The organism is Liquorilactobacillus sp. (assembly GCF_047719775.1).
GTDB lineage: Bacteria > Bacillota > Bacilli > Lactobacillales > Lactobacillaceae > Liquorilactobacillus.
Genome location: NZ_JBDNTS010000009.1, coordinates 1 through 94,518, shown reverse-complemented (window position 1 = coordinate 94,518; position 94,518 = coordinate 1). Strand labels below are relative to the sequence as shown.

At 35.6% G+C, this 94,518-nt stretch carries 81 protein-coding genes, 1 tRNA gene and 2 pseudogenes; 64 read left to right on the top strand and 20 right to left on the bottom strand.

From position 1 onward, the window contains the following. The first annotated feature begins 98 nt into the window (after positions 1–98). Positions 99–1,352, top strand: coding sequence for a serine hydroxymethyltransferase (glyA, locus tag ABF682_RS06615; RefSeq protein WP_289980295.1), 1,254 nt, complete (start codon positions 99–101; stop codon positions 1,350–1,352). Then, on the top strand, positions 1,349–1,759 hold the full coding sequence (locus tag ABF682_RS06610) for a peptide deformylase (protein ID WP_289980292.1): 411 nt from the start codon (positions 1,349–1,351) through the stop codon (positions 1,757–1,759). Before glyA ends, ABF682_RS06610 begins: the two co-directional genes overlap by 4 nt. 224 nt (positions 1,760–1,983) lie before the next feature. On the opposite strand, the gene ABF682_RS06605 is transcribed toward ABF682_RS06610, so the two are convergent. Beyond that, a complete protein-coding gene (locus ABF682_RS06605) occupies positions 1,984–2,832 on the bottom strand; it encodes a DUF72 domain-containing protein (RefSeq protein ID WP_415619335.1) in 849 nt (282 codons plus the stop codon). Positions 2,833–3,009: 177 nt separating this feature from the next. On the opposite strand from ABF682_RS06605, the gene ABF682_RS06600 reads away from it, so the two are divergent. The 13 genes from ABF682_RS06600 (at position 3,010) to ABF682_RS06540 (ending at position 16,108) form a co-directional block, all read left to right on the top strand. Continuing rightward, entirely contained in the window at positions 3,010–4,215 is a 1,206-nt protein-coding gene (locus ABF682_RS06600) for an NAD(P)/FAD-dependent oxidoreductase (protein WP_415619334.1), read from the top strand. Between the two features lie 504 nt (positions 4,216–4,719). Next, entirely contained in the window at positions 4,720–5,808 is a 1,089-nt protein-coding gene (locus ABF682_RS06595) for an ABC transporter ATP-binding protein (RefSeq protein ID WP_289980285.1), read from the top strand. 69 nt (positions 5,809–5,877) lie between these two features. Continuing rightward, positions 5,878–6,678 carry an ABC transporter permease gene (locus ABF682_RS06590; RefSeq protein ID WP_415619333.1) on the top strand — a complete coding sequence of 267 codons (801 nt, stop codon included), beginning with the start codon at positions 5,878–5,880 and terminating at the stop codon, positions 6,676–6,678. Next, positions 6,678–7,505, top strand: coding sequence for an ABC transporter permease (locus tag ABF682_RS06585; protein ID WP_289980279.1), 828 nt, complete (start codon positions 6,678–6,680; stop codon positions 7,503–7,505). The genes ABF682_RS06590 and ABF682_RS06585 overlap by 1 nt, the downstream gene beginning before the upstream one ends. Positions 7,506–7,518: 13 nt before the next feature. Beyond that, a complete protein-coding gene (locus ABF682_RS06580; RefSeq protein ID WP_415619332.1) occupies positions 7,519–8,589 on the top strand; it encodes an ABC transporter substrate-binding protein in 1,071 nt (356 codons plus the stop codon). Positions 8,590–8,625: 36 nt separating this feature from the next. Further along, positions 8,626–9,516: an EamA family transporter RarD gene (rarD, locus tag ABF682_RS06575; RefSeq protein WP_415619331.1), complete on the top strand. Its 891-nt coding sequence runs from the start codon at positions 8,626–8,628 to the stop codon at positions 9,514–9,516. 217 nt (positions 9,517–9,733) lie between these two features. Further along, positions 9,734–10,120 carry a DUF1722 domain-containing protein gene (locus ABF682_RS06570; RefSeq protein ID WP_415619330.1) on the top strand — a complete coding sequence of 129 codons (387 nt, stop codon included), beginning with the start codon at positions 9,734–9,736 and terminating at the stop codon, positions 10,118–10,120. Continuing rightward, positions 10,120–10,485, top strand: coding sequence for a TIGR02328 family protein (locus tag ABF682_RS06565; protein WP_415619329.1), 366 nt, complete (start codon positions 10,120–10,122; stop codon positions 10,483–10,485). The genes ABF682_RS06570 and ABF682_RS06565 overlap by 1 nt, the downstream gene beginning before the upstream one ends. Before the next feature lie 240 nt (positions 10,486–10,725). Then, positions 10,726–11,739 carry a sugar transferase gene (locus ABF682_RS06560; protein WP_415619328.1) on the top strand — a complete coding sequence of 338 codons (1,014 nt, stop codon included), beginning with the start codon at positions 10,726–10,728 and terminating at the stop codon, positions 11,737–11,739. Positions 11,740–11,750: 11 nt separating this feature from the next. Next, a complete protein-coding gene (locus ABF682_RS06555) occupies positions 11,751–12,524 on the top strand; it encodes a glycosyltransferase family 32 protein (protein WP_415619327.1) in 774 nt (257 codons plus the stop codon). Positions 12,525–12,544: 20 nt separating this feature from the next. Then, positions 12,545–13,525 carry a glycosyltransferase family 2 protein gene (locus ABF682_RS06550; protein ID WP_415619326.1) on the top strand — a complete coding sequence of 327 codons (981 nt, stop codon included), beginning with the start codon at positions 12,545–12,547 and terminating at the stop codon, positions 13,523–13,525. Between the two features lie 69 nt (positions 13,526–13,594). Continuing rightward, the gene (locus tag ABF682_RS06545) at positions 13,595–14,557 is read left to right on the top strand and encodes a linear amide C-N hydrolase (RefSeq protein ID WP_415619325.1); all 963 of its coding nucleotides are present in this window, start codon (positions 13,595–13,597) and stop codon (positions 14,555–14,557) included. 156 nt (positions 14,558–14,713) lie between these two features. Beyond that, positions 14,714–16,108, top strand: coding sequence for an aspartate ammonia-lyase (locus ABF682_RS06540; protein WP_289980263.1), 1,395 nt, complete (start codon positions 14,714–14,716; stop codon positions 16,106–16,108). An 88-nt stretch (positions 16,109–16,196) separates the two neighbouring features. Here the strand turns inward: ABF682_RS06540 and msrB are convergent, their stop codons facing one another. Together msrB and ABF682_RS06530 are read right to left on the bottom strand one after the other, a co-directional pair. Continuing rightward, entirely contained in the window at positions 16,197–16,631 is a 435-nt protein-coding gene (msrB, locus tag ABF682_RS06535) for a peptide-methionine (R)-S-oxide reductase MsrB (protein WP_289980259.1), read from the bottom strand. Positions 16,632–16,718: 87 nt separating this feature from the next. After that, positions 16,719–16,791 (bottom strand) — tRNA-Ala (locus ABF682_RS06530). Positions 16,792–16,897: 106 nt separating this feature from the next. On the opposite strand from ABF682_RS06530, the gene ABF682_RS06525 reads away from it, so the two are divergent. The 3 genes and pseudogenes from ABF682_RS06525 to ABF682_RS06515 all read left to right on the top strand — a co-directional run bounded on the left by ABF682_RS06525 (position 16,898) and on the right by ABF682_RS06515 (position 21,802). After that, positions 16,898–18,973 (top strand): cation:proton antiporter, encoded by a 2,076-nt coding sequence (locus ABF682_RS06525; RefSeq protein WP_415619324.1) that lies wholly within the window; start codon positions 16,898–16,900, stop codon positions 18,971–18,973. Between the two features lie 130 nt (positions 18,974–19,103). Further along, positions 19,104–20,455, top strand: a pseudogene (gene guaD, locus ABF682_RS06520) (guanine deaminase). Positions 20,456–20,476: 21 nt separating this feature from the next. Beyond that, the gene (locus ABF682_RS06515) at positions 20,477–21,802 is read left to right on the top strand and encodes a uracil-xanthine permease family protein (protein WP_289980253.1); all 1,326 of its coding nucleotides are present in this window, start codon (positions 20,477–20,479) and stop codon (positions 21,800–21,802) included. Positions 21,803–21,948: 146 nt separating this feature from the next. Here the strand turns inward: ABF682_RS06515 and ABF682_RS06510 are convergent, their stop codons facing one another. After that, positions 21,949–22,860: an NAD(P)-dependent oxidoreductase gene (locus ABF682_RS06510; protein WP_415619323.1), complete on the bottom strand. Its 912-nt coding sequence runs from the start codon at positions 22,858–22,860 to the stop codon at positions 21,949–21,951. A gap of 389 nt (positions 22,861–23,249) precedes the next feature. Between ABF682_RS06510 and queF the strand changes: the two genes are divergently transcribed. The 3 genes from queF to ABF682_RS06495 are packed head-to-tail and all read left to right on the top strand — an operon-like array spanning position 23,250 to position 25,026. Further along, positions 23,250–23,777, top strand: coding sequence for a preQ(1) synthase (queF, locus tag ABF682_RS06505; protein ID WP_415619322.1), 528 nt, complete (start codon positions 23,250–23,252; stop codon positions 23,775–23,777). Positions 23,778–23,787: 10 nt separating this feature from the next. Continuing rightward, positions 23,788–24,495 carry a 7-cyano-7-deazaguanine synthase QueC gene (gene queC / locus ABF682_RS06500; protein WP_415619321.1) on the top strand — a complete coding sequence of 236 codons (708 nt, stop codon included), beginning with the start codon at positions 23,788–23,790 and terminating at the stop codon, positions 24,493–24,495. 33 nt (positions 24,496–24,528) lie between these two features. Further along, positions 24,529–25,026, top strand: a complete 498-nt coding sequence (locus ABF682_RS06495) for a QueT transporter family protein (RefSeq protein ID WP_289980244.1) — start codon at positions 24,529–24,531, stop codon at positions 25,024–25,026. 284 nt (positions 25,027–25,310) lie between these two features. Here ABF682_RS06495 and ABF682_RS06490 read toward each other — a convergent pair whose 3' ends face one another. The 5 genes from ABF682_RS06490 to ABF682_RS06470 all read right to left on the bottom strand — a co-directional run bounded on the left by ABF682_RS06490 (position 25,311) and on the right by ABF682_RS06470 (position 30,293). After that, positions 25,311–26,363 carry a tRNA dihydrouridine synthase gene (locus ABF682_RS06490; protein WP_415619320.1) on the bottom strand — a complete coding sequence of 351 codons (1,053 nt, stop codon included), beginning with the start codon at positions 26,361–26,363 and terminating at the stop codon, positions 25,311–25,313. A 516-nt stretch (positions 26,364–26,879) separates the two neighbouring features. Next, positions 26,880–27,533: an ABC transporter permease gene (locus ABF682_RS06485; protein ID WP_289980243.1), complete on the bottom strand. Its 654-nt coding sequence runs from the start codon at positions 27,531–27,533 to the stop codon at positions 26,880–26,882. Then, positions 27,533–28,459 (bottom strand): osmoprotectant ABC transporter substrate-binding protein, encoded by a 927-nt coding sequence (locus tag ABF682_RS06480; RefSeq protein WP_415619319.1) that lies wholly within the window; start codon positions 28,457–28,459, stop codon positions 27,533–27,535. Before ABF682_RS06480 ends, ABF682_RS06485 begins: the two co-directional genes overlap by 1 nt. 12 nt (positions 28,460–28,471) lie before the next feature. After that, positions 28,472–29,101: an ABC transporter permease gene (locus ABF682_RS06475; RefSeq protein WP_415619318.1), complete on the bottom strand. Its 630-nt coding sequence runs from the start codon at positions 29,099–29,101 to the stop codon at positions 28,472–28,474. A gap of 1 nt (position 29,102) precedes the next feature. Then, the gene (locus tag ABF682_RS06470) at positions 29,103–30,293 is read right to left on the bottom strand and encodes a betaine/proline/choline family ABC transporter ATP-binding protein (protein WP_289980236.1); all 1,191 of its coding nucleotides are present in this window, start codon (positions 30,291–30,293) and stop codon (positions 29,103–29,105) included. 331 nt (positions 30,294–30,624) lie between these two features. Between ABF682_RS06470 and ABF682_RS06465 the strand changes: the two genes are divergently transcribed. From ABF682_RS06465 to hisC, 19 genes are all read left to right on the top strand, one after another. Then, positions 30,625–32,376, top strand: a complete 1,752-nt coding sequence (locus tag ABF682_RS06465) for an ABC transporter ATP-binding protein (protein WP_289980234.1) — start codon at positions 30,625–30,627, stop codon at positions 32,374–32,376. Then, positions 32,376–34,166, top strand: coding sequence for an ABC transporter ATP-binding protein (locus ABF682_RS06460; RefSeq protein ID WP_415619317.1), 1,791 nt, complete (start codon positions 32,376–32,378; stop codon positions 34,164–34,166). Before ABF682_RS06465 ends, ABF682_RS06460 begins: the two co-directional genes overlap by 1 nt. A gap of 328 nt (positions 34,167–34,494) precedes the next feature. Then, positions 34,495–36,249, top strand: a complete 1,755-nt coding sequence (locus ABF682_RS06455) for a thiamine pyrophosphate-dependent enzyme (protein ID WP_415619316.1) — start codon at positions 34,495–34,497, stop codon at positions 36,247–36,249. Between the two features lie 21 nt (positions 36,250–36,270). Then, positions 36,271–36,480: a hypothetical protein gene (locus tag ABF682_RS06450; RefSeq protein WP_289980225.1), complete on the top strand. Its 210-nt coding sequence runs from the start codon at positions 36,271–36,273 to the stop codon at positions 36,478–36,480. A gap of 349 nt (positions 36,481–36,829) precedes the next feature. Further along, the gene (locus ABF682_RS06445) at positions 36,830–37,573 is read left to right on the top strand and encodes a gamma-glutamyl-gamma-aminobutyrate hydrolase family protein (RefSeq protein ID WP_289980221.1); all 744 of its coding nucleotides are present in this window, start codon (positions 36,830–36,832) and stop codon (positions 37,571–37,573) included. A 10-nt stretch (positions 37,574–37,583) separates the two neighbouring features. Then, complete coding sequence (locus ABF682_RS06440; RefSeq protein WP_415619315.1) at positions 37,584–38,936, top strand: glutamine synthetase family protein; 1,353 nt, start codon at positions 37,584–37,586, stop codon at positions 38,934–38,936. Between the two features lie 8 nt (positions 38,937–38,944). Beyond that, on the top strand, positions 38,945–40,081 hold the full coding sequence (locus ABF682_RS06435) for an amidohydrolase family protein (protein ID WP_415619314.1): 1,137 nt from the start codon (positions 38,945–38,947) through the stop codon (positions 40,079–40,081). Continuing rightward, a complete protein-coding gene (locus ABF682_RS06430) occupies positions 40,071–41,393 on the top strand; it encodes an APC family permease (RefSeq protein ID WP_415619313.1) in 1,323 nt (440 codons plus the stop codon). Before ABF682_RS06435 ends, ABF682_RS06430 begins: the two co-directional genes overlap by 11 nt. Before the next feature lie 218 nt (positions 41,394–41,611). Beyond that, a complete protein-coding gene (locus ABF682_RS06425) occupies positions 41,612–42,517 on the top strand; it encodes a Gfo/Idh/MocA family protein (protein ID WP_289980214.1) in 906 nt (301 codons plus the stop codon). A gap of 45 nt (positions 42,518–42,562) precedes the next feature. Beyond that, positions 42,563–44,362, top strand: a complete 1,800-nt coding sequence (locus ABF682_RS06420; RefSeq protein ID WP_415619312.1) for a DUF2207 domain-containing protein — start codon at positions 42,563–42,565, stop codon at positions 44,360–44,362. 84 nt (positions 44,363–44,446) lie between these two features. Continuing rightward, a complete protein-coding gene (locus ABF682_RS06415; RefSeq protein ID WP_289980208.1) occupies positions 44,447–44,863 on the top strand; it encodes a GtrA family protein in 417 nt (138 codons plus the stop codon). A 411-nt stretch (positions 44,864–45,274) separates the two neighbouring features. Beyond that, positions 45,275–46,918, top strand: coding sequence for a M20/M25/M40 family metallo-hydrolase (locus ABF682_RS06410; RefSeq protein WP_415619311.1), 1,644 nt, complete (start codon positions 45,275–45,277; stop codon positions 46,916–46,918). A gap of 14 nt (positions 46,919–46,932) precedes the next feature. After that, the gene (locus ABF682_RS06405) at positions 46,933–47,772 is read left to right on the top strand and encodes a dimethylarginine dimethylaminohydrolase family protein (RefSeq protein WP_289980204.1); all 840 of its coding nucleotides are present in this window, start codon (positions 46,933–46,935) and stop codon (positions 47,770–47,772) included. An 18-nt stretch (positions 47,773–47,790) separates the two neighbouring features. After that, positions 47,791–48,621 carry a transporter substrate-binding domain-containing protein gene (locus ABF682_RS06400; protein ID WP_289980201.1) on the top strand — a complete coding sequence of 277 codons (831 nt, stop codon included), beginning with the start codon at positions 47,791–47,793 and terminating at the stop codon, positions 48,619–48,621. A 22-nt stretch (positions 48,622–48,643) separates the two neighbouring features. Further along, on the top strand, positions 48,644–49,330 hold the full coding sequence (locus ABF682_RS06395; protein ID WP_289980200.1) for an amino acid ABC transporter permease: 687 nt from the start codon (positions 48,644–48,646) through the stop codon (positions 49,328–49,330). 12 nt (positions 49,331–49,342) lie between these two features. Next, positions 49,343–50,083, top strand: a complete 741-nt coding sequence (locus tag ABF682_RS06390) for an amino acid ABC transporter ATP-binding protein (RefSeq protein ID WP_289980198.1) — start codon at positions 49,343–49,345, stop codon at positions 50,081–50,083. 21 nt (positions 50,084–50,104) lie between these two features. Beyond that, positions 50,105–51,385, top strand: coding sequence for an aspartate aminotransferase family protein (locus tag ABF682_RS06385; protein ID WP_415619310.1), 1,281 nt, complete (start codon positions 50,105–50,107; stop codon positions 51,383–51,385). Between the two features lie 17 nt (positions 51,386–51,402). Further along, complete coding sequence (locus ABF682_RS06380; protein ID WP_415619309.1) at positions 51,403–52,770, top strand: NAD-dependent succinate-semialdehyde dehydrogenase; 1,368 nt, start codon at positions 51,403–51,405, stop codon at positions 52,768–52,770. A gap of 126 nt (positions 52,771–52,896) precedes the next feature. Then, the gene (hisC, locus tag ABF682_RS06375) at positions 52,897–54,006 is read left to right on the top strand and encodes a histidinol-phosphate transaminase (RefSeq protein ID WP_415619308.1); all 1,110 of its coding nucleotides are present in this window, start codon (positions 52,897–52,899) and stop codon (positions 54,004–54,006) included. A gap of 127 nt (positions 54,007–54,133) precedes the next feature. On the opposite strand, the gene ABF682_RS06370 is transcribed toward hisC, so the two are convergent. The 3 genes from ABF682_RS06370 to ABF682_RS06360 all read right to left on the bottom strand — a co-directional run bounded on the left by ABF682_RS06370 (position 54,134) and on the right by ABF682_RS06360 (position 57,535). Beyond that, a complete protein-coding gene (locus ABF682_RS06370; protein ID WP_289980189.1) occupies positions 54,134–54,973 on the bottom strand; it encodes a YitT family protein in 840 nt (279 codons plus the stop codon). Positions 54,974–55,066: 93 nt separating this feature from the next. Beyond that, the gene (locus ABF682_RS06365) at positions 55,067–56,212 is read right to left on the bottom strand and encodes a glycerate kinase (RefSeq protein WP_415619307.1); all 1,146 of its coding nucleotides are present in this window, start codon (positions 56,210–56,212) and stop codon (positions 55,067–55,069) included. A 15-nt stretch (positions 56,213–56,227) separates the two neighbouring features. Then, on the bottom strand, positions 56,228–57,535 hold the full coding sequence (locus ABF682_RS06360; RefSeq protein WP_289980185.1) for a GntP family permease: 1,308 nt from the start codon (positions 57,533–57,535) through the stop codon (positions 56,228–56,230). A 300-nt stretch (positions 57,536–57,835) separates the two neighbouring features. Between ABF682_RS06360 and ABF682_RS06355 the strand changes: the two genes are divergently transcribed. Genes ABF682_RS06355 through ABF682_RS06335 form a run of 5 tightly spaced genes read left to right on the top strand, consistent with a single transcriptional unit; the run spans position 57,836 to position 63,169 of the window. Continuing rightward, on the top strand, positions 57,836–58,285 hold the full coding sequence (locus tag ABF682_RS06355) for a LytTR family DNA-binding domain-containing protein (protein ID WP_289980183.1): 450 nt from the start codon (positions 57,836–57,838) through the stop codon (positions 58,283–58,285). A 3-nt stretch (positions 58,286–58,288) separates the two neighbouring features. After that, positions 58,289–58,990 carry a LiaF transmembrane domain-containing protein gene (locus tag ABF682_RS06350; RefSeq protein ID WP_415619306.1) on the top strand — a complete coding sequence of 234 codons (702 nt, stop codon included), beginning with the start codon at positions 58,289–58,291 and terminating at the stop codon, positions 58,988–58,990. Between the two features lie 27 nt (positions 58,991–59,017). Then, entirely contained in the window at positions 59,018–60,742 is a 1,725-nt protein-coding gene (locus ABF682_RS06345) for an ABC transporter ATP-binding protein (RefSeq protein WP_289980180.1), read from the top strand. Then, positions 60,742–62,523 (top strand): ABC transporter ATP-binding protein, encoded by a 1,782-nt coding sequence (locus ABF682_RS06340; RefSeq protein ID WP_289980178.1) that lies wholly within the window; start codon positions 60,742–60,744, stop codon positions 62,521–62,523. Before ABF682_RS06345 ends, ABF682_RS06340 begins: the two co-directional genes overlap by 1 nt. A 28-nt stretch (positions 62,524–62,551) precedes the next feature. Then, on the top strand, positions 62,552–63,169 hold the full coding sequence (locus tag ABF682_RS06335) for a DUF1054 family protein (RefSeq protein ID WP_289980176.1): 618 nt from the start codon (positions 62,552–62,554) through the stop codon (positions 63,167–63,169). 177 nt (positions 63,170–63,346) lie between these two features. Here the strand turns inward: ABF682_RS06335 and ABF682_RS06330 are convergent, their stop codons facing one another. From ABF682_RS06330 to ABF682_RS06320, 3 genes are read right to left on the bottom strand one after another with little or no spacing between them, the layout of a single operon-like run. Further along, positions 63,347–64,279 carry a 2-hydroxyacid dehydrogenase gene (locus ABF682_RS06330; protein ID WP_415619305.1) on the bottom strand — a complete coding sequence of 311 codons (933 nt, stop codon included), beginning with the start codon at positions 64,277–64,279 and terminating at the stop codon, positions 63,347–63,349. Positions 64,280–64,300: 21 nt separating this feature from the next. Next, positions 64,301–67,168, bottom strand: a complete 2,868-nt coding sequence (locus tag ABF682_RS06325) for a YfhO family protein (protein ID WP_415619304.1) — start codon at positions 67,166–67,168, stop codon at positions 64,301–64,303. Between the two features lie 44 nt (positions 67,169–67,212). Beyond that, a complete protein-coding gene (locus tag ABF682_RS06320; RefSeq protein ID WP_289980166.1) occupies positions 67,213–67,665 on the bottom strand; it encodes a flavodoxin in 453 nt (150 codons plus the stop codon). Between the two features lie 134 nt (positions 67,666–67,799). On the opposite strand from ABF682_RS06320, the gene map reads away from it, so the two are divergent. The 4 genes from map to ABF682_RS06300 all read left to right on the top strand — a co-directional run bounded on the left by map (position 67,800) and on the right by ABF682_RS06300 (position 71,266). Further along, the gene (gene map / locus ABF682_RS06315; RefSeq protein WP_289980163.1) at positions 67,800–68,588 is read left to right on the top strand and encodes a type I methionyl aminopeptidase; all 789 of its coding nucleotides are present in this window, start codon (positions 67,800–67,802) and stop codon (positions 68,586–68,588) included. Positions 68,589–68,709: 121 nt separating this feature from the next. Further along, positions 68,710–69,582 carry a UTP--glucose-1-phosphate uridylyltransferase GalU gene (gene galU / locus ABF682_RS06310; RefSeq protein WP_289980162.1) on the top strand — a complete coding sequence of 291 codons (873 nt, stop codon included), beginning with the start codon at positions 68,710–68,712 and terminating at the stop codon, positions 69,580–69,582. Positions 69,583–69,711: 129 nt separating this feature from the next. After that, a complete protein-coding gene (locus ABF682_RS06305) occupies positions 69,712–70,263 on the top strand; it encodes a LysM peptidoglycan-binding domain-containing protein (protein WP_415619303.1) in 552 nt (183 codons plus the stop codon). A 148-nt stretch (positions 70,264–70,411) separates the two neighbouring features. After that, positions 70,412–71,266, top strand: coding sequence for a YihY/virulence factor BrkB family protein (locus ABF682_RS06300; RefSeq protein ID WP_289980158.1), 855 nt, complete (start codon positions 70,412–70,414; stop codon positions 71,264–71,266). A 160-nt stretch (positions 71,267–71,426) separates the two neighbouring features. On the opposite strand, the gene ABF682_RS06295 is transcribed toward ABF682_RS06300, so the two are convergent. Together ABF682_RS06295 and tnpA are read right to left on the bottom strand one after the other, a co-directional pair. Then, positions 71,427–72,218 carry a RecX family transcriptional regulator gene (locus tag ABF682_RS06295; RefSeq protein WP_415619302.1) on the bottom strand — a complete coding sequence of 264 codons (792 nt, stop codon included), beginning with the start codon at positions 72,216–72,218 and terminating at the stop codon, positions 71,427–71,429. A 70-nt stretch (positions 72,219–72,288) separates the two neighbouring features. Further along, a pseudogene (gene tnpA / locus ABF682_RS06290) lies at positions 72,289–72,729 on the bottom strand (IS200/IS605 family transposase). 159 nt (positions 72,730–72,888) lie between these two features. Between tnpA and rlmD the strand changes: the two are divergent. The 7 genes from rlmD to ABF682_RS06255 all read left to right on the top strand — a co-directional run bounded on the left by rlmD (position 72,889) and on the right by ABF682_RS06255 (position 80,785). Further along, entirely contained in the window at positions 72,889–74,283 is a 1,395-nt protein-coding gene (rlmD, locus tag ABF682_RS06285; RefSeq protein ID WP_415619301.1) for a 23S rRNA (uracil(1939)-C(5))-methyltransferase RlmD, read from the top strand. A 170-nt stretch (positions 74,284–74,453) separates the two neighbouring features. Further along, positions 74,454–74,999: a DUF402 domain-containing protein gene (locus tag ABF682_RS06280; RefSeq protein ID WP_289980151.1), complete on the top strand. Its 546-nt coding sequence runs from the start codon at positions 74,454–74,456 to the stop codon at positions 74,997–74,999. A gap of 139 nt (positions 75,000–75,138) precedes the next feature. Beyond that, the gene (locus ABF682_RS06275; RefSeq protein WP_289980150.1) at positions 75,139–76,269 is read left to right on the top strand and encodes an AI-2E family transporter; all 1,131 of its coding nucleotides are present in this window, start codon (positions 75,139–75,141) and stop codon (positions 76,267–76,269) included. An 86-nt stretch (positions 76,270–76,355) separates the two neighbouring features. After that, the gene (locus ABF682_RS06270; protein WP_289980148.1) at positions 76,356–77,819 is read left to right on the top strand and encodes an ATP-binding cassette domain-containing protein; all 1,464 of its coding nucleotides are present in this window, start codon (positions 76,356–76,358) and stop codon (positions 77,817–77,819) included. An 80-nt stretch (positions 77,820–77,899) separates the two neighbouring features. Then, complete coding sequence (locus ABF682_RS06265; protein ID WP_415619300.1) at positions 77,900–78,187, top strand: hypothetical protein; 288 nt, start codon at positions 77,900–77,902, stop codon at positions 78,185–78,187. A 95-nt stretch (positions 78,188–78,282) separates the two neighbouring features. Further along, complete coding sequence (locus ABF682_RS06260) at positions 78,283–79,182, top strand: hemolysin family protein (protein ID WP_415619299.1); 900 nt, start codon at positions 78,283–78,285, stop codon at positions 79,180–79,182. Between the two features lie 25 nt (positions 79,183–79,207). Beyond that, on the top strand, positions 79,208–80,785 hold the full coding sequence (locus ABF682_RS06255) for a peptide chain release factor 3 (protein ID WP_289980145.1): 1,578 nt from the start codon (positions 79,208–79,210) through the stop codon (positions 80,783–80,785). A gap of 171 nt (positions 80,786–80,956) precedes the next feature. Here the strand turns inward: ABF682_RS06255 and ABF682_RS06250 are convergent, their stop codons facing one another. The 3 genes from ABF682_RS06250 to ABF682_RS06240 all read right to left on the bottom strand — a co-directional run bounded on the left by ABF682_RS06250 (position 80,957) and on the right by ABF682_RS06240 (position 84,683). Continuing rightward, the gene (locus tag ABF682_RS06250) at positions 80,957–82,024 is read right to left on the bottom strand and encodes a MucBP domain-containing protein (protein WP_289980143.1); all 1,068 of its coding nucleotides are present in this window, start codon (positions 82,022–82,024) and stop codon (positions 80,957–80,959) included. 46 nt (positions 82,025–82,070) lie between these two features. Further along, the gene (locus tag ABF682_RS06245; RefSeq protein WP_289980141.1) at positions 82,071–82,346 is read right to left on the bottom strand and encodes a DUF1827 family protein; all 276 of its coding nucleotides are present in this window, start codon (positions 82,344–82,346) and stop codon (positions 82,071–82,073) included. Between the two features lie 129 nt (positions 82,347–82,475). Continuing rightward, positions 82,476–84,683 carry an ATP-dependent Clp protease ATP-binding subunit gene (locus tag ABF682_RS06240; protein WP_289980138.1) on the bottom strand — a complete coding sequence of 736 codons (2,208 nt, stop codon included), beginning with the start codon at positions 84,681–84,683 and terminating at the stop codon, positions 82,476–82,478. Positions 84,684–84,857: 174 nt separating this feature from the next. On the opposite strand from ABF682_RS06240, the gene ABF682_RS06235 reads away from it, so the two are divergent. From ABF682_RS06235 to ABF682_RS06200, 8 genes are all read left to right on the top strand, one after another. Then, entirely contained in the window at positions 84,858–85,037 is a 180-nt protein-coding gene (locus ABF682_RS06235; protein WP_289980137.1) for a hypothetical protein, read from the top strand. 205 nt (positions 85,038–85,242) lie between these two features. Continuing rightward, positions 85,243–85,509, top strand: coding sequence for a phosphocarrier protein HPr (locus ABF682_RS06230; RefSeq protein WP_415619298.1), 267 nt, complete (start codon positions 85,243–85,245; stop codon positions 85,507–85,509). Next, entirely contained in the window at positions 85,509–87,230 is a 1,722-nt protein-coding gene (ptsP, locus tag ABF682_RS06225) for a phosphoenolpyruvate--protein phosphotransferase (protein ID WP_289980135.1), read from the top strand. Before ABF682_RS06230 ends, ptsP begins: the two co-directional genes overlap by 1 nt. A gap of 328 nt (positions 87,231–87,558) precedes the next feature. Next, entirely contained in the window at positions 87,559–88,743 is a 1,185-nt protein-coding gene (locus tag ABF682_RS06220) for a glycosyltransferase family 4 protein (protein ID WP_415619297.1), read from the top strand. A 16-nt stretch (positions 88,744–88,759) separates the two neighbouring features. Next, on the top strand, positions 88,760–89,788 hold the full coding sequence (locus tag ABF682_RS06215; RefSeq protein WP_415619296.1) for a glycosyltransferase family 4 protein: 1,029 nt from the start codon (positions 88,760–88,762) through the stop codon (positions 89,786–89,788). Next, positions 89,785–90,798, top strand: coding sequence for a lysylphosphatidylglycerol synthase transmembrane domain-containing protein (locus tag ABF682_RS06210; RefSeq protein WP_289980125.1), 1,014 nt, complete (start codon positions 89,785–89,787; stop codon positions 90,796–90,798). The genes ABF682_RS06215 and ABF682_RS06210 overlap by 4 nt, the downstream gene beginning before the upstream one ends. 532 nt (positions 90,799–91,330) lie before the next feature. After that, positions 91,331–91,564, top strand: coding sequence for a YkuJ family protein (locus ABF682_RS06205; protein ID WP_289980122.1), 234 nt, complete (start codon positions 91,331–91,333; stop codon positions 91,562–91,564). A 98-nt stretch (positions 91,565–91,662) separates the two neighbouring features. Further along, positions 91,663–93,717 (top strand): LTA synthase family protein, encoded by a 2,055-nt coding sequence (locus tag ABF682_RS06200; protein WP_289980091.1) that lies wholly within the window; start codon positions 91,663–91,665, stop codon positions 93,715–93,717. Positions 93,718–94,518 lie beyond the last annotated feature (801 nt).

Sequence of the window (94,518 nt, the reverse complement as noted above, 5' to 3'; positions counted from 1 at the left end):
TGTTCGTAATTTTGGTTAGTGCTCAAATTTTCTCAACTTGTGTCACACTCTGATTTTGCTATGGTACAATAGCAAACAAGAACGGAGATGATTAGTAGATGGATTACAAAGAATTTGATCCAGAATTGTGGCAGGCAATTGCTGCTGAAGAGAAGCGACAACAAGGAAATTTGGAGTTGATTGCCTCAGAAAACATTGTATCAAAAGCTGTACTTGCTGCTCAAGGAAGCGTACTAACTAACAAATATGCAGAAGGGTATCCAGGAAAGCGATATTATGGCGGATGCGAGTACATAGATGTTGTCGAAAACTTAGCAATTGAGCGCGCTAAGAAATTATTTGGCGCAAAATTTGCTAATGTACAGCCGCACTCAGGTTCACAGGCAAATGCTGCGGCATATTTGGCTTTGATTCAACCCGGTGATACTGTTTTAGGAATGGACTTAGCTGCAGGAGGACACCTAACTCATGGTTCACCAGTTAATTTTAGTGGAAAAACATATAATTTTGTTGGATATGGGGTAGACAAAAATACTGAAAAGCTTAATTATGATAAAATTTTAGAATTAGCCAAGGAATATCAACCAAAGTTGATTGTTGCGGGGGCAAGCGCTTATTCAAGAATAATTGATTTTGCAAGGTTTAAGAAAATTGCAGATGAAGTTGGCGCAAAACTCATGGTTGATATGGCCCATATTGCTGGTCTTGTTGCAACTGGGCTGCATCCAAGCCCAGTCCCATATGCTGATATTACGACTACTACAACACATAAGACTTTACGTGGACCTCGTGGCGGAATGATTTTAACAAATGATGAAGAATTGGCTAAGAAAATTAATAGTGCAATTTTCCCGGGAATACAGGGTGGTCCATTAGAACATGTGATTGCTGGTAAGGCTGCTGCATTCAAGGAAGCTCTTGATCCTAATTTCAAGGAATATTGCAAGCAAATTATTACGAATACAGCAGCGATGGCAGGAGTATTTGAAAATACTGACAAAGCACGCTTGGTTTCTGGTGGAACTGATAATCATTTGATTCTAGTGGATGTATTAGGTTTTGGGTTAAATGGTAAACAGGCTGAGAAGTTGTTAGATTCAGTTAACATCACTGTTAATAAGAACTCAATTCCGTTTGAAACATTGAGCCCATTCAAGACTAGTGGGATTCGGGTAGGAACTGCTGCAATTACCAGTCGTGGATTCAGTGAAGACGATGCAGTAAAAGTTGCAAAGTTGATTGTAGAGGTACTGGAATCTTCTGCAGATTCAGAGGTACTAAAAAAAGTTGTGCAAGAGGTAAAGTCATTAACAGACGCACATCCAATCTATGCGAATGGGGCTAACAGATGATTTGCGGAATTAATAAAGAAATCAGCAAGTTACAGCTTAAGTCTAAAGAGGCGACGAGTTCTGATAAGCAGATAATTATCAATTTAGCAGATACATTAGCGGCACATGAAGATGAGTGTATTGGAATGGCGGCAAATATGATTGGTGAATACAAGCGGATAATTATTTGTCAGATGGGACCATTTGCAGTCCCAATGATTAATCCCCAAGTTACTGGAAAAAGTAAGTCTTACCAAGCAAAAGAAGGTTGTTTATCCCTAGTTGGTGAAAGGTCAACAAGGCGATACGAAAATATTACGGTTGAGTATTTGGATAGGCAATTTGTCCACCAAAAACAGTCTTTTTCAGGGCTGATTGCACAAATTATTCAACATGAGATAGATCATTGTGAGGGTATTATTATTTAACAAATAAGTACGAATAGTGGAAGTATTGGATAGAAAAAATTCGTTTTATTAAGCGCTCTATAACAGTTAGACAAAAATCTAATTATTATGGGGTATTTTTTATGACCAAATACACAAGTAAATTCAAAGTTAAATTTTATCTAGCTCCGCTCTTTATTACGAATAAATGTGTTCCATATGTGGGGCTTTTTCAATCTCAAAGCATTCAATTTTTATAACTAAAATCAAAAAAAGTCCAATTGCTCTGGGGGCTGTTTATTCAAATTGTTGAATTTGATATTCAGCATTTTTTTCAATGACAGTGCATTTTTAGCTGCATGACCGCCAGAATTATTGTTGAAGATAATACAGATTTCTTGGACTGAATTTTGTTGAAGTATCAAAGTATCTTTTAATCTACTAAGTTCATTATCGGAGTAATCATAGAATGTCCTGTACTTACGCCAATCAGGTCCTTTATGTTGCCACCCTGCTTCATTCCTGCCATGTAGGCGAACCAAGAGAAGTTGTTTGTTAGTGATAATAGGTTTGAAAGGTACTGACAATTGTCCGACAGATGGTTCATCTACAACAACCAAAGTTATATTATTTTGAGTACAAAAGCTAACTAGTGAGTTGAACGTAGGTGTATTAAACCAACTGTGATTTCTGAATTCAAAGGAGAGTGGCAAACCAGTAAGTTCCTTTATCAGATATCTTAGATAAGCCACATTTTTTGTTGTGGCATCAAAATATGGCGGGAACTGGCATAAAATAGTTTTAAGAGCATTGTTGTCAACTAGCGGACTAATGGCTTCTTTGAATGTGCAGATTTTTTTCGAGATTTCAGCTTTAGTCAGATTTTCTCCAGGATGAAGTGTAAAAGAATGATTAGCTTTGATAACGAATTTGAAATCACTGGGAACTTGAGTAAGCCAGGCAGCAACACTTGTAACACGTGGTATACCATAGAAGAAGGTATCAAGTTCAACTGTTGGGAAAAAAGCACTGTATTCTTGCAGAGTCAGCGGGCGGTTGATGTTCTTAATCAATGATTTATGCTCACTCCATGAAGTTAGTCCAATCGTGTACATCCTGAATCGCTCCGTTTCTTGTAATAGTCAATTAATTGTAACATTTCTGTTAATCTAAAATAAAAAATAAGCAAATTTTTTTAAGTTGACTAACAATTCCTCTATAATATGCTTAGGATACTATTTAAATTTCAATTAAAAGTAATCTTGCTTTATCAATAATGGGAGGTAAGCTAAATGACAAAAGAAAATAAAAAATATAATTATTTAATTGTTGGTGGCGGAATGGCTGCAGATCAGGCAGTCGCTGGTATTCGGTCGATAGATAAGGGAGGAACGATTGGAATTATTTCAGCGGATATAGATGAACCTTATGCTAGACCGGCTTTAAGTAAAAAGCTTTGGGTAGACCCAGATTTTCATGATGAAGATATTGATTTTCACACGGCACAAAAATACAATGCAGAGATAACCTTAGCAACTAGGGTAATAAAAATCATTCCTGAAAAGCATATTGTAAAAACTGACAAGGGTGAGGAGTATGCATATGATAAATTACTGCTTGCAACTGGGAGTGAAGCGAAAGCGCTTAAAGGAGAGAGCAGCGAGCGGGTAGTTGCACTAAGATCGAAGCAGGATTATCTTAAAATTCGCAAATTTAGCGGCAAAGGCAAGCATGTGATTGTTGTGGGAAATGGCTATATTGGAAGTGAAATTGCTGCTGGATTGATTCAAAGCGATACCAAAGTTTCATTAGTAATTACTGGTGACAGAATTTTTGATAAGAAGTTCCCTATATTCTTAAGTGAAAAGTATGAACAAAAGTATCTTGCGGCGGGGATCAAAATCTATCATAATAGTAAAGCATCTGGTTATGAACTTGTTGGAGATGGGGTTAAAGTTCAACTGAATGATGGAACTGTACTGCAAGGTGCCGGGCTTGTCTTAGGAATTGGTGCATTCACAGATTACAGTTTAGCAAGTGCAGCTGGACTCGAAGTTGATGAGCATGGAGTCATTGTTGACGAGCAGCTTAAAACGACAGCGGCTGATATTTGGGCAGCAGGAGACATTATTTCATATCCCGACCAGATTTTGAGTCGCCAAAGTGCAGGTCATGTAAGGCATGCTATTAATTCAGGATTATTTGTTGGTAAACAGATGGCTGGCGAGACTGGTATTTATGATTATACACCAGTCTTTTATAGTTGGGTATTTGATATTAATTGGGAAGCGTTTGGCAACGTTAATTCAGGATTAAAGATGTATGCAGAGAAGCTCGGAGACGAGCAGTATATTGTTTATTATTTTGATAAAAATATATTGGCTGGAGTATTGTCTTGGAGTTCTGATGTGAATCTGGGACATCTGAAAGGTATTTTAAAGAAACAACCAACAGTTGAAGAATTAAATAAAGTGGTGAAGCTTGAAGCAGTCGAATAGAGATTGAAATAATAAAGCAGTAAAAAGTGCCCCATAACAGTTAGAAAATCTAATTATTATGGGGTGTTTTTTATGAGACTGGTCAAAAGTTAAATTAGTTCGAGAGTACTGGAATGGAGATACTTTTTACTCTGATTTAATGCGTAACCATAATATTTCAAGCATGTTAACTATTCGTAATTAGTATGCAGTAATAAACAATTACTAATAGATATCCAATTATTTTTCTATTATTTCATGAAAACTAAAAATAATGTGGTCTATTACTTTTAATTCTGTTAAACTAATTCGTGGGAAAGTCTCCCATCTGGCTGTAGTGCTAGCTAATGAAGAGGGCTTTCCCTTTTGAATGTTCATAAAAAACTATTTGACAAACTCCTCGCGGATTAGATTTGTTGAGACTAATGCAAAATTGAAAAAGGATCTTAAAACTTCTAACTAGCAAAAGCACCCAAAAAAAAATGAGGCGAGGCAAGAGTTAATTTATTTGGGGAGGGTATCAAAATGGTTGAACCAATTATTACATTTCGTAATGTGACCAAGAAATATAAAGATACAGTAATTTTAGAAAAAATCAGCTTTAAATTAGAGAAAGGCAAGTTTTATACTCTGCTGGGGCCGTCTGGCTGTGGTAAGACGACGACATTATCTCTAATTGCAGGGTTCATTGAGGAGAGTTCTGGTGATATTTTGATGAATGACCAAAAAATAAATCACATTCCTGCTAATAAGCGCAAAATTAACACTGTTTTTCAAGATTATGCACTTTTTCCACATTTGAACGTATTTGATAATATCGCATTTGGACTGAAGATTAAGAAGAAAAGTAAAAAAGAAATTAAAGAAAAAGTAAATGATGCTCTCAAAATGGTACGGTTACCAGATTTTGGAGATCGCGAAATCAGTGAGATGTCTGGTGGGCAAAAACAGCGAGTTGCAATCGCTAGAGCTTTAGTAAATGAACCAGAGGTGTTGTTATTAGATGAACCACTGTCAGCGTTAGATATGAAATTACGAAAGGAAATGCAGTATGAATTGCGCGAATTGCAAAAAAGATTAGGAATCACTTTTATTTTTGTCACACATGATCAAGAAGAAGCACTTGCAATGAGTGATGAGATCTTTGTAATGAATCATGGCAAGATAATTCAGCGAGGAACGCCAATCGCAATTTATGATGAACCCTTGAACCGGTTTGTTGCTGATTTCATCGGGGAAAGCAATATTGTTGAAGGAACGATGATTACTGATGGGCAGGTCAAGTTTGCAGGTCGAACTTTTGAATGTGTTGATGGTGGAATGAAAGAGAATGAACCAATCGAAGTTGTTTTGCGTCCAGAAGATATTGAAGTAACGTCAGCGCAAACAGGCAAAGTTGTTGGAACGGTTATCTCACAATTATTCCGTGGGGTCCATTACGAGATCGTTTGTACCGATGTAGATGGAAATGAATGGAAGATTAGGTCTACAAAAAAAGTTGAGGTTGGGGCAAATGTCGGTTTAGATTTTGAACCTGCGGCAATTCATATCATGCGTTTTAATGAAACTGAGGTTGATTTTTATCAGCGCTTAGAAGATTACCAACAGAGTTAGGAATATATTTGTGGTAAAAAATTTTGCTTGCTTAATAGTAAAAATCAAAAAAGTTGAGGGGGAAATAATATGAAAGCAAAAGGGCTTTATTTCAGTTCGTATGTCCTATGGTTGCTCTTATTTGTCCTAGCTCCTGTTGCATTAATTCTATATCAATCGTTTATCGGTATTAATGGGAATTTTACAATTAACAATTATGAAAGTTTCTTTAAAATCAGTTCTTATTTGCGGATGACTTTTAATTCAGTTTTTTATGCGGGATTGATTACACTAATTACACTGTTGCTTAGTTATCCGACAGCTTATTTTCTAACAAAAACAAAATATAAACAGCTTTGGCTAATGCTAATTATCTTACCGACATGGATAAATATCTTATTGAAGGCCTATGCATTTATTGGAATCTTTAGTCAAGCTGGGCCGGTCAATAATTCATTAGAATGGCTGGGCTTAGGCTCGCATCAGTTGTTGTTTACCAATGCTAGTTTTATGCTGGTTGCTGCTTATATTGAATTACCATTCATGATTTTACCAATCTTTAACGCAGTTGATGAACTAGATGAATCACTAATCAATGTCAGTCGTGACTTGGGAGCCAACGGATTTCAGACTTTTTGGAATGTGATCTTTCCACTGACCTTGAACGGGATAAAAAGTGGAGTTCAGGTTGTTTTTATCCCATCACTCTCTTTGTTTATGCTGACACGTCTAATTGGTGGGAACAAAGTGATCACACTGGGAACTGCAATTGAGGAGAATTTCCTCGTTACACAGGATTGGGGAATGGGGTCAACAATTGGAGTCATTTTGATTGCGACAATGATACTGATTATGTTTCTCACAGGTGAAAAGAAAAGGAGGGGGAGATAATGAATACTGCAAAGAGGCATTACGGACGTAATTTGTATTTGATAATTGCTTTTTTAGTATTGTATTTACCTATTTTTTACTTAATTTTCTACTCCTTCAATAGCAGTGGCGGGATGAATCATTTTACGCATTTCACATGGGTATATTATCAAGAGATATGGGCAGATCAAAGATTGATTTTAATTACTGTTCAGACTTTTTTCTTAGCCTTTCTTTCTTCTTTGCTTGCTACGATTATCGGTACAAGTGGAGCTCTCGGAATATATTCAATCAAAAATCCACAAGTCCGAACCTTAATTTTAGGCTTAAATAATATTCTTTTAGTCTCACCTGATGTAATCATTGGCTCAAGTTTTTTGATTTTCTTTACAGTGCTTGGAATTAACCTAGGCTTTACCTCTGTCTTGCTTTCGCATATTGCATTCAGTATTCCAATTGTTGTCTTGATGGTACTGCCCAAATTACAAGAAATGAATCCTTCATTTATTAATGTGGCACAAGATCTTGGTGCAAATCAATGGCAGATACTAAAAGGAGTAATTTTGCCGATTATTACTCCTGGAATGATTGCAGGCTATTTCATGGCATTTACTTATTCGTTAGATGATTTTGCAGTAACATTTTTTGTGACGGGGAATGGCTTCGAAACACTTTCTGTTGAAATATACTCAAGAGCACGTCAAGGAATCAGCTTAGAAATTAATGCTTTGAGTGCCCTAATGTTCCTATTTTCTCTAATCTTAGTTATTGGATATTATTTCATCAGCAAGGATAGCCCTAAGGATAAGCGTAAAGACCAGAAAGTTCAACAAAACTTGATTAGATAGTGAGGTAGAGTAGGTGAAAAAACTAAATATCATGTTTTTCGGAATTATTCTGATCTGCCTTGCACTTTTCATAGTTTCGTTTGAGCTTGAAAAAGATAGTGGCAGTGGGAAAAGTAATCAGGTCGTTAATATTTTTAACTGGGGGGATTACATAGATCCCAAGTTGATTACGAAATTCGAAAAACAAACTGGGTACAAGGTTTCATATGAGACATTTGATTCTAATGAAGCAATGTACACGAAGATTAAGCAGGGAGGAACTGCTTATGATATTGCAGTTCCTAGTGATTACACAATTAAAAAGATGATTAATAATCATTTATTATTGCCAATTGACCATCGCAAGTTGAAGGGATTAGGCAACATTGACTCTAAGTTTTTGAATCTTTCATTTGATCCAGGCAATCAGTATTCTCTGCCGTATTTTTGGGGTACATTAGGAATTATCTATAATGATAAATACGTGAAAGCAAGTGAAGTTAAACATTGGAATGATCTATGGAGTTCTAAGTTCAAGAATAGTATTATGCTGATTGATGGGGCACGCGAGATTATGGGATTAACTTTGAATAGTCAAGGCAAGTCGGTCAATGATACTAATTCCAAAGACTTGCAAGCAGCATATGAAAAACTTAAAAAATTGTCGCCCAATGTTAAAGCAATTTTGGCTGATGAGATTAAAGTTTACATGGCACAAGATGAGGCACCCGTTGCCGTATCTTACTCTGGAGAAGCAATGGAGATGATGGATAATAACAAGAATCTGCGTTACACGATTCCAGAAGAGGGTTCAAATATCTGGTTTGACAACATGGTTATCCCCAAAACGGCGAAAAACATCAAGGGCGCTTATGCATTTTTGAATTTTATGTTAAAACCAGAAAATGCTGCTCAAAATGCAGAATATGTAGCATATGCCACACCAAACAAAGCGGCAAAGAAGATGTTGCCAAAAAGCATGCAAAGGGATAAAGTAATGTATCCAACGAATAAAACAATAGCGCATCTTGAAGTGTATGATGCTTTGTCACAGAAGAATTTGAGCAAATATAATGATTTGTTCTTACAATTTAAGATGCACTAGTTTTAATGACAGTGAGGTTAACGGAGGAGAAGAGCGATGGAGAAAAGACGTTTAGGTATAAGTACAGGTTTGGCAGCATATACTTTATGGGGCCTATTGAGTGTGTTTTGGGAACTACTCAGTGTGGTGCCTGCATTGGATACGCTTGCATATAGAATTGTGTTTTCGTTAATTACAATTAGTATTGTTCTGACTGTCCAAAAGGATTGGGGAACTATTTGGGGAACAATTAAGGAGCTGGTTCAGAACCGCAAAATTTTTTGGATTATTCTAAGTTCATATTTAATCTCTCTTAACTGGTTTATTTATATCTACATGGTTACGCATCACGAAGCAACAGAAGCGAGTCTGGGATACTATATAATGCCATTAATGAATGTTATTGTTGCACTTATATTTCTGCATGAAAAACTATCGCGTTCAAAGGTAATTGCGCTTTTATTGGTTATTCTTGGGGTAGTAATTCTGACAATTCAAGCAGGTTCGCTCCCTCTAAATACACTATTAATGGCTGCTTCTTTTTGCTTTTATGGATTAATTAAGAAACAAGTTCAGTTACCTGCGACTATTTCATTAACATTGGAAACCCTTTTTGTAGCACCAGTTGCCATAATATATCTTTTGCTTTCACCTCATGTAATAACGCAAGATGGAGCTGGAGTAACAACTTTGCTGGTACTTAGTGGAATTATCACGATAATTCCATTGTTATTATTTGCAGTGGCAACAAAGAATACTGATTTTATCACACTTGGATTCATTCAATATTTGAATCCAACAATTCAGTTGTTGATGGCAATTTTTGTAATACACGAATCATTCAGTTGGCATAAAGCGGTTGTCTTTGTATTTATATGGTTAGGAATTCTGGTCTTTATTCTAGGTAATGTACATGGATTGCACCGGCTTAAGCACGGAAGACAATAGAATGACTTATGAAATATGTTCATTCGTAATAAATGGAGAGACTGGTTCAAAATTTAACTTTTGGCCGGTCTCTCTTTGGCATCCAAATTATTTTTTGCAGTATAAATAATTATATTGTGGCTGCACTACAAGAAAGTCCAATTTTGGGGCACAATAAAGCAGAGAATTTTGATTTAGTAGTAAAATGGAATAAAAGGATAGGTTAGGTGGTAACATAATGGAAAAGTGGCAGGAATCTTGGGCACAGAACAAATATTGGGTGATGTCACGTTCGCAGCAATTCTATAATGAGATTAGGGCTTTGGCAAAAGGAAACCAGTGGGATGAAAAATGTCAGCAAAGATATCAGCAAATTTTGCAAGAGGCAGATTCTATGTTACCAACAAAAGAAACGCTAACGACTGCTTATCAACATGTTTGGGGATATTTCAAAAATAAGGCAACGTTTGAAGAAAAGAGGAAGTATCAAGTGCTGCTAAACAAGATTGAAGAAGCAAACGATGAATTAGGACGATATTTGGTTGAATTAACAGATGAATATGAAGTTAAATATCTCGCAGAATCAATATTGATAAAAAAATTAAGAAAGGCGAATAACAAATAATGAGATTATGGCATGAAGCACTTATTACAAAATTACCAAGGCAGCAGCTTTTGGGACAACACAGGGAAATTGCAGCTCTTAGGGGGAATGGCTGGGGGAAAAAACATGCAACAGTAGACTATGTGTTCTTATATTCACCTTATAAGCTGTATCAATTTCATATTTTGGTAATGGGTGAGATGAAAAAAAGAGGCTATCAACCGGATATAGCTTGGTATGATAAAGACTATCGCGGGAAATCTTGTGTTCCATATAAGAACTTGAGTAAAGAGGAGAAGACAAAGCCAATTTATCCAGAGCATGATGAACGATATCTGCAGGAATGCATTGATAATTTGGTCGAGAAGGGAATCTTTATAAGTTAGAAGAAATTATTCAGTAGTTAAATAAAAATTCTATGATTAATTCTGTTATTAATTGATAAAAATCAATTAACAGCAGAATTTTTTGTCTATCTTGATAGAGTGAATCACATGCTATGCTTGTGAGGAACAGTATTTACTCAAATTTAATGCTTTATATCACACTCTCATTTTTTTGAACAATCGGGTATAATGAATTATAGGAAATCTTCAATATATATATAGGAAATGGACAGGTAGATTATGAGTGATTTTGTGATTTCAATGTATGATAAAACACAGTATGAGGCAGGTCCTAAGGCCAAGATGGATGTTGTTAATTTTTTGAAAAAGGCAGATTTTAAAAGCATTATCTTCTATTTTAACGGTGCACGCAAAGCTGAGCTAATGAGTATTAAACAGGTTATGTGGGATATTCCACGGGAAATAAAAAAACAAAAAATGCAGAATATCTTGTTTCAATATCCAGCCTTTAACGAGCGAACAAATAATAAAATTATTGATGAAGTTAAGAAGAAAAGGGGTACAAAAATCTTTTTGTTGTTACATGATGTTGAATCATTAAGGTTGCACCGTGATGAACCTGAATATATTGCAGAAGAGATTGCTTTTTTTAATAAAAGTGATGGGGTAATTGCCCATAATGAAGAAATGGTTAAGTGGCTCAAACAAGCAGGCATGATTAAGCCAATTGTCTCACTGGGAATTTTTGACTATGATAATCCACAAGTGATGGTAAAGCATGATAAATATGAGCGAACAATCTGTTTTGCTGGAAATCTTGGTAAATCAGAGTTTTTAAAAAAGATGGATAGTGAGATTCCGCTATACTTGTATGGTCCAAATCAAGCTGATAAGTATCCAGAAAATATTAACTATCAAGGTTCATATTCACCAGAAGAGCTTCCAAAATATCTTAAGCAGAGCTTTGGTTTAATTTGGGATGGGGATAGTTTAACAGAATGTAACGGAATTTTTGGTGAATACCTCAAATACAATAATCCTCACAAAGCATCACTTTATTTAAGCTCTGGTTTACCTGTAATTGTCTGGAAACAAGCTGCTTTAGCGAGCTTTGTAGAGCACAATGGCTTGGGAATTACGATTAATAGTTTGGCTGAACTTGATAGAATCCTTGCTGATGTGACTGAAGAGAATTATCGAGAGATGTGCAACAATGTAAGGATTATTGGACAAAAAATCAGGGATGGGCATTATATCACGCAAGCCATCCAAAAATTATTAGAATTAAACTAGAGGAGAACTGAATGATACCTAAGAAGATTCACTATTGTTGGTTTGGCGGCAATGAATTACCAGAAGAGTACAAGAAGTATATTGCACAGTGGCATGAATTATGCCCTGAGTATGAGATAATTCAGTGGGATGAATCCAACTATGATATTAAAAAAAACAAATATATGAAACAAGCGTATGACCGGAAAAAATGGAGTTTTGTATCTGATTATGCGGGCTTTGATGTTGTTTATCAAAATGGCGGGATTTATCTGGATACTGATGTTGAGTTAAAAAAACCACTTGATGATTTATTGAGATCACGAGTTTTCATGGGGATGGAAGAAAATGAAGGTGGGGTATCTGTTAATCCTGGTCTGGGCTTTGGAGCAGAACCGCAAAATCAAGTTATCAAAGACCTACGTGACATCTACGAGACAGTTGATTTCATAAAAAAAGATGGTGCAATGAATATTGTAGCAATCCCTGTTTATACGACAAATTATCTTGCAAAAAAAGGACTGCTTAAAAAAAATGAGTATCAAAATATTGCAGGTGTTGATCTTTATCCGACCGAATATTTTGCACCCATGGATTTTTTAACAGGAGAGTTAAATGAAACGAAAAATACCATCAGTATTCATCATTATAGTGCGCTTTGGCAAGATGCACGCAGCCAGCAGCATACGAAAATTATTAGAAATATTAATAGAATGTTTGGTAAGAAAGCAGGTATGAGAATCAATTGGTTCTTCCGCATTTTCTGGGGAATTTCCCGTAGAATTCGCAAGTTGTTTAATCACTGATTTCAAAAGGAGAATAAGTAATGAGCGAAAAAAATTATGCGAAAACTAAAAAAATAAGTGTAATTGTGCCGGTTTACAATGTAGCGGCCTATTTGAAAAAGTGTGTAGACAGCCTGCTTTCTCAGACAATGAATAAAAATGATTTTGAAATTATCCTTGTCGATGATGGAAGTACAGATGGGTCAGGCAATTTGTGTGATGAATATCAAGCAAATCTTGAGCAAGTACGAACTTTGCATAAGCAAAACGGTGGCTTATCTGATGCACGCAACTATGCTCTGCAATATGCTACTGGAAACTATTTATTGTTTATCGATTCAGATGATTTTGTTGAACCTGAGATGCTTGAGCGGATGTATGCACAAAGTAATCAGGGTACAAAAAAAATTGTTGAATGTAATTTTTTCTGGGATTTTGAAAGTAAGACAAGGTTAGATGTGCGCCAAAGTTATGAGTCAGTGGAAGATTACTTGGTAAATGGCAGAGTTGTAGCCTGGAATAAGCTGTATTTAAGGAAGTGGATTGAAAAAACAAAGATAAGATTTCCTGTGGGTAAACTGTATGAAGATCAAAATTTTTTCTTCAAGATTGTAGCATGGCTAGATGACATTTCCGAGGTCGCAATTGATACGGAGTGTGAGGTCCATTATGTACAACGCAGCAATTCAATTTCTTATAGTGAAACTGAGCGTATTTCTGAAATTATATGGATATATGATGATATTTTGAATTATTATAAAGAAAAGCAATTACTTGGAAAATATTATGATGAGTTGGAATATCGTTTTTACCGCAATCTCTTCGGCAATGTCTTGTTGCGTAAGGTAATTAGGCTGAGAGATAAGAAAATTAGAATTGAATTACTGGATTTGATTTGGCAAAAAACAGAAGAATGGTTTCCAAAACGAAAAGATAATAAATATTTAAAAAAGCAGAGTATTAAAAACTTGTATCTCAAAATTATGAATCGTTTGTTTTATCGTTTGTTTTATCTTAGTTGAAGCTCACTGGCTGAATTTGAAGTAGCGGTGTAGCGGCTATTAGTGGCAAGAATCGGAGGAGGTAAGCTGATGTGTACGAGTGTTTTACAAATTGCAAATGATGGGACACATGTTTTTTCAAGGACAATGGATTGGAACTCATTGCAAGCAAATCCAGTTTTTGTGCCACGTGAGTATCATTGGCAGACTGACTATGATAATCGTTTATTCCAAAATAAATACGGCATACTTGGAACTGGCAGAAAGAGACAATTTGAGTTTGATATTTCGGATGGAATTAACGAATGTGGGCTAAGCGTGCAGAAGCTAACTTTTAGTCATGGGGCCAAACTTAATCAGAAATTGAATTCAGGTAATGTAGGATTGGCACCTTTTGAGCTTCCTTTTTATTTGTTAGGAAAATATGAATCAATTAGAGAGATTATTGCTGATATTGGAAATATTCAACTGATGTCTGGTGAAAATGCAGTTCGTCCGTACGAGAATCCGCATCTGCATTATGCAGTCACGGATAGAAGCGGGCAGCTTTTAATTTTAGAACCGGATCAAAGTCCAATGAAGTTGATAATGAATAACTATGGGGTAGTAACGAATGCAGCTAATTTTGAGAAACAAGCAGCTAAGTTAGCCGACTATCTTAACATGCGGGATGATTTGGCAGTTCAAAAGCAAGTACCACAGCGAATTAGCTCTGAGAGTTTTGCGGGGAAGAAAGTACCATCGAGTTCGTACACACCAACAGGTCGCTTTTTGCGGGCAGTTTACTATCGTGAAAGAACTGATATTCCTAGGAATGAGGAAGAAAATTTTGTAAGCAGCTGGCATATTTTAAACAGTGTTGTTGTGCCCAAGAGTAAGAAATACCAGGCTAATTATACAGTCTATCGTGCCGCATTTTGCTTAGAAACACGTAGATATTTTTTTGAATCCTACAATAATTTATTACCAATTGAAATCATACTCTCTGATGAGCTGCTATTAACAAAAGAAGCAAAAATCTATGAGATAAAAGATAAACTCGTACTTGAATAATGGTATACTTTTATTTCTTAAATATCAGAGTCCGGATTGGATGCTTATCAAAGGATTTCAAAGTGAGATTGGAAGATAAAATATTGAATGCTATTGTAATTGGTATATCATGATTTATATGTTATAAAATATGACAATTACAAATGGAGGCATATCATGCGTGTTGAAAGAGATTGTGTTGGTGAATTAGAAATAGAAGAAGATGCTTTATTTGGGATTAATGCTGCAAGAGCAGTACGTAACTTTCCGATTTCAAATGAGCTGGTGAATCCATTGCTGATTATAAGTATGATTGAAGTAAAAAAAGCAGCTGCAATGACGAATCATGTTTCAGGTGCGTTGGACGGAATAAAGGCAAAAGTAATTGTAGCTGCATGTGATGCATTACTTGCTGAAGATTATAGGCAAGATGCTTTTGTAGTTCCTGCTTTCCAAGGTGGAGCTGGAACATCGGTTAATATGAATGTTAATGAAGTGATTGCCAATCTGGCAAATCGACAGAGCAAGTCGCAAAAGATACGCCCTAACGATGATGTCAACTTAGCACAGTCTACCAATGATACTTTTCCAACTGCTGGGAAGCTTGCTCTTTTGAAGCTGCTTCCGAAAGTACAAACTAAAGTACTTGATTTGATTGAGACATTAGATAAGAAGGCAGAAGAATTTAATGATGTTATTAAATTAGGGAGAACGCAGCTACAAGATGCAGTACCCACAACCTTTGGTAATTCTTTTAGGGCGTATGCTTCGTTGTTTAAACGAGATTATCAACGGTTGGAGCATGCCAAAGATAATCTCAGTTTTGTTAATCTTGGTGGAACGGCTATTGGAACAGGGCTGAATGCTGATGATATCTATCAAAAAAATATTGTAGATAAGCTTAGTTCAGTTACAAGAATACCCTTAAAGTCAGCTGCAAATCTAGTAGATGCAACGCAGAATTGTGATGTTTATGTTGAATTTTCAGGAGTTTTAAAGACATTAGCAGTTAACCTATCAAAATTTAGTAACGATTTGAGATTATTATCAAGTGGACCACAGGCTGGCCTAGCTGAGCTGAGATTACCAGCAAGACAGGCAGGTTCCTCAATCATGCCAGGTAAAATCAATCCTGTCATCCCTGAGGTTGTAAATCAAGTTGCCTTCCAAGTAGTTGGCAATGATATGGCAATTACGATGGCAGCAGAAGGCGGACAACTTGAGTTAAATGCATTTGAACCGTTAATTTTTAGAAATTTATTACAAAATGAGAGTTATTTAGAGAATGCAATTACAACTTTGATAGAAAATTGTGTTGCAGGGATTAAAATAAATCAGAATATTTGCAAGAGTGAGGTTGAAAAATCGGTTGTCTTAGCAACTGCCTTGACACCAGTCTTAGGATATCAAGTAACAACAAAGATTGTAAAACGAGCCTTGAAAGAAAAAAGCTCTATTAAAGAAATTATATTATCTGAAAAGCTCATGAAAAAGTGTGATTTTGATAATCTAATGAGTGCATCTAATTTGCTCCATCAAGCAAAGAGTAGGGATTATAGTTTTGTAAAGTAATAGGAATTTACTCATGATGAAAGAAAACACGGATTTATGCCATCATAATTGAATGGCATAAATCCGTGTTTTCTTTATATTATGGTGCCTAATTTACAAATAAGCTTTTAAATTCATCATATCCTGTTTTTTCTAAATCAGATACTGGAATAAAGCGCAGAGCGGCTGAATTAATACAGTAGCGCAGGCCACCTTGATCAGTTGGTCCATCGGTAAAGACATGTCCCAGATGGGACGAAGCTTCTTTACTTCTGACTTCAGTACGATGCATTCCCAATGACCAATCACTTTTTTCGGAAATATGTGTTCTGTCAATTGGTTTAGTGAATGATGGCCAGCCGCATCCAGCATCATATTTATCTGTTGAACTAAATAGTGGTTCACCGCTGACAACATCAACATAGATTCCCTCTTGGTAGAAAGCATCATATTTACCGGTAAATGGGCGTTCGGTTGCCGCATTTTGTGTGACTTCGAATTCTTCTGTCGATAATTGTGCTCTAAGCGTTTCTTTGTCTGTCATAGTGTAAATCCCTCATTTCTATTGTACGTTTACGATCATAATACATACTAATAAAAACAAAGTAAAATGATTGGATTGAGTATTCAATGGATCATGTCGGACTTGAACCGATGACCTCCTACTTGCGAAGCAGGCGCTCTCCCAACTGAGCTAATGACCCGAAAGTAACGTAATTCATTATAGCATATGAAAGTCATTAAGATAAGTTAAATATACATGGTTATGATACTATTATTTTGAGCAATAAAAATGAGGCGGGGACAAGTATGGAAATATTATTTGAAATTTTAGGAGTAATTATAACAGTTATTATCGCAAATTTTTTGGCGCAGCGGTTTAAAATAATTCCACGAGCTATGTGGCAGATTTTATTGGGTATTTTAATAGCGGTAATTCCCGGATTAGCGAAAATTGAAGTTAGCCTAGATCCCGAGTGGTTTATGGTTTTGATTATTGCACCGTTACTTTTTTATGAAGGCCAGCAGACAAAAATCAGAATTGTTTCAAAAAATTTGAAGAAAATTATTCAGCTAGCAGTAATTCTAGCAATTATTACAATGCTCTTTTTAGCTATAATACTTAAATTTGCTTTTGGTTGGCCAATTGCACTGGCATTAGCTCTCGCAGCTATTGCAACTCCTACAGATGCGACTGCCCTTGAATCTGTCAAAGAGGGTCTGGTAATGCCAGCAGAAATAGAGCGTTCCTTGAACTTTGAAGCGATGTTTAACGATGCATCAGGATTAGTAGCACTTGAACTTGCTGGAATTTGGGCAATCACAGGCCATTTATCACCAGGTGAAAGCATTTCAAAATTCTTGTTTGTTTCTTTAGGAGGCACATTATTTGGAATTATCAGTACACTAATAATAGTAAAAATTAGACAAACTCTACTGAGAAGCCAGCTAGATGATTTAACAGGACACGTTATGTTACAAGTCTTGACACCAATCATTATTTATATGTTAGCGGAAGAGGTTCATGTATCAGGTGTGATCGCGGTTGTGATTGCTGGAATTTTTCATCGGGAAGAACAAGATCGAACTATGCTTCAGTCTTCACAGATGATTAATCTGATTAATCAGTTTTGGCAAATTTTAACTGATTTATTGAATGGAATTGTTTTTGTAATACTTGGAACTTCGATTATTCAAATTTTTGCACGTAAATTGAATGTCGCTGAATGGATCAGCTTGATTAGTATTGCAGTTACAATCTATTGTGTGATGACCGTAGTTAGGTTCAGTTATGCTTATATACAGAATAGGGAAAGTAGCAGTGCGTTTATTTTTGCGATTAGCGGTGTTCACGGAACGGTGACACTCGCATTAGCTTTGACTATTCCACTAACGATGAATTTAGGCCGCGATTCAGCGATTGTACAGGAAATTCTTGGAATTGCAGTGTTTGTAATTTTGCTAAGCCTGTTGACACCACTAATAGTTTTACGTTTCTTTCTAGAAAAGGAAGAAACCGCATATACAGATGAAGAATTACGCAAAGCACATGCAGAATTAGTTAATGCTGCAACTAATTATATTGAGCAACTTGAAATTGAAAAAAATATGAAACAAAAGTTATCGTTAAGCATACGTTCGCAATTAGGCTATGAGGATTCGCACAGGGTCGATCGTCAAGAATGGCATGCTGTGATGAAACAATTGAATATCAAACGTGATGAGGCTGTGAGAGCGGCCGCTAGTACAGGTATTTTGTCAGTGGATGCAATCAATCTCTGGGATAAAATAATGTTCAAAAGTGCTGATATTGATAAGAGAGCATTCAGGCGCAGTCGAATATATGGAGAATTTATTAAGCACAATTGGAGATATTTTTTAAGAAAGCTATTTAAAAGAAATGATGTTAACCGTGAGATAACACATACTAAAAATAAGATTGCTAAGTATAAACAACGATTGGGCAGGGCCAAAAATGAGAATAAGCAACAGCAGATTACAGAGCGGATAAAGGCTTGCAATCAGCGATTATTGATGCTCGAAAAGTATGCGGATGTTGATTATCGCAATAAGTGGGTGAGGGCATATAACGAACTCGAAAGCTTTTTTGAACCAATTGATAAAGAGTTTATCAAGGACTTGGAGAGTAAAACAGATGATAAAACAATCGTAGTTACCTTGAAGCAAAGTATTCTGATGGAACAAAATAGAATGGAAAAACGATTGAGTTCTAAGGAAGAAGAAAATAATGAATTGAGTAAGATTCTACAATATGAATTAACACAAATAAATTTAATGATTCAAAATGATAAAATCGGTTCAGAATTGGGCAAGCGATTATATTATGAAGTGGCAGCGGCACAAAACTTGTTATTAAATTCATAATTAATTAAAAAAGTGTAATTTAATCATTTGATAAAAAGCGAACTATATATCATTTCTCTAACAAAATAGTTTGACTTTTTATCAATAGATGATTATTATAAAAGTTATCCCACTTACGGAGGTAGTGCTTTTGCGAAGTAAACAAGTTTTCAAGGGGAATTTTTTTCATGCACCTACATATGGTAAAGCCGAATATTTAGAAAAATCACTAATTACTGTCAATAAGCAAGGAATTATTGAGAATGTGCAGGCACAGAGTGATCTCGATTACCAATTGGCATTAACGGAAGCAAGAGTCAATAATTTGTTAGTCGATTTTGGAGATAAGTTTGTTCTGCCAGGATTTATAGATTTGCATATTCACGCACCACAATGGCCTCAGGCAGGAGTTGCATTAGATGAGCCGCTGAACGTCTGGCTTGATGAATGTACTTTTCCACTTGAAGCAAAGTATAGTGATATTGAATTTGCTAAGACAGTATACTCTGATTTGGTACAACAGCTGCTTAACCGTGGAACGACAACTGCTGTCTATTTGCAACACAGCATCTTGAATCGAGCATTGAGTTGGCAAAAATCTCTGCACGATTGGGGCAAAGAGCTTTTGTTGGCAAAGTTGCGATGGACAATCCTGAACAGACACATGATTATTATCGTGATGAGAGCAGTGAACAAGCAATTGCTGATACAGAAGCGTTTATCGTAAGAGTTAGAGAGCTTGCAAGGGATGTTGTTCAAGGTGTCTATCCGGTTGTGACACCAAGGTTTGTACCAAGTTGTACAGATGAGACTCTTAAGGGCCTTGGGATACTTGCACAGAAATATGATACTTATGTGCAAACACACTGTAGTGAAGGCCAATGGGAACATGGCTATGTTCTTGACAGATATGGTAAGCGAGATACAGATGTTCTTGCTGATTTTGGCTTATTGAACAATAAATCTATTATGGATCATTGCAATTTTGTGAATGACCATGATGGTGAACTGTTCGCAAAGCATGGTGCAGCAATTGCGCATTGCCCGATTTCAAATGCTTACTTTGCAGATGGGGTTTTGCCGGTCAATCGTTTGAAGAAACAAGGTGTAAAAGTTGGTCTTGGCACAGATATTTCAGGAGGATTTTCTCCAAGCCTGTACGATAATATCAAGCAAACGGTTATCTCAAGCAGAATGTTAACGGATGGTGTCGATGTAACTATTGAACAAGAAAAAAGAGGTGTTCTAAATTCTAGAGTTTCAGTGCTAGAAGCCTTCTACCTTGCAACTCATGGAGGGGGAGAAGCATTGAATCTGCCAGTAGGGCTCTTCAAAGAGGGACAAATCTTTGATGCTCAAGTTCTTGATCCAAAGCAGACTGCTAATAGTTTACCGGGTTTTGATTTATATACAGAGCCATTCAGTCGATTAGCCAAGTTATTGTATTTAAGTACTCCTGCAAATATTACGGAAGTATGGGTCCAAGGCAATAAAGTAAAATAATCTTAAGGAGATTCAGGAAAAATGGGAAAAGCAAGTGAAATCAGGTCCTCCAATCTTTCAATTGGCGTGGATGAAAAAATTTCATGGCAACAGTCACTAATTTTAGGTTTACAACATGTTCTGGCAATGGATGTTTATGTTCCACCAGTGATTATTGCATCGGCGGTGGCAATGTCGGCAACAAATTCAGCTGCACTTATTCAATCAACATTTTTGGGTGCAGGGATTGCATCATTAATTCAAGTTCTCTTTTTTCTACGATTACCAGTGTGTCAAGGGCCATCCTTTGTTCCAATTGGTGCTTTAGCAGGTATCATTATCAGTGATGGCGGGAAATTAGATACAGCAATGGGTGCAACATTAATTGGTGCGCTTGCGGTTACATTATTAGGACTTACAGGCGTATACAAGTATATTGTAAAGCACTTTATTCCATCAATTGTTAGTGGAACCATTATCATGATTGTTGGGTTAACCTTACTACCAACTGCTTTCACAAGTAATATCTATGTCTCAACGAAGACACTGTCAATGGATCAAAATGTTTTCTTAGCCTTTATTACAGCCGCAATTATGATTTTATTTTCTATGCTGGGAGTATATTTTTCCAAATTTGGTAGAATTTTTAGAATTAGTTCAGTAATTATTGCTCTAGCTAGTGGTTCCTTTGCAGCATCTCTGATGGGTGGCTTGAACCTCTCATCTGTTGCAAGTGCACCATTCTTCAGCCTACCACATGTTGCCTTCATTAATTATGGCTTGTCATTTAATTGGTCAGCAATCTTAACAATGCTTGTTATTTACATGGTGTTGCTGGCTGAAACAACGGGAACCTGGTTTGCCGTCAGTGCAGTTATCGAAGAACCTTTGAAGGATGAACAAGTTAATCGTGGAGTAATTGGTGAAGGAATTGGCTGTTTTATATCTTCATTGGTAGGCGCAACGCCACTAACTGGGTATTCAACTAATGCTGGTATTATTTCGATTACAGGTGTTGCAAGTCGCAGAGTCTTTGTGGGTGCATCAATCTTCTTTATTGCTTTATCATTCCTAGGTAAGTTGTCAGCCTTGATCAATGCAATACCTTCAGCCGTTATTGGTGGAGTATTTGCAGTTGTTTGTATGGTAATTATGTTGAGTGGATTCAGAGTTATTAAGAATGAAGAGTTTTCGGAACGTGAATTGTACATCATAGGTGTTCCATTGATTTTTGCGATTGGCTTATTATTCATGCCATCCTCATTATCAAAAAATGCACCACAGTTATTACAATACTTACTAGATTCACCAATTGCGATTAGTGCAATCGTTGCGATTATAATGAATAAATTAATTCCTGCGAAATAAAATAAATATTCTATAAAAAAAAAGATCGAGTCAAAAATTAAAATTTTGATTCGGTCCTTTTTTGATTCTTCTTAAACTTGATTTACACGTCCAAGTTTTGTAAGGCACTTCACTTATGGCACACTCCCTTATCTTTTCTTTGAAATCTAGAAATAACCCTGTATAGATGGTTCTCCATTTTCAAGAAGAAGAATCTCATTAGCACATCTTAGTGACGATTGCTGTAGAACTTCGCGTGAACTTGCACCAATATGCGGAGTTAGAATGACATTTTCGAGTACTTGGATTTCTGCAACAGAATGGAGTTGTCCAGAATCTAAAACATCCAATGCAGCACCTGCAATTTTGTGTGCAGTTAAAGCCGCATACAAGGAATCACTGTTAATTAGTGCTCCACGCGCGGTATTGATTAAAAAAGCATTTTGCTTCATTTGGTTAAAGAAATTATCATCAATAATTTGATTAGTCTCAGGTGTTGCAGGGACATGCAAACTGATAACGTCAGAAGCTTTAGCGATTTCATCTAATTCAACTTGAGTTCCATAAGCGAGTTGTCTTGGGTGATGATTATAGACTAAGAGATTGATTCCAAAAGGTTGCAGGATAAGGCTTAATTTATGGGCAATTTTACCGTAACCAATTAAACCGATTGTTTTACCAGCCAATAATTCACCATCGTAGAATTTATTCTTACGATTGACAGGGATTTTTTTTAATAAATCAAGAATGAGTGTCAGTGTCAATTCTGCAACTGACATAGCATTAAGGCCAGGTGTATAGGTCAGCCTTATTTTATTTCTTTTAATGTAATCAAGTGGTAGGTTATCAACACCCACACCATGACGAGCAATTATTTTCAGATTTGGAAATAAATCAAGTTCGGAAGGAGTAATCTTGGTTGCACGAATTATCAATGCAGTTACTGTAGTAGGATCAAGCAATTTCATGCTTTCTTTAATTGTTTGCGGCTGAGATAAGCGAAATACAGCAAAACCTTTTTCTTTAAGTAAAATAACACCATCATCGGCGATTGGGTCAACAACATAAACTAATTGCATGTCAAACATCCTTCCTTCTTAATTCATTCAAGATAGCTATTAAAGGATTCATCATTTTTAATGAAATCGCTACTTCAATATAATAACACCTACTGTGAGTAGTATAATAATAAGTTTTGATGTTTTTAAGATCACTTCTAGAGAAATTATTGAAAATTCAAAAAGTGTGATTAATAGTTCTATTTTTTTGAAGACGATACAAGACAAAAGTTTCCAGTGAATTAATGAGTTAAGTATTAAAGGCAGTTCAAAATAAGTGAACATCTTCCGGTTTTTATATAAATATGCTATTTTTTGTTGTATATTATAATAGTTGGGATTTTTTATACAATAGCGGAGTATGGTACATCCTTAAAACCTCCGAAAAAAAACAAAGGGAGATAATATAAATGAATAAAACTACAAGTCCTTCAAGAAAACCTAGTGAGTTGGAAGGCGTAACACAACTAGGAAATCAGCACACATCATATCCTCAAGATTACACACCTCAAGTCCTTGAGACTTTTATAAATAAGCATCCAGAAAATGATTACCTTGTTACATTCGACGGTTATGAGTTCACAAGTCTTTGTCCAAAGACTGGGCAGCCAGATTTTGCCAATGTTTTCATCTCGTATATTCCTACTGAAAAAATGATTGAAAGCAAGAGCCTTAAACTATACTTGTTTAGCTTTAGAAATCATGGCGACTTTCACGAAGATTGCATGAATATTATTTTGGATGATTTATACAAATTAATGAATCCAAAATATATTGAAGTCTTTGGCTTGTTTACTCCGCGTGGGGGCATTTCAATATATCCTTTCGTAAATCGTGTAAATCCAAGTTTTTCAAATAATGAGATTGAACAATTGGCCTTTCAGAGAAAGTTACAATTTTTAGGTAATATTCAAAATTATGGTCGTTCAATTAGATAGGAGTTATGCTATGGGGCAAGTTGTATTATTGTCAGGTGGGATGGACTCTGCTGTTTGTCTTGCACTGGCAATTAGAAAGTATGGTAAAAAAAATGTTACTGCATTAGCTTTTAGTTATGGACAAAAACATGCGATGGAGATTAAAAATGCACGTAATGTTGCAAATTATTTTGGTGTAAAAATTGTGGTCGCAAAGGTTGATGCACAAATCTTCCAAGGTTCTAACTCAACGCTTCTGCAAGGTAACGGACCAATCGAGCATAAAAGCTATAACGAAATTCTTAAAGAAAGTGGCGAGGGGACAGTTGACACATATGTTCCGTTTAGGAATGGGCTAATGTTATCACAGGCTGCTGCGTTAGCGTACAGTCAAGGGCTAGCCGAAGTTTCATACGGTGCTCATGCTGATGACGCAGCTGGAAGTGCATATCCAGATTGTTCACCTCTGTTTTTTGAATCAATGGCAGCAGCAATCTCGGCTGGTACTGCTGGGAAGGTTTTGTTAATTGCACCGTTAATTGAGAACAATAAGGCAGGCGTGGTTAAAATAGGAACAAGATTAGATGTCCCTTTTGAGTTAACGCGTTCTTGTTATGAGACAGGCAATGTATCTTGTGGTGAATGCGGAACATGTCGCGATCGTATTAGGGCATTTAAGGAAAATGGGTTGGAAGATCCAATTGAATATGCAACTAAGATTGAACGGAAAAGCGATTAGTTGATTAGAAAAAAATAATGGATGGTTAGTTAAATGAGTGGGAATAAATTAAAAATTATAATTCTAAATGCAGTTTTAGCAGCAATTTATGTAGTTATTACTATGATATTTTACAGCTTTTCTTTTGGGGTTATTCAAGTGAGAATTGCTACAGCATTGTATCAATTAGTGGCTTTTAATAAAAAATATTATTGGGGAATGGTCATAGGTGTGGTTGTCGCTAATTTATTAATGAGTCCATTTGGGTTAATTGATATACTAGTTGGTTTGGGTGTTACAGGCTTGGGACTGGGGGTTGCAATTTTTATAAATAGAAGAATTAAAAACATCAATATTCGGTTACTGGTTGTGGGATTATGTGTGTCTTTTGGAATGATTTTCGTGGCAACCGAACTGTTTTATATTAGCAAGGCTCCTTTCCTAATCACATATGTATATTTGTTTTGTGGTCAATTAGTAGCTCAAATTATCGGGGCAATAATTTTTAAGATTATCAACAAAGCAATAAATTTGCATGAAATAATGAATTAAGAAAAAATGTGGTAATCGTCAGTAAATTTTGAACAATTGAAATTAATCAAAGATTTTTGATGATTGACACGAATTTATCTAGAATCAATGAAGCGGAGTGTGCCATAAGTCGGGAAAATTTGAGTATTAACTCGGAATTACGAGCATCGTGAGTACTTTGCTATGAGTAATTCGAAGTTAGACGGAGAGTTTTGACTTATGAAGCATGTTTATACGGAATAAATAGAGGGGCTGAATCAAAAGATAACTTTTGACTTGGCCCCTCTCACTTAATTAAGATTTAATTAGTTATTTAATGTTTGAAAACGTGGATCTAACACATCAGTTCCCTGACGAGCCTCTAGGTCATCTAGAAGAGCGCGGACTTCATCGGTACTTTTAGCGCTCATTAGTTGTTCACGGAGCTGATGAGCGTTTCGTAAGCCGCGGACGTAAATCTTAAAGAAGCGACGTAGGGCAACAAACTTACGTGACTCGAAACGTGCATAGAAATCATCAAAGAGATCCAGTTGAGTGCGCAGCAGATTGAATGTTTCTGCAAGAGTATGCTGTTGCGGTGTAATTTCAAAACAAAATGGATTTGCAAAAATTCCTCTGCCAATCATGATTCCATCAACACCAGGATGCTGCTTTGCAAGTTCCAACCCCGCAACGGCGTTATTAATATCGCCGTTAATTTGAAGCAATGTTTGCGGTGCAATTTTATCACGCATCTTAATGATTTCATCAATGAGCTCGTAATGTGCCGGAACTTTGCTCATTTCTTGCCGGGTTCTGAAGTGAACAGTTAGGACCCGAACATCTTGTTTCAATAAAAATGGAATCCATTCTTCAAATTCTTGGATGTCGCTAAAACCTAATCTTGTTTTTACACTAATTGGTAGACCACTTGTCTTAGCGGAGGCAATAATCTCTTTTGCTTTGTCAAAGTGACGAATCAAGTCACTACCACCACCATTTTTGACAACTGTTCCATCTGGACAACCCATATTCAAATCAATTGCTTGATATCCGAGCTTTGTAACTTCTTGCACAGCCTTAGCAAAATCCTCACCCTTATCCCCCCATAATTGGGCAACAGGAATTTGTTTTTCTGATGGATCAATATACAAGCGTCCTTGAACAGAGAATTTCGCTTGGGGATGAGTTACTGATCTAGCATGAGTAAATTCTGTATAAAATACATCCGGTGGGCAGGCTTGAGTTACAACGCGACGAAAGACAGTATCTGTTACGGCTTCCATTGGTGCAAGACTTATGAATGGCCGCTTATTTCCTTTTTTATCAGTAGCATTAGCAACGATGTTTTTCCAAAAATCGGTGTTTTCTGTTGGCACTAAAGACACCCCTCTACTTTAAATTTTACTAAAAAATTAAACTAATAGTTATATGATAATTGCCCACTAATTATGGGGATTATTAGACAATTTTGCAAGTTTTTTGATTAATTTGTTTCACTTGAAATTTATTTCTGAAGGGGCTGAGTCAAAAGTTAAGTTTTGATTCAGTTCCTCTATTTATTCCGTATAAACGTGTTTCATAAGTCAAAACTCTCCGTTTAACTTCGAATTACTCATAGCAAAGTACTCACGATGTTCGTAATTTCGAGTTAATACTCAAATTTTCCCGACTTATGGCACACTCTCTGAATCAAAAATTAAATTTTGAGCTAATTTTTCGGTACAAAGCAAAAAAGTTCTGATATTATCCGATTTCCATCAATTAATATCAGAACTAATATTGGATTGTTTCTTGATCCCGAATAAACGAGCTCCGTAAGTCGAAACTTTTCGTTTAACTTCAAATAATTCATAATCTTATATTTATGACATGCAAGTAAAAACCAATTATAGTTAGGCTTTTTGGATGCTTAACTTTTTCTGAATAAAGCCTAATATAAAATCTGAAATTATTGTCATTAAGGCGGTAGGAAGAGCACCAGCTAAGATTATTGCGCCACCATTTGTTGCATTCGTTCCGCGAATGATTATATCACCAAGACCGCCTGCCCCAACGAAGGCACCAATGGCTGTAATTCCAATTGCGACAACTAAGGCATTTCTGATACCACCCATTATCACTGAAAGGGACAAGGGAAGTTCAATCATATACAAAATTTGAAATTTGGTCATCCCCATACCTCTGCCTGAATCTAAAATATTGGGGTCAACGTTTTTAATGCCTGCGTAAGTGTTTTTGATGATTGGCAGTAAGGAATAAAGGAATAATGTTGCTATAACAGTGTTGACTCCCAAGCCAAGGACTAGCATAATCATGGAAAGCATCGCTAATGAAGGGATTGTTTGAATAAGGTTAGCGAGCCCAATAACGAAGGAACTTAGGTACTTTTTTCGTGCAATAAAAATGCCTAAGGGGATTCCAATAAGAGCAGCAAGCAATACTCCATAGATGGATATTAAAAAATGGCTCGTGAATTGCTGTAGAACGTAAGTACCATTATGGTTTAAATAATACCAAAACTGATCCCAAGTATTTAAAGAACTCATTAGTTATCCGCTCCTTTAAAATAGTTGTTTTTTTCAAGAAATTTCTGAGCTACCACAGAAGGTTCTAGTAAATTGTTATCAACTTGATAATTTAGTGACTGCATTGTTTTGAGTGAGATTTTTCCATCGAGTCGATGCAAGAGAGGACTCAATTTAGGGTACTTTTTCAATATTGAATCATTTACCACCATAGAACAGTTGTATGGTGGAAAGAATTGCTTATTGTCTTCCAGTATTTTTAAGTTGTAGCTCTTAATTCTACCATCAGTTGAGTATCCTAAAACGGTTTGCATTTTACCAGCTTCAACTGAATCATATACTAGTCCAATTTGCATTGGATATACTCGCTTGAAATCAAAGCCATAATATTTAACAAAATCACTATAGCCATCACCTTGGCGGTTCACCCATGAGGAATCAACTCCAGCATTCATTTTAGAAGCGATTTTTTTTAGGTCAGAAATAGTATTCAAATTATTTTTTCTAGCGAAGCTTCTGGTAGTCATGAACGCATATGTGTCAGCGAATCCGTATGAAGGGAACCAGGTTTGGTGATAGCGCTTTTTAAATTGTTTTTTAACGATAGCCGTTGCTTCTTTGGGATCTTTTACACTTTTCATTTGAAGAACACCTGTGATGTCAGTCCCAGTGTAGCGTGTTGCTGAGATATCTGCATCATTGCGAATTAATGCTTGATGTGCAACTGTAGATGAACCTAAATTATTAAGTAAGGTTGTTTTATAGCCAAGTTCATGATTAATAAGTTCTGCAATTATATTTGCAACAATTTGAGATTCGGTTGAACTTTGTGAGGCAATTCTTATATTAGGTGTACTTTTCGCCGAACCTAGTAGACTACAAGAAGTCAACAGGCAAGAAGAAAAAGCTAGCAATATTGAAAGTACAATTTTATATTTTTTAGTCATAGTATTCCTCCGTTAAAGATTTGAAGAAGTTGGGGTAAGCCTTTTTTCCAATTTTCCTAATAGAAAATCAGTCAAGATAGCCATTATGGCAACAGGAATAGTTCCCCCAATAATCAAACTTGGTTGGAAGAGATTTAGGCCATTAAAGATAAAATCACCAAGTCCACCTCCGCCTATGTAAGATGCAAGTGTTGCCCAAGAAATTACATAAACAGCAGAAAGTCTGATTCCTGCCATGATTACGGGCATTGCAATTGGAATTTCTACTTGAATAATTGACTGGATATTGGTCATTCCCATCCCTCGGACACTATCTTTTAAAACTGGGTCGACACCTTCCATTCCGATATACGTATTACGCAGGATAGGTAATAAGGAATAAATAAAGAGTGCGATGATAGCTGGTAATTTTCCAATTCCAAAGAGAGGTATCATTAAGGCGAGAAGGGCCAGCGAAGGGACCGTTTGTAACATACCAGCAATAGCAATAACTATTTTTGCTGTTTTTGGTGTGCGTGTTAGGATAATGCCCAGTGGAACTGCAAAGAGGATTCCAAGAATTAATGCAAATGCGGATGTATAAAGTTGTTCCCATGCTTTAAGGAGAAGTTGTCCACCATATTCATTTAGGAATGCAATCAAATTAATTACCTCCTTTTTCATAAATATCTTGGAAAACTGATGCTTCAGCATTATCTGCATTTCCCCAGATAATATCGTAAACCATATTCACGAGTGCTGAACGTGTAACTATTCCCTGCAGCTTGTTGTCTTTGTCAACAACAGGAGCATATTTAAGTCCTTGCTTCAAGATGCGGTCCGCACTATCGCGGATAAGAGTATCTGTGTTAATTTTAAAAATTTTAGTGTTTAGAATGTCTGAAACACTATTAGAACGATTATAGTGAGAAGCAAAAGAAGAAATATCAATGTAGCCTTTTAAATGGTTATCGTCATCAGTTACCAACAGTGTATCAACATGTTTTTCACGCATGATTTGAATAGCATTTCCTAAGGATTTGCCTGGAGTAATCGAAACGGGGTCTTTGAGCATTATTTGCTCTGCGGTAGTAATGTCTGCCCTAGCTTGAATTAATCGTTCTTCTCCGATTAGTTTGCGCACAAAATCGTTTACCGGATGATTTAATAATTCATTTGGTGAAGCGTCCTGAATGACTTTGCCTTCATCCATGACAACAATTTTTGTTGCAAGTTTTAGCGCCTCGTCCATGTCATGGGTGACAAAAATAATTGTTTTTCCAAGTTGTTGTTGTAGGTACATTACAAGTTCCTGTAGATTCTCACGAGTGATTGGATCAAGTGCTCCAAAGGGTTCATCCATCAGGATTAAATCTTGATTTGCTGCTAATGCACGAATAACGCCAACTCTTTGTTGCTGTCCGCCAGAAAGTTCGGAAGGATAACGTTTTAGATAACTTTCAGGTAATTCGACCAGCTTGATTAGTTCTTTAGCCTTGGCTTTTTTCTTGTTTTCGGGCCATTTTAAAAGCTTTGGTACAATTGTAATGTTTTGATAAATATTCATGTGAGGAATGAGTCCGATACTTTGAATAACATAGCCAATTTTTTTTCTAAGATTGACAGCATCGAGTTTTTTAATATTTTGTCCATTGAAAATAATTTCTCCACTTGAAGGCTCTAACATCCGATTAATAGTTCTCATTATGGTTGTCTTCCCAGAACCCGAAGTACCGATGAAACACACAAATTCTCCCTTGTTGATGGAAATATTGACATGTTCAACCGCAACGTTGTCTCCACGATAAACTTTGCTAACATCTTTAAATATTAAAATTGGTTCATCTTTTGTCATGTATTATTTCCCCCTGCTTGAAGTCAAGATATAAACTCTCTATCGTAACCATAGCACACCTAATTTATATAACCTAAGGAAAAGTGATTAAGTGAGCGAATGAACGCTAATTTAACAGCAATCTAAAGCAGAAGTGTTTTTGACATGTAATGAGGATAGAAATGTAGCGATGAGTTTGAGAAAAAGGCCATGATGAGTGATATAATGAATCTTGGCTAGTAGTGGGCGACTATGGAATGTTTATACGTAATTAATAAGGGGCTGGGTCAAAAATTAGATTTTTGACTCAACCTCTTTCAATACAATTTTTTGAAGGGGATGTAATAAAAAAATGGGGATTTTTCTAAAATTGTCATGGTTTTTTAAAGAACAAAAGAAATCTTATTTATTAGGGGTTTTCTATCTAGTGCTTGTTGCCATACTCAATATTATTCCACCAAAAATAATTGGTAGTCTAATAGATGGCATTCAGCAACATCGGTTAACAGCGCAAAAACTGATTTTTTTCTTGACGGTTTTAACACTGGTCGGAGTTGGGCAGTACTTATTCAGGTATTTTTGGCGAAGCTATATTTGGGGAAGTTCTGCTTTACTCGAAAAAACGATGCGTACAAGATTGGTTACTCATTTTGCAGCAATGGACGAGACATTCTATCAAAAATATAGAATTGGTGACTTGATGGCTCATGCAACGAATGATATTACCGCTGTTCAGCAAGTTGCAGGTGTAGGAATTTTAACATTTGCAGACTCAATAATTACAGGCATTTCAACAATTGTGGCAATGATGTTTTTTGTTAACTGGCGCTTAACGCTAATAGCAATTATCCCGTTGCCATTGCTGGCGATGCTGTCACGAGTTCTGGGCAACATAATTCACAGTGCATATGATAAGGCACAGTCAGAGTTTTCAAGTATTAATAATAAAACCCAGGAAAGTATCCTAGGAATAAAAGTCATCAAGGCGCTTGGACAAGAACGGGAAGATACTAAAGACTTTGATGTGCATGTGAAAGAAGTAATCAGGGCTAATCGTCGAGCCAATTTTTTGGATTCACTCTTTGATCCAATGACAAGTTTAATAATCGGATTGGCTTATGTGGCAACCATAATACTTGGTGGACATTTTGTAATTAATAATACGATTACGATTGGACAGTTGGTCTCCTTTATTTCTTATATTGGAATCTTGATATGGCCAATGTTCGCAATTGGTAGACTGTTTAATATCATTGAGTTGGGTAGTGCAAGCTATAACAGAATTCAATTACTGCTTGCTGAGAGAAGCAAGATTACAGAAGCCTTTAATCCTGTCACAAAAGCACCTCATGGAAATGTGAATTATGAGATTACGGAGTTTAAGTATCCTGATTCTAATGAAATGGGATTAAAGCAGATTAGATTTAAAATAAAAAGTGGACAGATTCTTGGAATTGTGGGGAAGACTGGGGCCGGAAAATCGACTATCTTGAAACTTTTTTTGCGACAATTTGATAGTTATGATGGAAGTATCAAGGTCGGTGATATTGATATTAGGGACTATAAGTTAGATACTTATTTACCCTCTATTGGGTATGTCCCGCAAAACAGTATTCTTTTTTCTACGACTGTTTTGGAGAATATCAGGTTTGCTAAACCGGATGCGAGCATTGCAGAAGTTGAAAAAGCAGCATTTATTGCTGATTTACACGATGATATTTTGAAGTTACCGGATGGATATCAAACACAAGTTGGAGAACAGGGAATTTCTCTTTCGGGTGGGCAAAAACAACGACTCGCAATTGCCAGAGCCCTAATACTGAATCCAGAAATACTGATTTTGGATGATTCATTGTCAGCAGTTGATGCTAAGACGGAGAATCATATTCTTAAGCGGGTGAAGGAATTGCGTGCAGATAAGACAACGATAATAGTGGCAAGTCGTTTGAGTAGCGTAGTGAGTGCACAAGAAATAATAGTAATTAAAGATGGCAGAATTGATCAACGAGGAACACACACAAGCTTAATTAGTGAACAGGGCTGGTACGAACAGACCTATAAGATGCAGCAGTTAGAACAGCAAATGGAAGGGGGAGATAGCTAGTGGAAAGAAAATCAGCATGGGCAAAGACTATGAGTTTGAAGGAACAATTTATAGTTTTAAAACGATTGCTACCATTTGCGGTAGAATTTAAGTGGCAGTTTGTTACCGCAATAATTTTTGCGGCTTTTTTGAGTGTGATCAATATATTGCTGCCAAAGCTACTGCAATTCTACATGGATCATTTTCTTACTAGTAAGAATGCAACTTTGAATATAATGTTCTTTTTTGCGGGACTCTATTTTTTAGGGACAATTATTAAGGCATTCACACAGTTTTTTCAGAACTTCTGTTATTCGATGGGTTCAGAACGTACACTTGAATTGATTAGAGTTAAGTTATTTGCAAAGCTGCATCGTTTGGGGATGCATTACTTTGATCAAGTACCTGCAGGTTCGATAGTTTCGAGAGTTACTAATGATACCAAAACATTATTTGATTTTTGGATGCTCTTTTTAACTCTAATTGTGACTCTTTTTTCAAGTGCTTCGGCTTTCGTAGCTATGTACTTTACAAATATGAAGTTGGCGTTAATAATCTTGTTGTTTTTGCCAATTGTGATCGTAGTAATTATATACTATCAATTATATAGTTCAAAAATATATCGTCAGATGAGAGAGTATCTAAGTGAAATTAATGCGAAATTAAGTGAGAATTTGTTGGGAATGAGTATCATTCAGCAATTTAGACAGGAAAAAAGAATTTTAAACGAGTTTGAGAAAACAAACGAAGACTATCTTAAGATGAGATTAGCAATGATCAAGGTAAATTCATTACTACTTAATCCGGTTATAACTCTATTGTTTATTTTTTCTGAAGTGATTACATTAGGAGCCTTTGGAATAAATGGGACGACGAATTTCGTGCAGGCGGGTGTAATATATGCTTTCTTGTCATATTTACAAAGCTTTTTTAATCCAATGTCTGATGTAATGAATTCATTAACCGTCTTTCAAGATGGAATGGTAGCAGGAAGTCGTATTTTGCGAATTATGGATGATCAGACATTAGCACCAATTCAAAATGAGAACTCCGATAGTCAGATTACTGATGGCAAGATTGAGTTTAAAGATGTTACTTTTGCTTATGAATCTGGTAAAAATGTTTTGAAAGACATCAGTTTTAAGGTCGACCCCGGACAAACAATTGCACTAGTTGGACATACTGGTAGCGGCAAGAGTTCAACGATTAATATTTTAATGAGGTTCTATGAGTTTGCTAAGGGAAAAGTTGAGATTGACGGGACCGATATCAGGGAATTCAGTACGAAGGAATTACGACGGAAGATGGGGTTGGTATTACAAGATTCATTTCTATTTTATGGCGATATTGCATCAAATGTCAGAATGTTTGACCAAAATGTTTCTGATGAACAGATTAAGCAGGCAGCGGAGTTTGTCCACGCCGACCATTTTATAGAAAAACTACCAAAAAAATATCATACAAAGGTAATAGAGCGCGGAGCAACATATTCGGCTGGTGAGAAACAGTTATTGTCTTTTGCGAGAACAATTGTTAGAAATCCAAAGATTTTGATATTGGATGAAGCAACTGCCAATATCGATACACAAACAGAATTAATGATTCAAGAAGGTCTTAAGCAGATGAGGGCTGGTAGAACAACAATCGTTATTGCCCATAGATTATCAACAATTCGTGATGCCGACCAGATCTTGGTTCTGGATGATGGAAGAATTACTGAAAGTGGAACGCATGATGAACTTCTGGCAAGGCATGGTAAATACTATGAGATGTATCAGCTGCAAACGACACAAAACGTATTAAATAACTAATTTTTATAATTAGAAACAAAAAAAGTAACAAATTATAAAAATTTTATGTGCTAACGTAAGTTGGTATCATACTAATATGAGCTTAAAATTGCAAACATAACGAAATTTTTGCTATGAATAATGGAAAGTTAGTTTGATAGCTTTGGTTTTGGAAAACACAGGTATAGCTAATTAAAAGGCTAGGTCGAAAATGAACTTTTGACCTGGTCTTTTTGATTTAAAAAAATAAGCTTACTATTGCAAAGTAATTTAAAAAGTGCTAAAGTAGATGATGTGATAAAAAAGGTAACAGTTACAAAAGAAAAATATTTACTTGGAGGAAACTATTATGACAAAAATGACAGCAGGACAAGCTTTAGCAAAAGTATTGGTTGATTGGGATGTTGACCACATTTATGGTATTACTGCGGATTCAATCAATAATACAGTTGATGGTTTTTATAAAGAAAAATCAAAATTAAACTATATTCAAGTTAGACATGAGGAAACAGGAGCACTTGCAGCTGCAGCTGATGCTAAGCTAACTGGAAAAGTAGGTGTTAGCTTTGGTTCTGCTGGACCTGGTGCGGTCCATTTGTTGAATGGATTGTATGATGCAAAGATGGATCATGTACCTGTTTTAGCAATTGTTGGACAATCTGCAACAGGAGTTATGAATACAAACTTCTTTCAAGAAATGAACCAGGATCCAATCTTTGTGGACGTTGCAGCATTTCATAAGCAAGTTGTTAGTGCAGATCAGATACCTTATGTGGTTGATGAAGCAATTCGTTCTGCATATGCAACAAAATCTGTTTCTGTTGTGATTGTTCCAGATGATTTATCAGGACAAGAAATTGAATTTAATGGTTTTAAGACGAAACCACTAAAGGCAATCACAACCCAAGTTGTCCCAAAGCAAGAAGATATTGAGACTGTCTTGAGTGCTTTAAAGGAGGCAAAAAATCCAATTTTGTGGGTTGGCAAAGGTGCTTATGGTGCACGTAAAGAAGTTGTAGCAGTTTCAGAAAAATTTGGATTACCAGTCTTATCAACAGCACCAGCAACGGGCGTGATGCCAACAAGTCACAAAAATTTTATGGGTTCATGGGGGCGTTTAGGTACAAAACCAGCCTTTGAAGCAGGATTAACGAGTGATTTAGTGCTTTTTGTTGGAACTAATTTTCCATTTGCAAGATACTTACCAGAGACTGCTAAGTTCATTCAGGTAAATAATAATCTTGCCGATTTAGGTAAGCAAAGAGATGCGGAGATTACGGTCTTATCAGATGCTAAACTATTTTTAGAAGAATTATTGAAAGCTGATTTTTCGGTTGAAAAACGTGCATTTCTTAAGGCGTTACAAATTAATAAACAAAATTGGGATAACTGGTTAGATGAGCTTGCTTCCGATGACAAAGGGGGCTTGAGTGCAGAAGGTGTCATGCGCGCGATTAAAGAGAGTTCGAGTGATAATGCGGTCTTTGGTCTTGATGTTGGCAACAACACAGAATGGGCAATTCGTCAATTACCATTTGACAAGCAGCAAAAGTTCTCGATGTCGGCATGGTATGGCACAATGGGTTTTGGATTGCCAGCAGGTCTTGCTGGTAAGCTCAGCTATCCGGAGCGTGAGGTTTGGACGATTTCAGGAGATGGTGGATACGCAATGGTAATGCCAGATTTATTGACAGAAGTTAAATATAACTTACCAGTTATCAATGTAGTACTTGAGAATAAGGCGTTTGGATTTATTCAGCATGAAAAGCTGATGGCACAGCAAGCACTTTATGGAATTGATTTATTGGGTGCAGATTGGGCACACATGGCAAAGGATATGGGTGCAATTGGATTTACGGTATCCAATCTTGCAGAGTTAAACGATACTATGAAAAAAATTAGTGAGTTACAGGTGAGTGGTAATAAAAAACCAATTGTAATTGATGCAAAAATCAAGAATGTGGATCCAATTGATACGAGCTTCGTAACGGTGGATGAAAATATTTTTGGCAAAGATATGGTTGAAACATATAGAAAGCAATATGATATTAGTGAGGAAGCTCAGCCAGCGCTTTCAAGTATTTTAGAACAAATCGAAAACTAATTATTGAAAAGAGTGATGACGATGTTAATTATTAAATATTTTAATCAAGGGATTAAAGAAGAAATCAAGTATAATTCAGCTGACCAATTTGTTGCTCGTCAACAACTTGAAGTTCCTGATTTACAGGATTACTATCAAATTATTGAAGTGTTACTTGATGGGAAACCAATAGAAGATTTTAAGGGGACAACGATTATTGACTTATTTAATTACTATAATGTCCTTGACTGACTGTAAGCTAAAATAATTACAGACAAACCGCTTTAAGATTTGTATTTTACTAACTAAATAAAAATAATTTATACAGAATTATCAGATAAAACTGGGTCAAAAATTAAATTTTGATTCAGTTTTTTTGTTTTTGAGACTGGATCAATGAGTTGTCTTCCATGAATTAGCATTTCTCGGCTAGCTTTGAAATTCATAGCAAAGTGCATGCTGTGTTTTTAATTTCAAGTTAGTACTAAAAGTCTACTGTCTTATGTTGAACAGAGTTAATAATTGGTAGTTGTAATTAATTTAATTTGTTACTATGATATGATAAGTAATATCAAGCTTTATAGAAAGGAAGGTATCACTTATGAAACCAATTATTGGAATACCTAGTGACCAATTAATTGAGGCAAATCCAAGAATGCCTGGAGATTATTTGGTATATGCTCCACATGATATAAAAGAAGCTGTTTATGCGGCAGGTGGGATTCCAATTATTCTGCCATTCCCTGAAAAGTTCACGGATGTTGAAGATTCAATTCAAGGTATAATTGCAACGATTGATGGATTAATACTTCCAGGTGGACCAGATGTTGACCCATTATTTTATGGTGAAGAACCTATCCCAGAGATTGGTATGACTCTTGGGATTAAGGATAAATTTGAAATTGCGTTAATAAAAGAAACGCTAAAAGTTGGGAAACCAATATTGGGAATTTGTCGTGGGATTCAAATCTTGAATGTTGCTCTAGGTGGAACACTATATCAGGACTTAGAAGCACAAAATCCAAATGTGAAAATCCAACATGCGCAAGCAACTTTGGGTCATTTCAAAACTCATCATGTCAAGATAGAAGAAAAGACACACTTGAATGATTTATTGGGAGAGAATTCTGTGGTGAATTCGAGACATCATCAAGCAGTCAAACAAGTTGCAGAGGGACTAACAGTAGCTGCAATATCTCCCGACGGAATTGTTGAGGCGGTTGAATCTGAGAACAATCATCAAATTCTTGCTGTTCAATGGCATCCAGAAAATTTATGGCAAAATGACGAAGTACAGTTCAAGTTGTTCACAGATTTTGTAGCGCGTGCAGCCAAAGAAAAATAGAGGCAAAAATATGCTAGGAGAAAATACAAAAAACATAATTGATCACTTGGATGAACAAGGGATTGAGCTTCTGGAATTTATTTATGTAGACTATACTGGAATTCCTCGCGGAAAGACGATCTTCCTTTCTGAAATAGGAAACCATTTGAGTTCCGGTATGGGGATTACAAAGGCAATGCCAGCTTCAACGATGCGTGATGAGATTGTTTCTATTGAAGGTATGAATGCAGTCGGAGAATACCGGCTCGTTCCAGATTTAAGATCATTACAGATATTACCCTATGCACCAACTGTTGCGACAATGATGTGCGATTATCGGGATCAAGATGGTTGTAAGATGGAATTTGATCCGCGTGTTTCCCTCCAAGCTGTTGTGGCGGAATATAAAAAGCTTGGTTTTGAGATAAAAATGACCTATGAGAATGAATTTACCTTGTATCAAAAAACAGATAATTCATTGGAACCTTATAATCCCAAAATCTGCTTTGCGGCTGAAGCAATGGATAATACATATCATTTTCTTCCAAAACTTATTAAAAACTTGCGCAAAGTTGGAATAGATCCAGTTGAATATTATCCAGAAGCAGGTGCAGGACAGCATGAGTTGCCAATTGCACCAACAGATCCACTGACAGCGGGTGATAATGAGATTAGATTGAAGAGAGTCATAAAAAAATTTTTCGCAGATAATGAATTATATGCAACATTTGCTCCCAAGCCGAATTTGAAATCTGCTTCTAACGGTGCCCATATCCACATGTCGTTATGGAAGGATGGCACGAATGTTCTGTATAACCGGGATGACCAATTGGAATTAAGTCAAATTGGTTATTACTTTGTTGGTGGACTGTTGCAGCATATCGATGCGCTGCTCGCGCTTACTTGTCCAACAGTCAACTCCTATCAAAGACTGCAACCAGGTCACTGGAGTTCTGCTTATGCAACGTTTGGCAAGGATAACCGAGAGGCGGCAATTAGAATTCCTTCAACTTTTAGAGGAGACAGAACAAATTCAATGAATATTGAATTAAAGGCAAGTGATGCAACTGCTAACCCTTATCTGGCCCTAGCTGGAATTCTTAGTGCTGGCTTAGAGGGGATTAAGAATAAAAAAGCACCTTTGACACCGGTTGATGTTGCACCAGAAACGCTGACTGAAGATATGAGGAGAGAAAAGAAAATTAATCGCTTGCCACAGTCTTTGGGTGATGCCCTTGCTGCCTTAAAAAAAGACTCCGTAATGATCAAAACTTTCTCAAAGCTTGGGATTGAAACTTACATTAAAGTTAAACAAGCTGATATTGCTTATTTCGAAAATAAAACTGCTGAAGAAATAGCAGCAGAACATCGCGACATATACTAGGAGGAAAAATGGATTTAGCAGAATTTGTTCAATCAATGCCGCTTTTGGACCATCATTGTCACTATTTAATAAGTGCGAAGGCTAAAGACAGAGAAACACGACTAGCTCAGGTTTCGACTGAAGCTGCTAATAGTTATCCTATCGAAGATACAAAAAATAGGCTGGCTTGGTGGACATTCAAGGAAGAGGCAAAGCATTTTTATAAAAAAAACGATCAGAATTTCTTGCAACCTTTTACCAAGCAAGAATATATAGAATATAACCGTTCAATTTTTAGACACTATAATTACCAAATGCTACTAATCGATACAGGTTTTGTTCCAAATGATCCTGTAACAAGCATAGCAGAAACACAGGAAATAACGGGTGTCACAGTCTATACAATTTATCGAATAGAAACGCATGCAGAAAGCTGGATGCAAAAAGAAAATAGTTTTGAAAAATGGTGGCAAGCTTTAACGACAGATGTGGCAGATGCTAAGAAAAATGGATTTGTAGGATTTAAGTCGATTGCTGCATATCGTTTTGGTCTTAGACTCAAAAAGGTGGCTGTGGCAGATGCCATGAAGGCATTCACTAGCTGGAAAGAATCCGGAAGGACGCGTTTGACTGATGCAACACTCATCTGTTTTATTTTATGGAATCTTGCACCTCTTTTAGTTGCACAGAAAATGCCTTTGCAGTTTCATGTTGGGTATGGTGATGCGGATACAGATATGTTTGAAGGAAATCCATTATTGATGCGCTCTTTTTTGAATGAATGGAGTATGAAAGGTCTAATAGTTGTCTTATTACATTGTTATCCATATCATCGTGAAGCAGGGTATCTTGCCAGTGTGTTTCCAAACGTATATTTTGATACTTCTTTGATTAATCCATTAGGGCCTGCTTCAGTCGTACGGGTCTTAGATGAGGCACTTGAGCTGGCACCATACTCACGCTACTTATTTGCATCTGATGCAAGTACCTATCCTGAGATGTATGGTGTAGCAGCCAAAAGGTTTAAGGAAGCATTAATTCAACATTTTACTAAATTGAAGGATGTTCCAACCGAGCAAAAAGAACAATGGATTAGAATGATTTGTTATCAAACCAGTACTAATTTATATTTGAAAGCGAGAAACAAAAGGGAAAATGAAAAATAAAAGATTATCGTTATTAGAGGTCATGGGACTATCAGTAGCTATGTTAGCACCAACTGGAGCAATGGCATTTAATACAGCCGGAGCAGTAGCAAGTTCAGGAGTTGTTGCACCACTCGGATTCTTGCTGGCGGGCATAGGCATATTATTTGTTGGGATTTCTTTTGTCACCTTAGGGAGAAATATTGAAGGGGAAGGATCAGCCTATGCGTATAATGCCAAAGCCTTAGGAGAAAAAACCGGTTTTATTTCTGGATGGCTACTTGTTTTAACATACGTGACATTTGCATTCAGTAGTTCGGCGGTCGTTGGCAATTTCTTGAACGTTTTTTTTAAGCATTTTGATATAAATCTTCCTATCCCTTTATATGTGATTGCTGTTTTGTTGATTGGCGGAGCGTTGAGTCACCTTGGAATTGAATTTTCTACGAAATTTGCTATTATTTTGGAGCTGTTTGCAGTAGGTGCTTTGATTATTTTGACAGCAGCAATATTGTTTCAAGGCGGCGATGCTGGAATTACCTCCAAACCGCTGGATCCAGCAAATGGAACAGTTTCTGGGATTGGAGCAGGGATGATTTTTGCCCTGATGTCATTTGCGGGTTTTGAAGGGGCAGCAACAATTGTACCAAGAGCAAAGAAGCCTGCTAAAGCTATTACTGTTGCAATTTTTGGATCTGTTGTTTTTGCAATGATTTTCTATTTTGTTGTTAGCTACACAGAAATCATTGGTTTTGGAACTTCTAATATTGTTAAAATGCAAAATTCAGCGGCTCCTTTGAATTACTTATCAATTAGATACGTTGGAACTTGGATGGCAATTTTTATAGATTTTGCTTCTGTTACCAGTTATTTTGCCTGTTACTTCGGTGCTTTGAATGCTGGAGCCTTTATGATTCAAGCACTAGCAAAAGAGGGATATCTGATGTCTTGGATGGGTGAGCTAAAGGGAACAAAAAAGACACCGGTCCATGCACTTGATTTGATAACTATACTGTCATTGATTTTCTATGCAATAATTGGGATTGGAATTGGAGTTAGCGCTGGAAATTATTATAATTATTTAGGGACAATTGGTGTGATTGCTTTATTATTGGTTTATGTTTTAGTCAGTGTTGGAGCAATTGCATTCTTTCGGAAAAAGGGTAGTAATAATCTTTTCCTTTTATTTATACCGCTGGTTGCAATTTTACTAATGGCTTTTCCTATTTATAGCAACTTGTGGCCAATTCCAGCGTGGCCGATGAATATATTCCCATACATTGTCTTTATCTGGGTAATAATCGGCTTTTTTATACCAAAGAAGAAACGTTAATATTTTAAATGAGATAGTTAAGCGAAAAGGGGAGTGCATCTTTAGGATGAATGACCTATTTCGCTTTTTATGTATAAAAATAATTTAAAAGGAATTCGTTTTCTTTTACGAAAGTACAGCAAAGAATTATTTTAAAAACTAAAATATTATATAGCGGTCAAATATGATAGGCTTTAAGTATAAGAATGAGAACGAAATTTTGAAGGAGGTTGTAATTAATGAAAATAGGAGTGGTTGGACTAGGCAATATTGCGCAAAAAGCCTATTTACCAACGTATTCAAAAATCAGAGATCAAGCAGATTTTATTTTTGCAACGCGAAACGAAGAAGTCCGAAACAAACTAACGAAACAGTATAATTTGACGAAAACTGTCAAAACTGTTGATGAGCTTGTTGCGCAAAATATTGATGCTTGCTTTATCCACAGTGCGACAGCTGCTCATTATAAACTCGCTAGAAAATGCTTAGAAAAGGGGATTCATGTTTTTATAGATAAGCCGGCTAGTGAGAACATAAAGCAAGTTAAAGAACTACAAAGGCTGGCATTAAAGCAATCTAAAATATTAATGATTGGGTTTAATAGGCGGTTTGCTCCAATGGTTGAGCGGTTAAAGAAAGTTAAAAATAAAAGAATTATTTCATTGCAGAAAAATCGGGTCAATGCAATTAGCGATCCAAAATTTATGATTTATGATCTTTTCATTCATCTTGTCGATACGGCAGTTTATTTGCTTGATGATAAAATCATTCAAACTAATAGTAAGATCATTCAAAATGCGGGTAAGCTGGAGATGATCACGTTGACAATAGAGACTGCAAAGACACTTGTTAATCTGACAATGGATTTAAATAGCGGTTCTAACCGGGAATTATACGAAGTGACGAGCAGTACAGGAACCTATGTACTGGAAAATCTTGCACAATTGAAGATATATCACGAAAATAGCAATGAGACATTTTCTTTTGATGATTGGGATAACCCGCTTTATGTTAGAGGATTTGAGCAGATGGTGGCTAACTTTATAACATCAGTCAAGACGATGACATCAAGTGATTTGCGGCAGAAAAACGTTTATTTAAGCCATAAGATCTGCGATGAAATAATAAATAAAATTCAGCAATAAAAGTTATATTTGGGGGAGATTATACTGAAGACACAAAAAGGTACGGTGAAAATATCTGAAAGAATACTGATATTAATCTTGTTTTTTATTATCGGAATTATCGCGGGTGCTGTTAATGTCAGTGCTGACGGTTTTGATATTAAAAGCTATGATGTGAATGCAGATGTTCAGAAGGATGGTAATGTTTGGTTAACGCAAAAGATAAAATATGATTTTGACGGTTCTTTTCATGGGGTCTATTATAACCAAGATATTAAAGGAATTAGTGGTGTTTCCAACGTAAGCGTTGAGACGATTGAAGATGGCAATGTAGAGAAGATTCCATTGTCTGTTAAGAAAAGTAACAATACTTTTTCTCAGATACAATCAGCAAATCAGTTAAAGCTAAAAGTCTATCACAGTGTTGCGAACAAAGAAGTGACCTTTGTTTATCATTATTTATTACATGGGGTAGTCAAAAATTATAAAGATACAGCTGAATTAAATTGGAAAATAATCGGGGCTCATTGGGATGTTGCACTCAATAATGTCAAGATTAAGATTGTGTTGCCTCAAAAAAATATTACAAAGTTGCAAGCTTGGACACATGGAGAGTTAAGCGGCAAGACGATAGTGAGCAAGAAACAGGGAAATGTAAAAATCTCATTGAGAAGGAATCCCGCTAATACTTTTATTGAAAGTCATATTGTTTTTCCAACAAGCGTGACTGCACTAAATCAAAATACTAGTGAGCAAAATGCTTTAAAATCTATCCAGAAAAAAGAGCGGACATTGGTCATGGAAGCAAATGAAAAAAGGAAGCGTCAAGAACAAAACAAATCCTTTTTTAAGAAAATTATGCTTTTTCTTATAATTATCTTAATTCTTTTATGGTTTATATGGAGTTATATGAATCCCGGAAATAAAAGCAAAAAGGTGCGTCCAATTGTTCATTCGTATGAGATTCCAAGTCCTTCATCCGAGGTTACACAAGTCATATATCGGGATAAGAAACCAGATACTGCTGCTTTTAGTGCATTTATGTTAGAACTAGCGGCTAATCACCAAATCGAAATAGAAGAATCAAGCAAAAAGAAGAAGGATTTTAACGTTATTTTGAAAGATACTAATCTTGTTCGAGACTATAGTATCTTTAGAGTCCTGTTTAATACTGTCGGAGATGGGAATCAATTCACGTTGTCTAAATTAAAGAAATTTGGTAAGAAGAAAAAAGAAGGTAAGGGGCTCTTTACTGCATATTCTTTGTGGCAACAAAAGGTTATGGAGGATGCAGATAAAATAGAATATAAGGATAAGCGGAATATAAGTTTGAGGAAGAAAGCCTTAGCATGGCTAATCGTCACAACATTAGTCACAGTGACTACATTGTTTTTATTAGCAAACAACTTTATTGTATGTGGCTTCTTAGTAATTTTGTATGCTGTTTTTGTATTTTCCTGTATCCATTATTATCGGTCACATGCACCATATTCTGAAAAAGGACAGGCACTAAAGTATCAGATTATGTGTTTCAGAGGAATGCTTAATGATATCGGAAATTTCGATATGAAAAAAGTTGGTGACCTAGTGTTGTGGGAACAAATTTTACCTTATGCAGTTTCATTAGGATTGGCAAAGAAGGTAATAAATGCGCTGAAAATTAATTTTGCGACAGCTGAACTCACTACGATGGGTGTCTATTATCCAATTTTGCTTGGTGGAAATTGGAATTTCAACGATACAATGACAACAAGTATGAGTTCTGCAATTACGAACTATAATAGTTCCGTTAGTGGCGGTTCTGGCGGCTTCAGTGGTGGTTCGTCTGGCGGCTTTGGGGGTGGATCCGGTGGCGGTGCCTTCTAAATCACAAAGGGGTCTAGGTTAGTATGGATTTCTGTAGTACAATTATACAGGTACTATTAAAATCATTTTTAGTTGAGGTTTATCATGAATAAGTTAATTGAGCTTTTTGAAAAATACAAACAGGTTATTGCTTATCTTTTTTGGGGTGGAGCAACAACTGTAATTAATATCGGAATATTTGAAATCTGGCATTTACAAGGTCTGAATTACCAAGTCGGGAATGTGATTGCGTGGTTCGTCTCGGTTCTTGTTGCGTATATTTCCAATAAGCTATGGGTATTTAAGACACCGTTTGGGACTCTTAAAGAATCTTTACACGAGTCAGGTGCATTTTTTTTCTATAGATCGGTAACATTAGTGCTGGATATCGTGATTACTTGGGTAGGGATTTCTTTATTAGGATGGAATCCACTTTTGGTCAAAATAATTGATAATGTTATTGTGGTTGCTGCTAACTATTTCTTCAGTAAGTGGTATATTTTTAAGAAAACAATTCATTAATATTTTCTATATTATAATTTTTTCGTAGTTTATAGGGTCGGTAACTAAGAAAACTTATGTTTTTAAGCGTGAAAGATAATGACACCAGAGAGCAACATCTGGTGTCATTTTTTCTATTCATTTTCTAATGAATAATAAAAAAACGGGTTGGTAAAACTAAGCATATAGCAAAAATTTATTTTGAAAGAAAATAAATAGTCAATAATACTTTTTTTATAAATTCAAAAGTAAACGGTTCCAATTGTAACAATCCTTATATAATAGTATTTAAAGATGAATATGAGAAGTGAAAACGCATAAAAATGTCCTTTTTTCACGAGATGAGTATTAAAAAATATAATGTGATGTTTGTTGACATAAAGAAATATATAAATTATAATTCGATATAAATTAAGAGAATGAAGTGATAAGATGAAGTCAGCATTTGATTTAGAAACAATTCCAGATGAAAAACAGAGAATCGAGTTATTAACACGAGAATTAGTCGCCACAAAAAGTGTCAACGGAACAAAAGGTGAAGTTGTTTTAGTGGAGAAACTTGAAAAAATCCTTAGAACCTTTACGGTTTTCAAGAAACATCCTGAGTGGGTTTGGACACAGAAGATTGAGGGGGATGAATTAGGAAGAAAAAATATTTTTGCGTTTCTCGGTAAAGAAGGGATTCAAAAAACAGTTTTATATCATTCTCACTTCGATACTGTTGGTTTGGAAGACTTTGGATCAATTAAGGAGAAGGCACTGGATCCGACTTATCTAGAACAATATTTTACAAATTATGATAGTGATCGTGAAGTTCAAAATGATGCAGACACGGGAGATTGGCTTTTCGGTAGGGGTGCGCTAGATATGAAAAGCGGAGACGCTGTAAATATTGTTAATTTATTATATTTCAGTGAACACCCAGAGCTTCAAGAAGGTAATTTATTGTTCATGGGTAATTGTGTGGAAGAAAATGATCATAGTGGAGTAATTGCTGCTTTAGATGAGTTGAAGAGATTACAAGAAGAATGGAATTTACAATATAGTGTGGCTATCAACACTGATTTTATTAGTCCTAAGTATGCTGGTGATACACAGAAATATATTTATTACGGCGCTGCTGGCAAAACATTGACTTGTTTCTATATTAAGGGAATTGAGACTCATGTAGGTAACACTTACGCTGGGATAGATTCAACGTTAATTGCAAGTCGCATTAACCTATTAATCAATAATAATCCTGATTTTGTTGAAGATATTCCAGGTGAAGAAATCTTACCATCTTCGTGCCTTATGTTGCGTGATCAAAAGGATTTTTATAATGTGCAGACAGCAAAAGTAACTGAGATGTATTTCAATACCTTTACGTATAAGAAACCGGTTTTTGAAATCATTGAACAGTTAAAGATCGCGGTTAAGTCAGATTGTGGAAAATTAGTGAATGAAGCAAGGCAGCGCGAAAATAAATTTCTTAGCAAATTGAATTTTCCAGAGGTTGACAATACACGCAAACTCAATGTATACAGCTTTGAGGAATATCTTAATCACCTGGACGATTTGGGAATTGATTGGCAGTCACTTATTGACAGCTTTATCATCAGTAACCCTGAATTAGATAAGCGTTCTGCTGGATTTGAGCTGATTGACTATCTTGATCAGCAAGTTAACGATAATGAGGCCAAAGTTGTTTTATTCTTGGCGCCTCCATTTTGTCCGCATAACAGCATCTCACAAGACTCAAAGGTGTATCAGGATTTAGAAGAGGTGTTACAGAAAAACAACGAAAAAATTGATTTTACAATGAAACAATTCTTCCCATATTTGTCGGACAGCAGCTATTTAATGATTGATGAAACTCCACAAGAAATAGCAAAGATGAAGAATAATTTTCCACTTGTAGAACAACTATATCCGTTACCTTATGAAAAAATGCGAGAGTTAAACATTCCTGCAGTTGATATTGGTGTTTATGGCAAAGGTGCGCATACTTGGAAGGAAAGGGTTTATAAACCTTATTCATTCGGAATACTGCCTAAGCTAATTAGAAACTACACTCAAAAAATTTGGCAAGATTAAGGAGAATAGAAGATATGTTTGTAAGAAATGGAACAGCGGTATTAAAAAAAGTTTTAACCTGTCCTCCTACTTTTTTGGATGAGGCTGCACCAATTAATGAAATTTCAAAAAAATATCAAGATCAACCATTAGATAAGGCAAAGCTGCTAGACGAATATCAGCAGTTACTAGATGCTTACGCAAAAGCAGATGTGCAAGTCGAGCAGCTGACACCTCAAGAGAGCATGACTAATTCGGTTTTTGCACGCGATTTTGGTGGATGTGTAAAGGAAGGATATATATTAGGTAATTTCAAGGAACCATTACGTTATGCGGAGCATGCAGCATATGAAGAAAAAATGGCAGAACTAGGAATTCCTAAACTCTTAGAAGTAAAAAAAGGACTTTTTGAGGGTGGTGATTTTGCTTTTTTACGAGAAGATATAATTGCGGTCGGAATAATCGAAAGAACCAATATGGAGGGATTTAACGAGTTGAAAGAGGGACTAAAACCTCTTGGGTACCAGGTCTATCCTGTACCAGCAGATTCACGATACTTGCATTTAGATATGTGCTTTAATCTGGTTGATGACAATCTAGCAGTCGCATACGAAGAGGGGTTACCAATCGAATTTAAGGAGCTACTGAAGAAATTAAAGATCGAAATTATTAAAGTCCCTGAAGAAGCGATATTTCAACATGGGTGCAACTTGGAAAGCTTAGGCCAACATAGAGTTTTGTCATTGGAACAAAATAAAGATGTGAACAATGCCTTGCGTGAACATGGAATGGAGGTAATCGAATTAGATATTACTGAAACTTTAAAAGCAGGTGGGGGACCACATTGTATGACATTTCCGCTAGATCGTATATAAAAACTGGAGGGGTTTACTATGAAAAAAGGATTCAAAAAGGGATTGGGAGTTATTGGAGCAACACTTGCTTTAGGATTGATACTAGCGGGTTGCAGTAGCAGTTCGAGTTCTGATAATAGTGTTAAGAAAATTCAGGATAAGGGAACTTTGGTCGTTGGAACATCTGCTGACTATGCACCATTTGAATTTCCAATAGTAAAAAATGGAAAGAAACAGATTGTTGGATATGATATGTTGATTGCACAAAAGATAGCTAACGACTTGCACGTTAAGTTGAAGATTGAGAATACTGAATTTTCGTCTTTAATTTCTGAATTAAAGGGTAACAAAATTGATTTGATACTTGCTGGAATGGTTTCGACAAATCAACGTAAAAAAGCAGTTGCTTTCTCAAAATCTTATTATACGGTTGAAAATGTTTTATTAGTTCAAAAGAAAGATGCTGATAAATATAATTCTATTTCTTCATTAAAAGGTAAACAAGTAGGTGCACAACAATCCACGACACAACAAGAAATTGGGCAAACACAGTTAAAAAATAGTAATTTAGTTACAGAAAGTCTGGTAACTAGTTTAACAACTGAGCTCTCTGAAGGAAAGTTGGATGGAGTGATTGTTGAAAATGAAATTGCGAATAATTATTTAAAACAATATCCAGATAAATATGCAGTTGCAAAAGTTAAATTAACAACACCTAAGCAATATCGTCAAGTTAATGTTGCCCTTAGAAAAGGTGATAAAGCCCTGCTTAAGAGAGTAAATAAGGAAATTACAAAGTTACAAAAGAGTGGGGAAATGACAAAATTATTTAAGCAGGCTGAAAAAATACAAACTAAATACAGTAAGTAGTCAAAAGTAAAGGGTGAAGACAATGTTCGATTTTTTAAAGCAGTACTATCCAGTTTTTCTTGAAGGAACTGCGCAAACAATTTTAATTTCAATAATCGGTATCGTTATCGGCATCCTTTTGGGCCTCATTTTTGTAATGTTCCGGCTATCGAAGATCAAGGCTCTTTCTTATATTGCACGCGTTTATATTGCGATTGTTCGTGGAACGCCAGCAATGATTCAAGTCATGTTGATTTATTATACACTTTCTAATGTATTAGCCGTGCCACAGATTCAGTTTTTGGGTTCTGGATTGGACAGAGTTATTCCCGGGTCAATTGCATTGGGAATAAATTCTGGCGCATATACAGCTGAGATCTTCCGCTCAGGTATTATTTCAATTTCAAAGGGTCAGACTGAAGCAGGAATATCATTAGGATTGAGTGAAAGAACAACAATGTTTTCGATTATATTACCTCAAGCAGTTAGAAATATCTTACCTGCATTAGGTAATGAATTTATTTCATTAGTCAAAGAGTCCTCAGTGCTGTTTTACATTGGTGTCCAAGAAGTTACAGCGCAAGCCCTTGGAGTAGGTGGAACCTTGTATAATTTTGTTCCTCCTTTAATCGTTGCGGCAATTATCTATTTTGTGCTCACTTTTGTTCTTTCTCAGCTAATGCAAATAGTAGAAAGAAGAATGGGTCGCAAATATATACAGAGTAATTAGGGAGGGCAACCAATGGCAGAAGAAAATATTATTGAAGTAAAGAACTTGAAAAAAGCTTATGCGGATAATGTTGTTCTTGAGGATATTTCATTTACAGTAAGAAAATCAGAGAAGGTTGTTTTGATAGGACCATCTGGTGGTGGGAAAAGTACTTTGTTAAGATGTCTAAACAGACTTGAAGGTGATTATTCCGGAAATGTTATCTTTGAAGGAGAGGAACTAAATAGTGCCAGCAAAGATAAATTACGGGCACTCAGACAAAAAATGGGAATGGTCTTTCAGCAATTTAATCTTTTCCCAAATAAGACTGTTCTTGAGAATATTACATTTGCGCCTGTTAAGCTGAGAGTAGATACACCAAAGCAAGCAATTGAGCATGCGCATTCTTTATTGAAGCAGGTTGGATTGTCTGAAAAGGCAGATGCATATCCGCAATCGTTATCAGGAGGACAACAGCAACGTGTAGCAATTGCGCGGGCACTTGCCATGAATCCCGAAGTCATGTTATTTGATGAACCCACCTCCGCACTTGATCCAGAGGTGGTTGGAGAAGTACTGGGTGTAATGGAAAAATTGGCGGCTGATGGGATGACGATGATTATCGTTACTCATGAGATGTCTTTTGCTCAAAATGTTGCAGATAAAGTTTTATTTATGGATAAGGGAAAGATTGCTGATAGTGGTAATCCAAAGTATATTTTTGAAGAAACTAAAAATACGCGGACACAATCATTTTTATCTAAAGTGATGTAGGCCGTGAATGGAGTGGATAATGTGGTTAAGTCTTTATATGAACGTTCATTAGAAGTATTGCCTCCTGTTGCGAAGAGGTCAACAAAACTCGGTGTAACAAAAGGAGAAGGGGTCTATCTTACTTCTGAAGATGGCGAACAATATCTCGACTTTGCAGCTGGAGTAGGCGTTGTTAATTGCGGACATAATAATCCCAAAGTTGTTGCGGCAGTTGAAAAACAGTTGCATGAACTTGTGCATGGCGGGCACAATGTCGTTTATTATCCTTCATACATTGAATTGGCTGAAAAATTAGTGAAAAGAGTGGGAGAAGATTATAAAGTCTATTTCTCTAACAGTGGTGCTGAAGCTAATGAAGGAGCTGTGAAACTCGCATTGAGTGTTACAAAGAGAAATGGAATAATTGCATTTACAAGTTCATTCCATGGACGAACGCTTCTGACGGCTGCGATGACAGCTTCAAATGCACAGTATCGTAAGAACTATGAAGGCGTATTGCCGCCAGTTTATCATGTTGACTTTCCAGATGTTTACAATTCGAAATTGAGTGTTGATGATGAGGTTGCAAGATGTGTAACTCAGTTGGAGAATCTCTTTCATAGTGTTTTGGCACCATCTCAGGTTGCCTGCATTGTTGTTGAGCCAGTTCAAGGAGAAGGTGGCTATTTACCAGCTCCTAAAACATTCTTAGAAAAATTACGAGCAATTTGTGATGAGCACGGCATATTATTGATCTTTGATGAGATTCAGAGTGGCTATGGCAGAACGGGCCACTTGTTTGCAAAAGACTATTATGGAGTTCAACCCGATATCTTGACTTCTGCAAAAGGAATTGCAAATGGAATTCCTTTGAGTGCAGTAATTGGAAAATCAGAATATATGGATCAATGGGAACCAGGAGCACATGGAGGTACATTTGGTGGGAATCCGCTTGCGTGTGCTGCAGGAAATGCGGTTTTGGATATTATGAATGATGATTTCCTGGGAAATGTACGACAGAAGGGTACCTATTTCAAAGAAAAACTAGAATTGCTGGCAAATAAATATGATGTAATCAGTAGTGTTCGTGGCTTGGGATTAATGATTGGTGTAGAATTTAGAAATCCCCAAACTAATGAACCTGCTACGGAGTTGGTTACAAAAATTAGAGCAGAAGCATTGAACGAGCACCTGATTTTGTTGAATTGTGGAGTATTTCATAATGTGATTCGTTTCATTCCACCCTTGATAGTTTCGTATGATGTTATTGATAAAGCATTAGAGATCATTGATCGAAGTGTAGCAAAAAGTCTAACTCAGTAATGGAAAGGGGTCGTAATATGGCATATAAGGTTATCAATCCATACTCTGGTAAAGTGGTAAAGGAATATGAGTTGATGTCTAATGGTGAGATTGCAGAACGCTTGGATCAAGCCCAAAATTTTTATAAGGCTCAAAAAAAGGTCCCAGTTTCGGAAAGAGCAAAAAAATTGTTGGAATTTGCTGCAATACTTGAGAAAAATCAAGATAAATTAGCAACAGAAGCTGCAATTAATATGGGAAAAAGAGTTGCTGAGGGTAAAGGTGAGATTTTGTTGTGTGCAAATTTAGCTCGTTATTATGCAGAACAAGGACCAGACTTACTAGAACCTAAGACTTATGCATATGCAGCTGGCAAAAAGGCACTTTTGGAACATCATCCGATTGGGATAGTTGTAAGCATTGAGCCTTGGAACTTTCCGTATTCACAAGTCATAAGAGTTTTAGCACCTAACTATTTGTTAGGGAACCCAGTTGTTCTCAAGCACGCAGGAATTGTTGCAGGATGTGCAAAATTACTCGAAGATTTGGCAATAGAAGCAGATCTTGGTGCTGGTGCATTTGCTAATCTTTTTGTGTCACATGATCAAATTGCTGAGATTATTGCGGATGAGAGGGTACAAGGTGTTGCTTTAACAGGATCTGAAGATGCGGGGCGGATAATTGCTGGACAAGCAGGCAAAAGTCTGATTAAATCGACGATGGAACTTGGCGGTAGTGATGTGTTTGTAATACTTGATGATGCGGATCTTGAATTGGCAATAAACGATGCTGTTGGTGCGCGGTTGCGGAATGCAGGTCAAGTATGTACTTCAGCTAAGCGCTACATTGTAGAAAAAGCTGTTGCTGCAAAATTTATTGCAGGTATAAAGCAGAAATTTATTAACATTAAATTAGGAGACCCACTAGCTGAAGATACTGAATTAGCACCATTATCCTCAAAAGATGCAGTTGAAGGACTTCAAAAGCAGGTGGAAGATGCTGTTGCAAATGGTGCTGATGTTTTAGTTCGAGGTGGCTCTGTTCAAGGCAACGGTTATTTCTTTAAACCAGTTGTTTTAACTAATATTAAACCCGAAAATCCAGCCTATTACCAAGAATTTTTTGGACCAGTGGCACAAGTTTATGTTGTCTCTAACGATGAAGACGTGATTGAGTTGGCTAATGATTCTTTCTTTGGACTAGCTGGGGCAGTATATTCGCAGAATGTAGAAAGAGCACATGTTGTTGCCTCTGAGATTGAAACAGGGCAAGTCTTTATTAACCGTCCGTCTGGGGCATATCCGGAACTGCCATTTGGTGGAGTAAAACATTCTGGCTATGGTCGAGAAATGAGTGACTTAGGGCTCTATGAATTTGCTAATGAAAAGATAATTGTGTTTAATTGAGTGATTTTATAAACGCAGACCAGATGCAATAAGAGAGAGGCAAGGTCAAAAGTTAAATTTTGATTTAGTCTCTCTATTTATTACGAATAAACGTGTTTGTTATTTTTTTAAAAATTGGAGGTCATCATGGAAGAGCGTGTAATGTATTTGAACTTACGGAAACAAGTTAATGATTGTAAGCCATATATAGCTGGTGAAACAGAAGCGTCGGTGTTAAGAAGATACGGATTGGATAAAGTTGTTAAGCTAGGTTCGAATGAAAATCCATTTGGTCCTTATAAGAATGCAAAAAAGGCTATGCAGGAAAGTTTAAAAGTAATTAATCGTTATCCTGAAGATGATTATGTAGAATTAACTGAAGTTCTCGCTAAAATTAATAATTTGGAAATCAAAAATGTTGCATTAGGGAGTGGGGCCGGCAATGTAATTGAAACAGTGGCTAGATTATTAATCGATGAGGGTGATGAGGTTTTAGTTGCTAAGCCAACATATCGTTTATATCGAGAAGTTTCAATCTTGATGGGAGCAAGTATCAAAGAGGTTCCAGTAAAAGCAGATTTCACGTATGACTTGGAAGTCTTGCAAGAAAGTATTTCTGATAAGACAAAATTAATTTGGATGTGCAATCCTAATAACCCAACTGGAGTAATCAATGATAGAAAAGAGATTGAACGGTTCATCGAAAATGTTGGCGAGGATGTATGGGTCGTGTTAGACGAAGCATATGCTGACTTTATAGATGAGGATCAGCGTCCTGAGATAGTGGAACTTTTGAAGAATAAGAAATTAATTGTTATTAGAACTTTCTCTAAGTTCTACGGGATGGCTGGAGCTCGAGTTGGCTACATTATGGCTCAAGCACCAGTAATTAGTGCGTTTGATACAATTACGGAACCATTTTGTGTAAACCGAACCGGACTTTTTGCTGCGAAAGCTGCTTTATTAGAGGATCAGGAACAAGCAAATAGGATAAAAGAGTTTATTTTAGAAGAACGTGAACGAATGAGTGCTGCTTTGAGTGAAAAAGGATTTACAGTTATTCCATCAAGTTCAAATTTTATTTTTGCAAAGTTACCTGATGGTTATTATTCTGCAGCATTATGTGAACAGCTCATGGAAAAGGGAGTTATCATTCGTGAATGTGATGCTTGGGGCTATCCCGAGTATGTGAGAATAACGATTGGAAGAAAAGAAGAAAATAATTTCTTGCTTAATAAATTGGCTGAAATTATTTGAAATTAAAAAAGAAGCAACTATGTCCTGTGTAATGATCTTCCCAAAAAATAGATATTTCGGTATAACTTTTTGAGAAGTGATTCATTTTTTGGCATAGTTGCTTCTTTTTTGTAATAACATAAATATACTAAAGCCCTAGGCGACCACCATGAACTTTAACGACATTAGAAGTAACGATAAAAGCTTCAGGATCTATTGCATGAATTGCGCGCAGTAATGGGCCATAGCTTTGATTGTCGACAACGAGCATTAGTATTGCTTTTTGGTTGTCACTATAACCGCCGCGAACATCATATACGGTCAGGCTGTGATCGACATTGAGAGCCATTGCCTGAATTTCCTTTGTTTTATGGAGGCTCATGACTTGAATTTGAAATTTGTGATCTAAGCCTGTCTCTATATAGCGCATTACCATAGAAGTAATGACTAACGAAAAACCGGCTAAAAAGAAGGCATTTAATCCCATCGTAAAAATATTAAAGAAGGTTACAATAAAATCAATAACTAGGAGTGAAATCGCAGTGTTGATATGAAAGTACCTACGGATGATTAGCGGTGGCACAGTTGTTCCACCACTAGAAGCATCAATGCGATAGAGCATTGCAATTCCAATTGCAAAAATTGTTCCACCAATAATAACCGCGAGGAGAGAGTCATCAACAATCTTGAAACTAGGTGTTAGATACATGAAAAAGGGTAACAGTAAACTACCCAATGTAATTTTTTGAACAACTTCTCTCTCTAAAAAGAAGAAAGCCAAAATAATCATAATGATGTTTATTACTAGGACTGAAATTGCTGTATTAATCCCAAAAGAAGCGTTCAACAAGATTGCAATTCCAGTTGCCCCACCTGCTGCAACCTCAATTGGTGAGTAGAAAAAATTGATAGAGATAACTATTATTTCAAGTGCCACGACAAGTATCAAAAAATTAATTATTGGTCTTTTGCTGAGGTTTTTTGGCATAGATGACTCCTTCCGTATTACTTGTTAGTAATATTTTACCAAAAATCCAATAATGACGCGAGAATTCTTGTACCAAAATCAGTATTTTAAGTTCTAGGACTTGAGAGTGTTAATTAGACGTGCAATATTTTCAGAAGTTTGTGCAATGTCTGCTTCGCTATCTTTAAATGCACATTCTAGACTTTTAGCACCAGAGACGGTTGAAAAAATAGCATCTATTACATTGTCTTGGTACAAAGCATCGACGTCTTTACCTACATATCCAGCAAGAGCAATTACAGGAGAGTTGGGAGAAATACTTTTAGCAGTTTGCGCAACTCCAAATGGTGTTTTACCATATTTAGTTTGAAAATCAATTCCACCCTCACCAGTGATGATGAAGTCTGCATCCTGTATTTTATTTTTCAAGTTTGAATAATCCACAACGATATCAATTCCGTGTTTCATTTGTGCTGTAGTAAAAGCTAATAGTCCTGCACCTAATCCGCCTGCTGCACCTGCCCCGGGTAATGCTGCCACATTTTTTTTCAGATATTTCTGCAACATTTTTGAGTAATGAACCAAACTTTCGTCTAGTTGCTGTACCATTTTTGCAGTTGCTCCTTTTTGTGGGCCAAAAACTGCGGAGGCACCATTTTTACCAGTCAATGGATTAGTAACATCGGATGCAATCACTATCTTGACCTTACTTAAACGGCAATCGACATTTTGAGTGTCGATTTTAGCAAGCCGTATTAAGGCTGCACCACCAAATGGTAATTCTTTTTCCTTTGAGTCTAGCAAATGGACACCAATAGCCTGAGCCATTCCAGCACCGCCATCATTTGTAGCACTACCACCGATGCCAAGAATAATTTCTTCCACATTGTGATCAAGAGCGTCAAGAATTAACTGGCCTGTTCCAAAAGTAGTTGTAATTAGTGGGTTGGCTGTTGTCTTATTAATGTAGCCAATCCCACTTGCTTCGGCCATTTCAATTACAGCAGTTTTAGAATTTCCAAGCAAGCCATAATTTGCAGTTACTTTTTTCCCGAGAGGGCCGGTGACTTCCTTCGAAATAATGGTACCATTTGTAGCATCGACGAGAGATTGGACAGTTCCTTCGCCGCCATCAGCCATTGGGACAAGTTCAAAAACGGCTGTAGGGAAAATTTTCGAAATGCCTTTTTTTATGGTCAAAGCAACTTCTTTAGCTGTTAGACTTCCTTTGAATGAATCTGGAGCAATGACAAATTTCATGTTTAAAAACCTCACTTAAAATTTTAGAAAACCAAAAATAATTGTTGCAGCTACCATAGCTGTAAGTCCTATGATAGACTCATAAAGGATACACCGTGAACGTTCTTTGATGTCCATATGCATTGCATTTGCAGTGACATGAAAATAGTTACCATGGGGAAGTTGGTCAATTACGATTGCTCCTGTATGAACCATAGCAGCTGCAGCAAGCGGAGTAACTCCAAATCCTAGGATTGCTTTTGAAAATGATCCTGTTGCCAAGATAACACCTGTTGAAGTCGAAGCAGAAGCTGCTGCCATTAAGATTCCTGATAATGGTGCAAGTAAAACACCTGAAATATGGCTAATTTTAATCAAATTAATGATTTGTTCTGGTAAGTTTGAAGAGGTAATGGTCGCTCCAATTGTACCAGCACCGATTAAAATCAAAACAACATCCGTCATTCGATTTATCCCAGAGGCTGCATATTCACGAATTTTATTGCTCTGTTTCATAGCAATCGTACCAATAATAGCGGCAAAGGGGAGTATGTAGAGCGCATCTAAGTTTAAGTTAGTTAGAAAAGTAATATGGAGAAGGGAACCAATTGGATTTAATAATAGCAAGACAACCGCTACTAAGGGAGTTACAAGTGCAGTTTTCAAAGTTGGCAATTGTTTGAGAGATTTTGAACTACTAGGTAATTCAAAATCATGGTCTGTGATCATCGTCCCTTTTTTCTTAAGCAAGTTTGCGATGAAAATTGTCATTGCAAGTGCTAAAATGGCAGGGATTAAATCAGCAACCATAACTTGACTTAACTGCAGGTTGAATCCCTTTGCAGCAGCAATTGTGTTGGGATTAGGCGAAATTATGTTACCTGCTTTTCCACCTCCAGAAAGCGCGATTAGTAAGGATAACTTTGAGATATGCATGCGCTGTCCGACTTCTAGGGCAATCGGTGCAACTATTAGAACAGCGACAGGGATGAAAACGCCAACGGCTGTAATGACCATTGTGGCTAGGGATAATGCAAAAAGTGCAAAGCGATCACCTAGTTTAGTGACAATTGCGCGGGCAATCGTATCAGCGGCTCCTGATTCCATCATGACGCCGGCTAACATTCCTGCTGCAAGGACACGTAAAACTGTGCCCATAACACTTTGTGAACCTTGAATTAAAATATTAATTGTTTGGACTAGGTTTGCACCACCAAGTAAGGCACCGATTATGGCACCTAAAATCAGTGAATAAACAGGGTTAACCTTTTTTAAAATTAAAATAATGGCAATCGCCAAACCGATTAATGCAGCCCACCAAGAAATCGTAAGAGAGGAACTCATTTAAAAACCTCCTAATTGTGAAAAAAGCATCAAAATAAACAACAGAGTACATTGTACTCATATGTGATAATAATTACAAGCCCTTTTGTGTGTTGCTGGATAAGTGTTTGTAATAAAATATATGCGTTAAAAGTACCTATTTATTTTTTATTTTTATAAGCTAATTTAATCACAATTTTTTAAAAAGTTAAGTCGATGTTATTAGAATAATCACTTTAAACAAAAAAAACGACCACTTGCGTAAAATCAGTTTACCTTTTTAACGACATATGGTGTACTTAACTAGAAGGGAAAGAGCGTATGAAGATTAGAGTAGAAATTGATGAAGCGGTTGAAGAAACTGAAGTGGTTATTCGGGCTGCTAGACAAACTGATGATATTAAAAAATTGTATGAAGAAATTTCAAGAAAGGTTATCAACAAAAAAATTAAATTATTTCAAGGAATAGCAGAATTTCACATAAGCAGTTCTAATATACTCTTTTTTGAAACTGATGAGAGAAGTGTAAATGCACATACAAAAACTGATTTATTTGAAACACACTTAAGATTGTATGAGCTTGAAAAGTTGTTACCGCAAAATTTCATGAGAATCTCGAAATCAGCAATTATTAATTTGGATGAAGTATACACGCTAACACGTAGTTTAACAGGAAACTTGGTTGCGTTTCATGAGTCTTATAAGCAAATATATGTTTCGCGAAAATATTTTAAGGATGTAAAAAAAAGATTAGAAAGTAGGGAAAAATAAAATATGAGAGCAAAACGCTTCTTTTTAGGAATTATAATTTTGATACTTGCAATATTACTTGTTTCAACAAAATTAGAAATTATTAGCTTTCAGTTTAAATTTTGGACAATTGTATTGACTGTGTTGTTTATATTTTTATTGGTACAGGGGATGGTATACAGGAGAATTTTACAAAGTGTCTTTTCAATAGCACTTTTGGTAATCCTTTATGCCAAAGAATTAGGGATTGAAAGATTAGGAACATGGACGATTATTTTAGTTGCATTCTTAGTGAGCGCGGGGTTGTCAATGATCTTTAAATCATTTGGCAAGAATAGAAAATGGTATTGGAATTGGAAACACAAAATAAGTTCACTTGAGACGGATACCTCTGAAAAGAAAATAAAAATCAATGAGAGTATGTCCAGCAGTGTTAGGTATATCAAGGCAAACAATCTTGAGCAAGTTGCCATTGATGCGCGGCTTGCATCTTTAAAAGTTTATTTTGATAATGTCCAAATTGAAGGGAATGAAGCAAATATATTTATTAATGGCTCATTAAGTGAAATAATATTGTTCTTCCCTAAAGAATGGAAGATTTCTGTCAATATCAACAGTGTATTGAGCGAAGTTAATACTGCACAAGAAGAAGGAAATGTTTTTGAGAAGAAAATATATCTCAGTGGGAATTTGAATCTAGCAGAATTAAAAATTAAGTATATTTAATAACTATTTTTGGGAGTGAATGTTTATATGGGAATTTTAAAACCCTATTTGAAAAATAATTATCTATCAATAATTGGTGCCGTTATTTCGGTAATTGTACTTGCCGGAAGCACCTTATGGCAGCCTAAGCTTTTACAAACAATTATGAAGGCGATCATTGCAAATAATCGTAATGAGGTCTATGACTATGGAATTCAGCTGATTGTTTTAGCACTAGTCGGAATCGTTGCGGGGATTGCAAGTACATTTTTTTCTGCTAAAGTCGCACAGTCAGTTACCACAGATTTAAGAGCAGATTTATATGCTAAAGTTCAAAAATTTTCTTTTGGAAATATTGAAAAGTTTTCAGCTGGCAGTTTAGTTGTGAGATTAATCAATGACATGAATCAGATTTTGAACCTAGTTATGACAATGTTGACACAAATACTACGAATTCCAATCCTTTTTGTGGGGGCGTTTATCTTGGGAATTATTACAATTCCTAGATTATGGTGGATTGAAATTGTAATGATTCTATTGATATTATCGTTAACAGGTGCTGTTTTCTCGCATATGGGTAATTTGTTTGGAAGATTTCAAAAGTGGTTGGATCAGATGAATACAGTTGCTAAGGAATCGATGCAGGGTATTAGGGTTGTTAAATCATTCAACCAAGAAAAAAATGAAACCAAGAAATTTGCGGCGACAGCAGATGAACTGAAAAATTTGAATTTGACAATTGGATACTTATTTTCATTATTGATTCCTGCTTTTATGTTAATTTCAAATTTGATGATTTTACTAGCAGTTTATTTTATTGGAGCAAAAATTGTAAGCCATCCAAATGATTTAGCAGCAATTGCATCCTTTATCTCTTATCTGATGCAATTAATGTTTGCTATCATAATTGGTGCGATGACAATGACAATGGCATCTAGAGGAATGATTGCATTAAAACGTGTCAAAGAGGTATTAGAAACAAAACCTGATGTTGTGTTCAATACCAGCTCAGATGAAAATTCTTTAACCTCAGATGTTGAATTTGAGAATGTTAGTTTTGCTTACCCCAATGCTAATGATGATTCTTTAAAAAACGTTTCATTTAAAATTAAAGCTGGTAGTTTTGTCGGAATTGTTGGTTCTACAGGATCTGGTAAAACAACTTTGGCACAGTTGATTGCGCGCTTATATGACCCAACAAAAGGTGGCGTTAAGATTGGCGGTAAAAATTTACAGACAATTACTGCAGCAACATTACGTACAACCGTTAGTTTTGTTTTACAAAAATCTATTCTTTTTTCCGGTACAATCGCAGACAATTTAAAACAAGGTAAAGCTGATGCAACAAATGAAGAGATGGAATGGGCACTAGACGTAGCTCAGGCTAAGGAGTTTGTCGATAAATATGAGGATGGTGTAAAACATCATGTTGAGGAGCGCTCGGCCAACTTTTCTGGTGGCCAAAAGCAAAGGTTGTCAATTGCACGGGGAATCATTGGAAAGCCTCAAATATTAATTCTTGATGATTCAACGTCTGCATTGGATGCAAAATCTGAGAAATTGGTGCAAAAGGCGCTTGAAAGTAAGATGCAAGCGACAACAGTCTTTATGATTGCTGAAAAAATATCTTCAGTAATAAAAGCAGACACGATTTTAGTGCTTGATAATGGTGAGTTAGTTGGAATAGGGACACACTCGGAATTATTAAAGAGTTCACCAATTTATCAAGAAATATATGCTGCACAGCTTTCACGGATAGGAGGACAAGCATAGTGAAGGATTTTAAGTTATCAATTGCATATTTCAAACATTATTTAAAACCTTACTGGAAAGGGTTGCTCTTTGTTGTAGCATTAACAATTGTTTCTACTTGGGCACAGATAAAAGCACCAGTTTATCTTGGAAAAGCTATGACAAACCTCAGCAGATATTTAGTTGCCTATATGAATCCGGCAACTCATCAAGAGGCATCCTTAGACAGCTTTCACAATGCACTTTGGATGATACTGGGTTTTTATCTTTTATCAATATGTACCATGCTGATCTCAAGCTTGTTGATCTCTCGGATAAATGCCTTATCAACTAATAAGATGCAACGCGGATTGTTTAGCAAGCTGCAAAAGATGACGATCAGCTATTTTGATAGACACCAAGATGGTAAAATTCTATCATTGTTTACATCCGATTTAGATAACATTTTTAATGCGATGAATCAAGCGATTTTCGAATTGATTTCACAGGTAGTACTCTACATAGGGGTCATCTGGATGATGTTTTCATTGAATGTGAAGTTGGCATGGGCGACTGTCGCCTTAACACCAATTGTGGTTTTAATTGCTTTTTTTGTTATTCGGAAGGCAAGGTATTACATTGATAATCAGCAAGATGAAATCAGTCAGTTAAACGGGTATATTAATGAGCAAATTAATGGTGAAAAAATAATTATCACCAATGGACTTCAAGAAAAGTCTGTGGAAGGTTTCAAGAGTTTAAATGAACGTGTGCGGAAGTCGACGTTTAAAGGGCAACTATATTCAGGGATGCTTTTCCCATTAATGCAGGGATTGTCACTGCTTAACTTGGCAATTGTCATAGCATATGGTTCTTGGATGGTAATCAATGGTGATGTAAGCAAGGCTGTTGGGCTGGGTTTAGTAGTTACATTTGTACAGTATTCACAGCAATACTTTCAACCTATTACGCAGATTACATCCATGTATTCCATGCTGCAATTGGCATTAACGGGTGCTAAAAGATTGAGTAATGTGCTAAAACAACCCGAAGAGCAAGTAAATAAAGACGGACGTGAACTTTTGAAGATTAATGAGGATGTCGCGCTGAAAAATGTTCACTTTGAATACAACAGCGGGAAAGAAATTTTACATGGAATTGATATTGCTGTGAAAAAGGGCAAGATGGTTGCTTTAGTTGGACCAACTGGCTCAGGTAAAACGACTGTGATGAATTTGTTGAATCGTTTTTACGATGTAACAAATGGGGAAGTTCTATTTGATGGAACAAATGTAAAAGATTTTGAACTGCATTCTCTACGTAAAAATGTTGGAATCGTATTACAGGACTCAATTCTATTTTCAGGGACAATTGCAGACAACATCAAATTTGGATTACCAGAAGCAACTGATAAGCAAATGATTGCTGCGGCAAAACAGGCACATATTCATGACTATATTGAGAGCTTACCAGACAAATACGAAACCAAGGTCAATGATGAAAATTCTGTATTATCTGTGGGTCAGAAACAATTACTTAGTATTGCCAGAACATTGTTAACTGATCCTAGTTTCTTAATTTTAGATGAGGCAACCTCAAATGTTGATATGGTTACAGAAGAAAAGATTAAAAAGGCGATGGATAACGTGATTGCTGGCAGAACAAGTTTTGTCATTGCTCATCGTCTTAAAACAATCGTGGAAGCAGATGAAATTATTGTTTTAAAAGATGGAATAGTGATAGAACGGGGGACCCATCAAAAATTGCTGAAGGAAAAGGGCTTCTATTACAATCTGTATGTTAATCAAATGGTATTTGAATAGATAATTACAAAATAAGAGGTAGGTATGCATGATAGCAAAGGAATTTTTTAACGTCTTCCTAGTACAAGGACTTGATGAGAGAATGCAGGTTATTAGAGAAAATGTGCAGCCAGAATTTAAGGTACTAGCGGGAAAGCTGATTCCTTTCTTTGAGTCACAATGTGGCAAAGAGTTCTACGCACATGTGGCACAACATCGGAGAAGAACAAAGTACGCTCCAGAAATCACATGGTGCGCATTTAGCCAACAAAAAAGAGGATACAAAATGGAACCACATTTTCAAATAGCAGTCAATAAAGACTATCTTGCACTGTGGTTGTCATTTATTGATAATCCCAAGGGAGAAGAAAAAATGGCTGCTGCATTTGTCAATAATCCAGAAAAAATATTTGCTCTGCCAAAAGATTTTGATGTGTCACTCGATCATACTAAAAGTAAGACTGAAAAAGTTGGAAGTGTAAATCTGATTGAAGATCTGAAAAGATGGGAAAATATAAAAAAAGGTGAATTTCAAATTGGAAAAGTTTTTCCCAAAGAATATTTTAAAAAAAATGGCAGTGAAGAGTTCATTACTACAATGTATAATGTTTTTGCGAAATTAGTCCCTGTTTATCAGGCTGCAATGAGTAGTATAGTTAGAGATTAATATCAAAAAAATGAGTGTGATATAAGTCGAGGAAACTTCGAGTTAGACGGAGAATTTTGACTTATAAAATAAGTTTATTCGTAATAAATAATAATGGGTCTGTGACAAAAGTTAACTTTTGTCACAGACCCTATTTGTTATTTAATTTTAACTATAGATGTAAATTAAAGCATATGACTAAGCAAGTGTATTAACTGGGTTTAGCGGTTTTCCGTGTTTAATCGCTGCATCAACGTTAGCAATTGCACCGAATGCCATTGCTTCAAGGCTTTCGGTAGTCAGTGCAGCAGCATGATTTGTAATAATTACATTAGGATCAGCGATTAGTTTTTCAAGTGAAATTTCGTCATTATCGTATACATCCAAGCCCACGGCACTTAACAAGCCCCGCTGCAAGCCTTTAAGCAAAACAGAATTTCTAACTAGCTCACCACGACTTGTATTAAGTAAGATAGGTTGCTTTTTGGTGTTCTTGATAACTTCATCGGTAATCATATATTTTGTATCTGATGTTACTGGGAGATGAAGTGAGATAATGTTACTTGTTGAAAATAGTTCATCTAAGCTGACCTGCTTAGCATAAGTTGATTCTCTTTTTGAACGATTATAAAAAATAACGTGCGCACCTAACGCAGACATCAGTTCAGCAAATTTTTTACCGATGAATCCCCAACCCACAACTCCTACAGTTTTTCCATGCAGTTCTGTACCTGTCGCTGGTGATAAATCATTTTTCCTATTCATCTTGTTATAGCCCAAGCCTTTTAGTAAGTAGATTGCAAGTGCTAAGCTATGTTCAGCGACGGCTTGAGCGTTAGCACCCGGAGTATTAGAGACCCAAATATTCATATCAGTTGCTAATTTAAGTGGAACGTTATCGGTACCAGCTCCATTACGCGCGATAATTTTTAAATTTGGTAATGCGGTAATAAATCTCGGATCAACAGGCTCAATGTTGCGCACGATTATTCCCTCATATGCAGAGAATTCTTGCGGTACAAGTTGATCAAAAGCCTGAGCGTTGGGTAATAAAGTAAAGTCATAGCCTAAATCTGAAATCCTTTGTTTGGCTTGTGGAACCAAGTCACCTAATAGTAGTATTTTATTCATAAATGAGCCTCCCTTGATAAACTATTTTTTTGTTTTGTGAAAAAATAGTTTTCTAATTAAAATAAGTAAAGATAATGATGTGATTGTCAAAATGGTGCCAATTACCGATATTAATTTACCACTCTTCAATCCGGGAGTGGAGTAGATTAATTGAATGTGATGAGATCCAGATTGGAGTTGTGCTCCTAAAAATCCTGTATTTGTCTTAATAGCTTTTAATCTTTTACCATTATCATAGATACTCCAACCTTTAGAAAATGGAATTGATGAAGTTAAAATTCCATTTTTAATAGTTTTAATTGTACCAGTAATATTATTTTTGGAGAACTTCAACGATTTTAAGCGGTTTTTTTGAATTTTTGCAACTTCTTTGTTATACGTTTTTCCCAATTTTTCAGCAACAATTTTAAGCTTGAAATCATATGTTCCCAATTTGGATGGTGTTAAAGTAAAATACTTGGGAGTCGAAGTAAAGTATCCTAGATTTAGCACGCCAGATGTTACGGTCTTATAAAATGACAATTCTGATTGCTTGGGCTGGGTAATGCTTTCTGTTCCTAGGCTCGAAGAAACCTTTATGCTAAAGCTGTTATCAGGCGAACCATTTAGAATGTGATAGCGAAGGTAGCGGTAGTAATTATAGCTGTCATTATTAGTAATAATCCCATTTGAAGTAAGTGTGGCCTGCTTAATTTGTTCAATCTGAATCTGATTTGTTAGTGATAATTGATGATATTTGATATTGCTAAGTTCAATATGCAATTCACTGTCTTTATAATTATCTGGATTTTTCAAGATAATTTTGTAGGTTTCCGTACTGTCTAAATGTTCAAGCTTGGATGTACTTACAATGTTGCCACGACTGGAAACGAGATAGTATTCGAGTTCTTGTGTGTCATTTGTTAATTTTGCTTTGGGATAGTGTTTAGTTATTGAATTACTTACACGTACTCCAGATGCTAACGCACGTTCCTTAGCAGTTGTTGTCATTGATTTTAATTGCTTAGAATCAATGACAGTATTTTGCCAATAGATAAGTGGAAAAGCTTGTTTGGTTCTATAGCGGATAGTTTGCGTGTCATTACTGTCTGATTGATTGTCACTTCCACTTGTTGACCGAGTTGAGGCTTTTTCGGGCAGGTAATTAACTGGAATTTTAGCTGAATTTTGCTGGTTTATTTGGGCAAAAATATATCTGACACCTAAAAAGTTATTTAAGACAGTTCTGTCACTGAACTGACTAATTGGAATATTTGCTTCGTATTGTGAGTTTTGCATTTTGCGAGCAAAATCACCAACGTTAACATTTTGTAATGAATAATATGAGGTAATTGAATTTAATTTATTAGGCTGTGCATTGTACATATGGAAACTGTTACCTAAGTTATAATTTTGACTAATGGTTGAAACGCGATATGAATTGGATGACTTTATATCCTTATCCAAACCAGCATACCTTGTTTTAATAAGTTTTTCGAAGCTTTTGAGAGGAAGCATTTCGTTTGAATAACCACCATTATAAGGAGCTTCAAAATAAATAGCGTTGAAAATAACATTGACTACAATTAAGGCTAGAAAAGCATAATTAGAATGGTTCTTTTGCCCACTTGAGTAGTAGATTAAAAAGCCATAACTAATAAATAAAAAGGCCATTGGAATAAAAAGCTTCTCATCATTCTGAAAGAAGTAAGTTAAAAAAATCCAGCAGCTATATATTGCAAGACAATAAGTTAAAGTTAATTTTGTTTTATGCGTTAACTTATCAAGTTGTCCAATTAATATGCAGACTGAAATCGCAATTGGGAGTGATAGCATTAGAGTCCAACGATTAGAGGGAGAAGTTAGACCGTTAAATAGTGCGCCAAATTGTGGAAACAACAGCATTATTAAACCTAAAATAAAACTTGTACCCAGCAACGGATAATTCTTTATCTTGATAAGAATAAAGACAATTGCAAAAAAACTGATACTGGCAAATCCCAAGGCACTCCAGAAATAGAAATTACGATTGCCGCCATTAATTAATTGTGAAGGCAGTGCAAGGTAATAGTAAAGTGGATAAAGGCGTAAGCCGTTTGCGAAAGGGGCATTACTGCGTGTAGATGAAAAGACAGCCAGCATCTCTGGAACCCATAAAATAGCGGTTATGGAAAGTGAGATGATTGTACTTAATCCCAGCTTGAAAAAAGTTTTGAAAAATCCTATTTTTTTGCGATAAGTTATTAGATAGCGTAGTCCCAAATATAATAGTGCACCAAATCCTAGAATATAGGCAAAATAAAAATTGCTAAAAAGCATCCAGCAAAAAGCGAATGTTAAAGGCCAAATTGATTTTTGCTGCAACACACGCTCAATTCCAAGTATTAATAATGGGAAAATCATAAAAGGGATGGAAAAGAAAGGCTGGGCAATATTAGCATAAAGCAAGAATGCATTGAATAAGTAGACAACTGTTCCAGAAAGAATTATTGTGTTTTTAAAAGAAAAATGAGATGCAAAATAACAAAAAATAAGGCCAACACAATATAGCCGCAGTATAATTAAAAATTGATATGCAAAAATAATTTTGGAAGCTGGAAATAATAAAATCAAATAATTAAAAAGATCACCTGTAACATAGTAAGCATTAATTTGGAAAATATCCCCACCAAGTCCAAGCTTGAATGACCATTGAGGCCAAGGTGAAAAGGGGTGTCTTAGTATGTTGAGCAGTGTTTTACGAAACTCTTCTAACAATGGAAGATGTTGTTGTGCACCATCTAGATGCCAGATTAGAGAGTGACCGGTAACAAAATATGTACCATACACAAAAAAAGCAATAAGAGCAAAAATTGCAGTATATTGCAAGTACAACTTCAAATTATTTTTTTTAGTAAATGAGAATGTCAAAGAAACTCCTCCTAGAAAAAACTAACTAATAAGTACAGAAAAGATTATTTACTTATTTTTGCTGCCAACTCATTTACAAAAACATCCAATTGTTGCAAGGCTTCTTCTGTGTCTGGAGCTAGGTTTATTTTTACACTTGTAGTACCCTTGGTAGCGCCTGTTTTTTCGAAAGCTGCCGCAAATTTGTCAACAGCAACACAATAATATTCACCATAGAAAGTATCACCAGAGCCTGCAACTCCATAAATTTTTCCTGTTAGGTCGAGGTTCTCTAATTCTTCAAAAAAGTCAATTCCCTCATCAGGAAGTGCACCCTCGTCATATGTATAGGGTACAACAATGCACAAATCGACATCTTCAAAATCAGATGGATCGCACTGTGAGATTTCTTCAATATCGACAGTGATGTTCTTTTTTTCCAATTTTTCTGTCACAATATCAGCAATGTCCTCATTATTTCCGGTAATTGAAGCAAATACAACCTTAGCTTTAGTCATTCATATTGACCCTCTTTCAGTAATCTATCACTAGTTATTATAACAGAACTTTATATTTGCATTTAAAGTAATTGAAACATTATGCTAAATTTAGGATATAATAGATATGTATATTAAATTGGAGGCAAAGAATTATGATTACATTGAAATCACCACGAGAAATTAAAGAAATGGCAAAGTCGGGTGCAATTCTTGCAGGGATGCATGTCGGATTGCGAGATATTATTAAGCCAGGAATTTCTAGTTGGGAGATTGAAAAATTTGCACGTAAGTACTTTAAAGATAACGGTGCAATTCCTGAACAAATTGGTTTTGAGGGTTATAAGTATGCAACATGTATTAGCATAAATGATGAGATTTGTCATGGTTTCCCAAGAAAAGGGCTGATTTTGAAGGATGGAGATTTAATCAAGGTTGATACTGTTGTCAATTATCATGGTGCGATGAGCGATTCATGTTGGAGTTATGTTGTGGGAAAATCAACGCCAGAGATTGACCGCTTGATGAAAGTAACAAAAGAAGCACTTTATTTAGGCATAGAACAGGCCCAAGTTGGAAAAAGAATTGGTGATATTGGTGCTGTGATTCAACACTATACTGAAGATGTTAATGGATATGGTGATGTTCGTGATTTTATCGGTCATGGAATTGGGCCAACGATGCATGAAAATCCTAGTGTTCCACACTACGGCGAAGCTGGAAAAGGACTGAGACTGCGTGCAGGAATGACTATCACTATTGAACCAATGATTAATATGGGAACATGGAGAGCTGAGATGGATGATCCAAATGGCTGGACTGCACGGACAGCCGATGGAAGTCTGTCATGCCAATTTGAACATACACTTGTAATCACCGAAGATGGTCCTAAAATTTTAACTTCACAAGATCCAGAATTTGATAAAAAATATTTGCTTGATTAATGTTAATTTTTTTTATAAAATAGATTTTGTTATTCCGCTGATAACAAAAATTGCTGATGATTGTTACGAATAGAATAAGTGTTATAATCGTAGAAAAGCGTATAAGAAGGAGCTAGTACTTATGAAAGTTAGAAAAGCCGTTATCCCTGCTGCTGGTTTGGGAACTCGTTTTTTACCAGCAACTAAGGCACTTGCTAAGGAAATGTTGCCCATAATTGATAAGCCAACAATCCAATATATTGTGGAAGAGGCAAAAAAATCTGGAATTGAAGATATCTTAGTTGTAACTGGAAAAGGTAAGCGACCAATTGAAGATCATTTTGATTCCGTTCCTGAATTAGAACAAAATCTTAAAGAAAAAGGGAAGACTGAATTATTAAAACTTGTTGAGCAAACAACAGATATTAACCTGTACTTTATTCGACAGTCACATCCTAGAGGACTTGGCGATGCTGTTTTGATGGCAAAAGACTTTGTAGGAAATGAGCCTTTTGTCGTGATGCTTGGTGATGACTTGATGAGGGATAAGGTTCCATTGACTAAGCAGCTAATTGACCGCTACGATCAAACACATGCTTCAACACTTGCTGTAATGCGTGTTCCCCACGAAGAAGTTAATAAGTATGGGGTAATCGATCCGGGTTCCGAAACGAGCAAGGGGCTATTTGATGTAAAGCAGTTTGTTGAAAAACCGGATGTTGACAAAGCTCCTAGTGATCTTGCAATTATTGGACGTTATCTTTTGACACCTGAGATATTTGGAATGTTAGAAACGCAAAAACCAGGTGCAGGTAATGAAATTCAATTAACGGATGCAATTGATAGGCTAAATAAAATTCAACGGGTATTTGCACATGAATTTAAGGGTGAGCGGTTTGACGTTGGATACAAGTTTGGCTATCTAAAAACTTCAATCCAGTTTGGTCTTGAGCATCCTGAAGTTAAGGATGACTTAATTGCTTACATTAAGGAATTATCCAAAAAATTGAAATAAAGTTTGAAGCAAAAAAAGATTCGTTTTTTTAGACGAATCTTTTTTCATATTTTTATTGAATTTATTTAAGATATATCTGATAATTAACTTTGGAAACTTTTTTAGAAATTATTTATTGGGGGTATGAGAATGGCTAGAAAAAAAAGCCATACTAGGACGAACAAAAAAGTATTATGGGGATTGATAACCATAATCGTGGTGGTTGCTATTTGTATCTTAGGGGGGACTAATACATTTATCCGAGATAAGTTTACAGGTGTCTTCAGTGATAGTGTAAAATCACAAAAAGTAGAGTATCAAAAGCAGCAGAGTATTGCTCAAAAAAAGTATGGCAAAGCTAGTGCATCTGATAGCGAGAGCAGTCAAAAAAGCTCAACAACAGATACTTCTGGAAGCAGCAAGTCGAGTAGTTCAGAAGTAAATAAGAAAAGTAGTGGGGTATCAAGTAGTGAAGCGATGAACTCAACTGCTGCAACAACCTCTTCAACTTACAAGAGCTATGTAGTTGAGGCAGGTGATACATTGTCCACTATTGCCAATGAGTATGGAACGACAGTTACCAGATTGATGACCATTAATGATTTGAGTACAGGGACTATTTCTACTGGGACGACTCTAAGAGTTCCAACAAGCACAGGATCGTCAAGCACGAATTCATCGCGGACCTCTAGCACTGACTAAATAATTAAGGCGGTGTGTTTTTTAAATAGATTGTTGTTCAGTCCTTAGTAATTAATTTTTAATTCCTACCGTGCTATAATTAGCAAACGAACAGGGGGAGTAAAAAATTAGAAAAAGAGAATTTAATACTATTGCAATTAAGGAAGTTGTGAAAGACTTAATAAAAAGATCTTCTAGTATTAATATTAATAACACTTCAATTGTTATTGCTTATTACGCCTTGCTAGCAATTTTTCCATCGATAATTTTGCTTGGAAATACGCTACCACTTCTAAATATCAAGGCTTCTACAGTTTTAGTGTACTTAGAATCGGCAGTTCCAGCGACAATTTATAAAACATTATATCCGATTATAATTTCTTTCTTAGATCACAGCAGCGGCGGTTTGATTTCTGTGAGTGCTCTTGTAGCATTATGGGCAACGAGTCGAGGTGTTAATGCACTTAAACTGGCTTTTAATGAGACATATGGGGTCGAGGAGTCACAAAGCGCAATTACTGCCAGAATTATTTCTTTTTTCTTAACATTGATCTTCATTTTCTTAATGATTGCAATTATTTTACTATTCAGTTTTGGACAAACAATCCTTGAATATTTAACACCTATTTTTCAGTTACCAAGAGAGTTAGGAAATATTTTCAGTACATTGAAATGGCCAGTTACCTTGCTGGGACTATTTTTTATAATAAGTCTAATTTATTATTTTCTTCCAAATGCTAAGTTGCATCTACATTTAATTATACCGGGAGCTACAGTTGCAACACTGGGGTGGATTGCATTGGCACAAGGATTTTCTATCTATGTACATTATTTTGCTAAGTCTGTACTTAGTTATGGAACAATTGGAACGTTCATCGTGTTACTGTTTTGGCTCAATTATTCTGGATGGATCATAATGATAGGTGCGGTGTTGAATGCATCACTTGAAAAATATTTTTATAAGGAAATTAAAGTTAAGAAAGCAAAGTTAAAAGAATATATTAAGAAAAAAGTTGAAAGTTAATTTTAGTTAGTACTCAAATTTTCCCGCTTTGTATCGCACTCTGATTAAACGTGTTCCGCAAGGCAAAATCTTCCGTCTAACTTCAAATTACTCATAGCAAAGAGCATGCTATGTTCATAATTTTAGTTAGTACTCAAATTTTCTCGCCTTGTGTCACACTCTAAAGTTCATCAAGTTTATTAGTGATTTTGTCTAAAGCAAACCCTTTACGATAAAGAGTTTGCTTTATTTTTAGTTTTTTCTGAGAATCTGTGAGATGGCTGTTATTATATTTATTCCAAAGTTTTTCTACATTATTCAACAAAAGTTCATCTTCATGATCTGAATCGTTAGAATAGTCGGCAGCAAGGATATCTACAAATTCTGTAGTATTATATCCCTTTGCAATAAGTCGTTGCTTGATTTTCTGAATACGTATTTTTGATGGTTGATTCCGATACTGATGGATGAGTTTTGGAATTAAAGCTTCTAATTTGGCGGTCACTTTGGTGGAATCATAATCAAGCTTTGCCTGCTCAATATTGTTTTCTGAGATACCTTTTGTTCGTAAATTATTTCTAATGACGTTGAATCCCTTGTCTGAAGTGTTGACCATCGTTCTTACATAACTGGCAGCATATTTTGTATCATCCAAGAGATTATAAGCGCGAAGTTTATCTTTTACTTTTTCAATTAATAAGATATCATCAGAGCTTTTTTTTAAATGATTATCAATTTCTTTTTCACTTCTTAATTGATAACTCAGATAATTCAAAGCTTTTTGATATATTTTAGAGAAATCTTCAGAACTAATTAGATGTGCAATTAATTCATCAGTGAGCTCTTGTCCCTTATGAAGGTGGTTTTCAACTAAGACTGTTTCTGAGACTGAGAAGATGTATTTACCATCTATGAAAAGGTTGAATCGACCTGGCTTTTTTTGAGCCTGAATTTTTGTTAAGATTCTGGGCATAATAAATTCCTTTCAGTTTTTTTATAGGGTCGGTAACTAAGAAAAATTATGATTTTAATCGTAAGATAAATTAGTGTCTTGACCGACCAGAATTGTATTCTGTTAATTGATTTTCAATATAATTAGCAACTACTTCTTTTGAAACATTTCCTAAAGTACTCATAAAATAGCTATGCGACCATAGATGTCCTTCCCAAAGCTATTCTTTTGTTTCTGGAAACTGTTTAAACCACTCTCTAGCTGAAGTTGTTCCTTTAAAAGACTTAACAATGGAACTGGGTGTCTGTTTTGGAGAAAAACTTAACATCATATGAACATGGTCAGGCATAACCTCAATATATTCAATTTCAGTATTGTTATTGTTTGCTATTGTGTACAAGATGTCTTTCATAACACTTCTAGCTTGTTCATTGGTAAAAATATTCTTTCTGTATTTAGTGACAAACACTAAATGGAAATTAAAGTCATAAACATTGGTTCGATTGTATTTTAACATACGTATATCTCCCATCACCAAATAATAACATAAATATATCGGACTTTAAATTAACATATGTTATGCTTATTTCTGGAAGCTCGGTACTTTAGATAATGTAAGTCACAACATATGAGCGAAAAAGATTAAATGATATAATTAAGCAATTAAGAATGTAAGTTGAGGAGTTTTGTAATGCAATATAAGAAAAGAAATCAAGATAGTGGACAAAATCTGTTAGTTTCTGGGAAAAGGTTTCCGTTAACAATTAAGCGACTAGGTATTAATGGTGAAGGAATCGGATATTTTAAACACAAAGTTATTTTTGTTGAAGGAGCATTGCCTAATGAAGTGGTTGTGGCGGAAGTTGTAGAAGATAATGGCAAGTATGCGACTGCTAAAATTCATCAGATTAGAACAAAAAGTCCTTACAGGATTGAGAAGAAAGATAATTATGATGTTGGCGGAATAGAGCTAGAACATCTCAAATATGAAGAACAATTAAAATTTAAGAAAGATGTTTTTGCACAAGCATTAGAAAAGTTCAAACCACAAGGATATCAGAGATTCAAGCTTCTACCAACTATTGGAATGAAACATCCATTTGAATATCGAAATAAGGCACAGTTTCAAGTGAGAAAAACAATTGAAGGAAAAGTAATTGCGGGATTGTACAAAAGAGGGACACATGACCTAGTGGACTTGCCGACTTTTAGCACTCAAAGACCATTAACAATGAAAGTAATTAGGAAAATTTGTAAGTATCTTGAAAATTTGGAGATACCTATTTATGATGAAAAAAATAATTCTGGAATTATAAAGACAATTGTTGTTCGGGAGTCATTTGCGACTGGAGAGGTGCAAGTCGTTTTTATTACAAATTCAGAGAAATTACCAAAGAAGCGATTTCTTTTCGAAGAAATTAATAACAATTTGCCTGAGGTTACTTCTGTTTTACAAAATATAAATAAGGGCAAGACCTCATTAGTATGGGGAAAGACAACTAAGTTGCTCAGTGGTAATGAATACATTACGGAAAAATTAGGCAATGTTGAATTTAAATTATCAGCACGAGCATTTTTCCAATTGAACCCCTATCAAACACAAAAAATGTATGAGGAGGTAAAAAAGGCGCTTGCTTTGGGCAAAGCAGAGAAACTGATTGATGCGTATTGTGGTGTAGGAACGATTGGTCTGTTTGTAGCAAATGAGACTAATGAAATTCGTGGGATGGATATAACTCCTGAAGCAATTGAGGATGCAAAGCTTAATGCCAAATTGAATAAACAAAATAATTTCTTGTATACAGTTGGAAGAGCAGAAAATTTAATTCCAGAATGGCAGCAAAATGGTTTTGCTTTTGACGCGCTTGTAGTTGATCCACCGCGAACAGGCATGGATACAAAGCTAATTAAAACAATTTTAAAAGCTAAGCCGCGAAAATTTGTATATGTCTCTTGCAATCCATCAACGCTTGCACGTGACTTAAAGGAACTTACCCAGGTCTATTATGTTGACTATATTCAATCAATTGATATGTTTCCGCAAACAGCAAGGTGTGAAGCAGTCGTTAAGTTGTCTAGAAGGTAAAAAATACAATTTAGTGTATTGAAATTTAAGTTTAATAATTTCCAAGCAAAATGGTGGCGAATTAAAAATAATAATTAATTTTTTTTGGGCTTTATCGAAGAAGTTTGATATAATAGGTAGTGATAACGGTGTGAGTTACACCTTGTGTTTATAGAAGGCAGGTTTTAACCATGCATCAGGCAAGAGAACCAAAAGAAGGTGATTTTATCACCATCAAAAGTTATAAACACGACGGTAGTTTGCATCGAACATGGCGGGATACAATGGTACTTAAAACTAGTGAAAATGCTCTGATTGGTTGTAATGATCATACGCTTGTAACTGAATCTGACGGGCGACGTTGGGTTACGCGTGAACCAGCGCTAGTTTATTTTCATAAGCATTACTGGTTTAATATAATTGCTATGATCAGGGACAATGGAATTTCGTATTATTGTAATCTTGCTTCGCCAGCAATTTTAGACCGTGAAGCATTAAAATATATCGATTATGATCTAGATGTCAAGGTTTTCCCAAATGGGGAGAAGAAGCTGCTTGATGTGGATGAGTATGAAGAACATGGGGCTAAATGGAATTATTCAAAAGACACAGACAAAATTCTAAAACACAATGTACTTACACTTGTTGATTGGATTGATAACCAGAAGGGTCCTTTTTCTGAAGAATACATCAGAATCTGGTATAATCGCTATTTAGAATTGTCGCGGCGCATGTGAACGTTGAATTGTAACTGAGAGGGGCTGGGTCAGAAGTTGAATATTGATCTGGCCTTTTTCTCGACTCCGAATAAAAAAATGTTTTATAAAGCAAAAGGAGAAAATAAGGTTAACAAATAATATATGAGGATGAATGATAATGTTTGAAAAATTAAAAAACTCAAAATTAATATATGTTACAATTGAGGCTCTCTTGATTGCAACTTTAATCTGGATTTGTACAAAGATAAGCTTTATTTTTGAGCCTGTAGGAACATTCATCTCAACTTTATTTGTCCCAGTAATAATTTCTGGTTTTTTGTATTATCTATTGGAGCCGCTGGTTAAATCTTTAATGAAAATTAAAATAGGCAAGTTTTATTTGAATAGAACTTGTTCGGTAGCAATCGTATTTTTATTGTTAATAGCCATCGTTGCAGCTGCGTTAGCCTTTTTGATTCCAATATTGGTGTCACAGATTGGACAACTCATTTCAAATTCGCCTGACTATATTAGAGCAGTGCAAAAAATGACAAATCGCTATTATGATGATTTTTCACAGCAAGAGTGGGTGAAACAGTTAAACATAAGTAGTTATATCGGTACCGTAGAAAAAAATCTGTTGAAGTATGTTGAGGGCTTTTTAAGTACTGTCACGAAGAGTCTTGGTTCGATAATTGGAATGGTAACGAGTATTACAGTGACAGTTTTAACCGTTCCGTTCATGTTATTTTATATGTTGAAGGATGGGCATCGACTGATTCCAAATATTCAAAAACTTATGCCTAATAAGCATGGTAAACAAGTTGAAACACTATTGAGAAAAATGGGTGAAACAATTTCAAAATATATTGCAGGACAATTTATTGAATGTACCTTTGTAGCGACTTTTACCACATTAGGATATTTTATGATAGGGATGCCATATGCTCTTTTATTGGGAGTAATGGCTGCCTTTACCAATCTCATTCCATATTTAGGACCGTACTTCGGGGTCTTACCGGCTTTGTTACTCGCAATTTCAATTTCACCTAAAATGGTCATGCTAGTTATTATCGTGTGTATCACCGTCCAACAGGTTGATGGAAACCTAATTTATCCGAATGTAATTGGGAAAACTCTTGACATTCATCCCCTAACAATCATTGTATTATTATTGGTTGCTGGTAATCTAGCCGGACTTATGGGAATGATTTTAGGAATACCTTTTTATGCAGTTTTAAAAGTTGTAATTAAATATTTCAGAGATATCTATCTGTTAAATAAGAAAGAAAATAATTCTCATGAATAGTTTAAGATGAGCTTATTGAAATTGACGTAGAATTTAGTATCTTGTAACATAGCAGTAGATGAAACAGAAAAGTCTTGGGTGAAATTATGAAAAAAATAGAATTAAAATATATTACAAAAAGTACACCACTGCTTACTGAAAAAAAAGATATCGTTAAGTCGAAGCTGTCGGCAAGCGAAAGTAAAAATTTTTGGGAACTGAGGGGTATTAATCTTAGCATCAGTCCAGGTGAAGCAATTGGTCTCCTAGGCAATAATGGTGCAGGAAAGACAGTCTTAATAGATATTTTGGCTGGAAAAGAAAAACAGACAACAGGTTTTATCACGATGGAGGCGCATACTAGTGTAGCAACAACAAGATATGGTCTGGATAGGAATATTACTGGATTAGAAAACATTAAGCACGTTGTTTCTTCTGCAAATTTAGATGAATTTAAGGCAAATCATATAATAAATGCAATTATCAACTTTAGTGATTTAGGAGAATGGCTATATTGTCCTGTAAAAACCTTTTCTACTGGATTATACGCTAGATTATCAGTAGCAATTGCACTTTTTGTTAAACCGGAACTTATTTTAATTGATAGTATTTTTGGCAGTCTTGACCTTGCATTCTTCAAAAAGGTAAGCGATAAAATTCAAAGCCTGAAGGACGCTGGTGTATCTTTTGTTATCTCTGACATTAATGTTGTTAATATTGAGCGCTTTTGTGAACGGACACTTTGGCTAGAATTTGGTGAAGTGCAAGATTTTGGTTCAACCCGTGAGATTATGGTGCAATATGAGTATTCTTTTGGTTGGCTGCAATCGTTAACTGCGTCAGAAAAAACAGATTATTTGGCCAAGAAACAAGTTGAACGTCAATCTTTTGATGTAAGTACTGTATATGAAGAGTTTAAAATTGAACAGTTCAAAAATGGGTTTACACGAAAAGATGAGCCAAAAATGCGTAATGCTTTTTATAATGAACGTGGTGCTGACCCAGTTAAGCTGCTTACAGATAAAAAAAATCAGGAAAAAGCTACTATTAAGCGAACAAAGAAAAAAAGTAGAAGATTGAAAATTATTGCTTGCATCATAGTTCTATTATTACTTGGTGGTGGTATATATGATTTAGCTTTTGCTAAGGAAAGTGCTTGGGATTACATGCAAAATAGTATTGCACAAAATAATAGTAAATCTACGGCTAGTTCAAAGGCTGAAAGTCAGCAAAAAAGTAAGTCAGAAGCTAAATCTACGGCTGCAGCCAATAGCAAAAGTTCTTCTAAAAAAGTTGCAACGAAAAAAGAAAAAGCAGCGAGAGCAGCTAGCTTAGCCAGTTCAGAAAGTGCATCAAGCGCAAAAGCGGCTAGCGAATCCAGTGCAAAAGCCTCAAGTGAAAGTGTACAAAAGTTAAAGGACAATACACAAACAATCAATGTTCAAAGTGGTGATACTTTGGAAGCTTTAGCGAATAAGTACGATACAACTGTTGATAATATTATGAAAATTAATAGTTTTACTTCAAATAGTGATTTAAAAGCAGGGAATGTTATTCGAGTTCCAAAATAACCATGATTGCGGATAAAGAGTGTATGTTATATAATCAGGAATTAATATTAACTTTTTAACAATTGGAGAGAAAATATAAAATGAATTCAGAGCCTGGGCTTGTTGGTTCGTTACTTATGGGTATTGCTATAGTTTCACTTTTTAGCGCTGGAATAATTCTAAGTGTTATCAGAAACTACCAACTTTTTTATAGAATGGAACAGCATAATGAGAAAATAACTTCTTTCAAAAATGTCAAAATAGGAGCTGATTTTTCGCTTGTTTTTTTGTTAGTTATGGGGGCATTGTTAAGTGTAACTGCAATTAGCAAGTTAAAGTTGGTCGTAGTTGGAAATAATGTGCTAGTTTTTTTGCTGTCAGTGTGGTAATAACAGCTTTTCCAATTTTTGTAGCAGATGTATTTGAAAGAATATATAGAAAGAATAATTTGCAGTTCTTTTTACATTTTCTGAGATATACAGTCATGCTAAGTTATCTTTTTATACCATTTCAAAAATTGCATAACGTAGTGATCTCAGATAGAAAAAATATTTCTGATATTAAATCACAAGATAACATCACTTCCGTTGAGGCATTAGGAGCGCTAATTTCTCCTGAGAATGAAGAAAATACATTAAAACCAGAGGCCTTTGATATGATCAAAGGAGTTCTTTCGATGCATGAAAAAGTGGCAAAGGAAGTCATGGTCCCACGAACAGATGCTTTCATGATTGATATTCAAAATGATAATGATCGGAATATTGATGCAATATTACAGATGCAGTATTCAAGAATTCCAGTCTATAATGAAGCCAAGGATGATATCGTTGGAATTGTGCATATAAAAAATATATTAAAAACTGCTCGTGAACAAGGATTTGATCACATAACTATCAGGAAAGTCATGCAGCCAGCCTTATTTATACCTGAAATTATGGCAATTGATGAAGTAATGTTTGAAATGAAAAAAACGCAGAATCAATTGGCAATCCTTTTTGATGAATATGGTGGAGTTGTTGGATTGGTCACATTAGAGGATCTTTTAGAAGAGATAGTGGGGGAAATAGACGACGAATCGGATCAACCAGAACAAGACTATCATAAGATTTCTGACAGTGAATTTATCGTACAAGGTAAGTTATCATTAGATGACTTCAATGATGAATTTAGGACAAACTTTGAAATGAATGATGTGGACACCATAGCTGGTTTTATGATTGCAAAACTTGGGTATATACCAGAGGATGGCAGTTATGAAAGTGTCGATATTGAGGGGGTTAAGTTAATAACCGAAAAAGTTGATGATTCCCGTATCATGGAGATTAAAGTTGAACTTACTCCTGCGTTAGCAATCGCACATGTTCAACGTGAAAAAAAGGTTTAGATCTAATAAATGAAAGAGGGAAATTATGAATATTCAAGACTTGGCAGGGGCAGTTAATAATAGGCGAACGTTTGCAATTATTTCTCATCCTGATGCAGGGAAGACTACTATAACTGAGCAACTGTTATTATTTGGCGGCGTCTTACGTAAGGCAGGCACTGTAAAAGCAAAAAAATCAGGGAGTTTTGCAAAGTCTGATTGGATGGAGATTGAAAAAAAGCGCGGGATTTCTGTTACAAGTTCAGTAATGCAGTTTGATTATGCAGATAAACGTATTAATATTTTGGATACACCAGGACATGAAGATTTTTCTGAGGATACGTATCGAACTTTAATGGCGGTTGATTCTGCTGTGATGGTAATTGATTCTGCAAAGGGGATTGAACCCCAGACAAAGAAACTTTTCCAAGTATGTAAAATGCGTGGAATTCCGATATTTACATTCATTAATAAGTTAGATAGAGATGGAAAAGATCCGCTGGAATTAGTTGCGGAGCTAGAAGAAGTTTTAGGTATAGGTGCTTTCCCAATGAACTGGCCAATCGGGATGGGAAAAGGTCTGAAGGGACTCTACGATATTTTCAATCATCGAATTGAGTTATATCGCAAGGAAGATCAGGGAGAAAGCTATCTGGAATTAGATGAAAATGGCGAATTAATCGGAGACAATTCGTTAAAAGAAGAAAGCATTTATCGTCAGGTTCTTGAAGAAGTTGAATTGCTAAAAGATGCTGGTAACCAAATGGATAAAGAAAAGATTGCTGCTGGTAATCTTACTCCGGTTTTCTTTGGTTCTGCTTTGACTAATTTCGGTGTAAAAACATTTTTAGATGCGTATTTGCAATTTGCTCCTGCTCCTATCGCACATAAGGATGAAGAAGGTGAGAGAATTAGTCCGACTTCTACGGAATTTTCAGGATTTGTTTTTAAAATACAAGCTAATATGAATCCTAATCATCGTGATCGAATTGCTTTTGTACGCATTTGCGCAGGTGAGTTTGAAAGAGGGATGGATGTCACATTAGCACGTGATTTAAAGAAAATAAGGTTATCGAATTCTACACAATTTATGGCGGATTCCAGAGAAACGTTAGAGACAGCGGTTGCTGGTGATATTATAGGTCTATATGATACTGGTAATTTTCAAATAGGAGATACTATTTTTGCTGGAAAACATAAAATACAGTATGAAAAACTACCTCAGTTTACTCCTGAGATTTTTGTAAGAGTTACTGCTAAAAATGTAATGAAGCAAAAGTCGTTTCATAAAGGAATTGCGCAACTTGTTCAAGAAGGTGCTGTTCAATTGTATCAGAGCTATAGTACAAGTGACTATATTTTGGGTGCAGTTGGTCAACTTCAATTTGAGGTTTTTCAATTTAGAATGTTGAACGAGTACCATTCTGAAGTTGTAATGATACCTATGGGCAAGAAAATTGCACGCTGGATAGATCCAGAACAGTTAGACGAGAAGATGTCATCTTCTCGAAATATATTAGTGAGAGATCGACAGGGATTACCGTTATTTTTGTTTGAAAATGAATTTTCTGAACGTTGGTTTGCTAACAAATATCCAGATGTGAAGTTGTCAGCCAAACTATAAAAAAGTTGAACTTTTAGTTTAAATAAACATAAAAAAATTAAAGAAGGAACTGAATCAAAATTTACTTTTGACTGGTTCCTTCTTTAATTTTTGTAAGCTAAAATTATGGTAAAACACTTAATTTTGATTTCGAGATAATTAGATTCGAAGCGCTGATGGATACAAGGTTTTTTACTTGAATAGAATATACTGACTAGGAAGCCAGAGACTATTGGTTAACCTATACCATGTGACTTCATCGGAGGTGGATGAATACTCAAGTCTAATTTTAGTTCCGTGTTTGAGTGTGCCAGATATCTTACCAAAAGGTCTATCATAGAGATTAACAGATTTATCAACAATATAGTCCACAGTAGCGTCAATGAACATAGCAAGTTTGGCAGCACCATGGACAGGAGGTTCAATGGTAATTTCAGCTGTGGATATAGACATAAGTGTACTATTAAAAACAATCCATAAGGGACCACCAATACAATACCATTTTGTATTTTCTGCTGTTGTAATAACCGTAAAGGTTTTCCAAATAGTTTGTGGAGATAGGTTGATTTTAAGTCGCTTTCCACCTGGAGCATCATATACAGGTACCGAGCTTTGCATCTTAAAATAGAGAAAAGCCGGCTCATTTGCAAGCCATGCCCGTCGGCGATAGAAAAATGTTAGAGAAGAACTTCCTAAAGAACGAATTCCTCGAACTGATCCTTTGACATTTAGTAGGCTGTACTCTGGAATAGAAGGTGAATATAGCTGATACGCATCTCCTAGATAGCCCTTAGATAATTTGGGTGATAAAATTAGTTCGTTTGTATCGGCATCTCTATAGAAAATCCATATCGAGCCTGCTGTTTTTTTATGGAATACCAGAGTCAAAACTGCATAGGGGCTAACGTAATTTTTTGTGAATCCCTTAAAATTAATCAGGTCAAAATTTTCAAGAGGTTTAATCCGATAATTAATTTTCTCACCAAGATGTCCACTAACAATTTGTGGTGTAGCCAGTTCGTTTGCATCTTCATCTGTATAGATAATTAGCAAGACTGAATCTTGAAATTCTTTTTTTTTGTATGAAGACTTCCTTGCAATTTCGACGGATTTCTTACTCTCAGATTGTTCTACGAATTGTCGTTCAGAAAGATCCTTCTCCTTCTGTGCAGATGTAACATCATTCTTACTTGTCTTTCTTGCATATTTTCTTTTTGAATCGCGTGATAATAAATTCTTAATGAACTTAGGAAATTTCAAAAATGCACCGCCTTAGAAACAAATGGAAAAGATTGTAATATCATTTTTAATTTTTAAATGAAATATCGACAACTCTATTACCAGTTGTAATTGTTACATCAGCAATTGATGAGTTTGTTAGTTTTTCAAGTACAAAATTAATTTCTTCTTCAGTAATCCCACGTATCTTATTAGAAATAACAATCTCGCTGGTCGTTGCATTTTTTCTGAAGACTACACGCGTGTTGCCAAGTGTGTAAATTTTGATGAAATGGTTAATAGAATGTGCAAGTTCTTGTTTTATCTTTCTTGAGTAACTACTACTAACGTCTATTAGATGCATTATAAAACCCCCTTGCTAATGCTAATTATTTTTATACTCCTATTATAATATAAAATGGTACATATAATATAGCAAAATGCTATAAAAAAAGGAAATGTAAGTGAATTTGCATTTCCTTTCGATTAAAGTTTATTTTTTTGTCTGTTTAGTAATGTTAGCAATTTCAGGTGAATCAATTTTTATTTGGTCATCAGTAAGTTTTGCTTCAAAGATCTTTGCACTTGGATGTTCCAAATAGTAATCTGCAATATTGTCTTCAAGTTGTTCCTGAATAACACGTCTAAGTGGGCGTGCTCCCATTTGAGGACTGTAACCCAAATCAACGAGCTTGTCTTTAACATCATCCGTTACACTTAGTGAAAGTCCTTGGTGAGCCATCATCGAATTAACATCATTTAACATCAACGATACAATAGAGACTAAATCTTTTTTGTTGAGTGCATTAAATTCGATAATATCATCAAAACGATTTAAAAACTCAGGTTTAAAATACTTGTTAAGCTTATTCAACACAGAGTGTGTATTCCCAGTAGCAGCAGCACCGAATCCGACACTCGCAACAGAATCTCCACTTCCTGCATTTGAAGTCATGATGATAATAGTATCTTTAAAGCTAACTGTTCGGCCCTGCGAATCAGTTAGACGACCATCATCGAGTATTTGCAGAAACATATGCATCACATCAGGATGTGCCTTTTCGACTTCATCGAGTAATAATAAGCTATACGGATGACGACGAACCTGTTCAGTCAATTGACCAGCTTCCTCATAGCCAACATATCCTGGAGGTGAACCAATCAATTTTGAGATTGAATGCTTTTCCATATACTCGCTCATATCAAAACGAAGCATCGAATCTGTTGTACCAAAAAGCTCTTTTGCCAGTTGTTTTGCTGTCTCGGTTTTTCCTACACCAGTGGGTCCTACAAATAAGAAAGAACCGATTGGTCGGCCTGACTTATTAAAGCCAACGCGATTACGCCTAATTGCCCGAGTAACCTTGTTGACAGCATCTTTTTGCCCAATTATATGAGAATCTAAGGAAACAGCTAAGTTTTTCAGCTGTGTTTGCTCTTTTTCTTGTAATTCTCCTACTGGAATATTTGTCTTTTCTTCAATAATTTTTTCCATATCTTTTTCAGTGATTATTGGAGAATTTTCAGAATCAACCTTTGTTTCTTTCATTGAGCTTAACTTGTTTAGTTGGTCACGATAATAGGCAGCCTTTTCGTAGTCTTCTGCCTTTAACGCAATTTGTTTTTGCCCTTGTGCGTTTTTAATTTTCTGTTCAATAACATTGGGATCAACTGCTTGAATGGTCAAATTTTTGCGTGAACCTGATTCATCAAGCAAGTCGATGGCCTTATCTGGCAAAAAGCGGTCTTGAATATAACGATCAGACAAGGTAACTGCTGCATTAATAGCTTCAGGAGTGTAGTGGACGTGATGATATGCTTCATATTTAGCTTGAATACCTTCAAGTATTTTGATAGTTTCATTAATAGATGGTTCATCAACTTGTACTGGTTGAAGTCTGCGAGCAAGTGCGGCATCCTTTTCAATCGTACGATATTCATTCAAAGTTGTTGCACCTACTAATTGAAGTTCTCCGCGTGCCAGAGCAGGTTTTAATACATTTCCAGCGTCCATGCCGCCTTCAGCGTTACCAGCACCTACAATCTCATGAATTTCATCAATAAAAAGAATAACATTCTGATTCTGTTTCAACTCATTCATTAATTGCTGCATTCTTTGTTCGAATTGACCACGTACCCCAGTACCTTGAACTAAAGAGACAACGTCCAAGCGAATAACCCTCTTATTTAGCAATTTTTGTGGGACATCGCCATCAACAATTTTTTGTGCTAATCCTTCAACAACAGCGGTTTTACCAACACCGGCTTCACCTATCAATACAGGATTATTTTTAGTTCTTCGGTTTAAAATCTCGATTACCCGTGAAATTTCATTATCACGACCAATTACGGGATCGATATTGTTATTTTTTGCTTCATTCGTCAAATCCAAGCCAAACTGTGCTAGGATTCCACCATTACCACGTCTTCTTCCACCATTATCAGAAAATTGAGCAGATTGTGGCACACCTTGTTGTGCTTGTTGAGTAGGGGTTGATCCATCTCCAAGTGAACGGAAGATATCATTAAGACTCCCAAAGCCAAAAGGATCCTGCAAAGCATTATCCTCACCATTTTTTTGAGACTGCTCCTTTAAGGCGCGGTAGCAGTTTTGACAAAGGTCAATCGATGTTTGCTGCCCATTGAGACTTGTAGAAAGATGAATTGTTGCTGGATTATTTTTACAATTTTGACATAGCATTAAGAACTCACTACCTTTCTTGAGATAAATAAGTCAAAAATATATTTGACCATCTTTGACCTTTGAGAGTAGTATACTAACTTTTCAGTGCTAGTTCAAGCATTAAGCCTTTTTTTATTTGTTTTTTTTGAAGTAAGTATGTATCATAGATTATGCAAAGAAAGGGATGATAGTGTGGCAGAAATATTTACAGATAAGTTGAAAAAATTAGCTGATGGTGAACTTGAAGAAATTAAAATAACAACTGATAATTTTATGAATTTTCAAGAAGCGTTTATGAACTTTCCACAGAGGAAAAGAGTAGTTGGGGAAGCAAGCCATAATGGTGAGATTACCTATCATTTTGAAAAATAAACGGGATTGACACCAGCAAATAACAGTAAAAAAGTTCAAAAAAATTTTATTGTAAAACTTGTATTGTAATTTGATTCATGCTAACATTTACTCTTAGTAGGAGCGATTCTGTCACTATATAATGAAAACGTGTTCTTGAGACGTTTTCATTTTCAGATGAGTTCTTAAAATACTTTATTTATAACGTAAAGGAGTTCGACTAGACATGGAAAAGAAAGAATTTCACATTATCTCAGAAACAGGTATTCACGCTCGCCCAGCAACGCTTTTGGTGCAGGCAGCAAGCAAGTTTAATTCAGATATTACTTTGACCTACAAAGAAAAATCTGTTAACTTGAAATCAATCATGGGTGTTATGTCACTTGGCGTTGGTCAAAATGCTGATGTTACAATTAATGCTGATGGTGCAGATGAAACAGATGCACTTGCAGCAATTGCTGATGCAATGACAAAGGAAGGACTTGCAGAATAATGTCTGAAATGTTGAAGGGTATTGCTGCGAGTGATGGTATCGCTACAGCAAAAGCATATATGCTCGTTCAACCAGATTTATCGTTTTCCGAAAGTTCTGTTGAAGATACAGAAGCTGAGACTAAGCGGTTGGACGATGCGGTTGAAGCTGCAAAAGCTGATCTCAAGATTATCAAAGAGAAGGCTGCTACAAATTTAGGTGCAGAAGAAGCAGAAGTTTTTGAGGCACATTTAACAATTTTATCTGATCCTGAATTGCTTGGAAACATCAAGGACAAGATTGTAAATGACAAAGTTAACGCCGAGGAAGCCTTAAAAGAAGTAACTGATGGTTTTATCGCGATGTTTGAGGGTATGACAGATAATGCCTATATGAAAGAACGTGCGGGCGATATTCGAGACGTTACTAAACGTGTTTTGAGCCATTTACTAGGAGTTACGTTGCCTAATCCTGCTCTGATTAATGAAGAAGTAGTGATTGTGGCACATGATTTAACCCCATCCGATACAGCACAATTGGATAGAAATTTTGTAAAGGGGTTTATCACTGATATAGGTGGACGGACATCGCATTCAGCTATTATGTCTCGGACCCTTGAAATTCCTGCTATTGTTGGTTCAGGCAATGCTACTACCGCAATTAAAGAGGATCAAACTGTTATCATCGATGGCATTGAAGGCGAAGCGATTATTGAACCTTCTAATCAAGAATTAAAGAAGTATGAAGATAAGGCTTCTGATTTTGTTAAGCAAAAAGCTGAATGGAAAGAATTGAAGGATGCTAAGACGCTTACAGCAAATGGTAAGCAATTTATTTTGGGGGCTAATATTGGTACACCGAAGGATGTTGTAGGTGCAACTGATAATGGTGCCGAAGCTGTCGGCTTGTTCCGTTCAGAATTTTTGTACATGGATGCAAGCGAATTTCCTAGTGAAGATGATCAATTCGAGGCATATAAACAAGCTGTTGAAGGTATGAATGGTAAACAAGTTGTTGTTCGTACAATGGATATTGGTGGCGATAAAGAATTACCTTATTTGCCGTTGCCAGAAGAAATGAATCCATTCTTAGGATATCGTGCTATTCGTATTAGTTTGGATAAGCAAGATATTTTCAGGACGCAGTTAAGGGCTTTGTTGCGTGCATCTAATTATGGGCGTCTAGCAATTATGTTTCCAATGATTGCTACAATAAAGGAATTTAAAGATGCTAAAGCTATCTTTGAGGAAGAAAAGGCTAAATTTGTTAAAGCTGGGAAACCCGTCTCGGACGACATTGAAGTTGGTATGATGATGGAAATTCCTGCAGCAGCGATGATTGCTGATAAATTAGCTAAGTATTCTGATTTCTTCAGTATTGGAACCAATGACTTGATTCAATATACTATGGCTGCTGACCGCGGAAATGAACGTGTTTCTTATTTATATCAGCCTTATAATCCATCAATTTTACGTCTTATTAAGAATATTATTGATGCTTCACATGCAGAAGGTAAGTGGACCGGAATGTGTGGCGAGATGGCGGGCGATCAGATTGCTGTACCTATTTTAGCAGGTCTCGGTCTTGATGAATTTTCAATGAGTGCAACTTCTATCCTTAAGACACGTAGTTTAATGAAAAAGTTAGATACAGAGAAAATGAAAAAATTAGCTGAAAAAGCAGTTAGTGAATGTGAAACAACTGAAGAAGTTATTTCTTTAGTTAAAGAGTTTACTAAGTAATAGATAGTTCATTTTAGGGGCTGGGTCAAAAGTTAAATTTTGATCTAGCCTCTTTGCTTATTCTTGATAAATAAGGCTGATCGGACAAAATTTTTTTGCAACCTTGAATTACTAATGGGAAGATAGATGTACGCTATTTTTTAATTTAGTATCAGCATTGCTTGCTAAAGTACCAATTCGTATGCGTTATTTTATTTGAATTTGAAGATTAAGTAAAAAAACTATTAAGATTAAAAATGATTTTTAATGAAAAATTGAGGAATCATTGCATTAAGTTGGCGGAACCAATATAATTAACAATGACTATTAATTATTAAGGGGGATGCTCGTGAATATTGGGATTTTTACGGATACTTATTTTCCGCAAGTCAGTGGCGTAGCTACCTCTGTTAAAACATTACGTGAACAGTTGGAACAACATGGGCACAATGTGTACATTTTTACAACGACTGATCCAAATGTCGAGCCTAATCAATACGAAAGAAACATCTTTAGATTTAGCAGCATACCTTTCATTTCATTCACTGATCGACGAATTGCAGTCAGAGGTCTGTTTAGGGCTTATCAGGTTGCAAGGGATCTGGAGTTGGACGTTGTGCATACTCAGACAGAGTTTTCGATGGGGTGGATTGGTAAATTTGTTGCTAAAAACCTGAAGATTCCATGTATCCATACCTATCACACAATGTATGAGGATTATTTACATTATGTTGCTAAGGGTAAGTTATTGAAGCCATATCATGTGAAGCAGATGTCACGTACATTTTGTTACCATATGACTGGGATTGTTGCACCAAGTGAAAGAGTCTTGGATACTTTGGATCGATATGGGATTAAGACCCCTGTGACAGTGATTCCAACAGGTGTTGATATTAAGAAGTTTGAGGACGTTACAGCCGATTTAGACTTACGTGAAAAATATAATTTTAAGAGTGATACACCAATGTTGTTGACATTAAGCAGACTAGCTTATGAGAAGAATATTGATAGGTTGATAGATGTCTTACCTGAAGTATTAAAAAAAATACCGGATGTAAAACTATTAATTGTTGGTGATGGTCCAGCTATGGAATCTTTAAAACAACAAGTTACTGATTTGAAATTAGAATCAGCTGTCATTTTTATCGGTGAGGTAGATAATGAAGAGGTTGCTAATTATTATCATGCGGCTGATTTGCTTGTCTCAACTTCTATTTCTGAATCGCAGGGTTTGACCTATATTGAAGCTATGGCATCTGGACTACGTGTTGTAACTACGCATAGTTCATATACTGATGAGTTGTTGAGTGATAGAGATTTTGGTGGAACTTTTAGCAACAAAGATGAATTAATTGATAAAATTGTTTTTTACTTGGATAAAAGTAAGGAACAAATTAATCAAGATAAACTAAGGTCCAAATTAACTTCTATTTCTGCAGACAATTTTGGCGAGAAAATATTACAGTTCTACGCCGATTGTAAAGCATTGTATGGTAAGGAAAGTGAAACTAGTCATTCTAGCGAAACGGGCTGATTAAGGGAGTTTTAAGATGTTGAAGATTCAGATGTTTTCTTCTGCCACGAAAGTAAAGGGGCAAGGGGTTGGTAGTGCGTATACAGAGCTAATCGGATTGTTGCGCAAAAAGTTATCAGGAAAGTTAGAAATATCAATTAATAAATTTAGCAAGTCTGATATCAGCCATTATCATACGATTGATCCGCTCTTCTTTTTGACAACCTTCTTTCCAGGGAGAGGTCGAAAAATTGGATATGTCCATTTTTTACCCGAGACACTAGAGGGCAGTTTGAAGTTGCCTTGGATTATTAAAAAAGTTGTTTATCGTTATGTAATTGCATTTTATCGTAGAATGGATCATTTGGTGGTTGTCAACCCGATTTTTATAAAAGATCTTGAAAAATATGGAATTTCAAAAGATAAAATCACGTATATTCCTAATTTTGTTTCGCGAGATGTCTTTTTTTCTCAAAATACTGAAGGGAAAATAAAGATTAGAGAAAGACTTGGAATTGCTCAGAATAAATTCGTTATACTTGGAGTTGGACAAGTTCAGGAACGTAAAGGTGTTCCTGATTTTATTGAACTCGCTAAGAAGTTGCCAGAATTTCAGTTCGTATGGGTCGGAGGTTTTTCTTTTGGAAAAATTACGGATGGATATAATGAGCTTAAGAAGGTTGTTGATAATCCTCCAGAGAATCTTATTTTTCCAGGAATAGTTGATCGCATACAGATGAATGATTATTATAATGCAGCTGATGTCTTTTTGTTACCATCATACAACGAGCTTTTTCCGATGAGTATATTAGAAGCTTTCAGCACAGGGACACCTGTCGTATTGCGGTCACTTGAATTATACGAGGTCATCTTGAAGGGATATTATCTGTCTGGCAAAGATGTCGCTGAATTTGAGGTAATTTTAAGGAATTTGGCAAATAAGTCTGAATTAATTAATGAAATGTGTCAAAAGTCATTAAGTGCTTCGAACTTTTATTCAGAGGATAATCTAGCTAAAATATGGTACGACTTTTACTGTCAGCAGACTGAGATGGTGAAGGGATGACAAAGAAAAATAAAATTGTCTTATTGTTGATGTTTATCTTTGGGAGTATTATTTTAGGATTCTCTTTGCGCGATATTTCATTCGGTTCATTAATGCATGATGTTTCTTCGCTTAAATGGGGTTGGTTGCTAGTTGCATTTGCAAGTATGGGGCTATCATTATTGATTGAAGCTGTTGTGGTCAAAATACTATTACATCGTGAAGGATCTAAATTTAGTTGGCGGGATACTGTTAGAATACCTTTGATTGAACAACTTTTTAATGGAATTACCCCCTTTTCTTCTGGAGGACAACCCGCACAATTGTTTGCACTCCTACAATCTGGTATTGATGCAGGGAGAGCAACATCAGTTCTTTTAATGAAATTTGTGGTATATCAGTCAATGATTGTTATTAATTTTGTATTTGCATTATTCATCGGTTTTCATTTGATAGCAGACAAGATGCATGCCTTGTCTATTTTATTTATTTTTGGATTTGTAGTGCATTTAGTAGTTATATTGGCACTATTATTGGTAATGTACTGGTATGACTTTACTAAGAAATTAGTTAAGCTGTTGTTTAAGCCCGTCAAATGGTTCTCTAATTCTGAACGCTACATGAAATGGGAAAAAGCGATTGATGAAAAAATTGATAATTTTTATGAGGAAAGTGTGCGCCTGAAGGGTAATTGGAAGCTATTACTGAAAATAAGTCTATTGACTCTTGTTCAGTTATCTTTTTATTATGTGATACCCTATTTTATTTTGTTAGCATTGAATGTTTCGCATGCTCAAATATTATTAGTCATTACACTACATATCCTTATTGTAATGGTTATTTCACTGTTCCCAATTCCGGGTGGTTCAGGAGGGGCAGAGTATAGTTTTTCAATGATCTTCTCAACATTTATAGCCAATTCTAGTAAGTTAGTATTAGCCATGATTTTGTGGCGCTTTGTGACTTATTACTTTGGAATGCTTCTTGGGATGATTGCATTGATTATCCCACCTAAAAGTAGAGAAAAATAATTTTTTGAATTAACTCGTCCTCTGTTGGACAGTCTTTGTGGAATCAGGGAGCTTTCTAAAGATGAGGGGCTTTTTCGTATTCAGGGGAATTTTGACTTATGAAACACGATTGTTTTTAATATATTGAGGGTTGGTTTAAAAGCTAAATTTTGAATCAGCCCTTTTTCTATTGAACTAGAGGGTAGAGGGCTTAATCAAAATCGAATAAAATGATATTGAAAACAGGAGTTAATCAGATTAAGATTATTGCATCAACTATTGGAAATTATTTTAAGGGAGATTTGTAAATTGAATGGCAACTGCAAAATACATTTTTATGCGTGACTATTATAAAAGCAATTTAAAAAGAGGGGAATTTATTAATTCTTTTATTTGTTTTTATATTAAGACACATGTTTTTTAAACTTTTTTAATGTTATTTGAATGATAAAAGTGATATATTTCGTGTATGTTTAATTTTTATTTGTTAAAATAAATTTATTATGTTCATTTAAGGATTGTTTTTCAATCTGGAAAGAAGGAGTTTTTTAAAATGGAGATTTCACAATTAACAGCAATAATTTCACGTTTAGATGCAATGGTTAAAGAACAAAGTGATGAGGTTCAGAGCAGACGCTTTGAAAAAGATGGGCGTGAACGTGGAGTAGTTAGCTATGATAAGGAAACAGACACATTTACTCTTGAAGAATCGTCAGATAAACAGAAATTTGAATTTGACAATATTGATTTAGCTGCAATGGAGATTTACGATTTATTGAATGACTAATTGTTAAAAAAAATTGAAGATGAGTTTTATTTTTATGTTGTGTGCACAAATAGGGATATAATTAGTCTAAATGATATTTTGAAGATGGAGGCAGTTTAATGGGGTCGGTCTTAAACAAGATTAGGAATATCCTGAACACCAAAAATGGTTTCTTTGTTTTATTAATGGTTTGTTTCTGGATTAAAACTTATTGGACTTACCAGACGAAGTTCAGTTTAGGGGTTACTGGTGGGGTTCAAGAGGCAATCTTAATGTTGAATCCACTTCCGTTTGGATTATTACTTTTGGGGATTGCATTATATTTTAGAGGGAAAAAATCATATTGGATTATGATGATAATTGATTTGTTAGCATCACTGTTGCTGTTTGCTAATATTCTTTATTATCGAGAGTTTTCAGATTTCTTATCTGTAGGAATAATCAAATCCTCTGGTTCAGTTTCAAATAATTTGGGACTTAGCATTATGGAAATCATACGGCCAAGTGATTTCTTAGTATTTTCAGATTTTATAATTTTAAGTCTACTTTTACTTTTTAGAGTTATCAAAATCGATAAGAGAAAAACGAATTTTAAGTTGGCAGGGGTAGTTACTGCTTTATCAGTAGTTCTATTTGCATTAAATATAACTGTTTCCGAGAAGAATAGACCACAATTATTAACAAGAACATTTGATAACAACTATATAGTAAAATATCTAGGATTAAACTTTTATACAGGATATAATGTTTATGAGACGTATAAGGAAAGTTCGACTAGAGCAAATGCTAGCAGTAATGATTTAAAATCTGTGTTGTCTTATTTGAAGAAAAATCGATCATCTTCTAACATTTCATATTATGGTAAAGCAAAGGGAAAAAATGTCTTTATTTTTCACTTAGAGAGTTTTCAACAATTTTTGATTAATTATAAGGTAGATGGAAAAGAAGTTACTCCAAACATCAATAAATTCTATTCTGACAGCAGTACATTATCCTTTGATAACTTTTTCAATCAAGTAGGACAAGGAAAAACTTCAGATGCTGAAACAATGTTGGAGAATTCATTATTTGGTTTACCATCTGGCTCAGTGATGACACAATACGGAACTTCAAACACTTTCCAAGCATTACCTGCTATTTTGGATCAAAAAGGGTATTCAACAGCAGCTTTTCATGGAGATGTAGGAAGTTTCTGGAATAGAGATAATACTTATAAATCTTGGGGATATCAATACTTCTTTGATGATGATTATTACAAGCAAAAAACTGATTATAGTGTAGGATATGGTCTGAAAGATAAGATATTCTTGAAACAGGCGACTAAATATATTCAACAGTTGCCGCAGCCGTTTTATGCAAAGCTGATTACTGTCACGAATCATTATCCATATGAATTAGATAAGCAAAATCAAACTATTGCAAAGACTACGACGGGTGATAAGACTGTTGACGGGTACGTCCAGACAGCACATTATTTGGATCAAGCATTTGGCGAATTTATATCTTATTTGAAGAAATCAGGTCTATACAACAATTCAATGATCGTTGTTTATGGTGATCATTATGGTATTTCAAATAATCACAAGAAAGCAATTGCACAATTGCTGGGAAAGAAGTCTGTTTCAAGTTATGATTTGGCAATGTTCCAAAAGGTACCATTTATGATTCATTTGAATGGGCTAAAGGGTGGTGTTAATCATACTTATGGTGGTGAAATTGATGTAATGCCTACTTTGGAAGACTTATTGGGTATTGACTCTTCTAATATGATTCAGTTGGGTAATGATTTGCTTTCGGAGAATAGGAACCAGACAGTAGCATTTAGAGACGGTGACTATGTTTCACCAACATATTCAAAAATTGGGAGTAAGGTATATGATAGCAGCGGTAAGGTAGTTGAAAATCTAACTACTGAACAAAAGGAACAGGTTAATTCTATGCAATCCCATACGGATAAAGTGCTGTCATTATCGGATAAGATTGTTACTGGTGATCTTTTAAGATTTTACACGCCTTCTGGATTTAAGAAGGTAAATAAGAGTAATTACAGCTACAAGTATGCAGATGGAATTAAGAACTTAAAAGCTGCTCAGAAAAAGGGAACTAGCCTAGTTGAGAAATATGGCGGTTCAACTGTAAATTTGTTTAAGACAGATGCGCCTGAACTAAAATAGAAAAGTTATCCAAGAGAGGTAAGTCGGATATAAGTCAGGAAAATGTGTGTATTAACTCAAAATTACGAACATATGAATGTATGTTGCTATGGGTAATTCTCAAAGTTGGACAGAGAATTTTGACTTATGGAACATATTTATCAATAACAAATAAATAATCTAAGATTAGTTTTGGTATTAATTGGTGAAAATCAGTTAATACCAGAACTTTTTGTTTTACGCTGTAAGTGAAGCTAAGGGCGACTATAAGTCCCTGGGACTAGATCAAAATTTAACTTTTAGTCTGGTTCCTTTTTATTGACTACACGCAAATACGTTTGGTAGGTTGTAATTATTTATTTTGAGTTGTTCATAGTTATATACTTCATTCGCAGGCCCAAGGTAGTACTAAAAGTATCTGTATTAGTACAGTATCTTTTCTTATGTTTGAATACTGTGCCGCTGTACTTAGCTCAACGATAATTAAGTGAAATTATTGATAGTATTCAATGAGTCAGAGTTATTATAAAGAGGTAGTACATTTATCTTTTTTAGCGGATATAAATGTAATTTAGAAGTATTTGGAATAAATAAAAAAACTTCTTGACGTGTAGTGTAATAATTGGTATTATATTTGTTGTCGTTGAAAGATATGAATACTTAGCTAAAGTAAATGTTTGAATATTTATTAGTTCTACGGGTATTTTTATTCAAAAAAAGTTATTGACTTTAATGAACGATGATGATATTATTGAATAGTTGCGTTAAGCAATTATGTAGACCTTTGAAAACTGAACAAAGTTTCGACAAATCAAATGTGTA

What these genes read in the sequence shown, in the direction of transcription:
- ABF682_RS06515 (WP_289980253.1), top strand. Translation starts at nt 20,477, where the DNA reads ATGGGAAAAGCAAGTGAAATCAGGTCCTCCAATCTTTCAATTGGCGTG.
- ABF682_RS06465 (WP_289980234.1), top strand. Translation starts at nt 30,625, where the DNA reads ATGGGGATTTTTCTAAAATTGTCATGGTTTTTTAAAGAACAAAAGAAA.
- ABF682_RS06610 (WP_289980292.1), top strand. Translation starts at nt 1,349, where the DNA reads ATGATTTGCGGAATTAATAAAGAAATCAGCAAGTTACAGCTTAAGTCT.
- ABF682_RS06605 (WP_415619335.1), bottom strand. Translation starts at nt 2,832, where the DNA reads ATGTACACGATTGGACTAACTTCATGGAGTGAGCATAAATCATTGATT.
- ABF682_RS06245 (WP_289980141.1), bottom strand. Translation starts at nt 82,346, where the DNA reads ATGCATCTAATAGACGTTAGTAGTAGTTACTCAAGAAAGATAAAACAA.
- ABF682_RS06270 (WP_289980148.1), top strand. Translation starts at nt 76,356, where the DNA reads ATGAAAAAAATAGAATTAAAATATATTACAAAAAGTACACCACTGCTT.
- ABF682_RS06390 (WP_289980198.1), top strand. Translation starts at nt 49,343, where the DNA reads ATGGCAGAAGAAAATATTATTGAAGTAAAGAACTTGAAAAAAGCTTAT.
- ABF682_RS06450 (WP_289980225.1), top strand. Translation starts at nt 36,271, where the DNA reads ATGTTAATTATTAAATATTTTAATCAAGGGATTAAAGAAGAAATCAAG.
- ABF682_RS06410 (WP_415619311.1), top strand. Translation starts at nt 45,275, where the DNA reads ATGAAGTCAGCATTTGATTTAGAAACAATTCCAGATGAAAAACAGAGA.
- ABF682_RS06600 (WP_415619334.1), top strand. Translation starts at nt 3,010, where the DNA reads ATGACAAAAGAAAATAAAAAATATAATTATTTAATTGTTGGTGGCGGA.
- queC (WP_415619321.1), top strand. Translation starts at nt 23,788, where the DNA reads ATGGGGCAAGTTGTATTATTGTCAGGTGGGATGGACTCTGCTGTTTGT.
- ABF682_RS06480 (WP_415619319.1), bottom strand. Translation starts at nt 28,459, where the DNA reads ATGACTAAAAAATATAAAATTGTACTTTCAATATTGCTAGCTTTTTCT.
- ABF682_RS06455 (WP_415619316.1), top strand. Translation starts at nt 34,495, where the DNA reads ATGACAAAAATGACAGCAGGACAAGCTTTAGCAAAAGTATTGGTTGAT.
- ABF682_RS06435 (WP_415619314.1), top strand. Translation starts at nt 38,945, where the DNA reads ATGGATTTAGCAGAATTTGTTCAATCAATGCCGCTTTTGGACCATCAT.
- map (WP_289980163.1), top strand. Translation starts at nt 67,800, where the DNA reads ATGATTACATTGAAATCACCACGAGAAATTAAAGAAATGGCAAAGTCG.
- ABF682_RS06295 (WP_415619302.1), bottom strand. Translation starts at nt 72,218, where the DNA reads ATGCCCAGAATCTTAACAAAAATTCAGGCTCAAAAAAAGCCAGGTCGA.
- ABF682_RS06550 (WP_415619326.1), top strand. Translation starts at nt 12,545, where the DNA reads ATGAGCGAAAAAAATTATGCGAAAACTAAAAAAATAAGTGTAATTGTG.
- ABF682_RS06540 (WP_289980263.1), top strand. Translation starts at nt 14,714, where the DNA reads ATGCGTGTTGAAAGAGATTGTGTTGGTGAATTAGAAATAGAAGAAGAT.
- hisC (WP_415619308.1), top strand. Translation starts at nt 52,897, where the DNA reads ATGGAAGAGCGTGTAATGTATTTGAACTTACGGAAACAAGTTAATGAT.
- galU (WP_289980162.1), top strand. Translation starts at nt 68,710, where the DNA reads ATGAAAGTTAGAAAAGCCGTTATCCCTGCTGCTGGTTTGGGAACTCGT.
- ABF682_RS06445 (WP_289980221.1), top strand. Translation starts at nt 36,830, where the DNA reads ATGAAACCAATTATTGGAATACCTAGTGACCAATTAATTGAGGCAAAT.
- ABF682_RS06440 (WP_415619315.1), top strand. Translation starts at nt 37,584, where the DNA reads ATGCTAGGAGAAAATACAAAAAACATAATTGATCACTTGGATGAACAA.
- ABF682_RS06370 (WP_289980189.1), bottom strand. Translation starts at nt 54,973, where the DNA reads ATGCCAAAAAACCTCAGCAAAAGACCAATAATTAATTTTTTGATACTT.
- msrB (WP_289980259.1), bottom strand. Translation starts at nt 16,631, where the DNA reads ATGACAGACAAAGAAACGCTTAGAGCACAATTATCGACAGAAGAATTC.
- ABF682_RS06570 (WP_415619330.1), top strand. Translation starts at nt 9,734, where the DNA reads ATGGAAAAGTGGCAGGAATCTTGGGCACAGAACAAATATTGGGTGATG.
- ABF682_RS06585 (WP_289980279.1), top strand. Translation starts at nt 6,678, where the DNA reads ATGAATACTGCAAAGAGGCATTACGGACGTAATTTGTATTTGATAATT.
- ABF682_RS06275 (WP_289980150.1), top strand. Translation starts at nt 75,139, where the DNA reads ATGTTTGAAAAATTAAAAAACTCAAAATTAATATATGTTACAATTGAG.
- ABF682_RS06545 (WP_415619325.1), top strand. Translation starts at nt 13,595, where the DNA reads ATGTGTACGAGTGTTTTACAAATTGCAAATGATGGGACACATGTTTTT.
- ABF682_RS06320 (WP_289980166.1), bottom strand. Translation starts at nt 67,665, where the DNA reads ATGACTAAAGCTAAGGTTGTATTTGCTTCAATTACCGGAAATAATGAG.
- ABF682_RS06495 (WP_289980244.1), top strand. Translation starts at nt 24,529, where the DNA reads ATGAGTGGGAATAAATTAAAAATTATAATTCTAAATGCAGTTTTAGCA.
- ABF682_RS06260 (WP_415619299.1), top strand. Translation starts at nt 78,283, where the DNA reads ATGCTAAGTTATCTTTTTATACCATTTCAAAAATTGCATAACGTAGTG.
- ABF682_RS06215 (WP_415619296.1), top strand. Translation starts at nt 88,760, where the DNA reads ATGTTGAAGATTCAGATGTTTTCTTCTGCCACGAAAGTAAAGGGGCAA.
- ptsP (WP_289980135.1), top strand. Translation starts at nt 85,509, where the DNA reads ATGTCTGAAATGTTGAAGGGTATTGCTGCGAGTGATGGTATCGCTACA.
- ABF682_RS06400 (WP_289980201.1), top strand. Translation starts at nt 47,791, where the DNA reads ATGAAAAAAGGATTCAAAAAGGGATTGGGAGTTATTGGAGCAACACTT.
- ABF682_RS06365 (WP_415619307.1), bottom strand. Translation starts at nt 56,212, where the DNA reads ATGAAATTTGTCATTGCTCCAGATTCATTCAAAGGAAGTCTAACAGCT.
- ABF682_RS06470 (WP_289980236.1), bottom strand. Translation starts at nt 30,293, where the DNA reads ATGACAAAAGATGAACCAATTTTAATATTTAAAGATGTTAGCAAAGTT.
- ABF682_RS06205 (WP_289980122.1), top strand. Translation starts at nt 91,331, where the DNA reads ATGGAGATTTCACAATTAACAGCAATAATTTCACGTTTAGATGCAATG.
- glyA (WP_289980295.1), top strand. Translation starts at nt 99, where the DNA reads ATGGATTACAAAGAATTTGATCCAGAATTGTGGCAGGCAATTGCTGCT.
- queF (WP_415619322.1), top strand. Translation starts at nt 23,250, where the DNA reads ATGAATAAAACTACAAGTCCTTCAAGAAAACCTAGTGAGTTGGAAGGC.
- rarD (WP_415619331.1), top strand. Translation starts at nt 8,626, where the DNA reads ATGGAGAAAAGACGTTTAGGTATAAGTACAGGTTTGGCAGCATATACT.
- ABF682_RS06595 (WP_289980285.1), top strand. Translation starts at nt 4,720, where the DNA reads ATGGTTGAACCAATTATTACATTTCGTAATGTGACCAAGAAATATAAA.
- ABF682_RS06560 (WP_415619328.1), top strand. Translation starts at nt 10,726, where the DNA reads ATGAGTGATTTTGTGATTTCAATGTATGATAAAACACAGTATGAGGCA.
- ABF682_RS06565 (WP_415619329.1), top strand. Translation starts at nt 10,120, where the DNA reads ATGAGATTATGGCATGAAGCACTTATTACAAAATTACCAAGGCAGCAG.
- ABF682_RS06555 (WP_415619327.1), top strand. Translation starts at nt 11,751, where the DNA reads ATGATACCTAAGAAGATTCACTATTGTTGGTTTGGCGGCAATGAATTA.
- ABF682_RS06210 (WP_289980125.1), top strand. Translation starts at nt 89,785, where the DNA reads ATGACAAAGAAAAATAAAATTGTCTTATTGTTGATGTTTATCTTTGGG.
- rlmD (WP_415619301.1), top strand. Translation starts at nt 72,889, where the DNA reads ATGCAATATAAGAAAAGAAATCAAGATAGTGGACAAAATCTGTTAGTT.
- ABF682_RS06380 (WP_415619309.1), top strand. Translation starts at nt 51,403, where the DNA reads ATGGCATATAAGGTTATCAATCCATACTCTGGTAAAGTGGTAAAGGAA.
- ABF682_RS06590 (WP_415619333.1), top strand. Translation starts at nt 5,878, where the DNA reads ATGAAAGCAAAAGGGCTTTATTTCAGTTCGTATGTCCTATGGTTGCTC.
- ABF682_RS06200 (WP_289980091.1), top strand. Translation starts at nt 91,663, where the DNA reads ATGGGGTCGGTCTTAAACAAGATTAGGAATATCCTGAACACCAAAAAT.
- ABF682_RS06360 (WP_289980185.1), bottom strand. Translation starts at nt 57,535, where the DNA reads ATGAGTTCCTCTCTTACGATTTCTTGGTGGGCTGCATTAATCGGTTTG.
- ABF682_RS06405 (WP_289980204.1), top strand. Translation starts at nt 46,933, where the DNA reads ATGTTTGTAAGAAATGGAACAGCGGTATTAAAAAAAGTTTTAACCTGT.
- ABF682_RS06280 (WP_289980151.1), top strand. Translation starts at nt 74,454, where the DNA reads ATGCATCAGGCAAGAGAACCAAAAGAAGGTGATTTTATCACCATCAAA.
- ABF682_RS06430 (WP_415619313.1), top strand. Translation starts at nt 40,071, where the DNA reads ATGAAAAATAAAAGATTATCGTTATTAGAGGTCATGGGACTATCAGTA.
- ABF682_RS06355 (WP_289980183.1), top strand. Translation starts at nt 57,836, where the DNA reads ATGAAGATTAGAGTAGAAATTGATGAAGCGGTTGAAGAAACTGAAGTG.
- ABF682_RS06395 (WP_289980200.1), top strand. Translation starts at nt 48,644, where the DNA reads ATGTTCGATTTTTTAAAGCAGTACTATCCAGTTTTTCTTGAAGGAACT.
- ABF682_RS06345 (WP_289980180.1), top strand. Translation starts at nt 59,018, where the DNA reads ATGGGAATTTTAAAACCCTATTTGAAAAATAATTATCTATCAATAATT.
- ABF682_RS06330 (WP_415619305.1), bottom strand. Translation starts at nt 64,279, where the DNA reads ATGAATAAAATACTACTATTAGGTGACTTGGTTCCACAAGCCAAACAA.
- ABF682_RS06525 (WP_415619324.1), top strand. Translation starts at nt 16,898, where the DNA reads ATGGAAATATTATTTGAAATTTTAGGAGTAATTATAACAGTTATTATC.
- ABF682_RS06305 (WP_415619303.1), top strand. Translation starts at nt 69,712, where the DNA reads ATGGCTAGAAAAAAAAGCCATACTAGGACGAACAAAAAAGTATTATGG.
- ABF682_RS06255 (WP_289980145.1), top strand. Translation starts at nt 79,208, where the DNA reads ATGAATATTCAAGACTTGGCAGGGGCAGTTAATAATAGGCGAACGTTT.
- ABF682_RS06350 (WP_415619306.1), top strand. Translation starts at nt 58,289, where the DNA reads ATGAGAGCAAAACGCTTCTTTTTAGGAATTATAATTTTGATACTTGCA.
- ABF682_RS06240 (WP_289980138.1), bottom strand. Translation starts at nt 84,683, where the DNA reads ATGCTATGTCAAAATTGTAAAAATAATCCAGCAACAATTCATCTTTCT.
- ABF682_RS06415 (WP_289980208.1), top strand. Translation starts at nt 44,447, where the DNA reads ATGAATAAGTTAATTGAGCTTTTTGAAAAATACAAACAGGTTATTGCT.
- ABF682_RS06230 (WP_415619298.1), top strand. Translation starts at nt 85,243, where the DNA reads ATGGAAAAGAAAGAATTTCACATTATCTCAGAAACAGGTATTCACGCT.
- ABF682_RS06265 (WP_415619300.1), top strand. Translation starts at nt 77,900, where the DNA reads ATGAATTCAGAGCCTGGGCTTGTTGGTTCGTTACTTATGGGTATTGCT.
- ABF682_RS06510 (WP_415619323.1), bottom strand. Translation starts at nt 22,860, where the DNA reads ATGCAATTAGTTTATGTTGTTGACCCAATCGCCGATGATGGTGTTATT.
- ABF682_RS06485 (WP_289980243.1), bottom strand. Translation starts at nt 27,533, where the DNA reads ATGAGTTCTTTAAATACTTGGGATCAGTTTTGGTATTATTTAAACCAT.
- ABF682_RS06425 (WP_289980214.1), top strand. Translation starts at nt 41,612, where the DNA reads ATGAAAATAGGAGTGGTTGGACTAGGCAATATTGCGCAAAAAGCCTAT.
- ABF682_RS06335 (WP_289980176.1), top strand. Translation starts at nt 62,552, where the DNA reads ATGATAGCAAAGGAATTTTTTAACGTCTTCCTAGTACAAGGACTTGAT.